Source organism: Bradyrhizobium sp. HKCCYLRH3061 (assembly GCF_051168015.1).
Classification (GTDB): domain Bacteria; phylum Pseudomonadota; class Alphaproteobacteria; order Rhizobiales; family Xanthobacteraceae; genus Bradyrhizobium.
Map to the genome: position 1 here is coordinate 111717 of NZ_JBNPUE010000010.1, position 114148 is coordinate 225864.

A 114148-nucleotide genomic window follows, 5' to 3' on the forward strand; every position below is an offset into this window, starting at 1 on the left:
CAATGGCAGGGCCTGCGCGAGCTGATCGAGAAGCAGCTGATCGCCTACGATTGGGGCGAGGCGTTCGTGTCCCGCAATCTGGTGCTGCGGCCGATCTTCGATCACGTCTTCAATCGCGAGATCGCCGATCTGGCGCGCACGAACGACGACGACCTGCTGGCGCTGCTGCACGACGACTTCCGCAACTACGATGAAGCCTATGCGGTCGAGACCACCAAGGCCCTGGTGCGCTACGCCACCGGCAAGGTCCCGGAGCACGCGGTTCTGCTGCGGGAGTGGGTCGCGAAGTGGATGCCGCTCGGCGAACGCGCCGCGCGCGGGCTCAGCGAGGCACTTTCGACCGCGCCCGGGGCCGACGGTGCACCGGCGATCCTGGAGCGGACCATGACGACCCAGGCGAGGCTGATCGCGGATTGCGGCTTGTAGTCTGGCAGGCGCGCTCGGCGTGCTGCGCCGACCGCCTGGACTGGAAGGATGGCGTGGATGACCCGACAACTCCGCATCGAGCCCGACGGGGTCGTGATCGACGCGGCCGACCATGACACCATCCTGCAGGCAGCACGACGCCGGGGCATCGCGCTGGCCTACGAATGCGGCTGGGGCAGTTGCGGCGCCTGCAAGGTGACGCTCGTCGACGGTCAGGTCGATCCGATCTTTCCCGGCGCTCCGGCGATGAATCCGCGCGACGCGCGACGCAGCCGCATCCTGGCCTGTCAATCACGCGCGATCTCGGACGTCACGATCGCGCGTGGTCCCGGCGACTGGTCCGCGCCGACGCCGCGATGCGTCGAGCAACAGGCGATCCTGCGCGGCGTCGACGATCTCGCGCCGGAGATCCGCCAGTTCAGCTTCGAGACGGCCGAGCCGATCGACTTCCGGCCCGGTCAGTATGCGATCCTGCATCTCGGCGAAGGGCTACGGCGCTGCTACTCGATGTGCAACCTGCCGGGCAGTAAAGCCCTGCAGTTCATTGCCAAGCGCTACGATGGCGGCAAGGGCAGCAACGCGCTCGCCGCTTTGGCCTCGGGCGCACAGATCACCATCGAGGCGCCATTCGGCGCCTGCACGCTGCGTCGACAGCAGGGACGCAAGGTGTTCGTGGCGGGAGGCACCGGCATCGCGCCGATCCTGGCGATGCTGCGCGAGGCCGCGGAGGCGCGCCTCGATTTCGGATCGCCCGTGGATGTCATCTACGGCGCCCGCACACCGGCGGATCTCGCCGCCGATGACATGCTCGAGACGGCGATCGCGCGCATTCCGCAGGGGCGCTACCTGCCCGTGGTCGAACACGCGCCATCCGACTGGCCGCATGCGGCCGGCTTCGTTACCGATGTCATCCAGAGCGCAGTCCTGGATCACGCGGCGGCCGAGTTCTATGTCGCGGGCCCGCCGGTCATGGTGAACGCGGTCAGATCGCTGCTGCGCGCCGTCGATGTTCCGATCACGCGGGTTCATTATGACAGCTTCGGCTAGAGCAGGCTTGCGCAGTGCTGCACCCGTCTGGGCGATGGCACCGGGACTGCGTCGTCTCGCCACACGTTCCGGCAGCGCACCGCGGCTCGCACCGACATGGCCCTGCCACCAGCTCGACGGCACCTCGCCCGCCGGATACGCCGCACAGCTCGTGTCCTGCACATGCGCGCTGGCCGGGGTCGAAGAGGTGCCGGCGCCGCTGAACGCCGCAGGCCGCGCCTTCGCGCTCGATGACATCCATGCCATGGGCCAGCCGGAGGCCTTCGTGTTCGCGCCGGTGTGGCTCATCGTTCGCCCCGACGGGTCGCTGCACCTGACCTTGCGACCGGAATGGGCGCAGAAGGTCGCGGCCAAAGGCTGGGGCACGGTGCATCCGTTCGCACGCTACATGGCGGGCGCCGTGCCACCGCAGAGCCTCGTGGTCTACGCGCCGCGCGATCGAAGCGAGCTGGCGGTTGCGGCGCGGATCATCGCGGCCGCGCACTGCTACGCCAGCGGCCGCATCGGCGACGTCGCATTGCCCGACAGCCGGTGGTGAGCGATGACGGAGCTCTCGGCCATGACCAATGAAGGCGGCACCAGGCGGTTTCGCATACGGCTGGAACGTCCGGAGGGGACGTTCACATTCGACGCCGCATCCGACGAATATTTGCTGTACAGCATGATCGACGCCAGCATCGAGACCCCCTACATCTGCGAGCAGGGCTGGTGTCTCGCATGCGCCGCGCGCTTGGTGTCGGGCACCGTGGACCGCTCCGATGCGCTGACGGTCTACCCTCAGGACGCTGAAGCCGGCTTTCTGCTGCTGTGTTCGACCAAGCCGTGCTCCGATCTGGTCCTGATGCTCGACGAGCGCCAGACCCGACGGGAGATGATGCAACACCGGATCGAGCACAATCAGCTGGCGCGAGCCTATCCGCCCGGCGCACGTCTCCGGTTTCGCCGCGGACGCGCTACCGCGCGGGTCGACGCGTGCACCCGTTCAGCAACAGGAACTCGAACAGACGAGCCGGCGACATCCGCTCAGATGGGGCTGATTGGGCCAAAACCCAAATAGCGTCCTTCTGCATATTATGAGGACTGGTGGTCACCAAAGCCGCAAAAAGGTGAAGCTGGTTCTGTCGCTGACTCATTCGTTTGTTGGGATCCGGGCTGGGTCGGCCGCCAGCGCAGCTTTGAACTTGAACGATCCACCGCATCCGACCGGCCGGTTCAGAACAGCTCGAACGATCGTCTCTGTGTCCCGCAACACGGGTTCTCTCAATCGTTCTTGCCAAGAGTGAAGCGCCATCGCTTTCATTTCGGGGCCCCCGAGGAGGGCACACAACATCGCTTCAAGTTGAGTGACGAATCCCTCGTCATTCGTCCAACAGATCCAAGAACTGCTCGACCCTTCGTAAAGCAGGTTCATCGCTGCGCCCGGGGTAGACGACGCGATCGCCCTCGCGCTGCAGCGACCGTGAGCGTGACTTCTTGATCCTCCCTGCGAGCATCGTTGCGGCAATTGCATCCGGACCGACATCGAGACGCATGATCCCCCGTTGCCTGCAACTTACCCTGAGCTTGGCGACAGCAAAGAAATTGCTGGCCTCGGATGGCAGCTTGCCGAATCGACGGTGCGTTTCATCCTCGAGCTCCTCCAGATCGTCATCACTCCGGCACCGAGCGGCTCGAGCGTAGATCTCCAGCCTGACCGCCTCCGATTGCACATAGCTCGAGGGAAGCAGCTCAGGGATGGGAAGATTCAACTCAGGGATCCAGAGCGCGGACATTCCATCGCGGTCTCCCTCCAGGGCAAGCGTCAGAAGGTGGCCGTAAAGCGTCGGTCCGAACACCTGCGTGTGGCCGGATTGTCGATCGGAGCGAAGGTCGCCACCACCGCGCAGGTCGAGGTCGCGAGCGCTGATCGCGAAGCCAGCGCCCGGACGACTCAATTCCTCAAGAGCGGAAAGCCGTTTTTCCGAGCGTTCGGAGCCGCCTTCCGTCAGGAAATGCGCAAACGCCCGGATGCCGCCCCGTCCTACTCGCCCCCTGAGCTGATGCAATTGTGCCAGGCCGAATTTTTCCGGCCAGCACACAACGATGGTATTTGCACGTGGGATGTCGAGGCCACTTTCCACGATGTTGGTTGCAAGTAGTACATCGGCACGACCTTCGACGAACCCCATCAACCTCTCGTCGATCTCGTCGGTTGGCAACTTGCCGTGAATGGTCATGATACGTAGTTCCGGCGCCAGCGCGTGGATCCTGGCGAGCATGGGATCGAGATCCTGGATCCGCGGACAAATGACGAAACTCTGACCGTTACGTCTGTGCTCACGAACCAGGGCAGCGGCGATCGCGATGTCCGAGAGCGGTGCCACCTTGGTGGCAACCGGAACACGATGGATCGGCGGGGTTGCGATCACGCTGAGGTCCCGCAAGCCCGTCAAGCCCGCTGCAAGTGTGCGGGGGATCGGTGTCGCACTCATCCAGAGCCGATGGCCGTTCTTATTGAGGCCCGACAGCATGGCTTTCTCAGCAGCGCCGAAATGCTGCTCCTCGTCAATAATGATCAGACCAAGGTCGGCAAATCTCACCTCCTTGGATGCGAGCGAGAGGGTCCCGACGACGATCCTGAGTTCTCCGCTCTTGAGGCCCTCCCTGACCTTTCGCGCTTCGGCGGTCGAGGCAACCCGCGACAGGTTTCCAACATCGATGCCAAGAGGCGCAAAGCGCTTGCGAAAGGTTTCGACATGCTGTCGCGCCAGCACTGTCGTCGGCACGACGATAGCGACCTGCTTTCCGGCCAGCACGGCGGCTGCCGCTGCTCGCAGCGCCACCTCGGTTTTGCCAAAACCGACGTCTCCACAGACGATCCGGTCCATCGGGTGCCCCGATGCAAGATCATCCAGAACGTCGCGGATGGCCTTCGCCTGATCGGGGGTGGTGAAATAGGGAAACCGCGCGACGAACTTCTCATAGACAGCAGGACGCGGCACGAGCTTCGGAGCTGGGCGCCGCCGGCGCTGACTCATCTGCTTGGCCAGCTCCTTTGCGACCACGTGAATTTCCGTCTCGGCAGCCGTTCGCCGCGGCCGCCACGAGCTGCCGTCGGCCTTGTCCAGCGAGGTGTCTCCGAGCTCGGCGGCGTAGGGCCAGATCAGGGCCAATTCTGCGAGAGGGACGAGAACGGCGTCGTTTCCGGCGAATACCAACCTGACCATCTCGCGCGCCGAAAGATCGCCCGCGCCCATGGATCGCAAGCCGCCAAGGCGTGCGAGTCCACGTTGCAGATGAACGACCACGGATCCGAGTTCGGGGAGATCTCCCGAATCGAAGCCGGGCGTCCACGCCCAGTTCGTCGGTTGCGGCTGGTGCGCCCTGCTGCCGAGCACGTCGGCAGCAGTGACGACCACGAGCGGCTTCTTTCCAGGAACGACAAAGCCCGCATCGAAGCCTGCCAGCAACGCAGCCTGCTGCCTGCCCCTTGCGGTCGCCTGCGCCCAATCGGGCACGCATTCGGCCTTGATGGCGCTCATCCGGGCCATCACACGCAAATCCGCTTCGACCGCAGCGACGAAGAGCACACGTGCGCTGCCGCGCTGGGCTTCCTCGATAAATGCACGGAGGGCCTTCCGCGGAGAGGCTGCCTTGTAGAACTCTGGCGTCGCACGATACGGAGTGGTTGGCGGCAAGACAGTGATCTTCTTCGCCGTCAGCTCCCATTCGCGCCGGCTGAGATAGGCACGGTCACGCTCACTGCGGGCGGCCGCATCGTCGATCGTGCTCAACCAGGTCTCGGCGTGCCTGGGCACGGTGCTGTCGGCGATCCATTTGGCGCGCGCACAATAGTCCAATAGGCTGGACCTTCTTCGCGCCCGGCCCGTGAACGCCAGCCGCTCGGACATCGGGTCAATCAGGAGCTCCTTCGCTTCGGAAATCACCTCCTGGTCTATCGGATTGATCGCTGCAATACGCCGGATTCTCCCTCCGGAATGCTCGATCCTAAAAGGTCCGAGCGCGCCGGCAGGGAATATCTCGAAGGTGTTGCCGTGAAATAAAACTCCACCGGGATAATCCGGACTGTCGTCCAGGTCGTACCCGAGAGCTGTCAGACGGGCCTCAAGGTCTTCCTCGGAAAAGACGGCCCCGGTCCGAAGTGGAAATCCGATACGAGACCAGTTCGCAGGCAACGGCAGGAGTTCCATTATGGCCTCCACCGTCGTGATCAGCAGGATCGGCTTCTTTGCCCTGGCAAGGCGTCTCAAGACGGAGCTCCGCCGACCCGCGATATCACGTGACGGCTCAAGCTGATCGAACGGAAGCGTGTTCAAACGGGGATAGACGAGCACATCACAAGCCGGCTCGATAACTGGGATGATCGAACCCAACAGCTCGGCTCGGCTCTCATTTTCGGCGAGGAACACAAGTCCGCCTCGGCCCGAGGCACGCCATTGCGCAGTAAGATACAGCGCCAACATGCCCAATGGAGACGAGGAGGAAATGCCGGTCCGAATCGGAGGCTTCGTTGTTGTCGTAACAGATGTCTTCTTCCGCAGGGCGACCTTTGGTGACGCGGAGCGCTTTGCTGATGTGTTCTTGCGCGGCGTTGAGCCACGGGGCGTACGAAGAGCAGTGGTCACTGAATTCTCGTGCTGAATTGACGAATGCGATGCAAGCCTGCGAATCTCTGTCGAGCTTTAGCGGATTCGACGGCTTCAAGGGATCCAAACTTCGGAGTGTCGATCACCGTTCTCCCCTTAAGTGCGACGGTGTCACCGACCAGCACCATCGTCGCGCTCCACGTGGGCAGACTGGGGTGTGATTTCAACTATGACGCAGAGAGATTCGTTCTTGAACGACCATGGCACGAACGCGTTGATAAGCGTGATCGCGGCCTTGGTGACTGCGCTGCACGGAATTTGCGAGCCGGGCTGAGACGGCCTGCGCTGGGGCTAGCCGTCATCAGATTTGAGCAGAGCCGGCGGTTGCTCCATGCCGTAAGCGATGCAGCCTGATCTCTGCCCTTGTGGCTACGGCCTCTGCCGAAGAGGCTCGGGACGCAACGCACGATAACGCACCAGCTTCAGCTTCGGCACAATCAATGCGAACTTATCCGCGCTCAACCTTGAACGGTGCTCCTCGTGCTCGCTCTGCGTTGCTCTTCCCATATCATGAAGGACGCGCTCAGGTAGGGAATGGGTCTCGGCTATTCAAGCTTGCCGGGTCGCGACGCAATATTGGGGCACCGAGCGCCTGCTGTCGCGCGAGAAATTACCGACTTGGGAATGACGCGCGCCGTTCGACCTTCCACCGTAAACGGCAGCACCACGCGATATTCGACCTTCATGCCTTCCGCTTCGGAAGAATCGTGTCGAAGGCGCGCTTGCTCGATCGTCGTCGTTGGACGGTGTAGTGCGGCTTTGTGAGGTGAAGACCTCCAATCGGAATATTGACGTTGCAAAGCTCGCGGACATGGCTCTTCACGTAAGGCCAGCCATCCGACCCTCGCGATTATGGAGCCTCAGTCGGCCAACACAGATCGGCAGCTAGCGGAGGCTACGCCGTTGCTGAAAGGTTTGGGTGTTGACGCAGAAGTAATGACCGGTCAATCCGTGTCCCAATTCCAGCACTGTCACCTCTAAATCCCCCATCAGCCATCCGCTCGTATCGCCGCGGCTGTTTGACAGTTCTCCCCGCTTTCGTCCGTTTCGCGCCGCAGCGTTGCCAACAGGGCGAATTGAGCGCAGGCTCCTCCGCATGCGCAGAAGTCGCATCAGGGGAGAGACGCATGAAGGAACCGGGCCTCGACGGCCGTCATCGGGACAAGGACGGCGAGATCAGCCGGAAGCATGGCAATACGCTGGTCGGCACGCTGCGCAAGATCTATGGCAAATCGTTCGCGGCGGGCTATCCGGATTCGACGAAGCTCAGTGACGTGCTGCTTCAGCTCAACGAGACGTCGCTGAGCCAGTTGCGCCGGGACCACGGCACCGGGCATTTGGATCACAAGATCAAGGAAGCTTCGAAGTGATCGGGTTTTGCTGATCGGGATTCGTCGCCCGATTGGCGAGGCCGATTGGTTCGCAAGGTTTGTTCGCTCCCGCGGCTTCGTGCCGTCCGGCCACGTGGAGCGCGTCGTCTGCGGCGCTGCGCGGAGCGCCATCGCGCGTCGGAAGCCCGGGCACCGGGCACTCCGACGCGGAATCCGAGGGACGATTCCGTCCTACTTCCCCATGCTCCCCGCCTGGTTCGTGCCTGGGCCGACGTTGCCCTGGCTCGACGAGGTGGAATCGCGGCTGGACTTCATCGCGCCGCCGGTCGCCCGCATGTTGCTGCCGGTGGTCTGCGACGAGGTCGTCGAGGTCGCGGCGCTGTGCTTCTTGGCATGCTTGGCTTGCGCGGCGAGCGGGACGGCAGCGAGGGTGGCGGCGACGAGGGTGGCAATGGCGAGCTGGGTCTTCTTCATGGATCCGATCTCCATCCGGTTGAACCCCACGCTCGCCCAACCCGGCTGCGACATCGCAGTTCCTGCCGGTGGATCAAGCGTTGTTGTCCGATTCCGACAGCGCGCGTGAAGGTGCGATGCAGCAGCGTCAGGCCGGCGCCTGCATCGGCACGGCGCCAAGCTGCGACGCCGGCTTGGGAAACGGCCGGAATGTCATCATCATCATGACAGCGCCGAGGCCCATCACCCACGAGCCGACATAGAGCCAGGTGTAGCTGGCAAAGCTGTCGTAGATCAGGCCGCCGGCCAGCGGGCCGGTCGCCATGCCGAGGCTGCCGGCCATCGCCGTGCCGCCGATCACCGTGCCCATGATGCTCTGCGGAAAGTTGTCGCGCGCGATCGCGGCGTAGAGCGGCATGGTGCCGGCATAGAGGAAGCCGAACGTCGCCGCGACGGCATAGAACGCGGCGAGGTCGCGCACGGCCACGTAGGCGAGCGCGCCGAACGCCTGCGCCAGCAGGCCGAGAACGAGCACACGCTTGGCGCCGAAGCGGTCGCCGAGCAGGCCAAAGGCGATGCGGCCGCCGAGGCCCGCGAGCCCCTCGACGCTGTAGATCGTCACCGCCGCCATCAGCGGGATGCCGCAGGTGACGGCGTAGCTGACGGTGTGGATGATCGGGCCGGAATGGGTGGCGCAGCAGAAGAAGTTGGTGGCGAGCAGGATCAGGAACTGCGGCGAGCGCAGCGCCGCCGCGCGCGTCATCTCAGCCGGCCCGGCGGCCGGATCCGACGCGACGGCGTCGCCGGGCGCTGACGATGGCGGACGGCCCACGAGCAGCGACGTCGGGATCATGATGGCGGCGACGATGGCGGCGATGCACTGCATCGCGGTGCGCCAGTCGTAGCTGGACACGAGCCAGGCCGCGAGCGGCGACATCGTCATCGGCGCGACACCCATGCCGGCCGAGACCAGCGAGACCGCGAGGCTGCGGTGGGTGTCGAACCAGCCGGTGACGGTCGCCATGACCGGCGGGAAGATCGCCGCTGTCGCGATGCCAGCGATCAGTCCGAACAGCAGTTGGAACGCCAGCAGCGAGGACGTCAGGCTTGCCAGCAGCAGGCTGACGGCGAGCAGGACCGATCCGATCAGCAGCACGGGACGCGGGCCGATCCGGTCGGACAGCGTGCCCCAGCCCATGCTGGTGACGGCCATCGCCAGGAAGCCGATGGTCATCGCGCTGGAGATCCCCGCGACCGACCAGCCGGTCTCGGCGGCCATCGGCTTGAGGAACACCGGCAGGGAGAACAGGCCGCCGACCGCGACGCAGCCGAGCACGCCCCCGGCCGCCACGATCACCCAGCGATAGTGCGATGTGATCATTCGTCTCCTCCTCTGCCGTTCGATGACAAGACGAACGGCGCGGGGCTCGGACGACATACGCGCGGACCATTTTTCGTCGCCCCTGGACCGTCGAAGGGATCGGCCGACGCGCGCAACCGGCAGCCGCGCCCCAAGCCGGTGCCGATGCGCTGGTCGCTTCCGATCCGTGCCTACTCCGTCTCGATCTCGGGAAAGGGCGAGTAGACGCGCTTTGCGTCGCAGCTGAGCATCGCGATCTCGCGCCGGCCTTTCAGACCTGCGTGATTCAAGCGCTTGTTGGTGAAGGAAATCGATTCGACCAACCGTCCGCGGGCTGAGCTCCTGTCCAAAAGCACGCGGTCTGGTCATGTAGCGCACGCAGATGCCGACCACGGTTCCACCATTGAGGATGTCACCGAACTCCTTGGCGGGATTCGATATCTGGGCCTTGGTGATGGGCATGCCAGCGTAGTCCGGCCAGGTCTTGAAATCGTTGGCGAGGATCTGACGATAGTCGGCCGGCAGATGCGTCGCCATCGCGGCGGCTTCCGCAGCCTTGTCATTTTCCGCGCTCTGCGTGACGCAGCCGGTCAGCAACGGAGGGATGAGAGATACGAGAGGCCAGCGACGCATGAGTCCTTCCATTCGCTTTCAGCACACGTCCTTCCATAGGGCGCGGCGGGGCGAAGTTCCATGCGGAAGTTGCGAGGCACGTGACGTCCAGGACGATCCTTGCCCCTCGCCGCCTCACACCGGCGTCATGCCGTGCTGGCGCTTGGTTTCGGCGGTCTCGTCGGAGACAAGATATTCGATGAACGCGCGTGCGGCGTCGGTGTGTGCGCCGGCCTTGCACAACGCGGCGGCGAACACGGTGCCCGGCTGCAGCGCGTCCGGCAGCAGACCGACGATGTCGATGCCAGGTGCGCCGAGCATCTCGCTGAGCTGCTGGAAGCCGACATCGACCTCGCCATCGGCGAGCAGCTTGGCCACGGGAATGCCGGGCTTGGCCTGGACCAGGCGCGAGGCGCCATCGCCCTCCAGGCCCCAGTCGCGGACGAGCTTCTGCACATATGTGCCGCTCGGGCCGGTGGAGATGCCGATCGCCTTGGCGTTCTCCATCGCCTTGCGCACGGCGGCTTCGTCGAGCGGATCGGGCTTGGCGCTGCCGGCGCGCACCGCCATCGCCATCGGCGATTCCGCGATCTCGATGATGCTGCCGGGCACGAGGTGGCCGTCGGCCTCGAGCTTCTGCAACGCGTCGGAAGCCAGCACCGCGAAATCGAACGCTTCGCCGGCGCGGATGCGCTTGGCGGCATCGACGCCGCCGACGGATTCGATCGTGATCACCTCGCCGGTCGCCTCCTCATAGGCGGCCGCGAGCTCGGCGAGGATCTGCCTCGTCGCCATCGAGGAAATGCCGGCGGCGGTCACGCTCATGGAGGGGCTCCGTTTGAAGAGGCAATTGCAGCGCCGCAAACTACGCTGCGACGCTTCTTCGGATATGGCAAGCGGGGCAGCGGAGCAAGACGGTGGGAGGCAACAGCGGTTACGGCGAGCGCCGGTGCGCTCCCTCTCCCCGTTCTTACGGGGAGAGGGAGCGCACCGCCCGTGATGCAAAACGGTGCGCCATCAACATGCCACGAGAACTGCGTCCCTCACTTCGGCACGCTCTCCAGGTCCTCCAGCCACGCCGTCGCATTGCCGTCCGACGGCGCGCGCCAGTCGCCGCGGGGCGATAATGCGCCGCCGGCCACCACCTTCGGGCCGTTGGGCATCGCCGAGCGCTTGAACTGGCTGAAGGCGAAGAAGCGCTTGAGGAACACTTCGAGCCACTTCCTGATGTCGCCGAGCGCATAGGCGTTGCGCTTGTCGGGCGGAAAGTGCGGCGGCCAGGCGCCCTCGCCCGCATCCTTCCAGGCGTGATGCGCCATGAAGGCGATCTTCGACGGGCGCATACCGTAGCGCAGCGTATAGAACAGGTTGAAGTCCTGCAGCTCATAGGGGCCGATCGTGGCCTGCGTGCTCTGCGGCGTCTCGCCCTCCTTCACCGGCACCAGCTCCGGCGAGATCTCCGCCGACAGCACCGCCTCAAGCGTGCGGTCGACGTCAGCCGAGAACTGATGCGAGGCGATCACCCAGCGGATGAGATGCTGGATCAGCGTCTTCGGCACGCCGGCATTGACATTGTAGTGCGACATCTGATCGCCGACGCCATAGGTGCACCATCCGAGCGCGAGCTCGGAGAGATCGCCGGTGCCGAGCACGAGGCCGCCGCGGTCGTTGGCGAGGCGGAACAGATAGTCGGTGCGCAGACCGGCCTGCACGTTCTCGAAGGTGACATCGTAGACCTCTTCGCCGCGGCCGAACGGATGGCCGATGTCCTTCAGCATCTGCGTGGCGGCGGGGCGGATGTCGAGCTCGGCGGCACTGACTTGAAGCGAAGACATCAGCGCATGCGCGTAGGACTTGCTCTGCGCGCCCGTGGCAAAGCCCGGCATCGTGTAGGCCAGGATGTTGGTGCGAGGCAGGCCGAGCAGGTCCATCGCCTTGGCGGCGACGATCAGCGCATGCGTGGAATCGAGGCCGCCGGAGACGCCGATCACGATGCGCTTGGTGCCGGTGGCGCGCAGCCGCTGCGTCAGGCCGGCGACCTGGATGTTGTAGGCCTCGTAGCAGTCCTGATCGAGCCGCGCGGCATCGCTCGGCACGAACGGAAAGCGCTCGATGCTGCGCCTGAAGCCGATGTCGCCCTCGGCCGGCTGCAGCTCGAAGCCGATGCGGCGCCAGTGCACGCCGGCGCCTTGCGCGCGCGCATTGTCGTCGAACGTGCCCATCAGCGCGCGCTCCTGGCGCAGCAAATCGAGATCGACGTCGGCGACGATGGTCTGGCCGGTCTGGCGGAAGCGCCCGCTCTCGGCGAGCAGCACGCCGTTCTCGAAGATCGAGGTCTGGCCGTCCCAGGCGAGGTCCGTGGTGGATTCGCCGGCGCCGGCCGCCGCGTAGACATAGGCGGCGAGGCAGCGCGCCGAGGTCGAGCGGCACAAGAGTGAGCGAGACTCGGCGCGGCCGACCGTGATCGGGCTGCCGGAGAGATTGGCGAGCACGGTGGCGCCGGCAAGCGCAAGTTCGGACGCCGGCGTGACAGGGACCCACATGTCCTCGCAGATCTCGACGCCGATCACGAGCCCGGCGACATCGGCGGCGGCGAACAGCAGGTCGGTGCCGAACGGCGCCATGGTCTCGGCGACCTCGATCATCTCGCCGCGGATGCCGGCACCGGAGGCGAAGTGGCGGCCTTCGTAGAACTCGCGATAGGTCGGCAGGTAGCTCTTCGGGATGACGCCCAGCACCTCGCCGCGATGGATCACGACGGCGCAATTGTAGACCCGGTGGGCGAAGCGCAGCGGCGCGCCGACGATCAGCACCGGCATCAGGTCGTGCGAGGCTTCGACGAGGGTGAGCAGCCCGCGCTGCACGGCATCGAGCAGCGGGTCCTGCTTGACCAGGTCCTCGATCGCGTAGCCGGACAGACAGAGCTCCGGAAACACCGCGACCGCCGCGCCCTGATCATGGCAGGCGCGCGCCGCCGCCAGGATCGCCGCCGCGTTGGCGGTCGGGTTGGCGACGCTGGAGACCGTGACGCAGGCGGCGACGCGGGCAAAGCCATGGCGGTAGATCGAATGGAAATTCATCGTGGCAGTCCATCTCCTGTCGCCGGAGCATACGACATGGACCATGACGGGAGCCATAACAAGCGCGGCAGGTCAGCACCGCCCCGCCCGCAGGCTGACTCCGCGCGCGTCATTTGAATTGCGCGGGCCACCCGGCGCCGGGTAACTCGGAGGCTCATCTATTCGCGCAGTGCAGGTGAACGGCATCCATGAACCTCTTCGTCATCGGCTTCGGCTACACCGCCCAGCGCTTCGTCGAGCTCCACCGTGGCGCGTTTGCCCGCATCGGCGGCACGGTGCGCAGCGCCGGCAAGCGCGCGGAGCTGGCGCCTGATGACATCGATCTGTTCGACGGCACGGCGCCTGCCGCCGCGACGCTGGCGAAGACGGCGGACGCCGACGTCGTGCTGATCTCGGTGCCGCCCGGAGGCGGCGACGACCCGGTGCTGGCCGCATTCGGCGACGCGATCACGGCGGGGCGCGCGCGGCGCGTGGTCTATCTCTCGACCGTCGGCGTGTACGGCGACCACCAGGGCCGCTGGATCGACGAGGACACGCCGCTGGCACCCGAGCACGACCGGGTGCAGGCCCGTGTCCGCGTCGAGGCGGAATGGCGCGCTGTCATCGGCGACCGGCTCGCGGTGCTCCGGCTCGGCGGCATCTACGGGCCCGGCCGCAACGCGCTGGTCGAGCTGCAGGCCGGGCGGGCGCGCCGCATCGTCAAGCCGGGCCAGGTGTTCAACCGCATCCATGTCGATGATGCCGCCAGCGCGATCATGGGTGCGATCCGGCACGGACAAGGCGGCGCCTGGAACATCGTGGACGACGAGCCGGCGCCGCCGCAGGACGTCATCGCCTATGCCGCCAGCCTGATGGGCATCGCGCCGCCGCCCGAGCTGCCGTTCGACAGCGCCGAGCTGTCGCCGATGGCGCGCAGCTTCTATGCCAGCAACCGGCGCATCCGGAATATTCGCGCCAGGCAGGAGCTCGGCGTCGGCTTCGCCTACCCGACCTATCGCGCCGGGCTCGACGCGCTGTGGGCCGCCGGCGACGGGCGCTGAGGCAAGATTTTCGCCGCCGGGCGGGAAACCTTTCATGCCACCGGCGATTGCAACGAACAGAGATTGTCATGCGGGTTTGACGCGACTGCACGTCGCGCAGCCCTCACGGATCAAAGGATGTTCGACATGCAAGGCGATCAACCCATCAGCTGGCTGATGTTCTTCACGCTCGCGGCTGCGATCATCATCGCCGCCGGCGCGTTCCTGGCCTTCCTGCGCTCGCGGCACAACCGGGAGATCGCGGCGGTGGCGCTCGAGGGCGACGGCCGGAGCCGCGGTGTCGCCCCATCTGGCGCGCTGCCCGAGCTCGGCGGCCTGTTCGTGCTCGGGCTCGTGGTCGCCGGCCTGCTGGTCGCCGGCTATCAGAGCGGCGGCGCGACGCGCTTTGCCGGCGGCGACAAGCCGACCCCGGTGCCGTCGGCGCCGACCAACACCGATCGCGGCACCACGGTCGGCGCCGGCGCCGCGATCACCCCGCCGGAAGCTCCGACCATGACCCAGCCGGCGCGGCCGGGCCCGGACCTGCGCACCGCGCCCGCGTCGTCGCCGACCGGAGCCGGTCCCGAGAGCGGCGGGCATCCAGAGGCCAATCCGCCGGCGCGGTAAAAAATAGACCCAGCCCGAACAAAAGGCCGCGCAATGCGCGGCCTTTTGACGTGTTCACGATGGGGCGGACCGATCAGATCGCGGCGGCGACCTTGTCGAGGCCGATCGTACGCGCGAGCCGCCGCACTTCGTCCTTCTGGTCCTCGCGCAACTGCCAGAGCAGCGGCATCGCGGCCGACTTCAGCTGTTGCACCTCATCCGAATCCGGATCGAGCGCCACCGCGCCCGGCTTCGCCGCGCCCTGCCGTCCGGCGTGGATCTTACGGGCGACGGCGCGCAGCGCGGTCTCGACCGCCGGCCAATAATATTCCTGGCTCGACGAGAGCCGCAGCCGCTCCTTGATGCCGGCGATCTGGCCGTCCGACAGCAGCGAATAGGCCTTCTGCACCTCGGGCTTCAGCGGCGCCGGCGTCGGCTCGCTCCGGGCGAGAATCTTGGACTTCGGCACCACCGGCTCGGCAGCAACGACCGCAGCGGCCGACGCCTTGGCCATTTCGGCCTCGGACGGCGCATAGGCATAGGCCTGGCGGAGAGTCGTCTTCGGGGCGGCACTCGGCTGCTGCACCTCGGGGGCCGCAAGTGTGACCATCGCCAGGCGGTCGCCCTTGGCTTCACGGTTGGAGAGCGGGCTCTTCGCCACCACGGGCGGCATCATCGCACCGGCCGAAGGCACGCTGTCCTGCATCAGGACGCTCGTCACGGCCGCGCCTGCGATCAGCACGCCCAGCAAAGCGACAAAAGCGATCGACTTCGTCACGCAATTCTCCGTATCCCGGCGGAAAGCCGCACTTTGCCGAAAAGTGGGAGTTAATTAAGGCTTTACGATGCCACAGAAACACGCCGGCCACCATTCCGCCCTGTGAACATGACGGATATTTTTTTCACGCCGCCGAAGACAGCTCGGCCGGGATCAGCAGATCGTACGCGGCCTGGATGTCGGCAACGATGTCGGAGGCCTCCCAAAGCGCCGCCGGTTCCACCGAATGCAGGCTGATGGTCCAGTTCCCGCCGCGGGCGGTGCGGGGAACGCTCATGATGTCGAACTGGACGTTGCGGCACAGCGGATGCCGCTGCAGGGCATGCCCGACACGGATCCGGATCTCCTCAAGCGTCGCCCGCTCTTTGTCCTGCCGTAGCCCGATGCCCATCGCACGATTCCGCCAAGTTCAACCTCCGCGGATTGTGGGACCCGATGGTTAATGGTGCCTTAAGGACACACATCACGTTTTCTCACGAGCGTGGCCACCGGCGCCCATGTACTCATCGGCCGTGCGCGCGACCAGTTCGGCAACGGACGGAATGTCGGTGACCCCAGAGGTCGCGTGCCCCGCACTCCAGATGTCGCGCCAGCGTTTCGGCCGCGCCTCGCGCGCAGCAATGTCGATGTCGCTGCCGATCTCGATCGCGCCGCGCGCCGGCAAGGCTTCGGGGTCGAGCCCGGCGGCGACGATCGACGGCCGCAGCATGCTGGTCGGCAGGCCGGTGAAGGCGGACGTCAGCAGCACGTCGTCGGCCGAGCTCGCGACCAGCATCGCCTTGTAGCGATCATCGGCCAGGCTTTCGCGCGTGGCGATGAACTTCGTGCCCATATAGGCGAGGTCGCAGCCGAGCATCTCCGCCGCGCGCAGCGCGACGCCGTCGCTGATGCCGCCGGCAAGCACGATGGGACCATCGAAGAACGCCCTGACTGCGCGCACGAAGGCGAATGGATTGAGCCAGCCGGTCTGGCCGCCGGCCCCGGCCGTGAGCAGCACCAGGCCATCGGCGCCGGCCTCGACCGCGCGCTCGGCATGACGGATCGAGGCAACGTCAGCGAACACCAGCGCGCCCGCATCATGCAGGGGCGCAACGACCTTCGCCGGCGAGCCGACCGAGGTGATCACGATCTCCGGACGATGCCGCAACAGCACCGCGAGATCGTCCTGCAGCCGCGCGTTGGAATGGTGCACGATCAGGTTCGGGCAGACCGGCGCAGCCGCCGCCCCACTGGCATCGCTGCGGCGCGCAAGCCGATCGGCAATCTGGAACAGCCAGGCGTCAAGCTCGTCGGGGGTTCGACAATTGACCGTCGGGAACGCGCCGATCACGCCGTTCCCGCAGGCCGCGCTCACCAGCTCGATCCCCGACACCAGAAACATCGGCGCTGCGATCAGCGGCAATCGCAGCCGCGTCCGCAGCCCGGCCCATCGAGTCTCCTGCACGGCGCGTCCTCCCCGATCACTGTTCGGCTCACGGATAACGACGCCGCCGCGTGCGATCAATCGTCGCCGAAGAAGCTGAAGCGCGGTCCATCCATGCCGACCGGCTGCGCCGCATAGGCGCGCGGCGTCGTGTCATCGCGCACCGCCTGCTCGACGGCGCGCATATCCTGCTCGCGGCGCTGCCGCCGGCGCTCGACATATTGCCGGTGCCGCTCGGCGCGGCGCTGCTCCGCGGCGCGCTTGCGCTCGGCGCCGCGCGACTTGAGATCGGCCTCCTCGGGCTTCGCCGCGGCCTTGTCCTGAACGTCCTCGGCCGTCGCGGTCTGGGTGACGGCGGGCGCCGAAGAGGCCGCCGTCGCCTCCGCTGCGGCAGCTTGCGTCGCCGGCGAGGAATCGGTCGAGACCGGGGTCACGGGCCTCGCCTCCGTTGCGGCAGGCGCCACCTTGATCGGCGTGATCGCAGCCGCCTGCGTTGCCGCAAGATACGAGGTGACCGTCGGACTTGGCGACGGCGCCTCCGGCACGGAGCGCTCGAGCTTGGCCTGCTCGACCGCCGGCGATCTCGGATGCATGCCTTCCGCGATCATGAGCCCGCCGCCGAGACCGGCCGCGACGGCAATGGCGACCGTTCCGGCTCCCGCAAAAAAAGCTGTCGAGGTGCGCATGGCCTTGCTCCGCTGTTGTTCGGCCGGGCAACGCGGCGCGCGCAGCGATGTTCCGAGGACGACAAGCGCGCCTTGAGCGCGATGGACTTTCTGATAGCGTCGGCGACAAGCCCGCGACGCAACAACGATCGCGGCATCTCGGGAGGATCGTCCATGAGCCCACAGCTTCATTCGTTTCCGGTCGTCTGCGAGCAGACCCTGCTCACGCTGTCGCGTCATCCCTCGCGCACCGCCTTCAGCTGGCCGGACGGATCGCTGACCTATCAGGGCGCGATCGACCTGATCGGCCGCATGCAGGGCGTGTTCATGCGGCTCGGCCTGCCGCCGGGAACACGCGTCGCGTTCCTGAGCGCGAACCGCGCCGATGCCTGGTGCGCCGGCACGGCGGCGCAGCTGTCGCGGCTCGCCATCACCTGGCTGCATCCGCTGGGCTCGCTTGACGATCAACTGTTCCAGCTCGCCGATTCCGAATCGCAGGTGCTGGTGATCGATGCCGCCGCGTTCCACGACCGCGGCGGCGAGCTGGCCGCGCGCTCGGGCGGCCTGCGCCACGTGTTCACGCTGGGCGCAGCCGGCTATGGCGTCGACCTCCTCGCCGCGATCGAGCGGTCCGGCCACGCCAGCGCGCGCAACTTCGCCACGCCCGAGGACATCGCGACCTTGAACTACACGGGCGGCACCACCGGAAAGTCGAAGGGCGCGCTGCGCCATCATCGGGAATATGGCGGCTTCGCCACCGCGATCCTCGCCGATTTCGAGATTCCGGACCGCGCACGCTACCTGACGGTCGCCCCGATCAGCCATGTCGCCGGCACCAAGGTGCTGCCGACCCTGATGCGCGGCGGCACCGTGCACATGCTGAAGGGATTCGATCCCGAGGCGGTGCTGGCGACCATCGCGCGCGAGCGCATCAACTTCACGCTGTTCGTGCCGACGATGATCTACGTGCTGCTCGATCATCCCGCGCTGGCCAGGACCGATCTCTCCTCGCTCGAGCTCGTGCTGTACGGCGCCTCGGCGATGTCGCCGACCCGCCTCGTCGAGGGCATCGAACGCATCGGCCCGGTGTTCTCGCAGCTCTACGGCCAGACCGAATGCTATCCGGTGTCGGTGCTGCGCAAGGCCGACCACGATCCGAAGCAGCCGGAGCTGTTTCTGTCCTGCGGCTTTCCGATCGCCGCCTGCGAGGTCAAGATCCTCGACGACAATGATCAGGAGGTGCCGCAGGGCGAGGCCGGCGAGATCTGCGTGCGCGCGCCGCATGTGATGGCGGAATACTGGAAGCGGCCGGACACCACCGCCGAGACCCTGAAGAACGGCTGGCTGCACACCGGCGACATCGCCCGCCGCGACGAGCGCGGCTACATGTACATTCTCGACCGCAAGAAGGACATGATCGTCTCCGGCGGCTTCAACATTTTTCCGCGCGAGATCGAGGATGTCCTGACACAGCACGCCGACGTGGCGATGTGCGCCGTGGTCGGCGTGCCCGACGACAAATGGGGCGAGGCCGTCACCGCCATCGTGGTGCCGCGCGCCGGCGCGCAGATCGACGCCGACGCGCTGATCGAGCTGGTCAAGGCGCGCAAGGGCTCGGCGCACGCGCCGAAGCGCGTCGAGTTCGTGAAGGAGCTGCCGGTGACGGGCGTCGGCAAGATCGACAAGAAGGTGCTGCGCGCGCGGTACTGGGAGGGACGCGGGCGGATGGTGGGGTAGCGGCACGGCAGCGCGGCTTCGATGGTCGTCGTCATTGCGAGCGAAGCGAAGCAATCCCGGGTCATCGCGGGACTCTGGATTGCTTCGTCGCTGCGCTCCTCGCAATGACGGCGAACCATTCATTGAAAGAGACCAGACGAAACGACGGCGCGAATGTTTGGCCAGCCCTGCTCGCAACCGCCGCACTCCGCTGTCGTCCCGGGCAAGCGAAGCGCGACCCGGGATCCAAAACCACAGGATGGCGTGGTGAGCGCGGATGTCGCGGCAGTCGTGCCTCATACAACGTCCTGTGGTTATGGGTCCCCGCGTTCGCGGGGACGACACTATTTGCGTGGCCCGAGGCGCCGGAATCCAATAGGTCACCCTCGACCGATATGCGCCGCTCAAATCGACCTGAACGTCTGTTGCACGATCTGCAAACATGACATCGCCATCTCGCGGCGCATCGGCGTCCGAGTCTTGCTGACGTCTCCCCTCCATCAGACGGAGGGGGCAGGGAAGGCCAGGCCTCGACCGAGGCCTGCGGTCCGCGTGCAGCAAAAAAGCACGCGGCAGAACCACAGGTTCGGCCGGATAGACCCGGCCTTCCCTGCGCGATGGGTTGACGGATTATACGCAGTCTCCCCGGCGACCGGGCTTGTTTGCCACCGTCGTCCCGCAAGATGCCCCTGGGCGATCTCACGAAACTTGACCTCAGCGTCGGGAGGCCAGGACCCTGCGACTTCACCGTCCGCGACGAGACGTACGTCGGCATGCTTGGAGCACGCTGCGCCCGTCGCGGCCACCGCCTCCCACCCCAACGCGTCGTGACGTTCGCGAAGCACCCCTCGTCAGTGAGGCGGGATGAGACGAGGAAAGCAGATATTTCGGATAATGCAAAGTCATTTATTTTTTGTCGAAGATCTGGACAGGCCAAATCAGTTTGAAGGCGTTGCCGAATTTCACATGATTGCGCACGCGGTTTCAGCTGCGCGGCGCCGCCGTGGAGCCGGGTAAATGTGAGAAAGCCTGCTCGTCGGGCAAATCACCTCGCGCGGTCGATGACCCCGCTTCTGCACGATGGCCGACGCACGGGGATTGGCGTCCGCTGCCGCGCCGGGCCGGCTACGGCTTTCGACCGCTCCGCTTCGTCCCGTTGAGCGCCACCGCGGCGCGGATGAGGGCCGTGAACGCCGCCTCGTCGATGACATCGCCTTCATGGATATCGATGGCGCGGCGGTTGTTGCCGTCGAGGCTGGCGTTGAAGAGGCCGGAAGGGTCGGGCAGCGAGGCTCCCTTGAGGAAGGTCAGCTTCACCACGCTCTTGTAGGTTTCGCCGGTGCAGATGATCCCGCCATGCGACCAGACCGGCACGCCGCGCCACTTCCACTCTTCGACGATCTCGGGATCAGCTCGTTTGATGAGATCGCGGATGAAGCTCAGCCTGGTGCCACGCCAGTCACCGAGTTCCGCGATCCTGGCGTCGATCGACTCCGACGCCGATGGGCTCCCCTTGTCGACGTTCGCAGTCCCCGCTGGTTTTGCCATGACGCTTGTTCCCCATCACCCGCTTGTAGTTCCATCTGCGTGTAGTTCGCAGCGTGCCGTATTTATACGGCCGGCCTGCTCTGCTCAAGTTTAGAGCAATATTTATAACTCCGAGGCCAAATCAGCAGCACGCGCGGACCACGATGCCTCAACGTTGAGCGCTCGGCGCGCGATCTGCAGCACGCGCACATCTCAAGCCGGCTGCCCCCAATCCCCGGAACTATCGAAGCTGGAGTCGCAGATGCCGTCGTTTTCCAACCTGTCCATTCGTAACAAGGTCCTGCTGGCCTTCGGCATCGTGCTGATCACCGCGATAGGGCTCGGCGGCTTCTCGATCGATCGTCTCGGTAGCGTGAACGGCTCCGCTGCGGAAGTGCGCGACAACTGGCTGCCGGCGACCGGATGGCTCGGAACCATCTCCAAATCGATCGAGCAATATCGTGCCCGGCAGGGTCAGTTCCTGCTGGCGACCACGGCCGACGAAAAGGCAATCCAGGAACGGCAGATCGCCGAAAGCCTCGAGCTGTTCGACAAGACCTGGCGCCTCTACGAGCCGACGGTGACGACGTCGGAGGAGAAGGCGCTGGTGGCTGCGTTCAAGACGCCGTGGACCACCTATCTCGACGACAGCAAGCAGTTGCTCGAACTGTCACGCAAGAACCAGGTCGACGCCGCAACCGCGCTGTTCATGGGCAAGCTGCGCGACGACTTCGTGCTGGCCCGCAAGGCGCTGGAACAGGACCTCGCCTGGAACGTCGAGCAGGGCAAGAAGGAAGCCGACAAGGGCGCCGCGGTCTATCTGTCCTCGCGCGCCTGGATTCTGGGTGTGATCGCACTGGCGGCGCTGCTGTGCATCGCGATGGGCTACCTGATCGTGGCCGGCGTGTCGCGCCCGATCACGGCGATGACGGAGGCGATGCGCCGGCTCGCCGGCGGCGACATGGCTGCGCCGATTCCCGGCACCGACCGCAAGGACGAGATCGGCAACATGGCGGGCGCCGTGCTGGTGTTCAAGAACAACGCCATCGAGACCGAGAAACTGCGCGCCGAGCAGGCGGAGGCCGAGAAGCTCGCCGTCGAGCGGCGCAAGCGCGACATGCATGACCTGGCCAACAGCTTCGAGAGCGCGGTCGGTGAGATCATCAACACGGTCTCCTCGGCCTCGACCGAGCTCGAAGCGTCGGCCACGACGCTGACCTCGACCGCCGAACGCACACAGCAGCGCACCACCACCGTCGCGGCCGCATCCGAGCAGGCGACCGCCAACGTGCAGTCGGTCGCATCCGCCACGGAGGAGCTGAGCTCGTCGGTCACCGAGATCAGCCGGCAGGTGCAGGAATCCGCGCGGATGGCCAACGAGGCCGTCGACCAGGCGCGCAAGACCAACGACCGCGTCGGCGAGTTGTCCAAGGCCGCAGCGCGCATCGGCGACGTCGTCGAGCTGATCAACACCATTGCCGGGCAGACCAACCTGCTCGCGCTCAATGCCACCATCGAGGCGGCGCGCGCCGGCGAAGCCGGCCGCGGCTTCGCCGTGGTCGCCTCCGAGGTCAAGGCGCTGGCCGAGCAGACCGCCAAGGCGACCGGCGAAATCGGCCAGCAGATCTCCGGCATCCAGGCGGCGACCCAGGAGTCGGTCGGCGCGATCAGGGAGATCAGCGGCACCATCGAACGGCTGTCCGAGATTTCCTCGACCATCGCCGCGGCGGTCGAGGAGCAGGGCGCAGCGACGCAGGAGATCTCGCGCAACATCCAGCAGGCGGCACAGGGCACGCACGAAGTGTCGTCCAACATCACCGAGGTGCAGCATGGCGCCAGCGAAACCGGCTCGGCCTCGTCGCAGGTGCTGTCGGCGGCGCAGTCGCTGTCGCAGGACAGCAACCGGCTGAAGCTGGAGGTCGGGCGCTTCCTCGGCACGGTGCGCGCGGCGTGAGAGCGAGATCATTCGTGGTCGGACTCGTTCAGTCGCGACAACGGCAGTGCGTTCCCTCTCCCGCTTGCGGGGGAGGGCTAGGGAGGGGGCCGCTCCAGCGGCGGTGTGCGTGGCGCCCCCTCTCCAACTCTCCCCCGCGAGCGGGGGAGAGGGCGCAGCGGAGCTTGGCGCAGGGTTGATTGGTTCACCCGTAACGAAGCAAGCAACCGCCGATCACCGGCGCAACCTCATGACACCTCGCCGCGGCGCGCCGTTGGAAGCGAAGCAGCACTGGTGCGATGATCAGTTCGCCAACCCGCTATGAACGAGATACGGACGGCGGACCGCCCCCTCACCGCTTCTCGATCACCAGGCTCTGCACCACGCGGCCGAAATAGCCTCTCGCATCACCCAATCGCGCCATCGCCAGCCCGGCGCCGTCCGGGCCGATCCAGCTTTCGGCGTCCAGCAGGATCCAGTCGCCGACCGGCTCGCGGGCCATGTTCACGGTGAGGTCGGCATTGAGGAACGTGTAGCTGTGGAAGTCGAGCGCGGCCGAGGTGCCGTTGCAGAAGTCGCTCGCGACCACGGCGCGCATCGCCTGCGATACGGCATGGCCGTCGACGAGCGGCCAGTCGACGCGGTACCAGATCGCGCCCGGTCCCTTGACGCCGAAGCGGCCGCGCGCGGCGCGGAGCGTCATGCCGCGCACGAAGGGGCTGGTCGAGAAATCAGCCGGCTCCGGCAGCGCCTCGTCGGGGCCGACCAGATCGACCGGCAGCTCGCCGACATCGTCCGGCAGCGGCACCGCATCCTGCCTGATCTTGAGCACGGTCGCCGTGACGACCACCGTGTCGCCGGCGCGCAAGCGCACGGCGCAGAGCTGGATCTTGCGCCCCTCGCGCAGCACCTCGGTCTCGATGAGGAGCTCTGCGAGCGGCACCGGGCGCATCAGGTCGATGGTGACGCGGGCGATGCGCATCGGCGACTTCGTGGGAATGCGCTCGGCCGCCCACACGGCCAGCGCCGATGGCGCAGACCCATGTTGCATGGTCGGATCCCATGGTCCCGCAGCATCGGAGCTGACGGCGACCCGATTGTCCGCGATGCGGAAGATCGGCCGCATCAACGCGCGCCTCGCCACGTCTCAGCCGGCGCTGGCAAAGGCGCGGTCGGCGCCATTGGGCAGTTCGATGTCGACCTCGAGCGTCGAGACATGCTTTCCCCGGTCCATGCGAACGATGACCTTGTCCGGATCAAGTACCACATGGCGCGAAACCACGGCGAGGATTTCCTCGCGCAGCTGCATCAGGAGATCGGGCTGGCCGCGCAGGCTGCGCTCATGCGCGAGCAGGATCTGCAGCCGCTCCCGCGCGACGGGCGCGGAGGCCGCACGCCCCGTAAAGAGCCGCAGCACACTCATGCAGCCCTCCGTCCCAGGAGCAGGTTCATCAGGCCCTTGCGCTCGGTCGGGATCTGCATCTCGACCTCCTCGCCGAGCAGGCGGCGCATTGCATCGTGATAGGCGCGCGCCGGCGCGCTGGCCGGGCTGTTGAGCGTCACCGGGCAGCCGACATTGGAGGCGCGCAGCACGTCCTGGCTCTCCGGCACGATGCCGAGCAGCGGCGTCGCCAGGATCTCCAGCACGTCGTCGATCGACAGCATCTCGCCGCGCGCGGCACGGCCCGCATCGTAGCGGGTGATGAGGATGTGCTTCTCGACTCGCTCGCCGTTCTCGGCGCGCACGGTCTTGGAATCGAGCATGCCGATGATGCGGTCGGAATCGCGCACCGACGACACTTCCGGATTGGTGACGATGAGCGCCTCGTCGGCATAGCGCATCGCGAGCATCGCGCCGCGCTCGATGCCGGCCGGGCTGTCGCAGATCACCCAGTCGAATGTCTTGCGCAGCTCGGTGATGACGCGGCCGACGCCGTCCTCGGTCAGCGCGTCCTTGTCCTTGGTCTGCGAGGCCGGCAGCAGCCACAGATTCTCCAGCCGCTTGTCGCGGATCAGGGCCTGCGGCAGCTTGGCGACGCCATGCACCACGTTGATGAGATCGAACACGACGCGGCGCTCCGCGCCCATCACCAGGTCGAGGTTGCGCAGGCCGACGTCGAAGTCGACGACGACGACCTTCTCGCCGGCCTGCGCCAGCGCCGCGCCCATCGCCGCCGTCGTGGTGGTCTTGCCGACGCCACCCTTGCCCGACGTCACTACGAGTACTTTCGACATGTCACGAATCCTCCTGCTACTCAGTTCAATGCAACGATCTTCATGGAATGACCTTCGAGCCGCGCCTGCACGGCCCGGCCGCGCAACGCGGCGTCGATCTGCTCGGCGGTCTGGTAGTAGCCGTCGATCGCGACCAGCTCGGCCTCGATCTTCTGGCAGTAGATGCGCGCCGCCGCGTTGCCGTTGATACCGGCCATCGCGCGGCCGCGCAGCGCGCCGTAGACGTGGATCGAGCCGCCGGCGACGATCTCGGCGCCCGACGACACCGCGCCGAGCACGGTGACGTCGCCATCGGGAAACACGATCGACTGGCCCGAGCGTACGGGCTGGTCGAGCAGCAGCGAGGTCGGCTGCTGCAGCTGTGGCTTCTCCGGCTCGATCTCCTGCACGGCGCAGTGACGGCCGCCGGACAACAAGGGCGGCATGCCGAGCGACAGCCGCCCCTGCTCGACGCCTTCGAGGCCGAGCACGCGGATGTTGCGCGACTCGATGCTCTTGATGAGATGGGTGATGGCGAGCGGGCTCAGATCCAGCGCCGAGAGATCGAGCACGATCGGCTTGCCGACGAAGAAGCCGGGCGAGCCCGCGAGCGTTGCATCGAGCTCAGCCAGCCAATCGGCAATCGGCACAACCGGCGAAAACACGAAGGCGACGTAGGAGCGCCCGCGCAGACGAATAACAGGACGCACCGTTTCAGCGCTGGCACTCATGACCATCCGACCCAACCATTCTTAGTGATTGGTTAACTGTCGGCGCCAGATGGTTAACGGATGGTTAAATCGACGCTAAGCCGCTCAAAAATCGACAGCGGCCCGCCCGACATAGTTCGATGATGATCGAATCAAGGCGCAATGTTGGCATCAATGAGACGCAATTCATGAGCATCTGCGTCAAGACCTGTCATGCCTCATTTTAATCACATCATGATGATAACTTTAACGTACATATAATTCGGAACCGACGGCTTTAGGAAGTTCCGATCGATTGACACTCGTCAGGGGGCGGGGCATGGGATCGATAGAGGCGCCCAAGGCACGGCAAACGTGCCACGGCGCCTTGCAGGAAGGGACTGCTGGCGTGCGATCGCTGATCGACGCGAAACGTCTGATTCTGCAAATGATTCCGTGTGATCTGAAGTGGCAGAACCGCTCCCGCTCTTCGTTTGAAACTAGCTCTCATACGACCGTGGCAGAAGCGTATCAGTTTACCGGAATCGAGCGTCAGAGGAGTAGCGTATGAGTTCGTTGAGTGAACAGAATCCGATGAACCCGCAGGACCCGCTGCACTATGCACCGCGGTGGCTGCGCGAACGTCCGGAAGCCGCGCGTCTATCTCTCGTCGGTGACAATGCCAAGGCAGCGGAGGCGGCCGAGCGTCCCGCTTCGGGACAGCAAGGACCGCTCGATGCTCGCCTGGAGACCGCCGTGTTCGAATCCCTTCGCCAATCGCTGAATCCCCAGGTCATGCGCGAGCCGCCGGATCTGGAGCGCGAGCGCGACCGCCGCTCGGTCGTGTTCAAGGTGGCCGGCCGCTTCGCCGCCGCAACCGGCGTCGCCGCCGTCGTCGCGCTGTTCTTCGTCAACATCGTGCCGGTGTGGCGCCAGCCCGACGCGAGCTCGTCCTTCGTCGCCGCCGTGCAGTCGATGAAGACGCTGCCGCCGGTCGCCGCCGACGTGCAGGACGCCAAGGCGGATCAGACCAGCGCGCTGCCGGAGCGGGTCGAGGCTCAGGCCGCCCCGGCGCTGTCGCAGTTCAAGTCGCTGCTCGCGGACGCTCCGGAGCCCGCGGCAGATTCCGACAATCCCGAAAAGCCCATGCTGCAGCAGTTCATGCAGTGGAACCAGAAGACGGGTCAGATGGAGCGGGTTCGCTAACCCTCTACGACTGATCCAGCTTCCAACACTTCACAGGCGACGATGATCGACGTCCTACCGCAGAAAGCGGCAGCACGCCGTCCGCTGGCTCACGCCCGTGTGGCAGCCATCCTGCTCGCGTCCCTCGTGGCCGGCGAGGCCGTTGCCGCGCCCGGCGAGAGTGTGAGCGTGGCGCGCCAGCTCGGCAGCCGCGTCGGCCCGATCATTGGCGCAGCACTCGCGTGCCGCGACATCGCCCGGCCGCGCATCCAGGCCATCATCGAGAAATTCCAGCTCGTCATCCGCGAGGCCGCGTCCAGCGAGGCCGACCGTGACGAGCTGACGCGCCTGCTCGACCGCTATGTGGCCGAAGGCCGCAGCCTCGTCACGTCAGGCCGGATGGATTGCGGCGGCGCCGACCGGCAGCTTGCCGATCTCGAACGATCCATCGCAGCGCCGCCTCCGGCGCGCGCGAACCTGCCTGCCGTGAGCATCGGACCTGCGACGGCGCAGGCCGCGACCGTCCCGGCGCAACTGCTGCCGCCGGCCGGCAACGTGCGCGGGGTGACGCAGAGCGAGATCAAGCTCGGCATGGTCATTCCCTACAGCGGACCGGTGAAGGAGAGCGGGCGACTGCTCAAGATCGGCGTCGAGACGGCGTTCAATCGCGCCAACGAGGCCGGCGGCGTCAACGGCCGCATGCTCAAGCTCGTCACCGCCGATGACGGCTACGATCCCGCGCGCACGCTGGATGCGATGAAGCAGCTCTACGAGAAGGAGCAGGTGTTCGGCTATATCTGCAATTTCGGCTCGGCCACCGCCGCGGTCGCCATCCCCTACGCGCTCGAGCGCCGCACGCTGTTCTTCGCGCCCTATACCGGCGCCAACGTCGTGCGCCACGATCCGCCCGACCGCTACGTCTTCAACTACCGGCCGAGCTATGCCGAGGAGACCGACGCGCTGGTCCATTATCTCGTGAAGATGCGAAGGCTGCATCCGCGCCAGATCGTCGTGTTCGCGCAGAACGACGCCTTCGGCGACGCGGGCTTCGCCGGCGTGGCAAAGGCATTCCGGACGCTCGGGGTGAGCGACAATTCGATCGTCCGGGTCAACTATCCGCGCAACACGGTCGAGGTCGACGACGCCATCAATCAGCTGAAGCTGCTGAAGACCCCGGTCAAGGCGGTGGTGATGCTGGCGACGACGCGTGCCGCCGCCAAGTTCATCGAGAAGGCCCAGGGCGTATTTCCAGGCGTCATCTTCGCCAACATCTCGGCGGTTGCTGGCTCGGCGCTCGCCAGCGAGCTGATGCTGCTCGGACCGCGCTACGCCGAGGGCGTGATCGTCAGCCAGACCGTGCCCGGCGTCTCCGGCTATTCGAGCCTGGTGCTCGAATACAAGACCGCACTTGCGAAATATGCCCCGGGCGAGCCGGCCGACTACACCTCGCTCGAGGGCTACATCGCGGCGAGCATCCTGATCGAGGGACTGAAGCGCGCCGGTCCGAACTTCGATACCGAGCAACTGGTCGAAACGCTCGAGAACATGCGCAACGTCGATCTCGGCCTCGGCACGCAGCTCGGCTTCGGCCGCGCCGAACACCAGGCTTCGCACAAGATCTGGGGCACGGCGCTTGACAACAGCGGCACCTACCAACCCGTCGAACTTGAATAGGATACCGCTGGAGGCGCGACGGCCTCGACTACCACGACAAAAGAGCGACAGAGAAACCCGACATTAATTCGAAATGCCACGAATAGTAGAACGAAGAGGGTTTGAAACAGGCTGAGCAGGTGGAAGGTTCGATGGCCGTGCGTTGGTCCACGTTGATCATCGGGAGTGTTTTCGCAGCTCCCTTCAGCCCCGCTCTGGCGGCGGCTCCCGACGTCGTCAGGGAGCTCGGCAGCCGGGTTGGGCCGATCGTGGGACAGGCATCCGCCTGCCCGGACATCGCGCAGGGCCGCGTCCAGGGCATGGTCGACAAATTCCGCGAAGCCATCCGCCAGGCGACGAGGAATGACGGCGAGCGCGATCAGCTGACCCGCAGCTTCAATGGCTACATCGCCGAGGGCCGTAGTCGTACGGGCGCCTCGCAGGCGACCTGCGCGGCCGCGGAGCGGCAACTGACGGAGCTCGAACGCTCGCTCGGCGAGCCGGCTGCGGCGACGGCCCCGATCACACCGGTCAAGGCCGAAACGACGACCGGCGCCGTCACCGCCGGCCCCGTGCGCGGCATCACCGACCGCGAGATCCGCTTCGGCATGGTCCTGCCGTTCTCCGGCATCCGCAAGGAGACCGGGCGTCAGATGCGCCAGGGCATCGAGGCCGCGTTCGCACGCACCAACGATGCCGGCGGCGTCAACGGGCGCATGCTCCGTCTCGTGGCGGCGGACGACGGCTACGATCCGAACCGCACGCTGGCGGCGATGACGCAGCTCTACGACAAGGAGCAGGTGTTCGGCTTCATCGGCAACGTCGGCACCGCCAACTCGCAGGTGGCGATCCCCTATGCGCTGGAGCGGCGCACGCTGTTCTTCGCGCCGAACACCGGCGCAGCCGTGGTGCGACGCGATCCTCCGGATCGCTACGTCTTCAACTATCGGGCGAGCTACGCCGAGGAGACTGCCGCGCTGGTGCGCTACCTGATCAGGATGAAGCGCGTCTCGCCCAAGCAGATCGCAGTGTTCACCCAGCAGGACCCATTCGGCGACGACGGTTACACCGGTGTCGCGAAGGCCTACCGACAGTTGAACATCGGCGATACCGTGACGCGAATCAACTATCCGCGCGCGACGATGGACGTGGAAGAGGCGGTCAATCAGGTCAAGGCGCACAAGCCGGGACTCAAGGCGATCATCATGGTCGCGACCGATCGCGCCGCCGCGAAGTTCATCGAGAAGACGCGCGACGCGGTGCCGGGCCTGATCTACGCCAACGTGTCCGCCGTCGGCTCGACCTCGCTCGCGACCGAGCTCAAGTTGCTCGGCCCGCGCTTCACCAACGGCGTCATCGTGACGCAGGGCGTGCCGGCGGTTTCGGGCTACTCAAGCCTCGTGCTCGACTACAAGAACGCCCTGGCCAAATACGCGCCCGGCGAGGCACCGGACTACACGTCACTCGAAGGCTATATCTCGGCGACGATTTTGATCCAGGCGCTGAAGCAGACCAATCCGCTCGACACCGAGCGGCTGATCGACACGCTCGAATCGATGCGCAGCCTCGATCTCGGCCTCGGCACGACGCTCGCATTTGGACGCGCGGAGCACCAGGCCTCGCACAAGATCTGGGGCACCGCACTCGACGAAACCGGCACGTATCAGGCAATCGAACTTGAGTAGAATTAGCTTCGAAGGGGAAGAACTGGTGAAGACGTTTCGTTAGCAGGTCCTAAAGTATGATCGGAAAAAGGCGTGTCGGGTTACCGAAATGGTCATGCTCTTAGGAAAGGCTGGTCTGTGCATGGTGACGGTCTTATGTCTTCTCCGTCGCAGACACGGCGTCAATTCACCAGGCGGAAGACCTGGATGGGGTCCAAAGTGGGATAGTGGCAATGAACTTTCGTTGTAGCGTGTTCTTGGTTGCGGCATTGCTCGCAACGCCCGCCAGCGCGGCGGGCACCAATGCGGATGTGGTGCGTAATCTTGCGAGCCGGGTCGGGCCGATCGTGGGAGCAGCATCCGCCTGTCAGGCGATCGACCAGGGCCGCGTTCAGGCCATTGTCGACAAGTTTCGCGAGGTGATCCGGGAGGCCTCCACCGGCGGCTCGGATCGTGACGAGCTCACCCGCGTCTTCAACGGCTACGTCGCCGATGGACGCAACCGCGTCGGGGCGGCTCAGACCGACTGTAACTCCGCGGGCCGCCAGCTCGCCGAGCTCGAGCGCTCGCTCGGGCAAAGCGCGCCGAGCCAGACCGCCACCAGCCTCGCCGGGGTGATCGCCCCGTCCGCGGCTGTCGCTGCGACGGCACCGACCGCGACGCTGCCGCCGGCGTCCACGACCAACGTCCAGGGCGTCACCGCCAACGAGATCCGCTTCGGCATCGCCGCTCCGTTCTCCGGCGCTGCCAAGGAGCTCGGCCGCCAGATGAAGATGGGCATCGAGGCCGCCTTCAACCGCGCCAACGACGCCGGCGGCATCGCCGGGCGCTCGCTGCGGCTCTATTCGGCCGACGACGGCTACGAGCCGTCGCGGACGCTGGACGCGATGAAGCAGCTCTACGAGAAGGACAAGGTGTTCGGCTTCGTCGGCAACGTCGGCACCCCAACTTCTGCCGTGGCGATGCCCTACGCCCTGCAGCGTCGCGTGCTGTTCTACGGCGCGTTCACCGGCGCCAACCTGCTGCGCAACGATCCGCCGGATCGCTATGTATTCAACTATCGCGCCAGCTACGCGGAAGAGACCGACACCGTCGTGCGCTACCTCGTCAAGCTGCGCCGCCTGCCGGCCAAGGACATTGCCGTGTTCGCGCAGCAGGACGCCTATGGTGATGCAGGCTTCTCCGGTGTGGCCAAGGCCTTCCGCACGCTCGGCCTTGCCGACACGTCCATCTTGCGCCTCAACTACAAGCGCAACACGGTCGACGTCGACGACGCGGTCAACCAGCTGAGGGCGTTGAAGAACCCGCCCAAGGCGATCGTCATGGTCGCAACCTATCGCGCTGCCGCGAAGTTCATCGAGAAGACGCGCGATCTGTTCCCGCACATGATCTACACCAACGTCTCCTTCGTGGGTTCGACCGAGCTCTCCGACGAGCTGATGCTGCTCGGCCCGCGCTATGCCAGCGGCGTGATCGTCACCCAGGTGGTGCCGGCCGTCGGCGGCTATTCGAGCGCCGTGCTCGAATACAAGAGCGCACTGGAGAAGTACTTCCCGGGCGAGGCACCGTCCTACGTGTCGTTCGAAGGCTACGTCTCGGCCAACGTGCTGATCCAGGCGCTGCGCCGGGTTGGCCCGCAGCTCGACACCGAGGCGCTGATCGATACGCTGGAGAACATGCGTGACATCGATCTCGGTCTCGGCGCCAAGCTCGGCTTCGGCCGCGCCGAACACCAGGCCTCGCACAAGATCTGGGGCACGGCGCTGGACGAGCGCGGCAAGTTCCAGGCGATCGAACTGGAGTAACTCGTCCAGCTTATTACGGGTTAAAAAAAAGCGCGGCAGCCCAGGCTGCCGCGCTTTTCCTTTTGTCCGTCGCTGAGCCGCCTCACAGCGGCGGGTCGATCGCCTCGTCATATTCCTTCTTGAAGCGCGCGATCAGCTCGGCGGCGGGCAGCACGTCCTTGATGGCGCCGATGCCCTGCCCCGAGCCCCAGATCTCCTTCCAGGCCTTCGGCTTGGCGCGCTCGCCCGAGGCATCGGTGCCGAAGCTCATTTTCGACGGATCGGAGGTCGGGAGATTGTCCGGGTCGAGGCCGGCGGCGACGATCGACGGCTTCAGGTAGTTGCCGTGCACGCCGGTGAACAGGTTCGAATAGACGATGTCGTCGGCGCCGGACTTGGTGATCATGTCCTTGTAGCTTTCGACGGCGTTCGCCTCCTTGGTGGCGATGAAGGCCGAGCCGATATAGGCGAAATCGGCGCCGAGCACGCGCGCGGCGCGGATGGCGCGGCCGTTGGCGATCGCGCCGGACAGCGCGATCGGGCCGTCGAACCAGCTACGGGTCTCCGCCACGAAGGCGAACGGCGAGATCGTGCCGGCATGGCCGCCGGCGCCGGCCGCGACCAGGATCAGGCCGTCGGCGCCCTTCTCGATCGCCTTGTGGGCGAAGAACTGATTGATGACGTCGTGGAAGACGATGCCGCCCCAGCCATGCGCCGCCTGGTTCAGCTCCTCGCGCGCGCCGAGCGAGGTGATCATCATCGGCACCTTGTACTTCTCGCACAGCGCGAGATCCTGCTCGAGCCGGTTGTTGGAACGATGCACGATCTGGTTGACGGCGAACGGCGCCGACGGGCGTTCCGGATGCGCCCGGTCATAGGCGGCGAGCTCTTCCGTGATGCGCGCCAGCCATTCGTCGAGCAGCGCGGCCGGCCGCGCGTTCAGCGCCGGAAACGAACCGACCACGCCGGCCTTGCACTGCGCGATCACCAGGTCGGGCACGGAGATGATGAACAGCGGCGAGCCGATCACCGGGATCGACAGGCGGCCCTTGAACAAGGCGGGCATGGACATGGATGGGAATTCCTCGTTGTGAAATGCGGAGACGCTCGTGATCGCGAGCATGCCCGACATCAAGCCGTGATGGCAATTCGCCCGCAGAGGGACCGGAAAAGCCCGATCACGGTCTTGCGTTGAGGCGCTGGCATGCAGGCGTCATTGGCAGAGCGCCGAGGTGACGAAGGTATCTGTGCGGCAGTCGCCCGGCTTGCGCTGCCGGCCCGGGATCAGCACCCTGGCCGAGCAGGTCTCCGCCGAGTCGGTGTTGAGGCTCTTGCCGTCCTTGTAGCCCTTGCCCTGGCACAGCCGGTCGGCGCCGAGCTTGCAATCCGGTGTGCCGTTGGTGGCAATCGGGCAGACCGAGCGGCCGGTGATCATGCTCGAGGGCTTGGCGAGGCGCGACAAGGTCTCGCCGGTCTCCTTCAGCACGTCTTTGGTGTCGGCGCCGCCCTTCGGCGCGACCGGGCCAGTGGGCTGCACCGGGGTCGCGGCGGGCGGATCCGCGGCAGCGCCGGTGGGATCGCTGCCGGCCGCCGGCGGCTCGGCGCCGGCATCGCCCGAAGGTTTCAGCGGAATGATCGACATCTTCTCGAACAGCTTGCCAAGCTCCTCCACCAGACCCGGATTGGAGGGCGGCGCAGGCTGGACGGCAGGCGCCTGCTGCGGTGGCTGTTGCGGCGCTTCTCGCAGCCCCAAGGAAGGCGTCGTTTGCGCCCATGCCGCGGCGGCAGAGAGCACCGAGACGACGACGAGCAGCGCCGCCCCCGCCCCCCGCCCCGGGCGCAGCGGCCGCATCAGATCAGCTTCACGGCGATGACGAAGCCGGCCACCAGCACGGCCGCGCCGATCGCCACCCACAGGCCGAGATGCCTCTCGATGCGCACCCTGATCCATTCGCCATAGCGGTTGAGCAATATCGCGGCGATGAAGAAGCGGCCGCCGCGCGCGATGATCGAGCAGACGATGAACAGAAACAGATTATAGCCGGCGAAGCCCGACGTGATCGTGACCAGCTTGTAGGGGATCGGCGTCAATCCCTTCAGCAGGATGATGACGGCGCCCCACTCGGCATAGGACGCCCGGAACGCCTCGACCTTGTCGCCGAGGCCGTAGAGCTGGATCAGCCAATGGCCGAGGGAGTCGTAGAGCAGCGCGCCGATGGCATAACCGACCAGGCCGCCCGCCACCGAGGCCGCGGTGCAGACGCCGGCGAACAGCCAGGCCCGCTGCGGCTTCGCCAGCGACATCGGGATCAGCATCACATCCGGCGGCACCGGAAAGAACGAGCTTTCAGCGAAGGCGACCGCGGCCATGATCCACATGGCATGCGGCTTGTGGGCGGCGTCGATACACCAGTCGTAGATCCGTCTGAGCATGGTGGCGATGAAGCAAACCGGGCAGGATTTGTCCATGGCCCATATGCCGGTCCGAATCGGACCGCCACACTAGTGCCGCTTGCGGATCGTCCGGTCGGCCGCGACGATCGGTCGCCCCGCCACCCGTCCGGGCGCGGCCTTGGCGACCTTCGCGGGCGATTTCGGCAGCTTCTCGGCGATGCCGAGCATCAGCTCGCGCCGTTCCATCTCGCGCCAGACGTCCTCGGGCTGGACATCGAGCTCGGCCCACAGCACGGCCAGATTGTAGATCAGGTCGGCGCTTTCGCGCACCACGGCCTGGGCGTCGCCGCCGACGGCATCGATCGCGACCTCGATCGCCTCTTCGGCGAGCTTCTTGGCCATCTTGGCCGTGCCCTGCTGCATCAGCTTGGCCGTGCGCGATCGCGCGGGGTCGAGATCCCTGGCCGCCAGGACAGCGCGATAGAGCCGATCGATCGAATCAGTCATCTCGCCACACTAGTTAAAATCGATGGCCCGCATATTAACGTTCGCAGCACGCAAGAAAAAATCCGCCGGCACGGGGCCGGCGGATCGTCTCATCCGATCTCACATCACCAATGCGGGTGATGATGATAGCCGCCACCGTAATAGGGGCCGCCGCCGTAATACTGATAGCGCGGCCCGTAGCCGTAATAGGCCGGCCGGCCATAGTAATAATTATCCTCGTAGTAGGAACGGCGGTTCTGCGCCGCCGCGATGGCGAGGCCGGTGCCGACGATGCCGGCAAAGGCAGCCGCAGCCGCCGCACCGCCATTGCCGCGATAGTGGCGCCGGCGCGCGCTGACATCGGTCAGGCCGCCATCATTGGCCGTCTTGGCGACGACGCCCTTCTCGGCCGGCGCGGAGCCGGCAAAGGCGAGTGTCGGCTGCACGGCCGTCAAAGTCACCGCGGCCACCGTCGCCAGGACGGTAGCACGGCCAAAGCGGGAAAAACTTCCGCGCTGTGCGATCATATGTTTTCTCCGTACGATCCAATCTCGCGCACCAACTCGCGAACTGCGCCCACAGTTCCCCTCGCGAAACCCGGAGTCGAAGCCGCAAATCGCCGCAGGCCTTGCTCATGGACCATTCACATTCGATCCGACATGATCAGGCACCGCCGGCCCTGAGCGGGCAGCGAGACAGCGACGTTGTCACGAAATTGACATGACGATCCCGCGGCTCGATCCCGCGACGGCCGGCGAACTGATTAGAATACCGGCGTGACAAGACCGGTACGGCCTGCGAATACCGGCGTGACATGATGCGCATGCGACGATCCCTCACCCTGCTTGCTTTGGCGCTCCTCGCCGTCGTCGTCGTGCCCTCATGCCTGTCGCGACAGGAAGCTGCGGCGGAGGAGCCGAAACGTCCGGTCGCCGTCATGTTCGCGCTGGATCGGCCGCTCGATGGCAGCATGGCGCCACTGGTCCTCGCCGCCAGCCGCGGGCTGTTTGCCACCGAAAGCGTGACGGTCACCATCACCACGGCCAAGGGCTCTCCCGATGCGATCGCGCGGGTCGCTTCCGGCGAGGCCGACATGGCGCTCGCCGACATCAACGAGCTGATCCGCTATCGCGACGCGTCGAACAGCCAGCCGGTCAAGGCCGTGTTCGTGCTGTTCAACAGGGCGCCTTACGCGATCATCGCGCGCAGGAGTCGCGGCATCAACGGGCTCGGCGACATCGAAGGCAAAACGCTCGGCGTCGCCGAGGGCGATCTCTCGATCCGGCTGTGGCCGGCGGTCGTGAGGCACAACCATCTCAGGCCCGAGACCATCAAGCTGTCGCGCGTCGGCGCGGCCGTGCGCGAGCCGATCCTGTCGGCCGGCCAGGTCGATGCCGTCAGCGGCTTCTCGTATCTCTCGGCGATCAATCTGCGCGACCGCGGCGTGCCCGCCGCCGATCTCGCGGTGCTGCGCTTCGCTGATTATGGCTGCGAGGCCTATGGCCATGCGGTGATCGTCAATCCCGGCTTTGCGGCCAAGCAGCCGGCTGCGGTGAAGGGCTTCCTGCGCGCGCTGACGTCGGGCCTCCAGCTTGCCATCAAGGACCCTGCCGGCGCGATCGCCGACGTGGTGGGCCGGATGGATGACGGCTCCCGCGAGCTCGAGCTGCAGCGGCTGCAGAGCGTGCTCGTCGACAACGTGCTGACGCCGGACGTCCGACGCGATGGCATCGGCGGCATCGATCCCGCCCGGTTCGAGCGGGCCCTCGACCAACTCGCCGAGGACGGCAAATTCCACCACAAGCGTCCGCAACCCGCCGACATCTTCGACGACAGCTTCCTGCCGCCCGCCGACAGCCGGCTGGTCAACTGAGCGCTCGCCGCGGCGGCCGTTCCCTTGCTAACATGGCGCCGCGCGCCCAGCGCTGATTCCAACTGCCGACACGAAGCGCCCCGCCCATGTCCCTGCTCCGCATCTATGCCCGCGTGCTCCATCTGCTCGGAAAGGAGGCGCGGCTCGGCTGGTTTCTCGCGATCGCCAACCTGGCGCTGGCGGTGGCGCAGTTCGCCGAGCCGGTGCTGTTCGGACGCATTGTCGACTCGCTCTCGGGCAACGCCTCGACCAGCACCGCCTGGCCGCTGCTCGCGGCCTGGGCCGGATTCGGGCTGTTCACGATACTGGCCAGCGCCTGGGTCGCGCTGCAGGCCGACCGGCTGGCGCACCGGCAGCGCCATGCGGTGCTGACGAGCTATTTCGAGCACATCTTGCAGCTGCCGCTGACGTTCCATTCCGGCACCCATTCCGGCCGGCTGATGAAGGTGATGATCAACGGCACCGACGCGCTGTGGAAGCTGTGGCTGTCGTTCTTCCGCGAGCACTTCGCCGCGATCATGTCGGTGCTGGTGCTGCTGCCGCTGTCGCTCTATCTGAACTGGCGGCTCGCGATCCTCTTGTTCGTGCTGTGCGTGGTGTTCACCGTGCTGACGACCCTGGTCGTACGCAAGACCTACGGCATGCAGAGCGAGGTCGAGGAGCATTACAGCGACCTGTCGGCGCGTGCCTCCGACGCGCTCGGCAACGTCGCGCTGGTGCAGAGCTTCGTGCGCATCGATGCCGAGGTGCAGGGCCTGCGCACCGTGGCCGGACAATTGCTGTCGGTGCAGATGCCGGTGCTCGGCTGGTGGGCGCTGGTGACGGTCATCACGCGTGCCTCGACCACCATCACCGTGCTCGCGATCTTCACGCTGGGCATCGCCCTGCATCAGGCCGGACTGACGTCCGTGGGCGAGATCGTGATGTTCGTGTCGTTCGCGACCATGCTGATCCAGAAGCTCGAGCAGGTCGTGTCCTTCATCAACAACGTGTTCATGGAGGCGCCGCGGCTGGCCGAGTTCTTCACCGTGCTCGATGCGGTGCCGGCCGTGCGCGACCGTCCCGACGCGATCGAGGTCGGCCGGCTCTCGGGCCTGGTCGAATTCAACGACGTCTCGTTCTCCTATGACGGCAAGCGTCCGGCGGTGAAGGACCTCACCTTCACCGCGCTGCCCGGCCAGACCATCGCGCTGGTCGGACCGACCGGCGCCGGCAAGTCGACCGCGATTGCGCTCTTGCATCGCGCCTTCGATCCGCAATCCGGCTTCATCAGGATCGACGGCATGGACGTCCGCGGATTGAAGCTCGCGGCACTGCGCAGGAACATCGGCGTCGTGTTCCAGGAGGCGCTGCTGTTCAATCGCTCGATCCGCGAGAACCTTTTGGTCGGCAAGCCGGACGCGACCGACGAGGAGCTGCGCACCGCCGCCGCGCGCGCCCAGGCGCTCGACTTCATCGATCGTGCCGACCAGGGCTTCGATACCAACGCCGGCGAGCGCGGCCGCATGCTGTCCGGTGGCGAGCGCCAGCGGCTCTCGATCGCGCGTGCCCTCCTGAAGGATCCTCCGATCCTGATTCTCGACGAGGCGACCTCCGCGCTCGATGCCGTCACCGAGGCCAAGCTCAACGCGGCGCTCGACGAGGTGATGAAGGGACGCACGACCTTCGTGATCGCACACCGGCTCTCGACGATTCGCAATGCGACGCGAATCCTGGTGTTCGAGAACGGGCGCGTGATCGAAAGCGGAACGTTCGATGAACTCGTCGCCAAGGGCGGCCACTTCGCGGAACTCGCGAAGGCCCAGTTCATGGTGCAGGAGAGCGCACGTGCGTCGCTTGCCGCGCCGGACAGCGAGAGCACCACCGTCAAGGCCTGATCGCGGGACGCTTTCATCGTGGAATTGAATGGCTGGGCTCTGTTCGCCAGCGTCGAGCCGGTATAGGTTCGCGACCTGCCGCAACCGAAGCGGCACCGGACACGCTTGAAACCCGAAAGCCCGTTTGCCCACCTCGCCGCGCGAGGCGGGTCTCAAAGGACCGGATCTGACCAGTGCAGACGCTTCGCCTGTTGTTCCGCTATTCCCCGCTTCAGATCATCGTTCTCGCTGCCGCTCTCGTGCTCGCGCCGCGCTGGGCCCATGCCGAGGCGCTGCTGCTCGTCGAAGCCGACACCGGCAAGGTGCTGGAAGCGCAGAACGCGACCTATCCCTGGTACCCAGCATCAGTCACCAAGCTGATGACGGCCTATGTCACCTTGAAGGCGGTCAAGGAGGGCAGGATCACGCTCGACACGCTGTTCACGGTCTCGCCGACCGCGGCTTCGCAGTCGCCGTCGAAGATGGGCTACCGGCCGGGCACGCAGCTCACCGTCGACAACGCGCTCAAGATGATGCTGGTGAAGTCCGCCAACGACATGGCGGTGGTGCTCGCCGAGGGCGTCGGCGGCTCCATCGACGGCTTCTCGGCGATGATGAACGACACCGCCCGCAAGCTCGGCATGACGCAGACCAGCTACGTCAATCCGAACGGACTGCCTGCCGACGGCCAGATCACCTCGGCGCGTGATCTCGCGATCCTGGCGCGCGCCATCATCCGCGATCTTCCCGAGTACGAATACTTCGTCCACATCCCGTCGATCCGCTACGGCCGCCGCGTGGTGCAGAACTTCAACAAGCTGATCGGGCGCTATCCCGGCGCCGACGGTTTCAAGACCGGTTTCATCTGCGCCTCGGGCTACAATCTGGTGGCGTCGGCGACCCGCAACGGCAAGCGCCTGATCGCGGTGGTGCTCGGCGCCTCCTCGGGACAGATGCGCGCCGTGCGCGCGATCCAGATGCTCGACCGCGGCTTCAACGGCAACCAGCTGAGCTGGCTGAAGTCGCCGCTCGGCACGGTCGATCAGTTGGCCCCGGTCGACGCGACGCCGCCCAACCTGCGCGACGACATGTGCAACGGCCGCCGCCACCGGCCGGCCAGCGATGAGGACGAGGACACCGTTGCCGGTGCGGACGGCGAAGCGACCGGCGGCACCCTGCTCGCCGGCCTGCAGGCGCCGTCCATGAAGCCGTCCGAACTGCTGGCGGCGGCCCCCGCTCCGTCCGAGCCGGTCGTGGTCTACACCGGCCCGACGCGCACCGGCGCGGCGCTGATCGCCGCCGTCGCCGCCGATGCCGACGCGCAGACCCCGGCCAGGCACCGCGGCAAGAAGGCGCACGCCGCCGCCCGCAAGGATGCCAAGCCGGCGACCCGGACCGCCGCCAAGACCGATGTGGATGCGAAGGCCGCGGCCAAGCCGTCGGATGCCAAGCCGTCGAACGCCAAGCCGGGCGCGGCACGCCACGTCGCCGCCAAGCACGAAGCCGGCGGAAAACCGGCGGAAAAAGCCGGCTCCGACGCGCCCAAGCCCACCAAGCCCAAGGCCGCCGCAAAGCCGAAGACGGACGGCAAGCCCTCGCCGAAGGACGGCTGATCCCGCGCGGCGCATACTGACGCAGCCAGCAACTGGCGCGGGCCCTCGGCCCGGACTGCCTGTACCTCCCCTTTCATCGACGCGCCGGCCGCTTGCCTTGAACGGCCGGAAATTCGATATTGGCGCCGCCGGCCCCAGAGAGGCGGCTGCCGATATACGAACAAGAGACGATCAGAGAGGAAGGGTCATGGAGCGCATCTGGCTCAAGCACTATCCGGCCGGCGTTCCCGCCGATATCGATCCGGGCAAATACCCGTCGCTCGTCGACCTGCTGGAAGAGAGCTTCAAGAAATTCGCCGATCGCCGCGCCTTCATCTGCATGGACAAGGCGATCAGCTATCGCGAGCTCGACGAGATGTCGGTCGCGATGGGCGCCTATCTGCAGGGCCTGGGTCTGGCGAAGGGTGCGCGCGTCGCACTGATGATGCCGAACGTGCTGCAATATCCGATCGCGATCTCCGCGGTGCTGCGCGCGGGCTACGCCGTCGTCAACGTCAACCCGCTCTACACGCCGCGCGAGCTCGAGCACCAGCTCAAGGATTCCGGCGCCGAGGCGATCATCGTGCTGGAGAATTTCGCCCACACCGTGCAGCAGGTGGTGGGACACACCCAGGTCAAACACATCGTCGTCGCCAGCATGGGCGACCTGCTCGGCTTCAAGGGCGTGATCGTCAACCTCGTCGTCCGCCGCCTGAAGAAGATGGTGCCGGCGTTCTCGCTGCCGGGCGCCGTGCCGTTCAACGATGCGCTCGCCGCCGGCCGAGGCAAGCGCTTCCAGAAGCCCACCATCGGCCCCGACGACGTCGCCTTCCTGCAATATACCGGCGGCACCACCGGCGTCTCCAAGGGCGCCACCTTGCTCCACCGCAACGTCGTCGCCAACGTGCTGCAGAACGACGCCTGGCTGCAGCCGGTCATGGACCGGGCGCCGCACGTCGATCAGCTGCTGATCGTCTGCGCGCTGCCGCTGTACCACATCTTCGCGCTGACCTGCTGTTTCCTGCTCGCGGTGCGCGCCGGCGGCGCCAATCTCTTGATCCCCAATCCCCGCGACATTCCCGGCTTCATCAAGGAGCTGATGAAGTATCAGGTCAACACCTTCCCGGCCGTCAACACCCTCTACAACGGCCTGCTGCATCATCCCGACTTCAAGAAGATCGACTTCTCCAAGCTGAAGGTCTCCAACGGCGGCGGCATGGCCGTGCAGCGCCCGGTGGCCGAGCAGTGGAAGCAGGTGACGGGCTGCAGCATCGCCGAGGGTTACGGCCTGTCGGAGACCGCGCCGGTCTTGACCTGCAACGTGCCGACCTCGACTGAGTTCACCGGCACGATCGGCCTGCCGCTGCCGTCGACCTGGCTGTCGATCCGCGACGATGACGGCAACGAGGTGCCGCTGGGCCAACCCGGCGAGATCTGCGCCAAGGGCCCGCAGGTGATGGCCGGCTATTGGAACAGGCCCGACGAGACCGCCAAGGTGATGACGGCGGACGGCTTCTTCCGCACCGGAGACGTCGGCGTCATGGCTGCGGACGGCTCGGTCAAGATCGTGGACCGCAAGAAGGACATGATCCTCGTCTCCGGCTTCAACGTCTATCCGAACGAGGTCGAGGAGGTCATCGCGACCCATCCAGGCGTGCTGGAGACCGCCGTGATCGGGCTGCCGGACGAGAAGACCGGCGAGCTCGTCAAGGCGTTCGTGGTGAAGAAGGATCCCAACCTCACCTCCGAGGACATCATCAAGCACTGCCACGAGCAGCTCACGAACTACAAGGTGCCGAAGCAGATCGAGTTCAGGACCGAGCTGCCGAAGACCAATGTCGGCAAGATCCTGCGCCGGGAGCTGCGCGACGAGAAGAAGAAGCCGGCCGCGGCGGCGTGATCCGTCGGCGGCGCGGCAGCGTCGTGCGATGACGGAGTCGTGATCGCGGCGGGCCGTTGCCGTTTCCGGTCCGCCGAATAGTGTAGCGCGCACCGCGCAAGACGCGTTCGCAAAGACACGCTTGCAAGATACATCCAGGGGAAGGAGTTTTGATATGACGATCCAGGTTGGCGATAAGCTGCCGCAGGCCCAGTTCCGCGTGATGACCGGCGAAGGCCCGCAGGTCAAAACCACCGACGATATCTTCAAGGGCAAGAAGGTCGCGCTGTTCGCGGTGCCCGGCGCCTACACCGGCACCTGCCACAAGATGCATCTGCCCAGCATCTTCCTCAACGCCTATGCGCTGAAGGACAAGGGCGTCGATACCATCGCCATCGTCTCGGTCAACGACGCCTTCGTGATGAACGCCTGGAAGCGCGATACCGACCAGCGCGACGAGGCCGTGTTCCTGGCCGACGGCAATGCCGAGTTCACCAAGGCGATCGGCATGGAGCTCGACGCCTCCGGCGCCGGCCTCGGCATCCGCTCCAAGCGCTATTCGATGCTGGTCGAGGACGGCAAGGTCACCAAGCTGAACCTCGAAGCCGCCCCGGGCAAGGTCGAGGTCTCCGGCGGCGACACGCTGCTCGGACAGCTGTGACGGCGATCAGGCGCGCTGGACGGCTCGATCCGGATTCGACCGTCAAGGCGCTAGGAGCGGCCGACTCCAACGGATAAGTCCAGGATATGCGGCGAAGGGCCGGGGGAATCTCTCCCGGCCCTTGCTTTTTGCGCGCTGTCGACGTCCCAGCCCGGCCCTCCACGCTCGGCCGTCGACCGGGGAAAGGCCGCGCAATGGACCGCCTCGGAAGTGACCTCGCGAAGACATTTTGCGCCGAACCGAAGTTGCATGACGGCGTTAGAGAGGCCGGTTCCTCAGTTCGCCGGGAGGTCGACATCTTCAACGATCAGCCGCAACAAATGCAGCAGGACGACGTCCGGAGCGTCAGGCCGCCCTGGCCGGATGTACCGTCGTTTCCGACGGCGGCCGGTGTCGCGAGTTTTCGCTGCGACGTCCTGATCGTCGGCGCCGGAATTACCGGCGCGATGATGGCTGAACGGCTCACCCGCGAAGGGCACGACGTCGTCCTGATTGATCGCGAGCAGCCCTGCCGCGGCAGCACGGCCGCCAGCACCGCCATGCTGCTGTGGGAAATCGATCGACCACTCGGGCAGCTTGGGTCGCTGATCGGCTTCGACCGCGCCGCGCGATGCTATCAGGCCAGCCTGCGCGCGGTGACGGAATTGAAGCGCCAGATCTCGGAGCGGACGCTGCCCGGTGAATTGCGGGCCCGCCAGTCGCTCTATCTTGCGCGCGATGACGACTCGAGGGTTTTGCGTGACGAGCTCGCGCAACGCACCCGAGCCGGGCTGCCCGGCATCTTCCTTGATCACCGCACTCTCCTCGACAATTTCGGCTTCGCCCGAGCGGGCGCGATCCTGTCCCCCGGTGCCGCCGACGCTGACCCGGTGCAGTTGGCAGGCGGCCTGCTGTCCCTGGCGCTGTCGCGAGGCGCACACCTTGTTCAAGGCAATGCCGTCTTCTTCGACTGCGGGAAAGCAAGGGTGACCGTCGGCCTCGACGACGGTCACGAGATCGAGGCTCGTCACGTCGTGCTGGCAACCGGCTACGCGATCCCCCGAATCGTCAAGCCGACGATCCATCGCGTGACGTCGAGCTGGGCCATTGCCACCGTGCCCCAGCCGCAGAATCTCTGGAAGGACGAGGTTCTGATCTGGGAGGCCAGCGACGACTATCACTATGCCCGCACCACACCGGACGGGCGGATCATCTTCGGAGGCGAGGACGACGACGAGCTCATCGAGCCGGACGCTCGTGACCATGCCATCCCGGAGAAGTCGCGGCGCCTGGCTGCAGAACTCTCGGCCCTATGGCCGCGCGCTATTCTCGATACCGACTATCAATGGTCCGGAACATTCGACACGACCGATGACGGGCTGCCTCTGATCGGCGTCGTCCCGGGCTACAAGAACGTATACGGCGCCTACGGATATGGCGGCAATGGAATCACGTTCAGCTACCTCGCCTCGGAGCTCGTCGCGACGCTGATCGGAGGCCGCAGCTCCCCCTTGCTTGACGATTTCGCCATCGAGCGCAGCCCACTCGGAGGGACGTGACGAGAAGGCGACGCCACGATCGATGACGATCGACCGTGGCGATCGGGTCAGCCTCGCACGTTCTTCTGCATCCGCGCCATCGCCACCCCATCGCGCGCGAGCTGGTCGGCGCGCTCGTTCTCGGCGTGCCCCGCATGGCCCTTGACCCAGTGCCAGTTGACCTTGTGCGGCTTCAGCGCGGCGTCGAGCCGCTGCCACAGCTCGGCGTTCTTGACCGGCTTCTTGTCGGCGGTCTTCCAGCCGTTGCGCTTCCAGCCGTGGATCCAGCCGGTGATGCCCTGCCGGACATATTGGCTGTCGGTGTAGAGTTCGACCTGGCACGACTTCTTCAGCGCTTCCAGCGCCGAGATGGCGGCCATCAACTCCATGCGGTTGTTGGTGGTGTGCGGCTCGCCGCCCTTGAGCTCCTTCTCCTTGTCGCCGAAGCGCAGGATCGCACCCCAGCCGCCGGGCCCGGGATTCCCCGAGCAGGCGCCGTCGGTGTAGATGCTGACGACCGGATGCTCGCTCACGCCACTGCTCCACCGATGCCGTAGTCGCGCACGCTGGTCACCGCCTGGTGGAAGCGCAGCTTGCGGACATATTCGAGCGGATCCTTCGGCTTGACCAGCGCGCCCGCGGGCACGTTGAGCCAGTCCACCAGCCGCGTCAGCAGGAAGCGGATGGCGGCGCCGCGCGCCAGCAGCGGCAGCGCCTCCAGCTCGGCCTCGGACAGCGGCCGGACGCGGCCATAGGCGTTGAAGAAGGCGCGCGCCTTGGTGACGTTGAGCGAATGATCGGCCTCGAAGCACCAGGCGTTGAGGCAGATCGCGACGTCATACGCCAGAATGTCGTTGCAGGAGAACGGGAAGTCGATCAGCCCCGAGAGCTTGTCGCCGAGGAAGAACACGTTGTCCGGAAACAGATCGGCATGGATGACGCCCTCCGGCAGATCCGTCGGCCATGCGCGCGAGAGATGATCGAGCTCGGTCGACAGCAGCGCGGAGAGGCCGGGCTGCACCGTGTCGGCGCGGTCGCCCGCCTGGGCGAACAGCGAGCGCCAGCCGGACACCGAGAGCGGATTCTTGCGCACCAGCGGAAAGTCGCGTCCGGCGAGGTGCATCTGCGCCAGCGCCGCACCGACCCCGGCGCAGTGGGTGACGTTCGGCTTGCGCGGCCACATGCCTTCCAGGAAGTTGATGATCGCCGCGGGCCGGCCGGACAGGCTCGAATACACCGCGCCGTCCCGATTGCGCGCGGGCTGCGGACAGCTCACGCCGCGCTCGGCCAGATGCGCCATCAGTCCCAGAAAATACGGCAGGTCGTCCACCGCCACGCGCTTCTCGTACAGCGTGAGGATGTAGGAGCCCTTGGTGGTGTGGAGCAGGAAGTTGGAGTTTTCGACCCCTTCGGCGATGCCCTTGTAGGACAGCAATTCGCCGATGTCGTAGGTCTTGAGGAAGTCCGCAAGCTCGTCGGCGGCGACGTCGGTATAGACCGCCATGCGCTATCCCAGTTGTCGAAGTTCGCCTGCCCCCGCCTCTCCGATGCGAACTTCATCACCGGACAGGCCCGTTGCGCCCTTCATCGCGCATGCGGGCGCCGGGTTCAAGGCCGAGAGGCCGCCGAGGGCGGAAAACAAGCGGCCGGCTTACTCGGCGGCCGCTTCCGGACGCAGCGAGCGCGGCAGCGGGAAGAACTCGTTCTCCTCGGCCGCCGACACCGTCTCGACATGCAGCACGTAGCGCTCGGCAAAGGCACCCATGATCTCCTCGACGATCACCTCCGGCGCCGAGGCACCGGCGGTGATGCCCAGGCTCTTGATGCCCTCGAAGCGCGCCCAGTCGATGTCCGAGGCACGCTGCGCCAGCACCGCAATCGGGCAGCCCTCGCGCTCGGCGACCTCGCGCAGGCGCTGCGAGTTCGACGAGTTCGGCGCACCGACCACGATCAGCGCGTCGACCACCGGGGCCACCTTCTTGACCGCCAGCTGGCGGTTGGTGGTGGCGTAGCAGATGTCCTCCTTGTGCGGGCCCGAGATGTTCGGGAACCGGCCCTTGAGGATCGCGACGATGTCCTTGGTGTCGTCGATCGACAGCGTGGTCTGGGTGACAAAGGCGAGGTTGTCCGGGTCCTTCGGGGTGAAGGTCGCCGCGTCCTCGGCGGTCTCGATCAGCGTCACGGCGCCGGCCGGAAGCTGGCCGACCGTGCCGACCACCTCCGGATGGTGCGAGTGGCCGATCAGCAGGATCTCGCGGCCGCGCTTGAAATGGATCGCGGCCTCACGGTGGACCTTGGTCACCAGCGGGCAGGTCGCGTCCAGGGAGAAGAAGTTCCGCGCCTGGGCCTCGGCGGGAACCGACTTCGGCACGCCATGCGCCGAAAAGACCACCGGTGCGTTGGTACTGTCGGGAATCTCCGCCAGCTCCTCGACGAAGATGGCGCCCTTGGTCTTCAGGCTGTCGACGACGTATTTGTTGTGCACGATCTCGTGGCGGACATAGACCGGGGCGCCATAGATGGCGAGCGCCCGTTCCACGGTGTCGATGGCGCGCACCACGCCGGCGCAGAAGCCGCGCGGCGAGCAAAGCACGATTTTGAGGTCTGGTTTGGCTGCCATGGGGCTGGTCTGAGCTGATCTGTGCGGGCTGGTTTCGGCGACCACGGACCCCCGGGCCGGCAAGCGGGGGCGGTCGATACGCGAAGAGCTTGGGTCTGACACTCGTTTGGGTAGGACTTGGGACTGCTTTCGAGCGCTGTCAAGGCCGTTTTCTCCAGGCCATTGCGCCCCGCCCCCGGGACGGCTTATATAGGGCCAATTCCCGTCATCGCCGATGACCACAGGTTTCGCCTCCCAGGGCCGGGGCGGAGCACAAAGGAGATTTGCCATGAGCAACGCCCCGCTGATGCCGAAGGCAACTGCCGTGTGGCTGGTCGACAATACTGCGTTGACCTTCGACCAGGTCGCCGATTTTACCAAGATGCACCCGCTCGAGGTGCGCGCCATCGCCGACGGGGACGCCGCCCAGGGCATCAAGGGCATGGATCCGATCTCGACCGGGCAGCTCACCCGCGAGGAGATCGAGAAGGCCGAGCGCGACCCGAACTACCGCCTGCGGTTGCAGGAGAGCAAGGTGGTGCTGCCGCCGCAGCCCAAGCGCAAGGGCCCCCGCTACACCCCGGTGTCGCGCCGCCACGAGCGCCCGAGCGCCATCCTCTGGCTGGTGCGGAACCATCCCGAGCTCAAGGACGCCCAGATCATGCGCCTGGTCGGCACCACCAAGACCACGATCGCCAGCGTGCGCGACCGCACCCATTGGAACGCGCAGACGCTGACGCCGATGGATCCGGTGACGCTCGGCCTGTGCTCGCAGATCGAGCTCGACTTCGAGGTCCAGCGCGCCGCCAAGGAAAAGCCGCTCGACGCCAATTACAGCGGCGCCACCCTGCTGCCGGCCTCCGAGACCACCCGCAAGGACGAGTACGAGCCGGCGGGCCGCGACGAGGACGATCTCAACGTCGACGCCGTGTTCGCCAAGCTCAAGACCATCGGCGGCAAGAAGCAGGACGAGGACGAAGAGTAGGACGCGCGGGCGTCCATCTCTATCGGCCATCAACAGCGCCTGCCACAATCATCGGTGTCGTCCCCGCGAACGCGGGGACCCATAACCACAGGCTTGCGGAACGGCCCAAGCCGGTCGTGGCTCAGCGCCTCGTCCTTCATTCCCGCCGCGGCGTATGGGTCCCGGCTCAAGGCCGGGACGACAGCGGTGGGGGAGGCGCGAGCTCCATCCAAACTCAAAACTAGCCAGCAGCAATTCTCCCCCAAAAAAATGGCGCCGGGGATGCCGGCGCCATGCAGTCTTGGGAGGAACGCGACAAATCAGAACTTGTAGGTGACGCCGACGCCGACCAGCCACGGATCGATGTTGGCGCGGCCGGTGACCGGAATTGCGCCGTTGACGGTCGCCGAGTAGTTCGGCTGCAGCCACAGCTTCTTGACGTCGACGTTCAGGCCCCAGTGCCTGTCGAGCATGTAATCGAAGCCGAACTGGACCGCGGCGCCCCACTGGTTGGAGATGTGCAGGTTGGTGACGGCAAGGCCGTTCCAGACCTGGTTCGCGGCGCTCTGGTTGAAGAAGACCGTGTAGTTCACGCCCGCGCCGACATACGGCTTGAACGCGCCGAAATCGGTGAAGTGATATTGCAGGGTCAGCGTCGGCGGCAGCAGCCAGGCCTTGCCCATGTTGAGGCCGTCGAGCGAGCCGGTGCCGCCGATGGAATGCCGGGTGACGCCGAGAATCAGCTCGGCCGCGATGTTCCTGGTGAAGAAGTAGCTGATGTCGAGCTCGGGCACGACCGAGTTGGAGATCGACAGGCCGGAGTTCGGCGACGACAGGGCCGGCACGCCGGTCACGTTCACGGTGGCGCCGCCAGCATCCGGCAGCACACCCAGCGCGCGGACACGGAGCATCCACGGATTCCACGCCTCGACCACCGGCGCCTTGGTATAGACCGGCGCCGCCTGCAGGTCGGCTGCTTGCGCCGAGCCCATGGCTCCGCAGATCGCCGCCAGCACCAGCAGCGATGACGAGAGTTTCAAGATTCTGTTCATCGAGGTCCCCATAACCACCCTTGAGCAACGTTTGCGCGGGCACGGCCGCGCCTTGCGGTCACAGGTGTGGCAGGGACGCCATGGGCTTGGATTTGATCTCAATCAATCGGCATTGTTGCAGCGCCGATGTCACGCAACTGTTGCATCGAAGTCACGGGCCATGAGAGGCGCTTGCACTGGCGCTCAGGGCCGGTCGGGATGGTTCATCATGTATTCGCCGAGATCGCGCTGCCGGCGGTCGGCACGCGCCTCGGCGCGCTGCCGCTGCACGTCGCGATCCTTGCGGCAGGCGACATATTCGGCGGAGCCCGGCGCGACCTTGCCGCCGGCCTGACAGACCGCATCATCATCGTCATTGCCGAGCGCCACCGCAGGACCCTGGTTGCGCGAGGCGCAGGCCGAGAGCGAAAGCACGGCCATCAGCACCAGGGCCAGGCGGGCGGAGGTCTGTCGCATCGAACGTTCCATTCTCGTCAATCGGGCGGTCCGGCCCGTTGCTTGACGACAATGGGCGCCCGGGTCAAGCCCGAGGGCGCGGATGTCGACGCCTCATGATGCTCCAGGGCAGAGCCGTGTTCGAGTGCAACTTGTGCTCCTCACCCTGAGGAGCCCGCCAGAGGCGGGCGTCTCGAAGGCGAGGCCCCCACTGCAGCCTCATGGTTCGAGACGCGCCTGTCGGCGCTCCTCACCATGAGGGGCAAGCGACGGAGCGGCCGCTGCATACGGGACCATGACCACGCTGTTTGCGTGTTCATGGAGAGGCTTGAGAGTGACCCGCGCCGCCCGGTGACCTGAGCAGCGTGACGCTACACCCGGCTCTTCAGTGCCTCGCCGATTTCCTCGAGCACCTTGGGATCCTCGATCGTGGCCGGCATGCTCCATTGCTCGCCGTCGGCGATCTTCTTGATCGTGCCGCGCAGGATCTTGCCGGAGCGCGTCTTCGGCAGCCGGCCGACGGTGATGGCGAGCTTGAACGCGGCGACCGGTCCGAGCTTGTCGCGCACCAGCGCCACGATCTCCTTTTCGATCTGCGACGGGCTGCGCGAGACGCCGGCCTTGAGCACGATGAAGCCGCAGGGCACCTCGCCCTTGATCGCATCCTTGATGCCGAGCACGGCGCATTCCGCGACGTCGGGATGCGACGCCAGTATCTCTTCCATGCCGCCGGTCGACAGCCTGTGGCCGGCGACATTGATGATGTCGTCGGTGCGGCCCATCACGAAGATATAGCCGTCCTCGTCCTTGTAGCCGGCATCGGAGGTCTTGTAGTAGCCGGGGAATTCGCTGAGATAGGATTCCTTGAAGCGCTCCTCCTGCTGCCACAAGGTCGGCAGGCAGCCCGGCGGCATCGGCAGCTTGATCACGATCGAGCCCATCGTGTTGGCGGGCACGGGCTTGGCGGCTTCGTCGACGATGTCGACCTGGTAGCCCGGCATAGGAACCGTCGGCGAGCCGTGCTTGACCGGCAATAGCCCGATGCCCACCGGATTGCCGGCGATGCACCAGCCGGTCTCGGTCTGCCACCAGTGGTCGATCACCGGCACCTTCAATTGCTGCTCGGCCCATTCCACCGTCGGCGGATCGGCGCGCTCGCCGGCCAGGAACAGGGTGCGGAAATGCGATAGATCATATTTGCGCAGGAAAGTGCCTTCCGGATCCTCCTTGCGGATGGCGCGGAATGCCGTGGGCGCGGTGAACAGAGCGACCGCCTTGTGATCGCTGATGACGCGCCAGAACGCGCCGGCATCGGGCGTTCCGACCGGCTTGCCCTCATACATCACCGAGGTCGCGCCATGGATCAGCGGGCCGTAGATGATGTAGCTGTGGCCGACCACCCAGCCGATGTCGGAGGCGCACCACCAGACCTCACCCGGCTTGATGCCGTAGAGATTCTCCATCGACCATTTCAGCGCGACGAGGTGCCCGCCATTGTCCCGCACCACGCCCTTCGGCTTGCCGGTCGTGCCGGACGTGTAGAGGATGTAGAGCGGATCGGTCGCCAGCACCGGCACGCATGGTGCCAGCTTGCCATTGGCGAGCGCGGATTTGCGCAGCGCCGCCCAGTCGTAGTCGCGGCCGGGCTTGAGCTCGCAGACATGCTCGGGACGCTGCAGGACGATGCAGGCCTTGGGCCTGTTGTCGGCGAGCTCGATCGCCTGGTCGAGCAGCGGCTTGTACTGCACGATGCGGCCGGGCTCGATGCCGCAGCTCGCCGACAGCACGAGCTTCGGCGTGGCGTCGTCGATGCGGGTGGCGAGCTCCTTGGCGGCGAAGCCGCCGAACACCACCGAATGCACCGCGCCGATGCGCGCGCAGGCGAGCATCGCCACCATGGCCTCCGGCACCATCGGCATATAGAGGATGACGCGGTCGCCCTTGGCCACGCCGAAATCCTGCATGATCGCGGCGAGCGTCTGCACCTCCTTCAGCATCTCGGCATAAGTGAGCTTCGTGACCGAGCCGGTGAGCGGCGAATCGTGGATCAGCGCCAGCTGATCGCCGCGGCCGGCGGCGACGTGACGGTCGAGCGCATTGTAGCAGGTGTTGACGACGGCCCCGGCAAACCAGCGGCCATAGGCGCCCATCGCGGGATCGAAGATGGTCTTGGCCGGCTCGATCCAGTCGATCGCGCGGGCGGCCTCGGCCCAGAACCCTTCCGGGTCCTGCAGCGACCGTGCATGGACCTCGTGATAGCGGCTCGCAGCGCTCATGACGTTTCCCCAAGATCTGTGTTTATTCCCGAGTATTGTCACGGGACAAAGCGACAGTTCAAGCCGTCATGAATTGATCCAGATCAGGCGCAACCTGGAGTCCGGTCACTTTCCCGGGCGGATCAATGCCCTGCGTCGCGCAGCATGTCCAAACGTCGCTGCAGGGCTAGACGAAGGTCGTAGCCGGGCTTGCCGAACCGGGCATTCCGTTCGGCGATGAAGTCACGCTGTGCGCTGCGCAGTTCGGCCGCAAGGCGACCACGGGACGATTTGAGCCGGCGAGCGTAGCTCTCGGCGATGCCGAGGTCCAGCACCGACAGCTGCGGGTCGGCACAGATGACCTTCTCGACCTCGCGCACGGCGGTGGTGCATTCGAACGACGGCCCGCTGCGCTCCGAAGGCGCATTCAACGGGCGCGGCGGCTCGGCGCCGAACGTCTTGATCTCGGCCAGCATGACGCGCCGGCCGGCGATGGCATTGTCGTTGCCGGGATCCAGCCGCAGCGCCGCCTCGTAATCCGCCAGCGCCTTGGCGCGTTCGCCCATCTTCTTGTACAGCACCGCACGGTTGTTGTAGGCGAGCGCGAAATTCGGATCGATCCGCAGCGCAGCGTCGTAGTCGCCGAGGGCCGCGCCGAGCTCGTTCTTGAACTGATGGGAATCGCCGCGATTGGTGAGGAAATTCGCCCGCTGCTCCATCCGGATCGCCTGGTCATAATCGGCGATCGCCTTGTCGTACTCCTTCATGGCGGCGTAGGTGAGGCCGCGATTGTCGTAATATTCCGACACCTTCGGATCGCGCCGGATCGCCTCGTCGTCATCGGCCAGCGCCTTGTCCATCTGGCCGAGCTTCTTGTAGGCGGCGGCACGGTTGGTGAAAGTGCGGGGACGTTCGGGGTCGAGCCGGATCGCCTCGTCATAGTCGCGCACCGCCTTCTCATTGTCGCCGCGCAGGTAGAAGGCGACGCCGCGGTCGGCATAGGCCTGCGCGAAGTCGCGCTTCAGGCGGATCGCCTGGTCATAGTCGGCCAGAGCGCGATCAAGACGGCGCTGCTCGGTATAGACAACGCCACGCAACTCATAGGCCTCGGCGTCATTCGGATCGAGCGAGATCGCTATGCTCAGATCGGCCGCCGCCTTGCCGGCATCGCCACCGGCCTCGCGCATCAGGTCGCCACGCAGCCGGTAGGCGCGCGCATTCTTGCCGTCGAGCGCGATGGCACGGTCGAGGTCCTTCAGGGCCTGGGTCATGCCGCCCGAGGTGCGGGCACGGGCGTCGGCGCGGGCGACCAGGGCGATGGATTGATCCTTGGGCGAACTCGATGCCTGCTCGATTGCGGTCGAGCAGGCGGCAATGAGTTCGGACGGTGGCGCCTTGCTGCCCAAAGCGCATTCGGGGTCCGCAGCGAATGCAGGCTGGGCCCCGAGGCCAAGGACGAGGCCGGCCGCAAGACGCAGCGCGAGGTAGGATGAGCGGGATGAAATCGAATGGATGAAAGCGTGCATCGGCGTGGGCTCGGAATTTCGACTGTTGCGGGTTGAGACGCTGATCTCCCCCGTTGTCGTCTCCGGCCGGAACCCGGTTCAAGCGGCCACGCCGATGATCAATAGCCGTCGACGCCGTTCAGCCGCCGCAGGCGGTCCTGCATCGCCTTCTTGAGATCGTAGCCGGGTCTGCCAAAGCCGGCGTTGCGCCGCGCGATGAACGCGTCCTGTTCGCGCTGCAGGGCGCGTGCCGCGGCGGGGCCGGCCGCCTCGCGAACGACGCGGGCCTGCGCGCCGTCGATCTCGCGATCGAGATTGGCGAGCTCCGGATCGGCGCAGATCGCCTTTTCCACGGCGCGCCGCGCTGCGGCGCAATTGAAGCTCGGCCGGCCCGCGACGGCCATCTGCGCGCCCATGCGCTCGAGCTCCACTGCGAGCGCGTGATAGTTGCTGCGGGCGCTGGCGTGATCCGGATTGAGCCGCAGCGCCGCGGCGAAATCGGCCAGCGCCTTCGGACGGTCGCCCTTCTTGCGATGCAGTTCGCCGCGTGCATTGAAGATGCTGGCGAGCGTCGGGTTGAGCTGCAAGGTGACGCCGTAATCGGCGATGGCGCGATCGATCTCACCCCTGGTGATGAAGATCGAGGCGCGCGCGATCAGTGCGTTGATGCGATCGGCCCTCGCGGCCTTGGGATTGTCGATCACGGCGCCGCATTCGGTGAGCACCTTGTCGCCATCGCGCGCCTCCGAGGCCGCCATGCAGGCACCGGCATCCACCGCCGGCTCCTTGCCAGGCTCGGCCGCGCCGACCGCATGGGCCTGGGTCGAAGCCAGCCATCCGAGCGTGACCAGCGCGGCAAGGCGCAGCAGCCCATCCCGGCGACCGGCTGCAGCCCATGAGGAGGCGGATGAGGTCAAGGCAGATGGCTCTCTCAGGTGGTGGGCGGTCCGGCACGGCGCGCGGGGCGTAACCGCCTCTGCGGCGACTTCAACTATACAGCGGCAGCAGCGGTGCGACAGTCCTTTCCTGCAGAAGGCAACCCTTGCGAATGGGGCTCGCGAGCCGATCGCGGCCCCCGGCTGAATTGCGCGTGATCGTGCCGCGCATTCCGCTCAAGATGTTGTGGATGCGCGCCCCGGCGACGTCCTCGGTCGTCATTTGAACCTGTTGTGGTTCCCGCAGACACAACCGCATGACTATTCTGACCGACAATTCGCGCGCACGCGGCGTCGTTGCGTCCCCTGCGCGCTATTTCTATTTCAACATGGCTCTGGCCTGCATGGCCATTGCGATCATCGGCTTCGCGCCGACCTACTGGCTGCCACTGGCCCGCGGCTCATTCTCCGGCGCGCCCGTGATTCATTTCCATGGCTTCCTGTTCTTCACCTGGACCTTGTATTTCGCGCTGCAGAGCTGGCTTGCCGCATCCGGACGCACGGCGTGGCACCGCTCGCTCGGCATCTTCGGCGTATCGCTCGCCACGGCGATGACGATCTTTGGCTTCCTCGTTGCTATCGAGGCGATGAAGCGTTCCGCGGCGATGGGGCAGGCCAACGAGGGCATCGCCTTCGCCATCGTGCCGCTCAGCGGCATCGCCTTCTTTGCCGTGGTCTTTACGCTCGCGGTTATCCATCTGCGCCGGCCGGAAACCCACAAGCGGCTGATGCTGCTCGCCGGCATCTCGCTGCTGGACGCCGCCGTGGCGCGCTGGTTCCTGACATTCCTGGCGCCCCCCGGTCCGCTCGGCCCGCCGCCGGTGTTCGTGACGATCCCGCCGGCCTTCGTCGCCTACCTGCTGCTCGTCGTCGCGATCATCCACGACCGCCGCACGTTCGGACGCGTCCACCCGGTCTACATCTATGGCGGACTCGCGCTGATCGCCGTGAAGCTGCTGAACTGGCCGATCAGCGTGACGTCGGCGTGGCACGCGATCGGCGGCAGCATGCTGGCAATGGCGCAATAATCGCGCAGTGTATCGCACCTCGTCATTGCGAGGAGCCGCAGGCGACGAAGCAATCCAGAGTCCTTGCTCGGCCCTGGATTGCTTCGCTTCGCTCGCAATGACGCAGAGAGAGTTAGCTCCTGCAGGTCAGCCCGCCATCGACCACAAGCATGGTGCCGGTGACATAGCGCGACTCGTCGGAGGCGAGGAACAAGGCGGCATTGGCGACGTCGAAGGCGTCGCCCATATGTCCCATCGGCACCTGCGCATCCCGCTTCTTCCACATCTCCTCGACATCGCCCTTGGCGTAGCTCGCGGCCAGCCCCGCGGAGTGCTCGACCATCGGCGTCTTCATCAGCCCGGGCAGGATCGCATTGACGCGGACGTGCTTCGGCGCGAACTCGACCGCGGTCGTGCGTGTCATCTGGTTCATCGCCGCCTTGCTGGCGCCATAGCTGACATAGGAAATGCCGACCTGGCGGATCGAGGCCACTGAGGAGATGTTGATGATGGAGCCGCCGCCCTGCCCGATCATCACTGGAATGACGTGCTTCATGGCGAGATAGGCGCTCTTCAGGTTGACCGCGAACACGCGGTCCCATTCCGCTTCATCGACATCGACCACGCTGCCCATCTCGGCAATGCCGACATTGTTGTCGAGCACGTCGATGCGGCCATAGGCGGCAACGCAAGCCTTCACCATCGCCTCGACCTCGACGGCCTTCGAGACATCGGCGGTGAACGCCTCGGCCTGCCCGCCTTCGCCTGAAATGATCGAGGCCGTCTCCGCGGCGGCGTCCTTGTTGCGGTCGACGCAGAACACCTTGGCGCCCTGCCGCGCAAAGGTCACGGCCGTGGCCTTGCCGTTGCCCCAGCCCGGCCCGATCGAGCCCGCACCGACCACCAGCGCCACCTTGCCCCTGAGACGATCCATCGCGTTCTCCCGTCGTTTGTTCGTTATTCGGTACAGGCGCTCATCGTGATCGTCGCGGCGCCGATGTCATGGCCGAAGATGTCCGACAGCGTCCGGCATTGCCCGTCCGCGCAGATGCGCCACTCGCCGGCCGCGCCGGAATTGGCGAGCACGATCCGCGACAGCGGACCCCGCTGGGCCTGCCATTGGAACCAGCCATCGACCAGCCGTGCCTCCGGCGGCGGCTCCATGCCGGCGCCGGAGCCCTTGACGCGGGCCTGCACCAGTTCGAGACCGTCAGGCGTGACGCGCCAGTCCTCCTGCCACGCGGTCTTCTCGACCGAGTGGGTCCAGGCCAAGGTGAAGCCGGCGAGGGCCAGCGCCTTCACCACACCCGATGACGCGAGGCAGAGGCTCAAGCGGAGGCCGCCACGGCAGCCGGCGGCCGCTGCCGCCACTGCCACGCCACGATCACCACCGCCAGTGCAAATCCCAGCATGTCGCTGTAGGGAAATTCGCCAAGCAGGCAGACCGACGCGACAAACGCCAGCAGGCGCTCGACCAGGGTCATGCGCACGTACAGGAAGCCGATCGCCACCATGCCGAACAAGCCGATCGAGATCAGCGCCTTGACGGAGGCATAGGCGACCGCGCCGATGAAGCCGAGTTGCGCCTCCATCGGGTCGCCTGGCTGCAGCATCAGCGCGGGCGAGTAGACAAACAGAAACGGAATGACATAGCCGGCGAGCGCGATCCGCATCGCCTCCCACCCGATCTTGTCGGGATTCTCCTTGGCGATCGGGGCGGCGGCCAGCGCGGCCAGCGCGACCGGTGGTGAAAGATCGGCCATGATGCCGTAGTAGAACGCGAACATGTGGCTCGCGATCAGCGGCACGCCCAGCTTGGCGAGCGCGGGGGCTGCGAGCGCTGCGGTGATGATGTAGGTCGGGATGGTCGGGATGCCGGTGCCGAGCAGGATCGACAGCAGCATGGTCATGATCAGCGCCGCGAACAGGCTGGTCTTGCCGAGGCCGATCACCCAGCTGCCGAAGATCGAGCCGACGCCGGTCTGGGTCATCATGCCGATGATGACGCCGACGATGGCGCAGGCCATGCCGACGGTCAGCGCCGACTTCGCACTTTCCGCCAGAGAATCGCGGCAGGCGTGCAAGGTGCCCATGCCGCCGCGCACGAAGCCGGTGATGACGATGAGCGCGACGACGACGGAGGCGACGGGTATGATCTGCAGGCCGTTGCGCGACAGCGCGCCGACGACGAGCGCGAGCCCGATCCAGAATACGTAGCGCAGCACCTGGTTGGAGAAGCCCATGGTGATCGAGGTGCCCAGGATCAGCGCCACCGTCAGCGCGAGTCCCATCGAGCCCGCATACAGCGGCGTGAAGCCCTCGAACAGCATGTAGACCAGCGCGGCGAGCGGCAGCACGAGATACCAGCGCGCCACCAGCGCCTTCCAGGCGCTCGGGATCTCCGACGTCTTCATGCCGGTCAGGCCGTGCTTGCCGGCCTCCAGGTGCACCATCCAGAACGCCGAGGCGAAATACAGGATCGCCGGGATCACGGCGGCCTTGACGATCACCGAGTAGTCGACGCCCAGCGTCTCGGCCATGATGAAGGCGACCGCGCCCATCACGGGCGGCATGATCTGGCCGCCCATCGACGCGGTGGCCTCGACGCCGGCCGCAAAGGCGCGGCGGTAGCCGAACCGGATCATCAGCGGAATCGTGAACTGGCCGACGGTGACGACATTGGCGACGCCCGAGCCCGAGATCGTGCCCATCATGCCGGAGGCGAACACCGCGACCTTGGCCGGACCGCCGCGGGTGCGACCGAACAGGCCGAGCGAGACGTCGGTGAACAGCTGGATCATGCCGGCATGCTCGAGGAACGAGCCGAACAGGATGAACAGGAAGATGTAGGTCGCCGAGACGTAGATCGGCACGCCGTAGAAGCCCTCGGTGCCAAACGACAGATGCGTCACGATCTGATCGAAATCATAGCCGCGATGGTTGAGCGGCGCCGGCAGATACTGGCCGAAGAACCAGTACAACAGGCAGGCGCCGCACATCAGCGGCAGCGCGAGTCCCATCAGCCGGCGCGTGCCCTCGAAGATCAGGACCGCCAGCAGGGTTCCGACCACGAGATCGACGCGGGTCGGATCGCCGTCACGCGCGATCAGGTCGGCGTAGAAGATCCACTGATAGAGGCCGCAGAGGAAGCCGATGGCGCCGATGGTCCAGCCGGCGATGCGCCCCGCATCGGTCCTGGCGGTGAAGTTGCCGATCAGGCCGAAGGTGAGCAGCAGCAGGAAGCCGACATGGACGCCGCGCACGACCTGGCTCGGCAGATAGTTGAAGGCGGCGACATAAAGCTGGAACAGCGCGAACGCGAGACCGATGCCGTATGCCAGATAGCCCCAGCGGCCGGGACCGAAGCCCTCCGGAAAGCCGTGCTCGAAATTGTCGAACTCGACCTTGACCGGCGTTTCCATGTTCACGGCTTCGATCGTCATGATCCCCCCAACGCGCCCATCAGGCGCTGCTGACCATGGCCGCAATCACCTGAACGACAAGACTGCGCGGAAGGTTTCCCGCGCAGCCGGTTGCGAATGACCCGGCCTGCAAGGCACGCCGGGCGAGCAGCGTCCTTATTTCAGGATGCCCTTTTCCTTGTAGTAGCGGATCGCGCCCGGGTGCAGCGGCACCGGGCTGTCCTGCGCCGCCGTCTCCAGCTTGATCTCCTTGCCGGCGGCGTGCGCATTGGCGAGCTCCGGCAGCGACTCGAAGATCAGCTTGGTCATCTGATAGGCGAGATCGTCTGATACCGCCGAGCTGGTGACGAGATAGTTGATCACGGCCGCGGTCGGCACGTCCTTGTCCTGGCCGGTATAGGTGTTGGCCGGGATGGTCGCCGCGACGAACGGGGGCCCGATCTTGTCGACGACCTCCTTCGGCACCGACACCACGGTGATCGGCGACGAGGTCGACAGATCCTTCAACGATGCGACGCCGAGGCCAGCCGACTGCAAGGTGGCGCCGAGCTGCCGGTTCTTCATCAGGTCGACGGATTCAGCGAAGGGCAGATACTCCACCTTGCCGAGATCCTTGTAGCTCATGCCGGCAGCGGCGAGGATCGCGCGCGAGTTGAGCTCGGTGCCGGACTTCGGCGCGCCGACCGACAGGCTCTTGCCCTTGAGGTCCGCCAGCGTCTTGATGCCGGATTCGGCCGTCGCGACGATCTGGATGTAGTTCGGATAGATCGCGCCGATGGTGCGCAGCTTGTCCAGCTTGGTCTTGAAACCGGCCTCCTCCTCGCCGTTCCAGGCGGCCTTAAGGGAGTCGCCGAGCGCGAAGGCGAGCTCGCCGCGTCCCTGCTGCAGCAGGATCAGGTTCTCGACCGAGGCCTTGGTCGCCTGCACCTGGGTTTTCACATTGGGGATCTTGTCGCCGTAGATCTTCCCGATGGCGACGCCGAGTGGATAGTAGACGCCCGACGTGCCGCCGGTGAGCACGTTGATGAAGCTCTGTGCCTGCGCCGCCGGCGCCGCGAGCATGCAGGCGGCCGCCAGAATGAAACCGGTTGCAGTGCCAGAGATTTTCGAGAAACGCATGGATCCTCCCATTGATTTTGCCGCAAATTGGACGGCTGCGGGCGCGGGGTCAACCCATCCGAAAGACTGGCGCACCAGCCTCTCCCGCTCTCACGGCACGAGGCCGGGACCGATGCGCCCCCGCGTTCAATCTTACATTGACAGTAGCACCAGCTTGAACCGCAGGTGCAGCCCAGAGCGGCGGGCTGCCTCCCTCGCAAGGCCGCCGCTCATTGGAACGTCATGTCGACGCACTTGGAGATGTCCGAGCCGAGCCCGGACGAGATCGTCATGCAGCCGCGCACTTTCTGCTGGGTCGTATCCGCCACCCAGATCGAATAGCCGCCATTGCCGAAGAAGGAGTTGGTGTTCGCCGGCTCGGTCTCGGTGGCATCGAACTCGTATTTGGAATCGGTGTCGAACACGCGCGGCTTCCTGGTGCAGCCGCCGTCGGTCTGGACGTTGATGACCTCCTTGTTGTCCCGGGTCAGCGACAGTGAGACCTGGCAGCGGAAATATTCCGAGGTCTTCACGTTGAAGAGGTAGGCGTAGGACTTGCAAACGGCCGTATTGAGCTTGCCGGCGGAGAGACCGCGGCTGCAGGCGATGCGCTGGTTGTTGGACAGCTTGAAGTCGTCGGCCCGGGCGGATGCCAACGTCACCAGCGACAACGCCGCAACCCAACCGATCTTCGTGACGAGGCTCATCCGAATCATCCCCAAAGTGTTTTCTTGGCCTATGTTTCTAAACCACGCTGCAGGATAATCGCGAGATCGGCGAATGGAAAATCCGCCAACGATCACCGCGCTGCGACGGGGCCACGATGATGCCAACGCGTTCGCGATTTGTTCGAGACGACATCGATTGGAGGAGGACATGAAGAGCCCGTTTCTGAAAGCCCTGATCGCCCTGGGGGCGCTCGGCGCACTGACCAGCGTGAGCTGCGCCGCACCGCCGGAGCCGTGGGAGCTGAAGCCCGACATGGGTTACGCCTATGGCAAGGACGGCAAGACGCTCGCCTACAAGATGGGCACCAAGAACGCCGACATGCTGCTCAAGGGTGCCAAGAAGGTGCCGAAGGGCACGCTGTTCTTCGTCGGCCAGAACGGTCAGCTCTACATGCGGACCGCCCCCTATCTCGACGGCGACGGCAGCTTCTCGTTCGGCGCGGATGAGTAGAGGCGAGCGCGCGCAGCCTCAGAACGCGGCCGCCAGCTCCTTGGCGCCGGGCAGGCTGCTGAGCGAGTCCATCCTGGAATCCGTCACCGCAAGCAGCTTCGCCACGGTGTTGTGGCGAACGGCGACCGGATTGCGCTCATAGCCGCCGCGCTGGAAGAAGTTGGCGGTCGGAACCTGATCGCGCATCTCGAGCGGCATCGTCACCATGTCGAAGCCCGTGCCGTCGCCGGTGAGATTCATCATTTCGAGCTCGGCGGCCGAAAGCGGCCTCGTGTAGCCCTTGGCGCGTGCGAACAGCACCGACGTCAGGAGCTTGTGCGTCTGCAGCATCGGCCCGACGTCGATGTCGAGCACCATCGCGTGCATGGCCCAGCCCTGCGGCGTGTTGCCGATCTTCTCATGCGCCGACCAGTCGTCCGGTACGGAGCGCGCGATTGCGACCATCTTCTTCAGGACCGCGAGCTTGTGCTCCATCGCGCCGCGTGCCGGCCCGGACGTCCGCGCCACGCGTTCGCCGAGCAGGCGGATGAACAGCGGGCCCTGCTCGGCCAGCAGCTCGACGCTGTTGGTGGTCAAGAGCTGATTGTAGCCGATCGCCGTCGAGATCGCGCGGTTGCCCTTGAAGCCCGATTGCGAATCGTGCTTGCCGTTGCCGCCGGTCTCGAAGGCATAGACGCGCACCGCCTGCTCGCGAGTCAGTCCCGACGCCGCGGCGAAGCGCGCATAGGCGCGCTTGAAATCGATGTCGCTGGCGGGGCGCTGCGGCGACCATTGGAAATGCTCCTGTGCCGCCTTCACGAGGTCGGCGACCACCGGGATGTATTTGCGCTCGCGCGGCTCGCCCTCAGGTTCCGGCTCGGGATTCACCGGCCGCTTCGGCCCGGTGTAGACCGGCGGCTGCTCCAGCACATAGTCGTCGAGCCCGATCGGCTGACGATCGCGGCGCTTGGCATTGCGCGCACGGCGCTTGTCGGCGATCGCCTTCCAATAGGCGCCGGCCTCCTGGTCGAACTCCGCACGCGCCTGCTGATATTCGGCGAGCTTGCGCCGATACTCCGCAATCGCGGCGGGCGATGCCATCTGCGCCAAAGCTTCGCGGGGGGCGACCGATGAGCCGGGTTCCGCGGCCAGCAGAGGCGGCGCGCCGGACACGGCGCAGGCAACAATCAGGACAAGCGTGCGAATCGGCTGATGAAGCATGCCGCCCTTGTAGCCGAAACGGCGGCTACTTCCAGGCAAACACCGGCTGTTCCAGCTCATGCACCCGGGTGTGGCGTCCGGACAGGACCTCGCGGAACTGATAGATCAGCGCCGCGGTGGGTGCATGAATGAGCCCCTCGCGGGCGTGAAACCGGATGACACGCCGCGTGCTCTCGGGGATCGCGGTGAAATCGAACGCGTCATCCGCCGTGATCGCGTCGAGGCCGATCCGGTGCACCGAGGCGACCTCGTCCGGATTCGGCCGCAGCGTGCGGCCATTGGCCGCCCATACGACGACGGGGGTGATCAGATAGCCCGACCGTGTCGGGTAGTCGTCGAGCTGGCCAAGCACCGCATCCGGGGCCAGGATCAGCCCGAGCTCTTCCGCGAGCTCGCGCAGGGCGGCCTCGACCGTCGTTTCGCCGGCGTCGCAGCGTCCGCCCGGCAGCGCCCATTGCCCGCCATGGCTGCGCAGCCCTGCAGCACGCAGCGTCAGCAGCAGCGCCGTGTTGCCGGTCTCGTGGTGGGGCGCCAGCGCGATCACCACCGCCGCGCGCTTCAGCGAGGCCGCGGCCGCAGTCGCCTCCAGCCGCACGAAACCGGCACAGCAGCCTGCGATTTTCCGCCTCGTGGCATCGTCGAACGGCATGGGCATGCAGCTTGACTACACCAGTCCAGCGACGGATGAAACGATCTGCGGGCCGGATTTCAGGCGCGACAGGAAAGGTCTTCAGCGATGACGAAATCAGCCGCGGCCAGGATGACGTCCGACGGCTGGGAGATCGTCGACACCTCCGGCTTCCTGCACCTGATCGGCCCGCTGTGGCAGCGCGTCGTCGACGGCGCCCATGAATACGCCATCGTCACCGAGGACAAGCATCACAACCGCCGCGGCCTGGTCCAGGGCGGCGTGATCATGACGCTCGCCGACCGCAGTTGCGGCATGACCGCCCGCCACGCCGCCGGCAAGGAGCACATGGCGACGATCCAGTTCGACACCCATTTCGTCGAGTCCGGCAAGATCGGCGAAACCCTGGTGTCGCGGCCGCATGTGGTGCGGATCACCCGCAGCCTGGTGTTCATCACCACGGAGGTCATGGCCGGCCATCGCGTGATCGCGATGGCGTCGGGCGTGTTCAAGATCCTGAAAAGCGAGTGAGAGCCCTACTCTCTCCGCCGTCATTGCGAGGAGCGCAGCGACGACGCGTCCGCCGAAGCCGATCGGGCGAAGGCGGAAGCAATCCAGAGTCCCGCCCCGGCTCTGGATTGCTTCGCGGAGCCTGTCATCGGGCCGCGCATCCGCGCGGACCCGGTGGCTCGCAATGACGCGCAGAGAGAGCTATCGTATCCACTCCGTCCGCGGGCGGTGATGGTTTGGAAATGAGGCAAGAATGCAATATCGCCAGCTCGGCCGTTCCGGCCTGAAAGTGTCGCCGATCTGCCTGGGCACGATGATGTTCGGCGGTCCCACCGACGAGCCGGCATCCGCCCGCATCATCGCCAAGGCGCGCGACGCCGGCGTCAACTTCATCGACACCGCCGATGCCTACAACAAGGGCGTCTCGGAAGAGGTGGTCGGCCGCACCATCGCGCGCGAGCGCGACCGCTGGATCGTCGCCACCAAGCTCGCCAACCCGATGGGCGACGATCCGAACCGCGCCGGCCTGTCGCGGCGCTGGGTAATGCAGGCCGCGGACGAAAGCCTGCGGCGGCTCGGCACCGGGCATATCGACATCTACTATTTGCACAAGGAGGACCACGCGACGCCGCTGGAGGAGACCGTGCGCGCCGTTGGCGACCTCATGCGCGCCGGCAAGATCCGGTATTTCGGCGTCTCCAACTACCGCGCCTGGCGGCTCGCCGAGATCTGCAATCTCTGCGACGGCATGGGCATTGACCGTCCTGTCGTCAGCCAGCCCTACTACAACGCGATGAACCGGATGCCCGAGGTCGAGCACTTGCCGGCCTGCGGCTATTACGGCCTCGGCGTCGTGCCTTACAGCCCGCTGGCGCGCGGCGTGCTCACCGGCAAGTACAGCCCCGATGCGCCGCCGGACAAGGAGACCCGCGCCGGCCGCAACGACACCAGGATGATGCTGACCGAGTGGCGGCCCGAATCGCTGAAGCTGGCGCAGGAGATCAAGCGCCACGCCGAGACGAGGGGCTTCACGCCGGGGCAGTTCGCCGTGTCCTGGGTGCTCAACTCCGCCTTCATCAGCTCGGTGATCGCGGGTCCGCGCACCGAGGCGCAATGGGACGACTACATCCGCGCGCTCGACTATCCCTTCGCCGCCGACGACGAGGCGCTGATCGACCGGCTGGTCGTGACCGGTCACGCTTCGACGCCCGGCTACAACGATCCGGCCTATCCGATCGAGGGCCGCAGGCCGCGGGTGGGCTGAGATGGAGGAGGATCGCTACGGCCTGCCCCTGTCGACCGCCTCCACTGATGCGGCCGCGGCCTATCGCGAGGGCGTCGACCTGCTGCTCGCCTTCTGGCCCAGCGCGGCAGATGCGTTCGAGCGGGCGATCATGCTCGATCCGGATTTCGCGCTGGCGCACGCCGCCCGCGCGCGCATTCATGCCATCTATATGCAGCGCGAGGCGGCGCTGCAGACCATCAAGCGCGCCCGCGACCTCGTCGCCAGGCGCGGCACGCCGCGCGAGCAGAGCCATGTCGCGACCCTGGTGCTCGCCATCGAGGGCCGCGGCACCGACGCGCTCGACGCGACCTTGGCCCATCTGGAAAGCTGGCCGCGTGACGCCATGATCATGGCGCTGCCGCTCGGCGCCTTCGGCCTGCTGGCCTTTTCCGGTCGCAGAGATCACGACGCCGCCCGACGCGAGCTGTGCGACCGGTTTGCCGCCGCCTATGGCGAGGACTGGTGGTTCCTGTCGAACCACGGCTGGGCGCTCACCGAGGCCGGTGATATCGCGCAGGGACGCGCCGTCACCGAGCGCAGCTTCGCGTTGCGCCGGCACAACGCTTATGCCGTGCATGCGCTGCTTCATGCGATGTTCGAGGCTGGTGCGCTGGACGAGGCCGATGCGCTCGTCGAGGGGTGGATCGGCGACTACGATCGCACCGGGATGCTGCACGGTCATATCTGCTGGCACCAGGCGCTCGGCGCCCTGGACCGCGGCGATGCCGCCGGGGCGCTCAAAGTCTACACCGACGTGCTGGTACCGACGATGGACACCGCGCCGCCGCTCAACACGCTGTCGGACTGCGCCTCGCTGCTGTGGCGACTGCTGGCGGAGAACTACACCGTGCCGGGTGGCGCTTGGGCCGAGGTGGCGGCCTATGCCAGCCCCCGTTTCACCGGCTCGACGCTCGCCTTCATCGAGATGCACCTGGTGATGATCGCTGCGGCCACCGATGATACCGCGGCGCTCAAGGGCCGTCTCGCCGCGATCGAGCGGCGGCAGACCGAAGGCACGCTGCCGGCGGGCCGCATCGTGCCGCACATGCTGCGGGCGCTGCGCGCCTTCGCCGAAGAGAATTGGCGCGCCTGCGCGCGTGAGCTCACCCCTGTCATCGGCGACCTCGCCCGCATCGGCGGCAGCCACGCCCAGCGCGAGGTGATCGAGGACACCTACATCCTGTCCCTGATCCGCAGCGGCGCGCTGACCCAGGCCCGCGAGGTGCTCGACACCCGCCTGCACCGCCGGCCGTCGGCGCGCGACACGCGCTGGCGGGCCCTCACGACCCCTGCGCCTGCTTAGCCCTCGGTTTCCAGCCCGGTCGGCATCGGCACGTTTTCCGGCTGCAGCTTGAGACCGGCGGCGAGCGCCACCGTCTCCAGCAGCGCCGCAAAATCCTTCTCCAGATAAGCGGCCGGGTCCGATTGCAGCGAGGCGGCGCCGACATGGGCCTGCAGCGCCTCGCGCGTCGCCGCCGTCACCGGCATGGCGACGTCGAGCTGGCGCGCCGCCGACAGGCCGAGATCGAGATCCTTGCGCAAGAGCGGCGGCGTGAAGGTCGTGGTCCAATCGAGATTGACCAGCGCGTTGCTCTTGTACTTCGTGAAGGTCGAGCCCATCACGCTGGCATTCATGAAGTTGAGAAAGGCATGGCGCGGCACGCCGGCCTTCTGCGCCAGGATGGTGATCTCGGCGAGGTTCTGGATCACGACGCCGAGGAACACGTTGTGCGCGATCTTGCAGATGCGCGCGAGCTCGCCCTCGCCGACATAGGACACGCCGGAGACGGCGATCTTGGCGAGATACGGCTCGATCGTATCGAACGCGGCCTTGGGGCCGGAGACGACCGACGACAGCTTGCCGGCCTTGACGCATTTGCCATTGCCGGACACCGGCGCGCGAACGAACTCGCAACCGAGCTGATTCAGCTTGGCGGCGATCGCCTCCGACTGCTCGATACCGATCGAGGAGCAGTCCACCAGGATCTGGGGACGCGATCCAGAACTTGCGGCCACCAGGCCGTGGTCGCCGAAATACACCTGCTCGAGATCCTTGCCGGTCGACACCATCGTGAACACGATGTCGCACGCGGCGAGATCGCGGGGATGATCGACGATGACGCCGCCTTTCGCCGCCAGCGGCTCGGCCTTGGCGCGGGTGCGATTGTAGATCGACACCTTGTGGCCGGCCTTGAGCAGGCGCTCAGCCATCGGATAGCCCATGCGCCCCATGCCGATCCAGCCGAGCGAATGCGTCGCTGCCATTTGCGTCACTCCCTTTGACGTGTTTCGCTCAATAGCGGTTGGCGATCGGCAATTCCTCGGCGGGAAACAGCGTGATCACCTGACAGCCCTTGTCGGTGACCACCACCTCCTCCTCGATCCGCGCGGCCGAGAAGCCGTCGGTCGCCGGGCAGTAGGTCTCGAGCGCGAACACCATGCCGGTCTTGATCTCCATCGGATTGTCCAGCGAGACCAGCCGGGAGATGATCGGACGCTCATGCAGCGCAAGTCCAAGTCCATGGCCGAACTGCAAGCCGAAGGCCGCCATCTCCGAGGGAAAGCCGAACTCCTCGGCCTTAGGCCAGACCTTGGCGACGGTGTCCGTCGAGACGCCCGGCTTGATCAGCGCGATCGCATGATCGAGCCATTCGCGGCACTGCTTGTAGGCGTCGTGCTGCGCCGGCGTGGCGCGGCCGACGTTGAAAGTGCGGTAGTAGCAGGTTCGATAGCCCTGATAGGACTGCAGGATGTCGAAGAACGCCTGGTCGCCCGGACGCAGGATGCGGTCGGTGAAATTGTGCGGATGCGGATTGCAGCGCTCACCGGAGATGGCATTGATCGCCTCGACGTCGTCGGAGCCCATCTCGTAGAGCATCTTGTTGGCGAGCGCGACGATGTCGTTCTCACGCACGCCCGGCTTCAGGTGCTCGTAGATCGAATGATAGACACCGTCGACCATGGCCGCGGCCTGATTTAACAGCATGATCTCGTCGATGTTCTTGATCTCGCGCGCGTCCAGCATGACCTGCTGGCCGTCGACCACCTTCATGCCGGCCTTCTGCAGCTCGAAGAACATCGCGGTCTCGGCGAGGTCGACGCCGACCGGCATGTCGGCAACGCCGGCCGACCGCAACAGGCTCATCACCTCCTCGGCATGCGCCTTCATCAGTCCGACCGCCGGCGGAACGGTGCCGCGCATGCCGAGCATGCCGGCGCGGCAGTTCTCCGGCGCCAGCCAGTCGCAGAACAGACGATGGTGGACGGCTGCCGAACCGAAATCCCACACGATCGGCTCGCCGTCGCCGGCCAGCAGCGCGAAACGGCACAGCTTGTCGCGCTCCCATTCGCCGATCTTGGTGCCGGACACGTAGCGAATGTTGTTGACGTCGAACAGCAGCAGCGCACCATAGCCCGACGCCTTCAGCGCCGCGCGCGCCCGCGCCAGCCGGTAGCGCCGCAACCTGTCGAAATCGACGCGGCGCTCGAAATCCACCGAGACATGGCCATGCGACGGAATCGCCCGCCCCCAGCGCCAATGCGGATCGAGATGCTCCGGGCTGACCAGATGCGGCTTCAGCGCGCTGGCTGTCATGTGGGCGTTTCCCATTGTGCTATTGCAATCGATTGCAGAGCCGGATTTATTGCACGCACGCAAAATGTGTCAAGGTACCGCGCGATCAAAACATCGCTGCGCTGCGGCATCGGGGAGCGGAGATGAAACGGACGTCGCCATCGACAAGGAGCCCGCGCGCAACGGCGTCCTCACGCCCGACGATCAAGGATGTCGCCGCGCGCTGTGACGTGCATCCCTCCACGGTGTCGCGCGCGCTCAGCCCGGCCATGAAGCATCTGGTGGCGGGCGATGTCGTGGAGCGGATCCAGGCCGCCGCCAACGCGCTCGGCTATCGGCTGAACATGGCCGCCAAGGGCCTGCGCACCGGGCGCAGCGGCCTGATCGGTGTGCTCGCGCCCGATATTGCCGATCCCGGCTTCCCGCCCGTGCTGTCCGGCATCGCCGATCATCTCAACGCCGAGGGCTATGCGACGATCGTCGTCGACGTCGGCAGCAAGGGCTCGGAGCAGGATCTGGTCGACCGGCTGATTGCCCGCGGCGTCGACGGTCTGGTGCTGGCGACGGTGAGCTTGCGCGACGATGTCGTGAAGCACTGCCTGGACGCGGCGCTGCCGGTGGTGCTGGTCAATCGCGTCGATGCCGCTGGACTCCTGCCCTCGGCAGCCAGCGACGATGCCGCCGGCATGCGTCTCGCCGTCCAGCATCTCGTCGCGCTCGGCCACCGCCGCATCGGTCACGTCGCGGGCCCGCAGCACATCTCGACCGGCGCGCGCCGCCGCGCCGGCTTCGAGGCCAGCATCGCGGCTGCGGGACTGTCCGCCCGCCATGCGCCGGTCGAAGCCGTCGAAGCCTATACGCGGGCGGCGGGTCGCGAGGCTGCGCTGCGCCTGCTCGCGCGGCGGACGCGCCCAACCGCCATCGTCGCCGCCAATGACCTGCTGGCGCTCGGCGTCTATGATGCGCTCGCCGCGCGCGGCCTCGCCTGCCCCGGCGATGTCTCCGTGGTCGGCCACAACGACATGCCATTTGTCGACATGGTCGCGCCGCCGCTGACCACGGTGCGGATCGCCCAGCGCGACATGGGCGAAGCCGCCGCGCGGCTTCTGCTCGACCGTCTTGCCGGGCGCGAGGCAGCGACCGACCACATCGTACTGGCGCCGGAGCTCATCATCCGTGGCTCGACGATCGCATACGAGCACTGACAGGTCCGCAGGGCATCGCTACACTGCGCGGCAAAGCAACAACGGGAGGATACGCCGATGACGGAGATGGTCGGCCGGGAGGCGCTCGTCGCATCCATCGCACCGGGGCAATCGATCGCGATCCCGGTCGACCGTGCCGGCGTCTCGATGGCGGCGACGGCGGCCATGATCGAGGCCGGCCTCACCGGACTGCATCTCGTCTGCGTGCCGATATCAGGCCTCCAGGCCGATCTGCTGATCGGCGCCGGCGTGGCCGCGGTGGTGGAAACCAGCGCCGTTTCGCTCGGCGAGGCCGGCGGCGCACCGCGCTTCGTCGCGGCCGTGCGCGACGGCAGCATCACCTTGCGCGATGCCACCTGCCCTGCGATCCATGCCGGCCTGCTGGCCGGGCAGAAGGGCGTGCCGTTCATGCCGATCGCCGGCATCATCGGCAGTGACCTGCTGCGGATCCGCCCCGACTGGAAGGTGATCGACAGTCCAATCGGCGAGCCCGGCAAGGTCGTCGTGGTGCCGGCGATCACGCCCGACGTGGCACTGTTCCACGCGCCCGAGGCGGACCGCTTCGGCAACGTCCGCATCGGCCGCTACCGTGAGCTGGCGACCATGGCCTATGCGGCGAAGCGCACGCTGGTCACCGTCGAGCGCATCGTCGATCGCGATCTGATGGCGACCGAAGACTCGGCCGCCGGCGTACTGCCGGCGCTCTATGTCGATGCCATCGCGGTCGCCGAGAACGGCGCCTGGCCGCTGCCGCTGTGGGACGAATACGAGACCGATGGCGCGGAGCTTTCGCGCTACGCCGCGATGGCGCGTACGGACGAAGGCTTTCGCACCTATCTTTCCGCCTTCCTGAGCCGCAGCAAGGAGGTGGCATGACCATGCACGACGAGCGCGCGCGCAAGGAACTGCTGATCACCGTCATCGCCGACCTGCTCGACGGCGTCCGCCACGTCGCCGTCGGCGCCTCGTCGCCGGTCCCGGCGGCCGGCGCGATGCTGCTGCGCGCACGCAACGCGCAAAGGGGCAAGCCGCCGGTCCGCATCTCGATCCTCGGCTCCAGCCGGCACAATTTCTTCACCAATGGCGGCGTCGAGCTGTTCGACTGCGCCGCGCAGGGCCGCGTCGACGCGTTCTTTCTCGGCGGCGGCCAGATCGACGGTGCCGGGAATATCAACCTGGTCGGCACCGGCGACTATCCGCGGATGGACGTGCGCTGGCCGGGCTCGTTCGGCTCGGCCTATCTCTATCATCTGATCCCGCGGGTGATCCTGTTTCGCGAGGAGCATTCGCCGCGCGTGCTGGTGCCGAAGGTGGACTTCGTCAGCGCCGCCGCGACCACGCCGGAGGTGAAGCGGCGCGGCGGCCCGCATGCGCTGCTGACCAACCTGGCGCTGTTCGATTTCGACCGCGAGCGCGGCGGCTTCCGGCTGCGCTCGGTGCATCCCGGCTACACGGCCGAGGACGTCCGCGACCGAACCGGGTTCGAATACGCGGCGCCGGAACTCGTGCCGGCGACGGCCGGCCCTGATCGCGCCACGGTCGAGCTGATCCGCGGCCGGATCCGCGACGAGCTCGCGGAATGCTACCCGGAATTCGCGCGCGCGATGGCCACGTAGCTCACTGCAGCGTACCGCGGGTGATCACCTGCCCCGCATGCGCCTTCTGATGCGCGCCCTGCCACCAGGTCAGCGCGCCATTGACGATGACGGCCTCGATGCCGGCGGCCGGCACGCAGGGGGCATCATAGGTCGCGCCGTCGCGCACGCTGGCCGCATCGAACAGCGTGATGTCGGCATGGTTGCCGACCGCGAGCGTGCCGCGTCCCTTGATGCCGAAATTCTGCGCCGTCAGCCCGCTCATCTTCCACACCGCAGTTTCCAGCGGGAACAGCTCGAGCTCGCGGCAGTAGTAGCCGAGCACACGCGGGAATGTGCCCCAGAGCCGCGGATGCGGACGCTCGCCGAACGGCAGGCCGTCGGAGCCGATCATGGTCGGCTCGAAGGCGAGGATGGTCTGCACGTCGGCCTCGTCCATCGCGAAGTAGATCGCCGACGCCGGCTGCAGCCGCTTCGCGGCTTCGAGCCGGTCGACGCCCCAATCGGCGGCGATGTCGGCGAGATCGCGCCCCGCCACTTCCGGATGGGGTCCGGAGGCCGCGACGACGACCTTGACCTGCAGCTTGGCCGGGTCGGTGTGCAGCATGGTCGAGGAGGCGTTGTAGGGATAGCAGTCGAGCGCGACGCACTGGCAGCTCATCGCCTTGGTGATCAGCGGCAGCGTCTCCCTGGTGCGGCCGAAATTGGCAGGGCCCACCACCTTGTGATGCGAGATCACGACCTGGACGTCGAGTGCCTTGCCGATGGCGAAGCTTTCCTCCAGCGATTGGATGACCTCGTTCGCCTCGTTGCGCATATGCGTCGCATACACGCCGCCGCTGCCGGTGAGCGGACGGCAGACCTCGATGATCTCCTCGGTCGGCGCCGCCTCCGCCGGCGGATAGAACGTCCCTGTCGAAACCCCGATGGCGCCGGCATCGAGCGCCTCCTGCACATGCGCGCGCATCTCGGCGATCTCCACGTCCGTCGCGGCCCGGCCGAGATCGCTCACGACCGAGGCGCGCAGCGCGGTGTGGCCGACCATCGGCGCGACGTTGACCGCAGCCGGCGCCGCGCGCAACGCGGCGACGTAGTCGGCGAACGCGGCATACTCGACCACCTGTCCCTCGCTTGGCGATAGCAAGCCGAGCGGCATCGGCCGCGGCGAGCCTGGCTTCAGCGGCGCGATGCTGACGCCGCAATTGCCGGTCACGACGGAGGTCACGCCCTGCGAGACCTTGCAGGTCATGTCGGGATCGACCAGCACGGCGCTGTCGTCATGGGTGTGGGAGTCGATGAAGCCCGGCGCAACGATGAGGCCGGTGGCGTCGATCACGCGCGTGGCCTTCCGGCCGTCAAACCCGCCGATGGCGACGATGCGGCCATCCTTGATGCCGATATCAGCCTCGAAGCGTGGCGCACGCGTGCCGTCGATGACGGTGCCGCCGCGGATGATCAGGTCGAAGGACACGGACGAAGGCTGGCTGTCGGTCATGAAATCTCACGCGGAATGGTAGGAAGCCGGGAGACTATCCGCGAGCCGCGCCGATGCGTCCAGAGCGATGCGCATGTGATCTGAGCCGGGCTGGACTGCATTGGAGGCGCGACGCGCGTCCGCCGTCCGCATCTCGCCCTGGCCACCCGGGACACACGATAGTGATAGGGACTCTGGTCAGGATTGATACGCCTCAACGGCGCGCGACCTCTCTTGCGCCATCCATCCTCCGGGCAGAAACCTGCGGAGGTAAGTCATGAAAGCCCTGGTCTATCATGGTCCCGGCAAGAAATCCCTGGACGAGCGCCCGAAGCCGACCGTCATCGAGCCGGGCGACGCGGTGGTCAAAATCCTGAAGACGACGATCTGCGGGACCGACCTTCATATTCTCAAGGGTGACGTGCCGACATGTACGCCGGGCCGCATTCTCGGTCACGAGGGTGTCGGTGTGGTCGATGCGGTCGGCAGCGCCGTGCGCGCGTTCAAGCCGGGCGACCACGTCATCGTTTCCTGCATTTCGGCCTGTGGAACGTGCGACTATTGCCGGCGCGGCATGTATTCGCACTGCCGCCACGGCGGCTGGATCCTCGGCAACAAGATCGACGGCACCCAGGCGGAGTATGTGCGGACGCCTCACGCCGACACCAGCCTCTACCACGTGCCCGCGGGCACCGAGGAGGACGCGCTGGTGATGTTGAGCGACATCCTCCCGACCGGTTTCGAATGCGGCGTGCTCAACGGCAAGGTCGAGCCGGGTTCGACGGTGGCGATCGTCGGCACCGGTCCGATTGGATTGGCGGCGCTGCTGACGGCACAATTCTATTCGCCGGCCGAGATCATCATGATCGACCTCGACGACAACCGGCTCGAGGTCGCCACCCGCTTCGGCGCCACCAGCGTCATCAACAACACCGACGGCAAGGCGGTCGACAAGGTCATGGCCCTGACGAACGGCCGCGGCGTCGACACGGCGATCGAGGCGGTCGGCGTGCCCGCGACGTTCGTCACCTGCGAAGACATCATCGCCCCCGGCGGTGTGATTGCCAATGTCGGCGTGCACGGGGTCAAGGCCGATCTGCATCTGGAGAAGCTGTGGGACCGCAACATCGCGATCACGACACGGCTGGTCGATACGGTGACGACGCCGATGCTGCTGAAGACCGTGCAGTCGCGCAAGCTCGAGCCGAAGCGGCTGATCACCCACCGCTTCAGGCTTGATCAGATCCTCGATGCCTACGAGACGTTCGGCGCCGCGGCCAAGACCCATGCGTTGAAGGTTCTCATCGAGACATAGGCGTCCTGACCCGCACGCCGCGGCGCTCAGCCTGCCGGACGCCGCTGCGCGACGATCTGCCGGTAGAGTTCGGCATAACGACCGGCGCGGTGGCGCCAGGAGACGTCGGTCAGCATCGCGTTGAGCTGCATGCGGGTCCAATTCGAGGCGTTGCTGCGCGCGGCGTAGAAGGCCGCAGCGGCGCGGCGCAGGGTCTGGTCGAGCGCCTCCGCTGTCACGGACGCGCACTTGAACCCGGTCGCGGCGACGCCGGCCTCCGTCTCGTCAATGACGGTGTCGGCGAGACCGCCCACCGCAGTGACGATCGGCAGCGCGCCATAACGCAACGCGCAGAGCTGTGTCAGCCCGCACGGCTCGAACCGCGACGGCACGACCAGCGCGTCGCAGCCGGCCTGGATGAGATGCGCCAAGCCCTCGTCGTAGCCGATGACGACGCCGATCTTTCCGGGATCGTTCGCGGCCGCGGCGCGGAACGCGTCGCGCAGCTCGGCCTCGCCGTCGCCGAGCAGGGCCAGCTGGATGCCGCTACTGGTCAAGGTCGGCAGGCAGGACAGCAGCAGGTCGAGCCCCTTCTGCGAGGTCAACCGGCTGACGACGCCGAGCAGGAACGTCTCCGGCGCCACCTGCAGGCCCATGCGCGTCTGCAGCGCAGCCTTGTTGGGCGCCCGCGCCTCGATCCGGTCGATGCCGAAATGAGAGGCGATCGCCGGATCGCTGCCGGGATCCCACACCGCCGTGTCGATCCCGTTGAGGATGCCAACGAGGTCGGACGATCGCTGCCGCAGCAGGCCGCCGAGGCCCATGCCGTGCTCGTCGCTCTGGATCTCCCGCGCATAGGTCGGCGACACCGTCGTGATCTTGTCGGCGAACTGCAACCCCGCCTTGAGGAAGCTGATGTCGCCGTAATATTCGAGGCCGTAGATCGAGAACGATTCCGGCGGCAGTCCGAGCGGCGGCAGGAAATGACGGGGGAAGCGGCCCTGGAACGCCAGATTGTGCACCGTCATGACCGTGCCCGGATGCGGCCGGTGGCTGTAGAGCAGATAGGCCGGCACCAGCCCGGCCTGCCAGTCGTGACCGTGGACGATGTCGGGGACGAAGGCCGGCACCGCGCCGAGCCCGATATAGGACGCCGCGCGGGCCAGCGCGGCAAAGCGGAACGCATTGTCTGGCCAATCCTTGCCGTCGGGCCCCAGATAGGGGTTGCCCTCGCGGTCGTAGAGATGCGGCGCATCGAGCACGAACAGATCGAGCGCACCATGGCTGCCGCCGAGCAGCCGGGCGTTGCCGCCGAAGAAGTTCGGCAATGAGCTGATCTCGCTGGCCTGCTCCAGCGCCTTCATCACGGCGGGATAGCCGGGAATCAGCGTGCGGACCTCGACGTCCTCGGCCAGCAGCGCCCAGGGCAGCGCGCCGACGACGTCGGCGAGACCGCCTGTCTTGACGATGGGATAGACCTCGGAGGCAACCGACAGAACGCGCAGCGGCGTCATGAATTGAGCCCATCGATCATCGGCTGGGTAATCAAGGTCACGCCGTTCTCCGTGGTCCTGAACCGCTTGGCGTCGAACTCCGGATCCTCGCCGACAACCAGCCCTTCCGGAATCTGCACGCCGCGGTCGACCACGACGTTGGTCAGGCGGGCGTGGCGGGCGACGTTGACGTAGGGCAGCAGCACCGCGTTCTGCACTCTGGCGTAGGAATGCAGGTGCGCCCCGGTGAACAGCAGCGAGCGCTGCACCTGTGCGCCGGAGACGATGCAGCCGCCGGAGACCAGCGAGCAGGTCGCCTCGCCACGGCGGCCATCCGTGTCGTGAACGAATTTAGCCGGCGGCGTGATCTCCGAATAGGTCCAGATCGGCCAGGAGCGGTCGTAGAGATCGAGCTCCGGCACGACGTCCGTCAGGTCGAGATTGGCGGCCCAATAGGCGTCGACGGTTCCGACGTCACGCCAGTAGCTGCGCGGATCGTGATCGGCACGAACGCAGGAGCGCGAGAACTGATGGGCGACGGCGCGGCCGTTCCTGACGATGTGGGGAATGACGTCACGTCCGAAATCATGGTTCGAGTTCGGGTCGGCAGCATCGCGCTTCAGCTCCTCGAACAGGAACTTGGCGTCGAACACATAGATGCCCATGCTGGCGAGCGACTTGTCGGGCTTGCCCGGCATCGGCGGCGGATCGGCCGGCTTCTCGATGAAGTCGCGGATCGTGTCGTCATCGTTGATGTGCATGATGCCGAAGCCTGAGGATTCCTCACGCGGCATCTCCAGGCAGCCCACGGTGACGTCGGCGCGCTGGTCGACATGCTGCTGCAGCATCAGCTCGTAGTCCATCTTGTAGATGTGGTCGCCGGCCAGCACGACGATGTATTTCGTGTTGTAGGTCTCGAGGATGTCGATGTTCTGGTACACGGCGTCGGCCGTGCCGACGTACCACATGGTCTCGGAGACGCGCTGGCTCGCCGGAAGGATGTCGAAGCTCTCGTTGCGCTCGGGACGGAAGAAGTTCCAGCCCATCTGCAGATGCCGGATCAGACTGTGCGCCTTGTACTGTGTCGCCACGGCGATGCGCCGGATGCCGGAATTGACGGCGTTCGACAGCGCGAAATCGATGATGCGCGACTTGCCGCCGAAATAGACCGCCGGCTTGGCACGCCGGTCGGTGAGTTCGAGCAGGCGGCTGCCGCGGCCGCCCGCCAGCACGAAGGCCAGCGCGTGACGGGACAGCGGCTCGGTCCTGGCGGCGACTGCCATAGTTCTCCTCCCTGCAACTCGTTGTCGCGTCATGATTTCGGCGGCCCCGACAAGGACGCTTCGCGATCGCGCTCCGCTGTCCGGACCTCACATATGACGGGGGAACAGCCAACCAGTTCCGAATGACGAGTGCAATGGGGTGCTTCAGCCCAGGCGATCCCAGGTTGCAGCCATGTCGTCCCAGCGCGGCGGGTCGGCGCCCTCGCGGGTGCAGGTGACGGCCGCACACGCCCCGGCAAAGGCGAGCGCCTTGCGCATTTCAGTCTGGCTCAACGCCTTCAGGGCCTCCCGGCCGATGCGGCCGAGCTTGCGCAACGCGAACAGGAGCCCCGCCTGGAACGTATCGCCGGCGCCGATCGTATCGACCACCTCGACCTGGGGGACCGAGACCTCGACCGCGCCGGCCTGCGCATGCCAGCCGAGCGCCCCGTTGGGGCCGCGGGTGACGACGACCAGGCTGGTGCCGCGCGAAAGCAGCGCGTCGGCCCGTGCGGCGTAATCGTCGTGGCCATGCAGATAGTCGAAATCCACATCCGACATCTTGATCAGGTCGGCGCTCGCGGCAAATCCATCCATGCCGGCGCAATAGGCGGCCTTGTCGGTCACGAGATTCGGCCGGCAGTTCGGGTCGAACGAGATCGTCACCCCGCCTTGCGTCGCGGCGATCAGCGCACGGGTCTCTCGGGCGCCCTGCTCGTGGATCAGCGTGGTCGAGCCGACATGGATGGCGTTGATCTCTGCAAAGGGGATCGCGCCGGGCCGGAAGGTCCATTTCCGGGCCGCGGTCTCGGCGTCGTAGAAGGCGTATTGCGCCTCGTTGCCGACATGGCGCACGAAGGCCAACGTGGTCTGGTCGGCGCTGCGCGTGGCATAGCCGAGATCGACGTCCGAGCCTTCCGCATGCGCCGCGATCATGCTGCCGAACAGGTCGGTCGAGATGCCACCGACGAAGCCCGTGGGCGCACCGAGCCGGGCCACACCGACGGCGACGTTCAGGCACGAGCCGCCGACCACGGGCCGCAAGGCATCGCGCCCGTCGGGCAATCTGGCCGGGACGAAATCGATCAGCGCATCACCGCAGCTCAGGATCATGGTCATGCCTCCCCGTGGCCCCCATGCATCACGGAACGGCTCTCGCGATCAAGCGTCCGTAGCATGCCGTGGATGCGCCGCTTGCGGCGATGGAAGGCCGCGATGTTCGGATCGGTCGGGTCGCTGAGACGCCCCAGCGTGGACATCGAGGCCATCGTGTCGACGATCGAGCGGAAGGCGCCGCTGGCGACCGCGCCCAGCATGGCCGCCCCGAGCAGCACCGGCTCCTGGGTCCCCGGCAGCGCCACCGTCAACCCGGTCGTATCGGCCATGATCTGGCGCACCAGTGGGCTGCGCGAGGCGCCGCCGGCCATCACCAGCGTGCGGCTGGTGACGCCATTGGCGGCGAAGGCATCGATCACGTCGGCCAGGCCATAGGCGAGCCCGCACAACCCCGCCACGAACAGCCGCTCCAGCGCCGCGATATCGGCATCTAGATCGAGGCCAGCAATGACGGCGCGCGAATCCGGATCGGCATAGGGCGAGCGGTTGCCGAGAAATTCCGGAAGAATGTGGAGATCACGGGCCAGCAGCGCCGCACTGCCGGCATTGGGCACCCGCGCCATGATCCGTTTTTCGAGCAGGCTGATCAGGTCGAGCCCTTCCGCGCGCGCCGCAGCGGTCGCCTCGACAGAGGCCGGGTGCGAGCGCAGCAGATGGTCGATCGCCGCGCCCGCGGCGGACTGGCCACCCTCGTTGAGCCAGGACCCAGGCACCATGCCTTGATAATAAGGTCCCCATACGCCGGGCACGAAGGACGGCGCCTGCGTCGTCGCCATGATGCAGGCCGAGGTCCCCATGATGTAGGCGAGGCGGTCGCAGACATTCACCTCACCGCCGTCAGCCGCTCGGCCACCGATGGCGCCGATGCCGCCGGCATGGGCATCAATCAGCGCGGCGCCGACCGGCGTGCCCGGGGCCAGCCCGAGCTCTTCGGCTGCGACGCGGGACAGCCCGTGGCCGAGCGGCGTGCCCGGTGCGACGATCTCGGTGCCGATCCGCGCGTAATCGTCTGCGACGAAATCGTCCAGCCCGATGCGCCGGAAATAGGCTGCGCTCCAGCGCGTCTCGTGGGCGAGATAATTCCATTTGCAGGTGACCGTGCACATCGAGCGCGCCAGCGAGCCTGACGCGCGCCAGGTCAGGAAGTCGGCCAGATCGAAGAAGTGGCCGGCGGCGTCGAAGCTCTTGCGGAGATGCCGCTTCAGCCACAAGAGCTTGGGCATCTCCATTTCCGGCGAGATCGAGCCGCCGACATAGCGCAGCACGTCGTCCCCGGTCGCATTGATGTCGCGTGCCTCCGTCAGCGCGCGATGATCCATCCAGACGATGACGTTGCGGCGGGCGTCGCCGGAGCTGCTGACCGTGACCGGCGCGCCCGTGGGATCGAGCGCCACCAGCGAGCAGGTCGCATCGAAGCCGATGCCCCTGATCAGATCCGGCGCGATCCCCGCTTCCGCCAGCGCGGCTTTGACCGACGCGCAGCACGCGCGCCAGATGTCGTCGGACGATTGCTCGACGACATCGCCGGCCTCATGCCAGGTCTGGATCGGATGCCGCGCCGCGGCAAGCAGCCGACCGTGACTGTCGAAAATTCCGGCGCGCGTGCTGGTCGTGCCGACATCGACACCGACAAAGGCCTGCATGTTCCGCTCCCGTCAATTTGACGAGAGCTTACCAGCAAGTGTAGCCGCCATCGACAACGACGACGCTGCCGGTCATCAAACTTGCCGCCTCGGAGGCCAGGAACAGCACCACCGAGGCGATCTCCTCGACCTGACCCATGCGGCCCATTGGGGTTCCGCCGATCCAGGCGTCGTACATGCGCGGATTGCTCTTCACGAAGGCGTTGAGCGGCGTCTCGATATAGGTCGGCGCCACCGCGTTGACGCGGATGCCGCGCGCCCCCCACTCGGCCGCCAGCGACTTGGTCAGATGGTGCACCGCGGCCTTGGACGCATTGTAGAAGCACTGCTCCTGCGGCTTGTTGACGATGAAGCCGGACATCGAGCCGATATTGACGATGCTGCCGCTCTTGGCCGCCAGCATGTGCTGGCCGAAGGCGCGGCAGCACCAGAAGGTGCCGTTGAGGTTGACATCGAGCACGTTGAGCCAGTGCTCGTCGGTGACGGTCTCGGCCGGTGTCTCGCTGCGCGCGATGCCGGCATTGTTGACGAGGATGTCCACCTTGCCGTAGCGCGCCACCAGATCGTCGGCGACCGCCGTAACCTGCGCCGAATTGGTCACGTCCATCAGCGCGGTCTCGGTGGTGAAGCCCTTGGCCTTCATCGCCGCCTGTGCGTCCGCGGCCGCCTTCGCATCCCGATCGGCGATCACCACATGCGCGCCCGCCTCCGCCAGCGCCTCGACGCAGGCCAGGCCGATGCCCTGCCCGCCGCCGGTGACCAACGCGGTCTTGCCGTTCAGTTTGAATTTTTCGAGATACATCGTCGTGGTCCGTTGTTGTCGTTGACGCCCGGAGGGGACGTCACCTCTCATGCGAAGATCGAATTGCCGCTCTGGTCGAAGCGGTAGATGCGGCTGGGCTCGGGCCGCAGCGTTACAGCGTCGCCGGCACTGAGCCGTTTCTCGCCGACGACGCGCACTGTCAGCGTGCCCAGCGCGCCGGCGTCGACGTAGAGAAAGGTGTCGCTGCCGAGATGCTCGGCGATCACGACCTTGCCGAGCCAGCCCCCGCCGCCCTCATCGACGACCGCGACATGCTCGGGCCGCACGCCGATCGTGGTCGCATGGTGCTTGTCCGCTTCCGCGCCGGTGATGAAGTTCATCTTCGGCGAGCCGATGAAGCCGGCGACGAAGAGATTGGCGGGGCGCTGATAGAGCTCGATCGGCGAGCCATATTGCTCGATGCGGCCGGCGTTCAGCACCACGATCTTGTCGGCCATGGTCATGGCCTCGACCTGGTCGTGCGTGACGTAGATCGCCGTGGTCCCGAGCTGCTTCTGCAGCCGCGTCACCTCGAGCCGCATCTGCACCCGCAGCGCGGCATCGAGATTGGATAGCGGCTCGTCGAACAGGAACGCTTTCGGCTCGCGCACGATGGCGCGGCCGATCGCGACGCGCTGGCGCTGGCCGCCGGAGAGCTCGCGCGGCTTGCGGTCGAGATAGGGCGTGAGGTTCAAGGTCGCCGCGGCGGCCTCGACCTTGCTGTTGATCTCGGCCTTTGGCAGCCCGGCCATCTTCAGGCCGAAGGCGATGTTGCCGCGCACGCTCATGTGCGGATACAGCGCATAGGACTGGAACACCATCGACAGGCCGCGCTTGGCCGGCGGCACGTCGACGACATTGTTGCCGTCGATCAGGATGCGGCCGCCGGAGACATCTTCCAGCCCTGCGATCAGGCGCAGCAGCGTGGTCTTGCCGCAGCCGGAGGGGCCGACGAACACCACGAAGGCACCGTCGGGAATGTCGAGGTCGGCGCCCTTGATGATGTGGACCGGCCCGAACGATTTCTGCACACCCTCAAGCGTGATCCGTCCCATGATTCAGCCCCTTTATTACTTCACTGCGCCGAAGGTCAGCCCGCGCACGAGCTGCTTCTGGCTGAACCAGCCGATGATCAGGATCGGCGCGATCGCGAGCGTCGAAGCCGCCGACAGCCGCGCCCAGAACAGGCCTTCGGGGCTCGAATAGGAGGCGATGAAGGTCGTCAGCGGCGCCGCCTCCAGGGTCGACAGGTTCAAGGTCCAGAACGCCTCGTTCCAGGCCAGTATCAGGTTGAGCAGCAGGGTCGAGGCGAGGCCCGGGATCGCCATCGGCGTCAGCACGTAGATCAGCTCGCGCCCGATCGTGGCGCCGTCCATTCGCGCTGCCTCGAGAATGTCCTTGGGGATCTCCTTGAAGTAGGTGAACAGCATCCAGATCACGATCGGCAGATTGCCGAGGCACAGGATGAAGACCAGCCCAGTCCGCGTATCGAGCAGCCCCATGTTCTTGTAGATCAGATAGATCGGAACGAGCACGCCGACCGGCGGCATCATCTTGGTCGAGAGCATCCAGAGCAGGATGTCCTTGGTGCGCCTGGTCGGCGCAAACGCCATCGACCACGCCGCCGGAATGGCGATCAGCATCGCGATCAGGGTCGAGCCGCCGGCGACGATCAGCGAGTTCAGCGCGTGGTGCAGATAGTCGCTGCGCTCCTGCACGGTGACGTAGTTCTCGGTGGTCCAGTGGAAGAACAGGAACGAGGGCGGCGTCGCGAACGCCTCCAGCTCGGTCTTGAAGCTCGCCAGCACCATCCACAGGATCGGGAAGAAGATCACGAACCCCGCCAGCCACGCGGCCACGGTCGAGATCGCGACATGACGTCCGGTGACCTTGCGCGCCATGGTGTTACGCCTCGAGGTTACGGCCGACGATGCGGACCAGGAAGAAGGCGACGATGTTGGCGATGACCACCGCGACGAGGCCGCCGGCCGAGGCGGTGCCGACGTCGAACTGGATCAGCGCCTGCGAATAGACCAGGAAGGCGATGTTGGTGGTCTGCAGCCCCGGCCCGCCGCCGGTTGTGACGAAGATCTCGGCAAACACCGTGAGCAGGAAGATGGTCTCGATCAGGATCACCACCGTGATCGGGCGCGCCAGATGCGGCACAGTCAGGTAGATGAAGCGCGACAGCGCGCTGGCGCCGTCCATCTCGGCGGCCTCCTTCTGCTCCTCGTCGAGCGACTGCAGCGCGGTCAGCAGGATGAGCGTGGCGAACGGCAGCCACTGCCAGGCCACGATGAAGATGACCGCGAGCAGCGGCGCGTCGGTGAACCAGTCGACCGGTGTCATTCCGAGCGAGGTCGCGATCCACGCGAACAGGCCGGACACCGGGTGCATCAGCAGGTTCTTCCACACCAGCGCGCTGACCGTCGGCATCACGAAGAACGGCGCGATCACCATCAGGCGGATGATGTTGCGGCCGATCACGGGCTGGTCGAGCAGGATCGCAAGGGGAATGCCGAGGCCGATGGTCAGCAGCAGCACCGAGCCGACCAGCACCAGCGTATTCTGCAGCGAGGCGAGGAAGGCCGGATCGGTGAGGAAGTAGGTGAAGTTCTCGAAGCCGACGAAGCTTTCCGAGCCGGGATCGAGCAGGCTGTAATGCAAGGTCGAGAAGTAGATCGTCAGCGCCAGCGGCACGATCATCCAGATGAACAGCAGGATCACCGCCGGCGACATCAGCGCCCGGGCGAGCAGTTGGGTTTGTCGGGTGGCCATGTCGCGATCCATTCTGCTCGATGAACACTGCCGTCATTGCAAGCGAAACGACGAAATCTAGGGGCGTCGATGGGACTCTGAATTGCTTCGTCGCTTCGCTCCTCGCAATGACGAGGTGACAGCTTGCTGTCGCACTAAACAACTCTCACCGTAGCGCTCGAGCGCGGTGCCCGTTACTGCGCCCTCTCCCCTTGCGGGAGAGGGCATTTAGGAAAGTGCGGCAAGCTCGGTCGGGTGAGGGGTTTCTCTCGCCGAACTCCGCTTGCGGAGACATACCCCTCACCCAACCGAGCGCGCGGATGGGCTGCTGATGCCCTCTCCCGCAAGGGGAGAGGGCGCATTCGTCGGCAGCGGCTCGTGGCGCGGCGGTAGCTGCGCTTTGCCCACCCTACGGATCTCGCGTTAGACCAGAGAGAAAATGCGGCCATCCCCATGGGGAGGGATGGCCGCCAGTGATCAGCTCGGGAGGAGTTTCTTGTCGAGCTGATAGACTTGGCACGCCTATTTGATGTAGCCGGCGCGTTTCATCTCACGTTCGGTGGCGGACTGTGCCGCCGCGAGCGCCGCATCCACTGTCATCGATCCGGCGAGCGCGGCAGAAAACTGCTGCCCGACCGCGGTGCCGATGCCCTGGAATTCAGGAATGGCGGCGTATTGCACGCCGACATAAGGCACCGGCTTCACCGTCGGATGGTTCGGATCGGCGGCGTCGATCGAAGCCAAGGTCAGCTTGGCGAACGGCGCGACCTTCAGGTACTCCTCGTTCTTGTAGAGCGAGGTGCGCGTCCCCGGCGGCACGTTGGCCCAGCCATCCTTCGAGGCGACGAGCTTGAGATAGTCCTTGCTGGTCGCCCAGGCGATGAACTTCTCCGCCGCCTCGACCTTCTTGGAGCCGGCGGGCACCGCGAGGCTCCAGGCCCACAGCCAGTTGGCGTTCTTGCCGAGGCCGGTGTTCGGCGCCAGCGCGAAGCCGACCTTGTCGGCGACCTTGGACTCCTTCGGATTGGTCACGAACGAGGCCGCCACGGTGGCGTCGATCCACATCGCGCATTTGCCGGAGTTGAACAGAGCGAGGTTCTCGTTGAAGCCGTTCGAGCTGGCGCCGGGAGGGCCCGCTTCCTTCATCAGCTCGACATAGGTCGACAGCGTCTTCTTCCATTCCGGCGTGTTGAACTGCGGCTGCCATTTCTCGTCGAACCAGCGCGCGCCGAACGAGTTCGACATCGCGGTCAGGAACGCCATGTTCTCGCCCCAGCCGGCCTTGCCGCGCAGGCAGATGCCGAACACGCCGGCCTGCTTGTCGGTGAGCTTCTTGGCGGCGTCGATGACGAAGTCCCAGGTCGGGCTCTCCGGCATCTTCAGCCCGGCCTTGTCGAACAGGTCGGTGCGGTACATCACCATCGAGCTCTCGCCATAGAACGGCGCGGCGTAGAGCTTGCCGTCGACGGACACCGCGTCCTTGATCTTCGGCAGGATGTCGCCCGCGTCATAATCGGCGCCGAGCTTGTCGAGCGGCACCAGCCAGTTCTTCTTGGCCCAGATCGGGACTTCGTAGGTGCCGATGGTGAGGATGTCGAACTGGCCGCCCTTGGTGGCGATGTCGGTGGTGACGCGCTGGCGCAGCACGTTCTCTTCCAGAGTCACCCACTTCACCTGGATGTCGGGATTGGCCTTGGTGAATTCGCCGGTCAGGCCCTGCATCCGGATCATGTCGCCATTGTTGACGGTGGCGATGGTCAGGGTCGTCTCGGCCGATGCGGGCAATGCAGTCAGCAGCGTGGCGGCGCCCATCAGGGCGGCAAGCGTGCGCGTGCGAGTGAAGATGGTCTTCACGGTCTCCTCCCATTCCCGCGTCTTTTGAACATATGCTCACGGGATGAGCTGATGTTCACAACACTGGTCGGGCTTTGTCAAGCATGCGCCCGCGTCTACAGGTTGTGCGGTGCGACAGGCTATTGCCATGCGTTTGAAGCGCCGCTGAACATGGCGCCCCTCTCCCCACGCGTCGTTCCGGGGCTCGCGCAAGCACGAGCCCGGAACCCATACCCACAGGGAGGAGTGCGGGGCACACTTGTCGTGGGCATCTCGTCTCGAAACGTCGGCCTGGGGTTATGGATTCCGGGCTCATTCGCTGGCGCGAATGCCCCGGAATGACGAGAGGAGAGAGTTGAGCGACGTCAAGCCAGAACGGCGCGCGCGGTGGCCTCGTCGGTGATCAGGCCGTTGATGAGACGACCGGTCAGCGCGGCGCGGATCGCCGGGATCTTCGCCGGCCCCAGCGCCGCCGCGATCGTCATGGCGCGCGCCGGCACCTCGGGCGGAATGCTGGTGAGGCGGCGGTTGGTGCCGCCTGCGATCACCTTGCCGCTGGCGTCATAGGCCCAGCCGGTGATTTCGCCGATGGCCCCGAGCCGCATCATCTCGGTGAGCTCGTCGCGGGTGACGAAGCCGTCGACATGCATCTGCGCCTTCTGGTCCATCTGGCCGATGCCGACCAGCTTGAGATCGGCCTTGTCGGCGACCGCCTTGACCTTGGCGATGGCATCCAGCCGGACCATGCGGTCGCGCTCGTCCTCGCTGCCCATCAGGAACGGCAGCGGCATCGGATAATGCCGCGCGCCGGTGCGGTCGGCGAGCCGGCCGACGGTGTCGAAGAAGCTCGCCGAGCCGTCCGCCAGGATGTTGCCGACCAGCGAGACGATCTGATGTTCGGGCCGATCGATCGGCGTGACGCGCTCGACCGCGGCGCGCACCGCCCGCCCGGTGCCGAGCGCGATGATGACCGGCGTCTCGGCCCGCAAGGTCGTCTCCAGCAGGTTGGCGCAGCGCTCGGCGATCCCGGACGCTGTGGTCGGCGCGGCCGGATCGGTCGGCACCACCTCGCAATGCACCAGCGCGAATCGCTCCCTGAGCTGCGCCGCGAGCGCCATGCAGGAGGCGATCGGGTGCTCGAGCCGGAAGGTGATCAGCCGCTCGGCGAGGCACAGCGACACCAGCCGCTGCGCCGAGGCGCGCGAGACCTGCAGCATCCGGGCGATCTCGTCCTGGGTGTGGCCGGCGATGAAATACAGCCAGCCGGCGCGGGCGGCGTCGTCAAGCCGAGATTTGTCGCTGTCGCTGGCCGCCATGACGCCGCGTGGTCTCCTCTTCCGACACGTCTCTCCCGCCGAGCGGCACGCGCCGATGATCCGCCTGCACTATGCCATGGCGCTCGCGGCGCCGGGAACCGACGCAAGCCAGCATCCCCAGGAGGACGCGGCGGGGCCGCCCGGACCAGATCATATGCTCTGATCATGGGCAATAGCCCCGTCCCGCCAGGTGGCGCCCAAGCGTCGGGGAACCTCGCTCGGCGCACGACGGCTGCGCATCCACGAGGGATGCGGCGGCTCGGCCGGCCGCTTAGCTCGGAGGCATGGCCATCCCTGCTCTCGTCCGCCCCCGCCGCGCCGCTCCGATGTTCGTCTGCCGCAAATGCCTGAAGCGGAGCGATGACCCCAAGGCCTTGAGGAAGGCCATCAAGCACGCGCTGAAATCCCACGACGGCTCTGGTCACGGCGCAGGCGAGAAGCCGGCGCGCGTCGTCATGACGAGCTGCTTCGGCCTCTGCCCGAAGCGGGCGGTCGTGGTCACCGGCGGCGTCCGCGCGGCGCGGGGCGAATATGTGCTCGTCTCCGCAGCCGAGGACGTGCCCAGCGCCTTGGCGCTGCTGCGCGACGATCCGAACGGGCCGCGTTGATCGTCATGGTGAACAAAACCTTGCGCCGGACGCTCGAGTCTCATCGGCGGTCTTGACGCTTGCTTGGTGCGCCGCGGGCTTAGCTGGCGCGTCACGTCACCAGCAAGCGCCGCCATGAGCCCCACCGCCACCATCGCAGTCTCCGGCATGCAGGCCGCATCGCGCCGGCTCGAGGTCTCCGCCTCGAACATCGCCAATGCCCGGAGCACGGGCGCGCTGCCCAATGCCGACGGCACGCTGCCGGCCGGCGCGCCGAAGGCCTACGACCCGCTCGCGCTGGTCCAGAGCGACGTCGCCGGCGGCGGCACGCAGACGACCATCACGCGGTCGAGCTCGGGTACGTCCGCGAGCTACGATCCCACCGCGCCGTTCGCCAACAAGGACGGCCTCGTCGCCGCGCCCAATGTCGATCTCGCGCAGGAGATGATCAGCCAGCTCGTCGCCAAATACAGCTTTGCCGCGAACGCGAAAGTGCTGAAAGCGAGCGACGAGATGAGCCGCACCGTGATCGACATGAAGGTGTGAGCGCGACCGCGTGGGAAAATCTCGCTAGGCGCTCTTCGCGACCACGCCCTGCCCGGCACGTTCGCCGGTCACCTCACCGACCGGCTCCGGGCTCAGCCAGCGATAGATGAAGCCGCCGGCCGCGCCGCCGGCGAGCGGCGCCACCCAGAACAGCCACAGTTGCGCCAGCGCCCAGCCGCCGGCGAACAGGGCCGGCCCGGTGCTGCGCGCCGGGTTCACCGAGGTGTTGGTGACGTGGATGCTGATGAGATGAATGAGCGTCAGCGCGAGCCCGATCGCCAGCGGCGCAAATCCAGCCGGCGCCTTGCCATGGGTCGCGCCCATGATCACGAACAGGAACATCATCGTCAGCACGAATTCGCTGAGCAGGCAGGCGCCGAGCCCATATTTGCCCGGCGAATGCTCCGCATAGCCATTGGCGGCAAAGCCGCCCGCCGTGCTGAAGTCCGGCGCGCCGCTGGCGATCGCATACAGCACGGCCGCGCCGACGATGGCGCCCACCACCTGCGCGAGGATGTAGGGCACGATCAGCCCGGTCGGGAACCGCCCGCCGCATGCCAGCCCGACCGTCACGGCCGGATTGAGATGACAGCCCGAGATGTGCCCGATCGCGTAGGCCATCGTCACTACCGTGAGCCCGAACGCCAGCGCCACGCCGAGCATCCCGATCCCGACCTCGGGCACCCCGGCCGCGATCACCGCACTGCCGCAACCGCCGAAGGTGAGCCAGAACGTCCCGATCGCCTCCGCCACGAGCTTGTTGTTGTTGCCGTTCATCATCGCCTCCCTGGGTGCGTGTGATTGGCTGGAGCCCTGCCTCTCCCGTCAGCGGAGAAGATGATCACTTCGACAACCTGGAGTCAAAGCCGGATTCGCGGCTGCCGTGGGATGCCTGAAACTTCGAGTCGGCAATCGTCAGCGTAATTCGTAGTTCGTAGGGCGGATGAACGCAGCGTAATGCGCCGTCTTACTCCCAACAGTCGCCGGCCCGAATTCCGGAGGACGCGCACTCCCCCCGTGAGCAAGCTTGATTGGCAAGTGGCTGCTCATCGAGCTCGCGGCCGACAGCCCAAAGCCGACATCGATGATCCCCGCATGGCGGATGGCGCTCCCCTCATCCGCCCGACACGCTATCGATCTTGCCGACACGCCGGCGAGAGCATCGGCACGTTCGCCCACGGCCAATTGTGCCAACGCCCGTCTTCGCCGACGCAAGCGAAGGCTGTCGGGGACGGGCTCGCCGGCGCGTCCGTGGATACTTCGAGCGCGGCAAATCGGTGGTCGACATAGGTGGTGGACAGAACTCCGGCGACGGTCACCGCCACGACGACCGCAAATCCCTTGGCTGAGTCACTCCAGCGCATGTCATCACCTCCCTTGTCGACGTGCCAGGACCAGATGGGACGACATTGACGCGTTATCGCGTGGCGGGCTGTGAGAGAGGTCACATCGACATCTCGCCGGATGCACTCATCCCTGACGCCGCAAGCGCCGGGAGAGGAATGCAGTGCAGGCCCAAAATTACGGTAACAGTGCTGGACTGTCACCGTATCCCAGCTTCTGCAGTGCTCCGGAGGCTTTCGAACATTGGCCGCCGCACGACCGACGCGGCTCCTCAACCGGCCGGCATCCCAAACCTCCAAAGCTCGGGATCTCCCCTCAAACAATCTCAAGGTGTATTAACCGGCTGATGTTGATCTAGCGCAATGGTTGTACCGAGCGGTTAGTCTATTGTTCGTCTGAAACTGCAGAGAGCGTCCGTATGGACCATACTCAAGCGGCATTCTGCAATCCGTCAGAAATTTTTGGCTTTCCTATTCGAGGCCTTGGTCATCAGCGGCCTTGTTGCCTTGCGCCATCCATCTCGACCTCGACGCTGGCGCCAATCTACCGGAAGCCGCTATGAGCGATGTTTTCGTCAGCTATGCGAACGAAGACCGGGCGTGGGCTGAAATGCTTGCGCACGCACTTGAAGGCCGCGGCTGGTCGATCTTTTGGGATCGGACTATTCCGATCGGCAAGACATTTCGCGATACTATCGGACGAGAACTCAACGAGGCGCGCTGTGTCGTTGTCATCTGGTCCAAGGCCTCGATCGCCTCCAGCTGGGTGCAGGAAGAGGCGGACGATGCAAAGCGGCGAGGGATACTGGTCCCGGTGTTTATCGAAGGTGTTGTCGAGGCTCCTCTCGGATTTCGGAGTCTTCAAGCTGCGGATCTGTCGGATTGGAAGGCCACGGAGCCGACCCAAGCGTTCCAGAGGCTGATCAATGATATTTCGCAGCTTATCGCCTCCCCGTCGAAAACCCCTGAAGAGGCACACCCCGGAAAACCGCCGCCGATTCTGCCCTCTGTCCCGAAACTTCGTGCGCCGCGGGGCCGGTGGGCGCTGGCAATTGCTGGCGCAGCGATCGTGGTAGCGGGCGCAGCTGCCTATCAATTCCTGGGCCCGCAAGACAGCTCGAATCGCGATAATTCGTATGATGCACGTCACCAGAATACGGCCGCCAATGAGCCCTTCGGAGTGACAACAGCCAAGGAGCCCCCCGGAATGACAACCCCCAAAGAGCCTCCCGGAGTGACAACACCCAAGGAGCCTCTCGGAGCGACGACGGCCAAACAGGCTCCGGAAGTCCCGCCAGCGAACGAGACGCCGCCGAGTCGCCTCGACAACTACACACTGCAATACAACCAAGACATTGATAAACAAGACATCGTGCAACCTGATGGCCAAGCAGGCATTCGCGATTCGGAAATCAATGCCTGCGCCTTGCAGTGCGACGCGAACCCGGCATGCGTCGCATTCAGCTTCGATCGCTGGAATAAAATGTGCTTTCTAAAGCGGAAAATCTCAACGTCCGTACTTGAGCCGCGCTCCGCAATCGGCATCAAGAAACCTTTCGCGCTGCCGACCCGTTCAACGCTGCCAGTACAATTGGCTACTGTTCATAATCATCGGTTTGATGCACGACCGATTTCAACCGCCAACGTCTCCGACCTGACGGCGTGCCAAGTGGCTTGCGCCGGCGACCGGCGGTGTGTGGCGTTCAGCTTTTTAAGAGGGAGCGGGCAGGCGAAGAACTGTCAGATCTTCGACAATGTACAAGATGCATATATCGACGATCCTTTGGCAGACAGCGGCTGGAAGGAACAGGCCCGCTAGCTCTCTGTAGGAGGCTGCCACGAGGACGATGCGACTCAAAAGGTGCCAAGTTGCTGAGCTCGACATTCCGCAAGAAATCCTCGGTACTCGCGCTCGCCGGACGACGGATCGATGGAGCTGATACCGCTCCCTCACGCTTTCCGCCCGAAAGCATCCCGGTTGTACGCCAGCGGCTTGCCGACCTGCTCACCAGTGAACGCGTCGTCACCATCGTCAGCTCCGCCGCTTGCGGCGCTGACCTCCTTGCACTCGAGGCGGCGGAGCGTCTCAGTCTACGACGTCGAATTGTCGTGCCGGCTCCGCTGGAGCGATTTCGACAAACCTCAGTGATCGACCGACCGGGCGATTGGGGCCGGCTATTTGACCGTCTCGTCTCGGCTGCCGACGCCGCAGGAGACCTGATCGTGCTCTCCGGCAATCACACCAGCGACGCTGCCGCCTATGCCGCCGTGAACGAAGCCGTGATCCGCGAGGCCAGGACGCTTGCAGGAGAGGGTGCTCTGCATCGGCTCGTCGCCGCAGTTGTCTGGGAGGGGTCAGCCAGATCCGAAAGCGATATAACCGGTCAATTCCGGAAATTGGCGGCGGAGGCAGGGTTTGAGGGGCGGGTCATTCTCACGCGCTCTGCAGCCAACGAAGCACAGGAGTACCTGCGAGGCCATCAGCTCCCGCCCGAGCGGGTGAAGGATTTGGTGGTCCGCCTGAAGAACGAGGACAGGTTCGGCGTGGCGCGGAAAGTCCTTGCGAGAATTCGTGAAGAGTCGACCTCTGAAGTCGCTCTTCGGGTTTGGTTTGCCCAGCAGCACGCGCTGTGCACCTACAAAGATCCTGATTTGCCCGTATTGAAGGCTCTTGATCAAGCGCTTGCGATCCTCAAAGGAACCTTCGATATCGCGAACACCTCCGACCAGGAGACTCTCGGCATCATGGGCGCCATCTGTAAGCGCCGCTGGCAGGCCACCGGGCAAAAGGACCAACTGGAACGTTCATATCACTACTACCGTCGTGGCTTCGATGTTGGTCCGGAGAAGGATTATGGCTACAGCGCGATCAACGCTGCGTTCGTTCTCGACCAACTTGCCGACATCGAATCATCTGAAGGGACGCCATCGGTCGAGGGACGCCTAATGGAGGCCAGGGCGATACGAGAGGCCGTCGTGGCGAAGCTGTTACCGTTGCGCACCACAGATCCCACGCTCAACAACAACTGGTGGTATCTTGTCACGCTTTCTGATGCGCTGTTTGGACTAGGAAGGTACGACGAGGCCGAGCGCTGGCTCTCGGCGGCCAAGGCTCTCCCAAGCGTCCCTGATTGGGAATTCCGGAGCACCGCCACACAGCTTGCGACGCTCTGTCAGCTCCAGAACCGAGGCATCCCATCACCGAACGAGCCCGTGGTAGCGAAGGCTGCGAAGGCGCTCGACGCTTTTGTTGGCTCCGCCGCCGCACGCGAAAGCGCCTTTATTGGAAAGGTCGGCCTGGCCCTGTCCGGTGGCGGCTTTCGTGCTTCGCTCTTTCATATCGGGGTGCTTGCAAAACTGGCCGAGCTCGATGTCCTGCGCCGCGTGGAGGTCCTTTCGTGTGTTTCCGGTGGCTCAATCATCGGCGCCCACTACTACCTTCAGCTACGGGAGACGATGGAGACCGAGGGGCTTGAGAATTTGAACGACATCGAGCTACGCGATGCGTACATTAGGCTAGTTCGGCGCGTAGCGGCGGATTTTTTGGCCGGCGTGCAGACAAATATACGGATGCGCGTATTTGCCAACCCTCTACCGCTCCTGCGTTCAATCGTTAGCCGCGCCTACACGCGAACGGTTCGACTAGGCGAACTCCTCGAGGCCCAGCTCTTCGCAAGGGTGTGGACGAACGCAGTGAGTGAGCGCAAGCCGAAGGGCCCGTTGCTTCTCAAAGATCTGAAAATCCAGCCTTACGGAGGAGAAGAGGATTTCGAGCCGAACAAATACAACTGGCGTCGTCAAACGAAAGTTCCAGTATTGATACTCAATGCCACGACGCTGAATACGGGACATGCTTGGCAATATACGACGAGCTTCATGGGTGAGTCTCCTTGGGGAATCGATCCCAATGCAGACGGCACGAACCGGCTCCGAAGAATGTACCATAGTGAGGCGCCACCAGAGCACCGAGCGACCAGCCTCTCTCAGGCTGTTGTTGCTTCTGCGTGCGTGCCCGGCCTCTTCGAGCCAATCAGAATCGATGGTCTATATCGTCTCGAAGAACGAGGTAAAAAGTCCGAGCCACTTATACTGAGACAGGTCGACGGCGGAGTGCACGATAACCAGGGGATCGCGAGCCTCTTCGAACAAGGCTGCAGCGTTGTTCTCGTGAGCGACGCCTCGGGACAAACCGCATTTGCGCCAGATCCTGGTGGGGGCACGCTAGCGTCGCTAACGCGGAGCAATTCCATTCTTATGGAACGCGTTCGACAGGAGCAATATGCCCGCTTAGAGACCATGGAAAGAGGCGGCCTGCTCAAGGGAATGATGTTCATTCACCTTAAAAAGGATCTCGATGTCGTACCGATCGACTGGTTGGGATGCGAAGAGCCGCGCGATGATTCAAACCAAACAGACGAACCGGTGACCGAATACGGTATTCGGAGGCGAGTTCAGGAACTTCTTGCAGGGATTCGCACTGACCTTGACAGCTTCTCCGAGGTCGAGGCGTACGCCCTGATGGCCAGCGGCTATCGCATGACCGAGTACTACTTACCTCAAGTTCAGGTCATCCCCATCCACACTCAAGAAAGTGTCGAATGGGACTTTCTGGCCATTGAGTCAGTGCTACGAGATTCCATGACCTCGGACAAAAACTACAGATACCTATTGCGACTGCTCGGAAGTGCAGGCAGCCGGATGTCTAGAATCTGCTCGCTGTGCCGTGTTCTACCTCTGATCATCTCTCTTACTGCCGCTGCAGGAATTGTGCTGGCAGCCGCTTGGCTAATCCATAACGGCGGACCCGCCACAATAAACATCTCGGTGAACGGATGGGTGATTCCCGCGCTTGTTGTTCTCGTGATTCCGCTCGCATCACCTTCAGTTCGCGAGCACGCGGGTCGAATATCGATGGGCATTCTCAGCCTCGTCCTCTGGATCCCCGCGCAATTCCATCTCAGGGTGACTGATCAAATTTTCCTAAGGATGGGTCGGCTAAATAGGTTGCAATAGAATCCGAGTTTCTGCGCGCTCCGTCGATGGAGAAGTTGTTGCAATCAAGGGGACCTTTCATCTTCGAGCTCGAATCGCCGTAACAGTGCACATTTCTTCCAGACTCGGATTCCATCGGCCAACGCATTCCCGGTCTGCACAAACTGCCCGTCGTGCCACTCTGCCGCAGTGATTCCGCTTGCGCCGTCGGGCAAATCACCTCCACATTTCTGGCCATCCCGCCCGCACTGAGAGGGGCGTATCGCGATCGTCACGGGACGTTGCGGCGGGGAGCGGTGGCCGCGGGGCGACGCAGCATCTCGATGGGGTGCGGACGAACGTCGTGCCGCGGACGGTCAAGCCGTGTGGTCCCGACACCCCGACGCTGGTGTCTTGGTCGGCGACATCCCGATGACGGGGGCAAGCAAGCCCGGTCCCCAGGGAGAGCACGGAGCAGCCGTTCAAACCATTGCGCAGGGAAGGCCGGGTTGATTCCGGCTGAGCCTGTGGTTCCTGCCCCGTGCACTTCTTTCGCACGGGGGCCATGGGTGCCAGTCGGCACTCGGCCTTCCCTGCGCCCTCTCACCTGAAGAGGACGCCAACTGCAGCAGAGCTCGGGCCTGACAGGCCGCGGGATCGCGGCGGCATGGGCGTCAGCAAGGCTGCGACGTGCGGCAGGCTGTTTGACAGGATTGATCAGGAGATCAGAGAACGTGGCTCAAGCGCGAGTGGGGCTCAAACGCCCGGCTTCGCCGGACACGCTTCGCCCTTCGGGCACTAGCGCGGCTGCGCCACGCGTAGCCCGAAGGGCGAAGCGTGGTGCCCAGGGGCGGAATCGAACCACCGACACTGCGATTTTCAGTCGCATGCTCTACCAACTGAGCTACCTGGGCAGGTCTCGTGAAGGGCAGAAAAGCCCGGCGAGCCGGCGGGTTATAGTCAGAGCGGGCGGCGCTGTCTACCGCCCTGAGGCGAAGTTTTCACATTCCTTTTGCGGTTGCGCAGCCACGCGGAGTGCGCGCCGATGCCGCCCGGCACCGCCGCCGCAACAGCATGAGAATATTGATCTATTCGACGTCGTCCTCGTCGCCCTCAGTGGCCGGAATGACATAGGAGCCGCTCAGCCAGCGATGCAGGTCGACGTCGCGGCAGCGGGGCGAGCAGAACGGGCGCGAGCCTTCGGCGGCCGGCCGGTTGCAGATCGGGCAGCGGCGGACGGGCTTGGCCGGGGTGGCGGTCTTCGGGCTGGTCGATTCGTCGGGCATGGCCGCTATCTAGGCGCGCGCGGCGACCGATGCATCCCCTCGTTCGCGTCAGACGCCGACCGTGTTCAGCCAGCCGAAGCGGATCGGGAAGCCCTCGCCGGCGAGCAGCGTCGTGGTCTCGTACAGCGGCAGGCCGACGACATTGGTGTAGGAGCCGACCATCTTCACCACGAACGAGCCGGCGATGCCCTGGACGGCGTAGCCGCCGGCCTTCCCGCGCCATTCGCCGGAGCCGATATAGGCCTGGATGTCGTCCTCGCTCAGCCGCTTGAAGCGGACGCGGGTCTCGACCAGGCGCTGGCGGAATGCCTCCTTCGGCGTGACGAGCGTGATCGCGGTGTAGACGCGGTGGTTGCGGCCCGACAGCAGCCGGAGGCACTGCGAGGCCTCGTCGACCAGGTTGGCCTTGGGCAGGATGCGGCGGCCGACGGCGACCACGGTATCGGCGGAGATGATGAACGCGCCGCGCAGCTCGTCGTCGAGCTGGACCGATTTCAGCGCGGCATCGGCCTTGGCGCGGGCGAGGCGGTTGGCGCAGGCGCGCGGCAGCTCGCCGCGCTTCGGCGTCTCGTCGACATCGGCGGGGCGGAGCGCGTCGGGCTCGATGCCGGCCTGGTTGAGCAGCGCCAGACGCCTGGGCGAACCGGATGCAAGAACGATTTTGGGACGGCCGAGCATGCTGATTTCGCTGAGGGATTCGGAAGCGGCGGGGCGGGCGCGCGGAACCTATCGGAAGGGCTGTCATTCCACAACCCGAAGGCTGCGACAAGGCTGCGACAGGCCTGCTCTACGGCGCGAATTTGAGCGGGGGACGACGTTGGTATTTCGGTTCGATGACACCTGTGCTGGAACCGAAAATCTACAGACCGGCGGGCCCGGGCTTGCCGAAGCGCTTGCGGATCCGCGTGAACAGCCCGTCGCAGACCTCGCGATAGGCTGACAGCTTCTGCTCGCGGTTGCCGTCGGCGCCGGTCGGGTCCGGCGTCGGCCAATATTCGACGTCGGCGGCGATGGTGCGGGTCAGCTCCAGCGCCTTGTGATGCGCCTCGGGCGAGAGGGTGATGATGAGGTCGAAGTTCAGACCCTCCCAGTCCTCGAGCTCCTCGAAGGTGGTGGGCTTGTGCTGCGAGATGTCCTGGCCGAGCTCGGCCATCACCGACACCGCGAATGGGTCGAGCTCGCCCTTCTTGACCCCGGCGGAGCGGACGTACAGCGCCTGCGGAAACATCTGGCGCAGCAGGCTCTCGGCCATCGGCGAGCGCACGCTGTTCTGGCCGCAGGCGAACAGCACCGCCTGCGGCTGGCGCGCGCGCGGCGGCCCCTCGGCCATGCGCCTACGCGCCCTTGGCCGAAAGCTGGGAGGCGCGCATCGCGGCCGGCGGCATCACTGGCCCTCGCCCTTCCAGTGCAGCACCGTGATCAAAGTGAACAGCCGGCGCGAGGTCTCGAAGTCGACCCGCACCTTGCCCTTGAGCCGCTCCTGCAGGGTGCGCGAGCCCTCGTCATGGATGCCGCGGCGGCCCATGTCGATCGCCTCGATCTTGTCGGGCGTCGCAGTGCGGATCGCCTGGTAGTAGCTGTCGCAGATCATGAAGTAGTCCTTCACGATCCGCCGGAACGGCGACAGCGACAACAGGTGCGTCACCACCGGCGTGCCGTCCTCCCTGCGGATGTCGAACATCAGCCGGTTGGCGGTGATGCCGAGATGCAAAGTGAAGGGGCCGGTGCCGTCGGCGCCCTCGGGCGCGAACAAATTCTCCTCGACGAGGTCGTAGATCGCGATCGCCCGCTCATGCTCGATGTCCGGACCGGAGCGGCCGATCGACTCCTCGTCGAGCGTCACCGCCACGATGCGATTGGTCCGGTCGTCGCCTGGCGGGTGCTGGGTCATGGCAGATTGAGGCGTATTCCCACGGAGCGTGAATGGGCGTCGAGACCCTCGGCCTTGCCCAGAGTCATCGCCGCTGGTCCCAGCGCGCGCAACTGCTCGGGGCCGCATTTCAACAGCGACGTGCGCTTCATGAAGTCGAGCACGCCGAGACCGGAGGAGAACCGCGCCGAGCGCGCGGTGGGCAGCACGTGATTGGAGCCGCCGACATAGTCGCCGATCGCCTCCGGCGTGTGCGCGCCGAGGAAGATGGCGCCGGCATTGCGAACCCTCGCGGCGAACGCGTCCGCGTCGGCGGTCATGATCTCCAGATGCTCGGCGGCGATGGCGTCGGCGAGCGGTACGGCCTGGTCGAGATGGTCGACCTCGATGATGGCGCCGAAATCGGCCCAGGACGCGCCTGCGATCTCCGCGCGAGGAAGCGTCTTGAGCTGGCCCTCGACGGCGCGGGCGACGTCATCGGCCAGGCGGCGGCTGTCGGTGATCAGGATCGACTGCGCGCTGGCGTCGTGCTCGGCCTGCGCGAGCAGGTCGGCGGCGATCCAGTCGGCATTGCCGCTGTCGTCGGCGATCACCAGCACCTCGGAGGGGCCGGCGATCATGTCGATGCCGACCTTGCCGAACACCAGCCGCTTGGCGGCGGCGACATAGGCATTGCCCGGACCGACGATCTTCGCCACCGGCGCGATCGTCGCGGTGCCATGCGCCAGCGCGGCCACGGCCTGCGCGCCGCCGACCCGGTAGATCTCGGACACGCCGCCGAGATGGGCAGCCGCCAGCACCAGCGGATTGAGCTTGCCGTCCGGCGCCGGCACCACCATCACGAGGCGCCCGACGCCGGCGACCTTGGCGGGAATGGCGTTCATCAGCACCGAGGACGGATAGGCCGCAGTGCCGCCGGGGACGTAAAGACCGGCGGATTCGATCGCGCTCCAGCGCCAGCCGAGCTCGACGCCGGCGGCGTCGGTGAAGCGCTGGTCGGCCGGCAGTTGCTTGAGGTGAAAGGCCTCGATGCGGTCACGGGCGAATTTCAGCGCGTCGACGGTAGCCGCGTCGCAGGCCTTCACCGCGGCCTCGATCTCGGCGGGCTTCACGCGCAGCGACGCGGCGGTCAGCTCGAGCCGGTCGAACTTGCGCGTCGCCTCGAGCAGCGCCGCATCGCCGCGCCTGGCGACGTCGTCCACGATGGCGCGGGCGGCGGCTTCGACGTCGGCGGAGGTCTCGCGCTTGGCGGCGAGAAACTGCCGAAACTGGGCGTCGAAATCGGTGCTGGCGCGGGACAGGCGAATGGGCATCTCTGGCACTTTCCGAAGGGGTGGCTGCCCCCGACCTCCTGCTCAATGGCGCGGCAGCGCGAGGCCGTCAACCCTTTGAACAGGCGCCTACCCGGTCAGCGGCGGGACGCCATCGATATCGCTGGTGCCGAGGTCGTCCTCGCCGAGATCGGTCAGCTCGCATTCCAGGCATTCGACATCCAGCCGCAATGCGCCGCCGTGGGAGAACAGCAGCAGCGCGCTGCCGGCCGGCGGCTCGGCGCCGGCGTGGAATTCGATGCCGATCAGCTCCAGCGCTGCCTCGGGCGCGGCAAGGTCGATGCGGCGCGACTTGCAGGCCAGCACGCGGTCGAAGCGCAGCGCTGCCAGCAGCCGGCGCGGCTCGCTCTCGCCATGCAGCGCCTGATCCCAGTCGAGCCGGTTCATGCCGATCACCAGCCGCTTCTCGGCCTGGCGCCAGATGATGTCCGCCGCCTGCACCCGCGCGTCCTGCACATGGGCCGAGATGACGGCGAGATCGTCGGCGTCGAGCGCGATCAGTTTGAGCCGGTCGGTCACGGCATCATCCCTTCAACCTCACTCGCGAATGCGCTCGATCGTGGCTCCGCAGGCCTTCAGCTTGTCCTCCAGCCGCTCGAAGCCGCGATCGAGATGGTAGACGCGATTGATCATGGTTTCGCCTTCCGCAGCAAGCCCGGCAATGACCAGCGACACCGAGGCGCGCAGATCGGTCGCCATGACAGGCGCGCCACGCAGATTCGAGGTGCCCTCGATCCGCGCGGTCTCGCCGTCGAGACTGATACGCGCGCCGAACCGCGCCAGTTCCTGCACGTGCATGAAACGGTTCTCGAAGATGGTCTCGGTGATCGCCGAGGCGCCCTGCGCGCAGACCATCAGCGCCATCAGCTGGGCCTGCAGGTCGGTCGGGAAGCCGGGGAACGGCGCGGTCGTCACCTGCACCGGGCGGATGCCGTGGCCGTTTCTGACGACGCGGATGCCCTCGGCATCGCTCGAGATCTCGGCGCCCGCCTCGGTCAGCACGTCGAGCGCCGATTGCAGCAGCTCCGGCCGCGCGCCGGCAAGGCGGACGTCGCCGCCGGTCATGGCGGTCGCGATCGCATAGGTGCCGGCCTCGATGCGGTCGGGCAGCACGGTATGGCGCGCGCCATGCAGCGACGCCACGCCCTCGATCTCGATGCGGGGCGTGCCGGCGCCGGAGATGCGTGCGCCCATCTTGTTGAGACACTCGGCGAGATCGGTGATCTCCGGCTCGCAGGCGGCGTTGGTGATGACGGTCGTGCCCTTGGCGAGCGCGGCCGCCATGACCGCGACATGGGTGCCGCCGACCGTGACCTTGGGGAAGTCGATCGTCCCGCCGCGCAGGCCGCCCGGCGCCTTGGCGACGACGTAGCCGGCGTCGATGTCGATGCTGGCGCCGAGCCGCTCCAGCGCCATGATCAGGAGATCGACCGGCCGCGTGCCGATGGCGCAGCCGCCGGGCAGCGAGACCCGCGCCTCGTGCATGCGCGCGAGCAGCGGCGCGATCACCCAGAAGCTGGCGCGCATCCGCGACACCAGCTCGTAAGGCGCGGTGGTGTCGATGATGTCAGCCGCCGAGATCTGCAAGGTCTGCCCCTGGTACTGGCCGTCGCCCGGGCGCTTGCCGACCGACATGATGTCCACGCCGTGATTGCCGAGAATGCGCTGCAGTTGCGCGACGTCGGCCAGCCGCGGGACGTTGTCCAGGATCAGCGTCTCCGGCGTCAGAAGACCCGCGATCATCAGCGGCAGGGCGGCATTCTTCGCGCCCGAAATCGGGATGGTGCCGTGAAGCGGGTTGCCGCCGACGATGCGAATGCGATCCATGCTGGTCCTGCTGGCTGGCCGGGAAATTGGGTGAGATGGGCGCAACAGGACCGACATTACGGCGATTTGATGAGTTCGCAACGGCAGGTCGCATCGTCGGGAAAGTCATCCCCCGGCGGTGCGGGCTGCCGGCGCGAATCAGACCGGCGGGACCAGCGCATCGGCCAGAAACCCGTGCAGCGCGGCGACGACCTGGGCGCCCTCGCCGATCGCGCCGCCGACGCGCTTGACCGAGCCGGAGCGGACGTCGCCGACCGCATAGACCCCCGGCACCGAGGTCTCGAGCGGCGACACCATCCGCCCGGCATTCTGCTCCGACTGCGCGCCGGTGACGACGAAGCCGGCGCGATCGAGCGTGATACCGCAGCCGTCGAGCCAGCCGGTGGCGGGATCGGCGCCGACGAACAGAAAGAGATTGCTGATGTCGGCCGGCGTCTCTTCGCCGGACAGCCGGCTCTTCAAGGTGATGCGTTCGAGCCCCGTGTCTGCCCCGCCATCGAGCGCGACCACCTCGGTGTTGAACAACAGCTCGATGTTCGGCGTCGCCTCGATGCGCTCGATGAGATAGCGCGACATCGACGCGGCGAGCCCGCCGCCGCGGATGATCATCCGCACCTTCTTGACGTGACCCGACAGAAACACCGCGGCCTGCCCCGCGGAATTGCCGCCGCCGACCAGCGCAACCTCCTGCCCGGCGCACAGCCGCGCCTCGATCGGCGAGGCCCAGTACCACACGCCCCTGCCCTCGAACTCCTTGAGCCGGGCAAGATCAGGCCGGCGATAGCGCGCGCCGCTCGCGACCACGACCGAGCGCGCCCGCACCTCGTCGCCGCCCTCGAGCGCCAGCACGAAGGCGCCGGCCTTGCGCTCGCAGTCGAGCGCATTGACCGACACCGGGATCATGATCTCGGCGCCGAACTTCTGTGCCTGGTTGAAGGCGCGCGCGGTCAGCGCGAGGCCGGTGATGCCGGTCGGGAAGCCGAAATAGTTCTCGATGCGCGCGCTGGCGCCGGCCTGGCCGCCGAACGCGCGCGAATCCAGCACCGCGACCGTCAGCCCCTCCGACGCGCCATACACGGCGGTGGCAAGGCCCGCCGGCCCGCAGCCGACGACCGCGACGTCGTAGACCTTCTCGCCGCGCGGCCCGCCGATCATCCCGACGGCACGCGCCAGCTCGGTCTCGCTGGGATTGCGCAGCACGCTGCCGTCGGACACCACCACCAGCGGCAGCTCGGCCGGCGTCGGCGAATAGCGCGCGATCAGATCGGCCGCGTCGTGATCTGTGGCGGGATCGAGCAGATGGTGCGGAAATCCGTTGCGGGTGAGGAAGCTCTGCAGCCGCGCGATCGCGGCCGATTGCGGCGGCCCGATCATGACCGGGCCGCCGGCGCCGCCCTGAATGAGATTCACCCGGCGCAGGATCAGCGCCCGCATGATGCGCTCACCGAGCTCGGCCTCGGCGATCAACAGCGCGCGCAGCCGTTCGGGACGAATCAGGATGACCTCGACGTCGCCCTCGGCATGGCCGTCGACCAGCGCGACGCGGCCGGAGAGCTGGGCGATCTCGGCCAGAAACTGCCCTGGCCCCTGGTCGATCACCGGCGTGACGTGACCGAGACCGTCACGCTGGGTGATCGCGACATGGCCTTTGAGAATCACGAACATGCCGGGGCCGGGCTTGCCGGTCTCGAACAGCAGCTCGCCGTCACGATAGCTCTGGATCTCGCCGAAGCCGCGCAGACGCGCGATCTCCGGCGGCGTCAGCTCCGGAAACGTCTGGTCGAAGCGCGGCAGCGTCTTCGCGAGCTCCGCCCGTTGTGCCGCCGCATCCGCCGTCATCCCGTCATCCGCTGCCATCACGCCCACCCCGCCTGCCATCTGCTCAACGCTTCGAATCGTCCGGACCGCCGGCAGCGGCCTCGTCCAGGCCGCGCTCCTCGGCCGTCACCGGCTGGCTGCGCGCGCGGCTCTGTGCCTTGCGGCGCTTCAGGTTCTCGCGCAGCGCCTGCTTCAGCCGCTCCTCGCGCGCGCCCTTCGGCGCCGCCTTCCCGGTCTTATCCGTCATCCCCTTCCCCCGGTCACCCCATACCAGAGGCACAATTGGGGCCGCAGATGGGAAAGCCAAGAGGCGTTGGCGACGCAGACGGTAGGTTCCGCCCGGCCGGCCGTCGCCTGCCCGGATGGGGAGTTGCCGCCGCGGCGACGGCCAGTTGGGCACCTTGAGCGGCCAACCGCGAGAATCCGCCGCGAGCGGGCGATTTCGCGCCGATTCGGAGGTCTTTCGCTCCATTTCCATGCATCACGCTGACGTCTTTCACGGAAAACCGGGCGAGCCGCGCTTGCGCAGGCGGGGACCTTGTGGCAAGAACCGCCCGCGTTCGGTCGCGGCCTTCGGGCCGGTCCCCGCCAGTCCCTTTGCTGCCGTAGCTCAGTGGTAGAGCACTCCCTTGGTAAGGGAGAGGTCGACAGTTCAATCCTGTCCGGCAGCACCAGGGCATCATTCCCCCAACATGATCTTCGGCGACGCCTCGGGACCACAGGCGACGCGCAGATGCGCGTCATCGGCCTCGCGGCGCAATTTGCGTCCGAGCTCTGCTGCAGCACCGCCCTCTCCGGAAATCGAGGGCGCAGGGAAGGCCGGGCGCTGGCCGCGCCCGTGGCCCGCCTGCGAAAGAAAATGCAGGCGGCAGGTACCACAGGTCTGGCCGAACACACCCGGCCCTCCCTGCGCAATGGGCTTACGGCTTATACGCGCTCTCCCTGGGGACCGGGCTTTGTTGCCCCATCACCCGCGATGCGCGCGACGCACATCAGCGAGCTTGACCTCAGCGTCGGGAGGCCAGGACCACGCGATTTCACCGTCCGTATCGGAGTTGTTCGTCCGCTCGCGAATGCGCGCTGCAACTCCGACCCGGCCACCGCATCCCACACCCAACGCTCGTGACGACTCGCGAACGCCCCTCTTCGATGAGCACGGGACGGCCAGAAATGTGCAAGTGATTTGCCCGACGACACAAGGGGAATGAGTGCGGCAGAGTGGCACGACGGGCAGTTTTAGCAGAGCTGGGATGCAGGCGGCGGAGGGGGCTTTGTTTGGTGCAGCGTCACCGTAATCCCAGGGTCCTTGGAGACATCGGTGCCGTGAATGCACGCACGCACTTCACCAAAGCCGACGGAAGCCGGAGGACTGGCTGCTACACGGACGTCTAATGGAAGCGTGGCGACCGCTGTCGTTGCATTTCGCTTCGCGCAACTGATGTGGAAGCACGGCGGTCGTACCTTGCGGTCGGGCGCCCGCGAGACAGATCGAGATTGGTTTGATCTTGCCTGTCATGAGATTGCCTCAACAGAGTTGCCGAGGCGATCAATCATGAATGAGGATAAACCCGCTGCCCGCTATTCAACGCCTGTGAGACCTGCACCTCACGTCCACATTTCATGCGTATGGAAGCTTCAAGGCTCAGAGTCCACTGGCTCATGCGAGCGTCGGGAAAGACGGCGAATGGCGGCGCAATGTTCTCCGTCGACGCGATGAGCTTCATCGGCGCCCTGCCGATCGACAATTACAACGGTGCGGCGCGTAGCTTTAATGTACATAAAGTTATGCGGTTTAAATCGATCTTTGAAGTTGACTCGATCATACTGCTGATACATCCTAAGGGTGTATCTTAGTCACGACAAAACCTGGCTGGTCTTCGATGCAACGGGAGCAGATCGAAGCCATAACTCGCGATATTGGGCAACAAGAAATTCTTGAACGTGAAATTCTTGCGATTGCCTCTCGCGAGAGGCAGCGCATTGGGCGTGAACTCCACGACGGGCTCTGCCAATCGCTCGCCGGCTTAGCGGCGCTAGCTGCGGCGCTGTGGCGAAGTTTGGCGGCGAGCGGCCAACCGGGTCCCGCCGCGGCCGCGGCCGAACTCGTACGATTGCTGAACGAGACCATCGGCGAGGCGCGTGACCTCGCTCGTGGGCTCAGCTCGATCGGTCTGAACAGCGCGGATCTTGTCGGCTCCCTTGAGAGCCTCGCCCGCAACGTCAGCGCCGCTCATGGCGCCTTTTGTGCGTTTGTGGAAGATAACCCTTGTCCCGATCTTGGCCGCGAAACCACGAGCCACCTCGTGCGCATCGCCCAAGAAGCCGTCCGCAATGCGGTCAGCCACGGCCGAGCCGACGAAATCGAGATCCGTCTGGCGTGCACTGCAGGCTCGGGACTATTGAGCATCCGGGATAACGGTGTCGGGCTTCCCGAAAAATGGCGCGATCATGACGGCATCGGGCTTTATACCATGGACTACCGCGCGCGGGCGATCGGCGGTTCTCTCACTGTGGAGCCGCAGGCCCGTCGCGGCGTCATGGTTGCGTGCGCGTTTCCGCTGTTATCGAATTACGAACGGCAGGAAAGTATCGGCGATGCCCACTTGCCTGGCTGAAGCCGCGGACGCGGTGCGGAAGAGGCTGCTTGTCGTCGACGATCATCCCGTGCTGTGCCGCGGGTTGATCGCCCTCATCGAGGCGGAAAATGGCCTCGCCGTTCACGGCGCGGTCGGTACGCGCGTGGCCGCGCTCAAGACCATCGCGATCAGTCGCCCTGATCTGGTGATCGTAGACCTTGCTCTCGGCGACGAGGACGGCCTAGACCTCGTCAAGGAAATCAAGGCGCGTCATCCCGGCGTTCGCTCGCTGGTGCTTTCGATGTACGACGAAGAGGTGTTCGCCGAGCGCGCGCTTTGCGCCGGCGCCCTCGGCTATGTCACCAAACAACAGCTCGAATCGACCGTGATCGCTGCCATTCGTCGGGTGCTTGCAGGCGAGACCTACATGAGCGAGGCTCTGCAGCGGCGGCTGGCTGAACGATGCGTCGGCGCGCGACCGCTCGAGGCCGCCTCGCCGGTGCGCACGCTGAGCGATCGCGAATTGCAGGTATTTCGGCTCGTTGGTCAGGGCCGAACCACGCGGCAGATCGCTGGTCTACTGAACCGCAGCGTCAAAACGGTAGAATCCCATCTTGAGCACATCAAGAATAAGCTGGCGATCGAATCGGCTGCTGAACTCGCCCAACGCGCGGCTCAATGGGTTACAATCGCCCGATTGGGTTGAGTCATAAAGTTCGCCCAAGTGCGCGGTTAGTGTCATACACGTCTGCCATGCCGCCGATGACTTCTCGACCAAGCCGCTTTCCGGCAAGCGCGACGGCCGAACACGCGGTCTGGTCCATGGCGCTAAAGCGGACTGCGCGATCGGCACGGCGCAAGCGGCGTCTGCTCATTGTGGACAGTCACCCCTGATGCGGCGCAGGCTGACCGCGCTAATCAATGCTGAGCCCGATCTTGTCGTATGTGCCTTGGCGGCCACCCAACGGGATGCGCTCGTGGCCATCGCGGCCACGAAACCCGATCTAGAGATCGTCAATTTGTTCCTTGGCGATAGCAATGGTTTGGATCTGGTGAGAGACGTTCGCGCGCGCTTTGTTCGTCTGCCGCTACCTGGATTGAACAGGCATGATTCGCCGCAATACGTCCGCCGCGCTTTCGAATCCGGCACCGACGGCTACGTCGCCAAGCAGGAGATGACAGAAAACCTTCTGGTGGCGATCCGCAGCGTGCTGCTCGGCGACCCTTACGGCGCACCGGCGCCTTGATCCATGCCCGCCTGCGTCCGGCAAGTTCACGCGTGCGAAGCTGGGCGGCCCATGGGGGATTCTCCCAATGCGAAAACGGGGTGCGACCCCGATGTCGGTTTAAGTCTCCAGCGTTAGCATTGGTAGCTACCAATGCCGTGCCCGCTTTGGCGACCGAAATGCTGGTCGAGCCCTTCGCTTATCGGCTCGATAGAGACCATCACCGCTTCAAATGGGAAAAAACGATGAGAAATATCTGCACCGCCGCCGCAATAGTCGCGATTGTTTTCATTCCTTGGACCGTCCATGCGGGCACTTGCTACAAAAACCTAGGTTGCAAGGGCACGACGTCGACCACTTCTTGCAAGACATGTCTTGGAAACCCCTCAAAGGGAGAGGGTTGGAAGGAAAACTCAAAGAGCAGCTGTATCGGAAACTTCAACCATTGTCCGGCGGTCCGTTAACGGTACTGGCGCTGGTCCCGCGCCCCGGCACCAGCAAGACCGTCTCCGGCCACAAGATCCATCCCTATCTGCTGCGCGGCGTCAGCATCACCGAGCCCAATCAGGTCTGGGCGGCCGACATCACCTACATTCCGATGGCGCAGGGGTTCCTGTATCTGGTGGCGATCATCGACTGAGCCACCCGGGCGGTGCTGGCGTGGCGCTTGTCGAACACGATGGATACGGGCTTTTGCATCGCTGCGCCCGACGAGGCGATGGCGCGGCACGGCCGGCCTAAGATCTTCAACACCGATCAGGGCGCGCAGTTCACCAGCTCAGCCTTCACCGGCAGGCTGGAGGCTGCAGGCATTGCGATTTCGATCGACGGACGCGGCCGTTTCATGGACAACATCTTCATCGAACGATTGTGGCGCTCGATCAAGTATGAGGAAGTGCATCTGAAAGCCTATGCTGACGGGCGCGAAGCGCGAGACGGCATCGGCTCATGGATGACCTTTTATAATCATCGCCGCCCGCACCAGGCGATGAACAATCAGTTTCCCATGGCGGCATGGCGCGCCGGCATGGATGTGATCGAGGCGGCCCAGACTGTGGATATGCCGCTTCGCTTTGACAACGCAAACGCGTTGCCCACATCCCCACAGCAGGCCCAGACGCAGCAGCAGGAAGCTGCTTGATTTGAACGACAAGGCAGGCGTGATCACACCTTAATTTCGGCGATCCATGGTCCCGTGCGTGGGGTCCACTTCAGTTGAACCTGTCTCGCAAGCTAACATCCGCCTGGGGTTGTGGATTCCCGCGTTCGCGGGAGAACGGGGCAGCCGAGAAGAACAAAGGGCGCGATCGGTCCGATCGCGGAGCATCGGCAGCAGCGCAGATCTGAGTAGCTGTAGCCCGCATGAGCGGCACCGATATCTGAGGGGGCCGGCCCCGCATGTCGCTTGCGCTCATGCGGGCTACAGCTGCTGCGATCGGGTGGCGATGCGCGGCCCTCGTCGAGGCCACGCAAAATGCACCCTCACGCCGCCCGCACCGAGTCGAGGAACCTGCTGACCTCGTCGCGGAGGCGGCTGCTCTGGCCGGACAGCGACTTCGCGGCGGACAGCACCTGCGACGAGGCCGAGCCGGTCTCGTCGGCGCCATGCCGGACGCTGGCGATGTTGGCCGACACCTGCTGGGTGCCGTGCGCCGCCTGCTGGACGTTGCGGGAGATCTCGCGCGTCGCCGAGCTCTGCTCCTCGACGGCGGAGGCGATGGCGGACGCGATCTCCGACATCCGGGCGATGGTCTCGCCGATCTCCTTGATCGAGCCGACCGACTCCTGGGTCGCCGCCTGGATGCCGCCGATCTGCTGGCCGATCTCGCCGGTGGCCTTGGCGGTCTGCTCGGCCAGCGCCTTCACCTCCGAGGCGACCACCGCGAAGCCGCGTCCGGCCTCGCCGGCGCGGGCGGCCTCGATGGTGGCGTTGAGCGCGAGCAGGTTGGTCTGGCCGGCGATCGCATTGATCAGCTCGACGACGTCGCCGATCCGCGCGGCGGCCTTGGCGAGCTCGGCGACGTTGTCGTTGGTCTTGCGCGCCTGCGCCAACGCCTCGTTGGCGATGCGTGCGGAGTCCTGCACCTGGCGGCTGATCTCGGTGACCGACGAGCTCATCTCCTCGGCGGCCGCGGCGACCGAATGCACGTTGGTCGAGGCCTCCTCGGACGCCTGGGTGACGACGGTGGCGAGCTCCAGCGAGCGGCCGGCGGTCGTCGTCAGCGACGAGGCCGAGCGCTCCAGATCGGCCGACGCTGACGACACGATGCCGACGACCTCGCCGATCGCCATCTCGAACTCGCGGGTGAAACGCTCGACACGCTGGCCGCGCTCGATCTTGGCCTGCGCGTCGGCCGCGGCCGCCTGCTCGGCGCGCTTCTTCTCCAGCAGCGCCTCCTTGAAGGTCTGCAGCGAGCCGGTCATCGCGGCGATCTCGTCGTCGCGATCGATCGTCGGGATCGCCACGTCGTCATGGCCGGCCGCCATCTCGCCGATCAGGCCGGTCAGGGCCACGATCGGGTTGATCACGCGGCGGCGCAGCAGCAGGGTGACGAACACGAGAATGCCGGCGAGGGCCGCGACCACCGCCGTCGCCAGCGCGAGCATCAGATAGGCTGCATCGCGCGCCGCGACGGCGCGGTCGCGGGCCTCGCCGATCGCGGCGTCGCGCACGACGAAGAACTTCTGCACGGCCGGGACGACCGCCTCGGCCAGGCTGTCGGCGGTGAGGGCGTAGTTGAGATCGCCGAGCCCGGCTGCGATGTCCTTGTCGACGATCGGAACGGCGCGCCCGAAATAGGCGTCACGCGCCTCCTTGAACGCCGCGAGCAGCCGCTCCGGATTGCCGAGCTGGTCGATGCCGGCATCCAGGCGCTCGCGGTCGGCCTCGGTGCGGCCCTGGGCGCGGTCCATCGCCGCCTTCTCGGCCGGAGTGACGGCGCGGCGGGCGCTGAGCGCCGGCGACAGCGCGGCAGCCCGGCCGCCGGCGGTCACGCGCAGGTCCTGCGCGGTGCGGGCGACGTCGAGCAGCGTCGTCAGCGACGCGTCGGCATTGGCGATGCGGTTCTGCAGCTGGTTCAGGATCGGCTCGATCGCCAGGGCGACCTGGGTGACCCCGGGGAGAAAGCTCTTGATGACGGCCGGATCACGCGCGTTCAGCGGCGCGGTCAGCGTGGGGTCCACCTTGGCGAGGATCTCGTTCAGCTTGGACGAGGCCTGGTCCAGGCTGCGTGTGATCGCCTCGCTGTTGGAGACGTTCGCCAGCTGCGCGCGCGCCCTGGCGAAGGATGCCTCGGCCGATTGCCTGATCTTGCGCACGCCTTCGAGCTGCGCGGGCGTCGCGGGCGAATCCTGGAATATGGGCGTGATGTAGGGGGCGCGATGGCCGACCACGTCCTGCGCGTAGAGCAGCACGGCGCCGAACGCCTCGACCGTCTTGATCGCCTCGGCCTTGTTGCTGACAGCCCTGACCTGCTCGATCACGACTTGAGCAGAAGGGAGGACGGCCAAAGCCGTCACCGACAGCATGGAAATTGCGAAAAGTCGGCCGATCTTCATTATTGCCCCCGGATTGCGCGGGCTCACGCTAGGTTCCGTATGATTAAGGTTGCGCTTAATTCGACCCCCGTAGTTCCACGGAGACGTCGCGCGTCCTTGATCGGAGACACGGGCGCCGGACAGGTCATCCCGCCCCGCTCGAAGAATGTCCTGACGCGCGGCGACGACTTGGGGTTGAGTCCAGCTCGGGAAATTTTGGACGGCCCTACAGATCGAAATTCGTCGGCAGCATCACGACGTCGCGGATGGTCATGCCGCGCGGACGGGTCAGCATGAACATGATCACCTCGGCGACCTCCGAGGGCTCCAGCAGGCTGCCGGACTCGCGCGCCTCCTTCAGCTTCTCGGCCGGCCAGTCGGCGATCAGCGCGGTGACCACCGGGCCGGGCGAGATCGCGCCGACGCGGATGCCGTGCTTGAACACCTGGCGCCGCACCGTCTGCACGAAGCAGTCGATCGCCCATTTCGACGACGCATAGACCGGCTCCCACGGCGTCGGGTAATGCGCCGCGAGCGAGCTGGTGACGATGATGTCGCCCGACCCGCGCGCGATCATGTGCGGGAGAACGTCGCGCACATTCTTCATGACGACATTGACGTTGAGGTTCAGCATGCGGTCGATCGCGTCGGTCCTGGCGTCGACGAGATCGCCGCCGAGATAGCTGCCGGCATTGGCGTGGAGGATGTCGAGCCGTCCGGCCGCATCGAGGACGCGCGGCAGAAGGGTGGCGCAATCAGCGGGATCGAGCAGGTCGATCACGACGGGGATCACGGCGTCGCCATGGGTCTCGCGCAGCTTCGCCAGCGCCGCGGCATCGCGATCGATCATGACGACGCGCGCGCCGGCCGCCAGTAGCGCCGCGCTGCTGGCCAGGCCGATGCCCGACGCCGCGCCGGTGACCGCCGCCACCTTGCCTTCGAGTTCCCTGCCCATCGTCTCCTCCTTGTCCGGCCAGACTACAGCAAACCGCGCCGCGTTGCCGCACTCCGTTGGACCCATCGCGATCCCCACGCGTTGCATCCCGGCCGCCAGCATCACCCATGAAGAGCCCGATGGAGACGATCGAAGCCTATCTCGCCCGCAAGCATCAGGAGCTGCAGCTCCTGAATTGCTGCCTGCGGAGACCGCATGCGCTGCCGGCGCCGCGCTCGGTGATGGAGGTCATCCGGCGCAAGTTTCAGCTCACGGCCGCGCTGAAGGCCGAGCACGCGCTCAGCGACTGGACCGCGACAGAGACGGCCTGGGCGGATGCGGACGATCATCGCGCCGGCCCGTTCGCCTTCAGCTACGACTATCAGCGCGCCGATCTCGACGTGCGCGGGCCGTCGTTCTACGCGGCGGGCGAGAGCCGCCATGACACCATCTACACCATCTCCGGCATGGCGGCGATCGCGGCACTGCTGCTGGCGACGCGGCCCGTTCTCGGCACGGCGGACCTCTTGATGCTGCCGGGCTCCTATGGCGAGACGCAGGAGCTGGTCGCGGCGCATGCGCGGCATCTGCGCCCGGTGACGCTGACCCGCGACCTGGCCGCCGCGCTGGCGCAGCGCTCGCCCGCGCCGCGGCTGCTGCTGATCGATTCCAGCGCGACCGCGCCGCGCTTCGAAGCCGTGCTGGGTTGCGACCGCCCGGCGATCGATCTCCTGATCTTCGACACCACCTGCTTTGCCAACGGCTCCGGCCGCATTCGCCGCGTGCTGGCCTGGACGCGGCGCTGGGACGTGCCGGTCGTGATGGTGCGCAGCCACACCAAGCTCGACTCGCTCGGCGCTGAATATGGCCGGCTCGGCTCGGTCGCTTTCGCCGATTGGAGCAAGGCCGGCGCCGCGGGCCGCATTGTGCTTCGGGCGCTGCCGGACGAGACGCGCAACGCCGTCAGGCTGCTCGGCGGCGCGGCGCTGCCGGCGCATTTCCCGCCTTACGTCGGCCTGCCGGCCTATCGCGAGCTGACCGCGCGACGCGTGGCCGCCATCCTGCGCAACAGCCGGCGGGCGCGGCGCCACTTCGCGACCACGCTGCGCGGCCTGACCGCGGAGCTCGACTTCGCGCACGGCCTCTACGTCACGCTCGCCGGTCGCGCGCCGCTCGACGAGGCCACCGCCCGGCAAGCCGCAACCGCCATGAGTGATGATCTCCGGCGCGCCGGGCTTCCGATCCGCCACGCCGGCAGCTTCGGCTTCGATTTCGCTGCGACGGAATGGTTTCACGACGCCACCACGGATCGCTACAGCGTGCGCGTCGCCGTGCCTGATCTGCCGACCGCGATCTGGGACGAGCTGACGGAGGCCATCGCCGCGTGGTGGTCCGCACATCCCGGGCGATCCGCCGCGGCGTGAGCGCTGCGCCATGGCAGGCGCGTTGCGCCCTCAACGGCAAACGATTTCGAGGTCACGCGCACCGCTTCGCGAGGAGGACCGACAGCCCGTCCCCTCACAGCCATCCGCGCCGCCGGAACTGCCAATACAGCACGCTGCACACGGTGGCGATGAAGCCCAGTACGGCATAGTAGCCGTATTGCCATTTCAGCTCCGGCATGTGCTCGAAGTTCATGCCGTAGATGCCGGCCACCGCCGTCGGCACGGCGAGGATGGCGGCCCACGCCGCCAGCCGCCGCGCGATGTCGGTCTGTTGCGCCTGGCCGGCCATCATGCTGGCCTCGAACACGAAGGCGAGGATCTCGCGCAGGGAATCCGCATCCTCCTCGGCGCGCTTGGCGTGGTCGAGCACGTCGCGAAACAACGGCGCCATCTCGGCGTCGATCGCGACGTTGTCGACATGCTCGAGCCGCTTGCAGACGTCGACGACGGGGCCGACGGCGCGGCGCAGCCGCAGCAGGTCGCGCCGCAGGCGATACAGCCGGTCGACCTCGTGGCGCGCGAGCGGCCGCTGCAGCACGACCTCCTCCAGCGCCTCGACCTCGGCCATGATGCTCTCGGTCACCGGCCGGTAATTGTCGACGATGAAGTCGAGGATCGCATAGAGGATGTAGTCCTCGCCCTTGGCGAGCGAACCCGGACAGCTCTCGCAGCGCTCCCGCACCGCGCCATAGGAGGTCGAGGCGCCGTGGCGTACCGAGACCACGAAGCCGGGGCCGACAAAGATGTGGGTCTCGCCGAACACGATGTGCTCCTTGACGAGCTGCGCGGTGCGGGCGACGACGAACAGCGCATCGCCGTAGCGCTCGACCTTGGGCTGCTGATGCGCCTTCGACGCATCCTCGATCGCGAGCTCGTGCAGGCCGAACTGGTCCGCCACGCGCTGCAGGAGCGCCGCATCCGGCTCGTGCAGCCCGATCCACACCACATGACCCGGTCGCTTGGCCCAGTCGCCGGCGTCCTCGATCGGAATGTCGGCGACGCGGCGGCCGTTGGCATAGACACCGGCCGCGACCACGCCCAGTTCCCGTGGCTCACCGCGGGGCTGAAGGACTGGCGCATCGGCCGGTGTCTGCACCGTGACGTGACGCATGGTTGGATCTCCGCTCTCCAGCCCGACTTTCGATGCGAGGAGTCGCCTGGTCAAGCGTCGCATCAGGTCACGCCGGTCGGGCCGTCGAGCAATTGCCTGACGCGGCGGACCAGATCGGTGCGGCGGTACGGCTTGTTGATGATCTCGAACTCGCCGATGTTGGCGTCGGCGCGCTCGACCGCGGCATCGGAATAGCCGGTCGTCAGCAGCACCTTCAATTTCGGCTGGCGCTTGCGCGCCTCGCGCGCCAGCACGGTGCCGTTCATGCCGCCGGGCATCACGAGATCGGTGAACAGCAGATCGAAGCGGACCTCCGAATCCAACAGCTCGAGCGCGGCATGCGCATTGGCCGCGACCTCGGTACGATAGCCGAAATCCTCCAGGATCGAGCGCGCCAGCTCGGCGACCTCATGGCGGTCCTCGACGATAAGGATGCGTTCGCTGCCGGTGCGGTCCATCGCCATCTGCGGCCGGATCGACGGCGCAGCGATCGCCTGCTCGGTCGCCGGAAACAGCAGCTGCACAGTCGTGCCCTGCCCGACCTCGCTGTAGATATAGGTGCTGCCGCCGGACTGGCGGGTGAAGCCGTAGACCATGGCGAGGCCGAGCCCGGTGCCCTTGCCCTCCTCCTTGGTGGTGAAGAACGGCTCGGCGACCCGCGCGAGAATATGGTGCGGAATGCCGACGCCGTCGTCCGACACCTTGAGCGCGACATAACGCCCGCCCTTGGGCACGCCGAACTGCACGATGTCCTCTTCCGCGATCTCCTTGTTCTCGGTGCGGATGGTCAACGTGCCGCCATGCGGCATCGCATCGCGTGCGTTGACGAACAGATTGAGCAGCGCGACCTCCGCCTGGGTCTGGTCGACGCGGCTGTTCCACAGGCCGGGCTGCGCCTTGACGACGATCCGCACGCTGTCACCGAGCGTGTGGCGCGCCATCTGCACCATGGTCTCGATCATGTTGTTGAGGTTGATCGGCCGGCTGTCGAGCCGCTGCTTGCGCGCGAACGACAGCAGCTGCTGGGTGAGGGTCGCGGCCCGGTTGGCGGCCGACCGGATGTTCTCGACGGCGCGGCGGTGCCGCGGGGCAAGCTCGCTGACGGCGCCCTGCAGCGTCTCGGTGTAGCCGATGATCACCTGCAGGATGTTGTTGAAGTCGTGCGCGATGCCGCCGGTGAGCTGGCCGATCGCCTCCATCTTCTGCGACTGCACCAGCGCGCTCTCGGCGTCGCGCCGGCGCGACACGTCGAGCTGCGAGCCGAAATAATAGACCAGCTCGCCGTCGCGGTTGTAGACCGGGCTGACGAACAGCGCATTCCAGAACGCAGCGCCGTTCTTGCGATAATTGAGGATCTCCACCGCAATGTCCTGGCGGTTGGCGATCGCGGTGCGGATCGCCGCGATGGTGTCGCGGTCGGTGTCCGGCCCCTGCAGGAAACGGCAATTGGCTCCGACGATCTCGGACAGCGCGTAGCCGGTCATCTCCAGGAACGCCCGGTTGGCGAACAGGATCGGATTGTCAGGCTGGCGCGGATCGGTGACGATCATCGGCATCCGCGTGGTCTCGACGGCCGCGAAGAAGATGTCGTGGCGCTCAGACGACAGATCGGATGCATCGCCGCTGTCGACAATCGCGCGATCGCGCTGCGGCCCGTGTTCCAACATGCTTCCTTGCTCCGCCTTCCATCGCCATGACATGCAGGGTCGCGCCGAGACCGGCGTGAGTTGTGCAACGCCTCCTTCGATATGCCGCTGGATGGGATCGGGTTCCCGCAGGCCTGCTTGCGCGCGGAATAACGGACACAGGACTCACGAAAATGCGACGCGGCGGCGCGGGAACGAATCCGGCGGATACGGAAATACCCGCGCCGAGGGGCCGCGGCCTACGTCACCGGGCAAAACAACCACGTCGACGGCGGGCTGGTGCGCAGCCGGTGAGGCGGTGCATCGCCGTCAGAACATCTCGAAATATTCGCGCTGCTCCCAGTCGGATACCTCCGCCTGGAAGCGCTCGAGCTCGGCGTTCTTGATGAAGGTGTAGTAGTCGACGAAGGTCGAACCGAACGCCTGGCGGAAGAACGCGTCGTCCCTCAGCGCATCGACGGCCTCGCGCAGCGATTTCGGCAGCAGGCTCGCCTTGGTCTCATAGGGCACATCGGCCGACGGTCCCGGCTCGAGCTTGCGGTCGATGCCATCGAGGCCGGCTGCGATCTGCGACGCCATGTAGAGAT

Annotated in this window: 100 protein-coding genes, 2 tRNA genes and 1 pseudogene (2 of these 103 only partly in view); 39 read left to right on the forward strand and 64 right to left on the reverse strand. The window is 66.0% G+C overall.

Annotated elements, in window-relative coordinates; translation table 11 throughout:
- The 4 genes in view from ACQR2C_RS17855 to ACQR2C_RS17870 are tightly spaced (at most 57 nt apart) and all read left to right on the forward strand, a layout consistent with a single transcriptional unit that may run on beyond the window.
- Nucleotides 1-426, forward strand: the final stretch of a protein-coding gene (locus ACQR2C_RS17855; protein ID WP_316181162.1) for an aromatic/alkene monooxygenase hydroxylase subunit beta. Its footprint begins 600 nt before the window's first position; 426 of the gene's 1026 nt are visible here — the last part of the coding sequence; the start codon falls outside the window, past its left edge; the stop codon is at nt 424-426.
- Nucleotides 427-483: 57 nt separating this feature from the next.
- Nucleotides 484-1473 carry a 2Fe-2S iron-sulfur cluster binding domain-containing protein gene (locus ACQR2C_RS17860; RefSeq protein WP_316181160.1) on the forward strand — a complete coding sequence of 330 codons (990 nt, stop codon included), beginning with the start codon at nt 484-486 and terminating at the stop codon, nt 1471-1473.
- Nucleotides 1474-1480: 7 nt separating this feature from the next.
- Entirely contained in the window at nt 1481-2011 is a 531-nt protein-coding gene (locus ACQR2C_RS17865; RefSeq protein ID WP_315804579.1) for a luciferase family protein, read from the forward strand.
- Between the two features lie 21 nt (nt 2012-2032).
- Nucleotides 2033-2530, forward strand: coding sequence for a 2Fe-2S iron-sulfur cluster binding domain-containing protein (locus tag ACQR2C_RS17870; protein WP_316181157.1), 498 nt, complete (start codon nt 2033-2035; stop codon nt 2528-2530).
- A gap of 301 nt (nt 2531-2831) precedes the next feature.
- Here ACQR2C_RS17870 and ACQR2C_RS17875 read toward each other — a convergent pair whose 3' ends face one another.
- Nucleotides 2832-5936: a DEAD/DEAH box helicase gene (locus tag ACQR2C_RS17875; RefSeq protein WP_434881745.1), complete on the reverse strand. Its 3105-nt coding sequence runs from the start codon at nt 5934-5936 to the stop codon at nt 2832-2834.
- Between the two features lie 1310 nt (nt 5937-7246).
- Here ACQR2C_RS17875 and ACQR2C_RS17880 point away from each other — a divergent pair.
- Nucleotides 7247-7489, forward strand: a complete 243-nt coding sequence (locus ACQR2C_RS17880) for a hypothetical protein (RefSeq protein WP_315804587.1) — start codon at nt 7247-7249, stop codon at nt 7487-7489.
- A gap of 192 nt (nt 7490-7681) precedes the next feature.
- On the opposite strand, the gene ACQR2C_RS17885 is transcribed toward ACQR2C_RS17880, so the two are convergent.
- From ACQR2C_RS17885 to ACQR2C_RS17900, 4 genes are all read right to left on the reverse strand, one after another.
- Nucleotides 7682-7924, reverse strand: coding sequence for a hypothetical protein (locus ACQR2C_RS17885; protein ID WP_315804588.1), 243 nt, complete (start codon nt 7922-7924; stop codon nt 7682-7684).
- A gap of 127 nt (nt 7925-8051) precedes the next feature.
- Nucleotides 8052-9284 (reverse strand): MFS transporter, encoded by a 1233-nt coding sequence (locus tag ACQR2C_RS17890; protein ID WP_434881746.1) that lies wholly within the window; start codon nt 9282-9284, stop codon nt 8052-8054.
- A 726-nt stretch (nt 9285-10010) separates the two neighbouring features.
- A complete protein-coding gene (locus ACQR2C_RS17895; RefSeq protein ID WP_434838035.1) occupies nt 10011-10700 on the reverse strand; it encodes a substrate-binding domain-containing protein in 690 nt (229 codons plus the stop codon).
- A gap of 218 nt (nt 10701-10918) precedes the next feature.
- Complete coding sequence (locus ACQR2C_RS17900; RefSeq protein WP_434847128.1) at nt 10919-12955, reverse strand: NAD(+) synthase; 2037 nt, start codon at nt 12953-12955, stop codon at nt 10919-10921.
- Between the two features lie 188 nt (nt 12956-13143).
- Here ACQR2C_RS17900 and ACQR2C_RS17905 point away from each other — a divergent pair, with 188 nt between their 5' ends.
- A complete protein-coding gene (locus ACQR2C_RS17905; RefSeq protein ID WP_434847127.1) occupies nt 13144-13995 on the forward strand; it encodes an NAD-dependent epimerase/dehydratase family protein in 852 nt (283 codons plus the stop codon).
- Between the two features lie 126 nt (nt 13996-14121).
- A complete protein-coding gene (locus ACQR2C_RS17910; protein ID WP_434847166.1) occupies nt 14122-14601 on the forward strand; it encodes a hypothetical protein in 480 nt (159 codons plus the stop codon).
- A gap of 73 nt (nt 14602-14674) precedes the next feature.
- On the opposite strand, the gene ACQR2C_RS17915 is transcribed toward ACQR2C_RS17910, so the two are convergent.
- From ACQR2C_RS17915 to ACQR2C_RS17930, 4 genes are all read right to left on the reverse strand, one after another.
- The gene (locus tag ACQR2C_RS17915; RefSeq protein WP_315804683.1) at nt 14675-15301 is read right to left on the reverse strand and encodes a hypothetical protein; all 627 of its coding nucleotides are present in this window, start codon (nt 15299-15301) and stop codon (nt 14675-14677) included.
- 181 nt (nt 15302-15482) lie between these two features.
- A complete protein-coding gene (locus ACQR2C_RS17920) occupies nt 15483-15749 on the reverse strand; it encodes a hypothetical protein (RefSeq protein ID WP_315804595.1) in 267 nt (88 codons plus the stop codon).
- Nucleotides 15750-15821: 72 nt separating this feature from the next.
- Nucleotides 15822-16802: an NAD(P)H-dependent flavin oxidoreductase gene (locus ACQR2C_RS17925; RefSeq protein ID WP_434881747.1), complete on the reverse strand. Its 981-nt coding sequence runs from the start codon at nt 16800-16802 to the stop codon at nt 15822-15824.
- A gap of 56 nt (nt 16803-16858) precedes the next feature.
- The gene (locus ACQR2C_RS17930; RefSeq protein ID WP_434881748.1) at nt 16859-17467 is read right to left on the reverse strand and encodes a hypothetical protein; all 609 of its coding nucleotides are present in this window, start codon (nt 17465-17467) and stop codon (nt 16859-16861) included.
- A 153-nt stretch (nt 17468-17620) separates the two neighbouring features.
- Between ACQR2C_RS17930 and ACQR2C_RS17935 the strand changes: the two genes are divergently transcribed.
- Nucleotides 17621-19183, forward strand: a complete 1563-nt coding sequence (locus ACQR2C_RS17935; protein ID WP_434881749.1) for an AMP-binding protein — start codon at nt 17621-17623, stop codon at nt 19181-19183.
- Nucleotides 19184-20287: 1104 nt separating this feature from the next.
- On the opposite strand, the gene ACQR2C_RS17940 is transcribed toward ACQR2C_RS17935, so the two are convergent.
- The gene (locus tag ACQR2C_RS17940) at nt 20288-20710 is read right to left on the reverse strand and encodes a DUF1801 domain-containing protein (protein WP_434881750.1); all 423 of its coding nucleotides are present in this window, start codon (nt 20708-20710) and stop codon (nt 20288-20290) included.
- Nucleotides 20711-20951: 241 nt separating this feature from the next.
- Between ACQR2C_RS17940 and ACQR2C_RS17945 the strand changes: the two genes are divergently transcribed.
- The gene (locus tag ACQR2C_RS17945; RefSeq protein ID WP_434881751.1) at nt 20952-22643 is read left to right on the forward strand and encodes a methyl-accepting chemotaxis protein; all 1692 of its coding nucleotides are present in this window, start codon (nt 20952-20954) and stop codon (nt 22641-22643) included.
- A 331-nt stretch (nt 22644-22974) separates the two neighbouring features.
- Here ACQR2C_RS17945 and ACQR2C_RS17950 read toward each other — a convergent pair whose 3' ends face one another.
- Genes ACQR2C_RS17950 through minC form a run of 4 tightly spaced genes read right to left on the reverse strand, consistent with a single transcriptional unit; the run spans nt 22975 to nt 25573 of the window.
- On the reverse strand, nt 22975-23748 hold the full coding sequence (locus ACQR2C_RS17950; RefSeq protein WP_434847123.1) for a thioesterase family protein: 774 nt from the start codon (nt 23746-23748) through the stop codon (nt 22975-22977).
- 21 nt (nt 23749-23769) lie between these two features.
- Nucleotides 23770-24045, reverse strand: a complete 276-nt coding sequence (gene minE / locus ACQR2C_RS17955) for a cell division topological specificity factor MinE (protein WP_315716282.1) — start codon at nt 24043-24045, stop codon at nt 23770-23772.
- Nucleotides 24042-24857, reverse strand: coding sequence for a septum site-determining protein MinD (gene minD / locus ACQR2C_RS17960; protein WP_315804603.1), 816 nt, complete (start codon nt 24855-24857; stop codon nt 24042-24044). Before minD ends, minE begins: the two co-directional genes overlap by 4 nt.
- Nucleotides 24858-24877: 20 nt before the next feature.
- On the reverse strand, nt 24878-25573 hold the full coding sequence (gene minC, locus ACQR2C_RS17965; protein ID WP_316181120.1) for a septum site-determining protein MinC: 696 nt from the start codon (nt 25571-25573) through the stop codon (nt 24878-24880).
- Nucleotides 25574-26092: 519 nt separating this feature from the next.
- On the opposite strand from minC, the gene ACQR2C_RS17970 reads away from it, so the two are divergent.
- The 4 genes from ACQR2C_RS17970 to ACQR2C_RS17985 all read left to right on the forward strand — a co-directional run bounded on the left by ACQR2C_RS17970 (nt 26093) and on the right by ACQR2C_RS17985 (nt 31832).
- Entirely contained in the window at nt 26093-26731 is a 639-nt protein-coding gene (locus ACQR2C_RS17970; RefSeq protein WP_315804605.1) for a hypothetical protein, read from the forward strand.
- A gap of 42 nt (nt 26732-26773) precedes the next feature.
- Nucleotides 26774-28384 (forward strand): ABC transporter substrate-binding protein, encoded by a 1611-nt coding sequence (locus tag ACQR2C_RS17975; RefSeq protein WP_434838044.1) that lies wholly within the window; start codon nt 26774-26776, stop codon nt 28382-28384.
- A 131-nt stretch (nt 28385-28515) separates the two neighbouring features.
- Nucleotides 28516-30048 (forward strand): ABC transporter substrate-binding protein, encoded by a 1533-nt coding sequence (locus tag ACQR2C_RS17980; RefSeq protein ID WP_434881752.1) that lies wholly within the window; start codon nt 28516-28518, stop codon nt 30046-30048.
- 212 nt (nt 30049-30260) lie between these two features.
- Complete coding sequence (locus ACQR2C_RS17985; RefSeq protein ID WP_316181115.1) at nt 30261-31832, forward strand: ABC transporter substrate-binding protein; 1572 nt, start codon at nt 30261-30263, stop codon at nt 31830-31832.
- Nucleotides 31833-31914: 82 nt separating this feature from the next.
- Here ACQR2C_RS17985 and ACQR2C_RS17990 read toward each other — a convergent pair whose 3' ends face one another.
- The 5 genes from ACQR2C_RS17990 to ACQR2C_RS18010 form a co-directional block, all read right to left on the reverse strand.
- Nucleotides 31915-32883, reverse strand: coding sequence for an NAD(P)H-dependent flavin oxidoreductase (locus ACQR2C_RS17990; RefSeq protein WP_434881753.1), 969 nt, complete (start codon nt 32881-32883; stop codon nt 31915-31917).
- A gap of 141 nt (nt 32884-33024) precedes the next feature.
- Entirely contained in the window at nt 33025-33663 is a 639-nt protein-coding gene (locus ACQR2C_RS17995) for a hypothetical protein (RefSeq protein WP_434881754.1), read from the reverse strand.
- The gene (locus ACQR2C_RS18000; RefSeq protein ID WP_316181277.1) at nt 33663-34244 is read right to left on the reverse strand and encodes a YqaA family protein; all 582 of its coding nucleotides are present in this window, start codon (nt 34242-34244) and stop codon (nt 33663-33665) included. Before ACQR2C_RS18000 ends, ACQR2C_RS17995 begins: the two co-directional genes overlap by 1 nt.
- A gap of 69 nt (nt 34245-34313) precedes the next feature.
- Nucleotides 34314-34712 (reverse strand): phosphoribosyl-ATP diphosphatase, encoded by a 399-nt coding sequence (gene hisE / locus ACQR2C_RS18005; RefSeq protein WP_316181109.1) that lies wholly within the window; start codon nt 34710-34712, stop codon nt 34314-34316.
- A 104-nt stretch (nt 34713-34816) separates the two neighbouring features.
- A complete protein-coding gene (locus ACQR2C_RS18010; protein ID WP_316181108.1) occupies nt 34817-35218 on the reverse strand; it encodes a hypothetical protein in 402 nt (133 codons plus the stop codon).
- 290 nt (nt 35219-35508) lie between these two features.
- Between ACQR2C_RS18010 and ACQR2C_RS18015 the strand changes: the two genes are divergently transcribed.
- The 6 genes from ACQR2C_RS18015 to ACQR2C_RS18040 all read left to right on the forward strand — a co-directional run bounded on the left by ACQR2C_RS18015 (nt 35509) and on the right by ACQR2C_RS18040 (nt 44090).
- Nucleotides 35509-36564 carry an ABC transporter substrate-binding protein gene (locus ACQR2C_RS18015; RefSeq protein ID WP_434881755.1) on the forward strand — a complete coding sequence of 352 codons (1056 nt, stop codon included), beginning with the start codon at nt 35509-35511 and terminating at the stop codon, nt 36562-36564.
- An 86-nt stretch (nt 36565-36650) separates the two neighbouring features.
- Entirely contained in the window at nt 36651-38441 is a 1791-nt protein-coding gene (locus ACQR2C_RS18020) for a glucan ABC transporter ATP-binding protein/ permease (RefSeq protein WP_434881756.1), read from the forward strand.
- 173 nt (nt 38442-38614) lie between these two features.
- Nucleotides 38615-40033, forward strand: coding sequence for a serine hydrolase (locus ACQR2C_RS18025; RefSeq protein WP_434881757.1), 1419 nt, complete (start codon nt 38615-38617; stop codon nt 40031-40033).
- Between the two features lie 187 nt (nt 40034-40220).
- Nucleotides 40221-41912, forward strand: coding sequence for a long-chain fatty acid--CoA ligase (locus tag ACQR2C_RS18030; protein ID WP_434881758.1), 1692 nt, complete (start codon nt 40221-40223; stop codon nt 41910-41912).
- A 154-nt stretch (nt 41913-42066) separates the two neighbouring features.
- Nucleotides 42067-42552, forward strand: a complete 486-nt coding sequence (locus ACQR2C_RS18035; RefSeq protein WP_315758853.1) for a peroxiredoxin — start codon at nt 42067-42069, stop codon at nt 42550-42552.
- A 194-nt stretch (nt 42553-42746) separates the two neighbouring features.
- Nucleotides 42747-44090 (forward strand): NAD(P)/FAD-dependent oxidoreductase, encoded by a 1344-nt coding sequence (locus tag ACQR2C_RS18040; RefSeq protein WP_434881759.1) that lies wholly within the window; start codon nt 42747-42749, stop codon nt 44088-44090.
- Nucleotides 44091-44137: 47 nt separating this feature from the next.
- Here the strand turns inward: ACQR2C_RS18040 and rnhA are convergent, their stop codons facing one another.
- From rnhA to ispH, 3 genes are all read right to left on the reverse strand, one after another.
- Nucleotides 44138-44602, reverse strand: a complete 465-nt coding sequence (rnhA, locus tag ACQR2C_RS18045) for a ribonuclease HI (RefSeq protein WP_315736125.1) — start codon at nt 44600-44602, stop codon at nt 44138-44140.
- On the reverse strand, nt 44599-45573 hold the full coding sequence (locus ACQR2C_RS18050; RefSeq protein WP_434881760.1) for a homoserine kinase: 975 nt from the start codon (nt 45571-45573) through the stop codon (nt 44599-44601). The genes rnhA and ACQR2C_RS18050 overlap by 4 nt, the downstream gene beginning before the upstream one ends.
- A 147-nt stretch (nt 45574-45720) precedes the next feature.
- Nucleotides 45721-46689: a 4-hydroxy-3-methylbut-2-enyl diphosphate reductase gene (ispH, locus tag ACQR2C_RS18055; protein WP_315804620.1), complete on the reverse strand. Its 969-nt coding sequence runs from the start codon at nt 46687-46689 to the stop codon at nt 45721-45723.
- A 268-nt stretch (nt 46690-46957) separates the two neighbouring features.
- Here ispH and ACQR2C_RS18060 point away from each other — a divergent pair, with 268 nt between their 5' ends.
- Complete coding sequence (locus ACQR2C_RS18060) at nt 46958-47653, forward strand: DUF1013 domain-containing protein (RefSeq protein WP_315804621.1); 696 nt, start codon at nt 46958-46960, stop codon at nt 47651-47653.
- 299 nt (nt 47654-47952) lie between these two features.
- On the opposite strand, the gene ACQR2C_RS18065 is transcribed toward ACQR2C_RS18060, so the two are convergent.
- The 5 genes from ACQR2C_RS18065 to ACQR2C_RS18085 all read right to left on the reverse strand — a co-directional run bounded on the left by ACQR2C_RS18065 (nt 47953) and on the right by ACQR2C_RS18085 (nt 53748).
- Complete coding sequence (locus ACQR2C_RS18065; protein ID WP_434881761.1) at nt 47953-48684, reverse strand: OmpW/AlkL family protein; 732 nt, start codon at nt 48682-48684, stop codon at nt 47953-47955.
- 183 nt (nt 48685-48867) lie between these two features.
- Nucleotides 48868-49140 carry a hypothetical protein gene (locus tag ACQR2C_RS18070; RefSeq protein WP_315804623.1) on the reverse strand — a complete coding sequence of 91 codons (273 nt, stop codon included), beginning with the start codon at nt 49138-49140 and terminating at the stop codon, nt 48868-48870.
- Nucleotides 49141-49490: 350 nt separating this feature from the next.
- Entirely contained in the window at nt 49491-51395 is a 1905-nt protein-coding gene (locus ACQR2C_RS18075) for a propionyl-CoA synthetase (RefSeq protein ID WP_316218049.1), read from the reverse strand.
- A gap of 122 nt (nt 51396-51517) precedes the next feature.
- Nucleotides 51518-52900 carry a tetratricopeptide repeat protein gene (locus tag ACQR2C_RS18080; RefSeq protein WP_434881762.1) on the reverse strand — a complete coding sequence of 461 codons (1383 nt, stop codon included), beginning with the start codon at nt 52898-52900 and terminating at the stop codon, nt 51518-51520.
- A 98-nt stretch (nt 52901-52998) separates the two neighbouring features.
- Entirely contained in the window at nt 52999-53748 is a 750-nt protein-coding gene (locus ACQR2C_RS18085; RefSeq protein WP_315804685.1) for a tetratricopeptide repeat protein, read from the reverse strand.
- Between the two features lie 323 nt (nt 53749-54071).
- Between ACQR2C_RS18085 and ACQR2C_RS18090 the strand changes: the two genes are divergently transcribed.
- Nucleotides 54072-54842 (forward strand): hypothetical protein, encoded by a 771-nt coding sequence (locus tag ACQR2C_RS18090; protein WP_434881763.1) that lies wholly within the window; start codon nt 54072-54074, stop codon nt 54840-54842.
- 112 nt (nt 54843-54954) lie between these two features.
- Here the strand turns inward: ACQR2C_RS18090 and ACQR2C_RS18095 are convergent, their stop codons facing one another.
- The 5 genes from ACQR2C_RS18095 to ACQR2C_RS18115 form a co-directional block, all read right to left on the reverse strand.
- Nucleotides 54955-55755, reverse strand: coding sequence for an SDR family NAD(P)-dependent oxidoreductase (locus ACQR2C_RS18095; protein WP_315804628.1), 801 nt, complete (start codon nt 55753-55755; stop codon nt 54955-54957).
- 23 nt (nt 55756-55778) lie between these two features.
- Nucleotides 55779-56153, reverse strand: coding sequence for a DUF1850 domain-containing protein (locus ACQR2C_RS18100; protein WP_315804629.1), 375 nt, complete (start codon nt 56151-56153; stop codon nt 55779-55781).
- Entirely contained in the window at nt 56150-58243 is a 2094-nt protein-coding gene (locus ACQR2C_RS18105; protein WP_434838204.1) for a TRAP transporter permease, read from the reverse strand. The genes ACQR2C_RS18100 and ACQR2C_RS18105 overlap by 4 nt, the downstream gene beginning before the upstream one ends.
- Before the next feature lie 156 nt (nt 58244-58399).
- Nucleotides 58400-59362 (reverse strand): TAXI family TRAP transporter solute-binding subunit, encoded by a 963-nt coding sequence (locus ACQR2C_RS18110; protein WP_315804630.1) that lies wholly within the window; start codon nt 59360-59362, stop codon nt 58400-58402.
- Nucleotides 59363-59571: 209 nt separating this feature from the next.
- Nucleotides 59572-60048, reverse strand: coding sequence for a hypothetical protein (locus ACQR2C_RS18115; RefSeq protein ID WP_315804631.1), 477 nt, complete (start codon nt 60046-60048; stop codon nt 59572-59574).
- Between the two features lie 169 nt (nt 60049-60217).
- Here ACQR2C_RS18115 and ACQR2C_RS18120 point away from each other — a divergent pair, with 169 nt between their 5' ends.
- On the forward strand, nt 60218-60520 hold the full coding sequence (locus tag ACQR2C_RS18120) for a hypothetical protein (protein ID WP_315804632.1): 303 nt from the start codon (nt 60218-60220) through the stop codon (nt 60518-60520).
- Between the two features lie 18 nt (nt 60521-60538).
- Here ACQR2C_RS18120 and ACQR2C_RS18125 read toward each other — a convergent pair whose 3' ends face one another.
- Both ACQR2C_RS18125 and ACQR2C_RS18130 read right to left on the reverse strand, forming a co-directional pair.
- Nucleotides 60539-61720, reverse strand: coding sequence for a hypothetical protein (locus ACQR2C_RS18125; RefSeq protein WP_434881764.1), 1182 nt, complete (start codon nt 61718-61720; stop codon nt 60539-60541).
- 25 nt (nt 61721-61745) lie between these two features.
- Nucleotides 61746-62375: an NUDIX hydrolase gene (locus ACQR2C_RS18130; RefSeq protein WP_434881765.1), complete on the reverse strand. Its 630-nt coding sequence runs from the start codon at nt 62373-62375 to the stop codon at nt 61746-61748.
- A gap of 81 nt (nt 62376-62456) precedes the next feature.
- Here ACQR2C_RS18130 and ACQR2C_RS18135 point away from each other — a divergent pair, with 81 nt between their 5' ends.
- The 3 genes from ACQR2C_RS18135 to ACQR2C_RS18145 all read left to right on the forward strand — a co-directional run bounded on the left by ACQR2C_RS18135 (nt 62457) and on the right by ACQR2C_RS18145 (nt 65446).
- On the forward strand, nt 62457-62879 hold the full coding sequence (locus tag ACQR2C_RS18135; protein ID WP_434881766.1) for a PaaI family thioesterase: 423 nt from the start codon (nt 62457-62459) through the stop codon (nt 62877-62879).
- 232 nt (nt 62880-63111) lie between these two features.
- Nucleotides 63112-64122 (forward strand): aldo/keto reductase, encoded by a 1011-nt coding sequence (locus ACQR2C_RS18140; RefSeq protein WP_434881767.1) that lies wholly within the window; start codon nt 63112-63114, stop codon nt 64120-64122.
- Nucleotide 64123: 1 nt separating this feature from the next.
- Nucleotides 64124-65446 (forward strand): tetratricopeptide repeat protein, encoded by a 1323-nt coding sequence (locus tag ACQR2C_RS18145; protein WP_316237191.1) that lies wholly within the window; start codon nt 64124-64126, stop codon nt 65444-65446.
- Here ACQR2C_RS18145 and ACQR2C_RS18150 read toward each other — a convergent pair.
- On the reverse strand, nt 65443-66408 hold the full coding sequence (locus ACQR2C_RS18150) for an NAD(P)-dependent oxidoreductase (RefSeq protein WP_434881768.1): 966 nt from the start codon (nt 66406-66408) through the stop codon (nt 65443-65445). The two genes, ACQR2C_RS18145 and ACQR2C_RS18150, sit on opposite strands and share 4 nt — an antisense overlap.
- A 28-nt stretch (nt 66409-66436) precedes the next feature.
- Nucleotides 66437-67738 carry a M24 family metallopeptidase gene (locus ACQR2C_RS18155; RefSeq protein WP_315826546.1) on the reverse strand — a complete coding sequence of 434 codons (1302 nt, stop codon included), beginning with the start codon at nt 67736-67738 and terminating at the stop codon, nt 66437-66439.
- A gap of 122 nt (nt 67739-67860) precedes the next feature.
- On the opposite strand from ACQR2C_RS18155, the gene ACQR2C_RS18160 reads away from it, so the two are divergent.
- The 3 genes from ACQR2C_RS18160 to ACQR2C_RS18170 are packed head-to-tail and all read left to right on the forward strand — an operon-like array spanning nt 67861 to nt 70538.
- A complete protein-coding gene (locus ACQR2C_RS18160) occupies nt 67861-68922 on the forward strand; it encodes a LacI family DNA-binding transcriptional regulator (RefSeq protein ID WP_434881769.1) in 1062 nt (353 codons plus the stop codon).
- A 57-nt stretch (nt 68923-68979) separates the two neighbouring features.
- Nucleotides 68980-69798, forward strand: a complete 819-nt coding sequence (locus ACQR2C_RS18165; RefSeq protein WP_434881770.1) for a CoA transferase subunit A — start codon at nt 68980-68982, stop codon at nt 69796-69798.
- Nucleotides 69795-70538 (forward strand): CoA-transferase, encoded by a 744-nt coding sequence (locus ACQR2C_RS18170; RefSeq protein WP_434881771.1) that lies wholly within the window; start codon nt 69795-69797, stop codon nt 70536-70538. Before ACQR2C_RS18165 ends, ACQR2C_RS18170 begins: the two co-directional genes overlap by 4 nt.
- Nucleotide 70539: 1 nt before the next feature.
- On the opposite strand, the gene ACQR2C_RS18175 is transcribed toward ACQR2C_RS18170, so the two are convergent.
- Nucleotides 70540-72012 carry an N-acyl-D-amino-acid deacylase family protein gene (locus ACQR2C_RS18175; RefSeq protein ID WP_434881772.1) on the reverse strand — a complete coding sequence of 491 codons (1473 nt, stop codon included), beginning with the start codon at nt 72010-72012 and terminating at the stop codon, nt 70540-70542.
- A 256-nt stretch (nt 72013-72268) separates the two neighbouring features.
- On the opposite strand from ACQR2C_RS18175, the gene ACQR2C_RS18180 reads away from it, so the two are divergent.
- Complete coding sequence (locus ACQR2C_RS18180) at nt 72269-73306, forward strand: zinc-dependent alcohol dehydrogenase family protein (RefSeq protein ID WP_316181071.1); 1038 nt, start codon at nt 72269-72271, stop codon at nt 73304-73306.
- A gap of 26 nt (nt 73307-73332) precedes the next feature.
- Here ACQR2C_RS18180 and glgA read toward each other — a convergent pair whose 3' ends face one another.
- The 10 genes from glgA to ACQR2C_RS18230 all read right to left on the reverse strand — a co-directional run bounded on the left by glgA (nt 73333) and on the right by ACQR2C_RS18230 (nt 85507).
- The gene (gene glgA, locus ACQR2C_RS18185; protein WP_315804645.1) at nt 73333-74799 is read right to left on the reverse strand and encodes a glycogen synthase GlgA; all 1467 of its coding nucleotides are present in this window, start codon (nt 74797-74799) and stop codon (nt 73333-73335) included.
- Nucleotides 74796-76061 carry a glucose-1-phosphate adenylyltransferase gene (gene glgC / locus ACQR2C_RS18190; protein WP_315804646.1) on the reverse strand — a complete coding sequence of 422 codons (1266 nt, stop codon included), beginning with the start codon at nt 76059-76061 and terminating at the stop codon, nt 74796-74798. Before glgC ends, glgA begins: the two co-directional genes overlap by 4 nt.
- A gap of 144 nt (nt 76062-76205) precedes the next feature.
- Nucleotides 76206-77153 carry a carbohydrate kinase family protein gene (locus ACQR2C_RS18195; protein ID WP_316237194.1) on the reverse strand — a complete coding sequence of 316 codons (948 nt, stop codon included), beginning with the start codon at nt 77151-77153 and terminating at the stop codon, nt 76206-76208.
- Between the two features lie 2 nt (nt 77154-77155).
- Entirely contained in the window at nt 77156-78799 is a 1644-nt protein-coding gene (locus ACQR2C_RS18200) for an FGGY-family carbohydrate kinase (RefSeq protein ID WP_316237195.1), read from the reverse strand.
- 28 nt (nt 78800-78827) lie between these two features.
- Nucleotides 78828-79601 carry an SDR family NAD(P)-dependent oxidoreductase gene (locus ACQR2C_RS18205; RefSeq protein WP_316181062.1) on the reverse strand — a complete coding sequence of 258 codons (774 nt, stop codon included), beginning with the start codon at nt 79599-79601 and terminating at the stop codon, nt 78828-78830.
- Between the two features lie 47 nt (nt 79602-79648).
- Complete coding sequence (locus ACQR2C_RS18210) at nt 79649-80656, reverse strand: ABC transporter ATP-binding protein (protein WP_316237196.1); 1008 nt, start codon at nt 80654-80656, stop codon at nt 79649-79651.
- A gap of 15 nt (nt 80657-80671) precedes the next feature.
- Nucleotides 80672-81502, reverse strand: coding sequence for a carbohydrate ABC transporter permease (locus ACQR2C_RS18215; RefSeq protein ID WP_316218065.1), 831 nt, complete (start codon nt 81500-81502; stop codon nt 80672-80674).
- 4 nt (nt 81503-81506) lie between these two features.
- The gene (locus ACQR2C_RS18220) at nt 81507-82379 is read right to left on the reverse strand and encodes a carbohydrate ABC transporter permease (RefSeq protein ID WP_315804652.1); all 873 of its coding nucleotides are present in this window, start codon (nt 82377-82379) and stop codon (nt 81507-81509) included.
- 501 nt (nt 82380-82880) lie between these two features.
- Nucleotides 82881-84170, reverse strand: a complete 1290-nt coding sequence (locus tag ACQR2C_RS18225; protein WP_434881799.1) for an ABC transporter substrate-binding protein — start codon at nt 84168-84170, stop codon at nt 82881-82883.
- A 386-nt stretch (nt 84171-84556) separates the two neighbouring features.
- The gene (locus tag ACQR2C_RS18230; protein WP_434881773.1) at nt 84557-85507 is read right to left on the reverse strand and encodes a sugar-binding transcriptional regulator; all 951 of its coding nucleotides are present in this window, start codon (nt 85505-85507) and stop codon (nt 84557-84559) included.
- A 284-nt stretch (nt 85508-85791) separates the two neighbouring features.
- Between ACQR2C_RS18230 and ACQR2C_RS18235 the strand changes: the two genes are divergently transcribed.
- Nucleotides 85792-86115, forward strand: a complete 324-nt coding sequence (locus tag ACQR2C_RS18235) for a hypothetical protein (protein WP_434881774.1) — start codon at nt 85792-85794, stop codon at nt 86113-86115.
- Between the two features lie 114 nt (nt 86116-86229).
- Nucleotides 86230-86640 (forward strand): flagellar basal body rod protein FlgC, encoded by a 411-nt coding sequence (locus ACQR2C_RS18240; RefSeq protein ID WP_315804655.1) that lies wholly within the window; start codon nt 86230-86232, stop codon nt 86638-86640.
- Nucleotides 86641-86664: 24 nt separating this feature from the next.
- On the opposite strand, the gene aqpZ is transcribed toward ACQR2C_RS18240, so the two are convergent.
- Nucleotides 86665-87417: an aquaporin Z gene (gene aqpZ / locus ACQR2C_RS18245; RefSeq protein WP_434881775.1), complete on the reverse strand. Its 753-nt coding sequence runs from the start codon at nt 87415-87417 to the stop codon at nt 86665-86667.
- Between the two features lie 1125 nt (nt 87418-88542).
- On the opposite strand from aqpZ, the gene ACQR2C_RS18250 reads away from it, so the two are divergent.
- Together ACQR2C_RS18250 and ACQR2C_RS18255 are read left to right on the forward strand one after the other, a co-directional pair.
- Entirely contained in the window at nt 88543-89802 is a 1260-nt protein-coding gene (locus ACQR2C_RS18250) for a TIR domain-containing protein (RefSeq protein ID WP_434881776.1), read from the forward strand.
- A gap of 50 nt (nt 89803-89852) precedes the next feature.
- Complete coding sequence (locus ACQR2C_RS18255; RefSeq protein ID WP_434881777.1) at nt 89853-92996, forward strand: tetratricopeptide repeat-containing protein; 3144 nt, start codon at nt 89853-89855, stop codon at nt 92994-92996.
- 796 nt (nt 92997-93792) lie between these two features.
- Here the strand turns inward: ACQR2C_RS18255 and ACQR2C_RS18260 are convergent.
- The 10 genes from ACQR2C_RS18260 to ACQR2C_RS18305 all read right to left on the reverse strand — a co-directional run bounded on the left by ACQR2C_RS18260 (nt 93793) and on the right by ACQR2C_RS18305 (nt 101333).
- Nucleotides 93793-93868, reverse strand: a tRNA-Phe gene (locus ACQR2C_RS18260).
- A 174-nt stretch (nt 93869-94042) separates the two neighbouring features.
- Nucleotides 94043-94240, reverse strand: a complete 198-nt coding sequence (gene yacG / locus ACQR2C_RS18265) for a DNA gyrase inhibitor YacG (protein WP_315801484.1) — start codon at nt 94238-94240, stop codon at nt 94043-94045.
- A gap of 48 nt (nt 94241-94288) precedes the next feature.
- Nucleotides 94289-94918, reverse strand: coding sequence for a Maf-like protein (locus ACQR2C_RS18270; protein WP_006613056.1), 630 nt, complete (start codon nt 94916-94918; stop codon nt 94289-94291).
- Between the two features lie 181 nt (nt 94919-95099).
- Nucleotides 95100-95570, reverse strand: a complete 471-nt coding sequence (locus ACQR2C_RS18275) for a low molecular weight phosphatase family protein (protein WP_316182256.1) — start codon at nt 95568-95570, stop codon at nt 95100-95102.
- Between the two features lie 54 nt (nt 95571-95624).
- Nucleotides 95625-96131: a UPF0262 family protein gene (locus tag ACQR2C_RS18280; protein WP_006613054.1), complete on the reverse strand. Its 507-nt coding sequence runs from the start codon at nt 96129-96131 to the stop codon at nt 95625-95627.
- Nucleotides 96128-97423: a histidinol dehydrogenase gene (gene hisD / locus ACQR2C_RS18285; protein WP_315801486.1), complete on the reverse strand. Its 1296-nt coding sequence runs from the start codon at nt 97421-97423 to the stop codon at nt 96128-96130. The genes ACQR2C_RS18280 and hisD overlap by 4 nt, the downstream gene beginning before the upstream one ends.
- Nucleotides 97424-97510: 87 nt before the next feature.
- A complete protein-coding gene (locus ACQR2C_RS18290) occupies nt 97511-97960 on the reverse strand; it encodes a DUF2948 family protein (protein ID WP_316182252.1) in 450 nt (149 codons plus the stop codon).
- An 18-nt stretch (nt 97961-97978) separates the two neighbouring features.
- The gene (gene murA / locus ACQR2C_RS18295; RefSeq protein WP_434881778.1) at nt 97979-99268 is read right to left on the reverse strand and encodes a UDP-N-acetylglucosamine 1-carboxyvinyltransferase; all 1290 of its coding nucleotides are present in this window, start codon (nt 99266-99268) and stop codon (nt 97979-97981) included.
- Between the two features lie 138 nt (nt 99269-99406).
- A complete protein-coding gene (locus tag ACQR2C_RS18300; protein ID WP_316218919.1) occupies nt 99407-101125 on the reverse strand; it encodes an FAD-dependent oxidoreductase in 1719 nt (572 codons plus the stop codon).
- A 25-nt stretch (nt 101126-101150) separates the two neighbouring features.
- On the reverse strand, nt 101151-101333 hold the full coding sequence (locus tag ACQR2C_RS18305) for a hypothetical protein (protein ID WP_316218918.1): 183 nt from the start codon (nt 101331-101333) through the stop codon (nt 101151-101153).
- A gap of 352 nt (nt 101334-101685) precedes the next feature.
- Here ACQR2C_RS18305 and ACQR2C_RS18310 point away from each other — a divergent pair.
- Nucleotides 101686-101760: transfer RNA gene (locus ACQR2C_RS18310), tRNA-Thr, on the forward strand.
- 5 nt (nt 101761-101765) lie between these two features.
- Here the strand turns inward: ACQR2C_RS18310 and ACQR2C_RS18315 are convergent.
- Nucleotides 101766-101981, reverse strand: a complete 216-nt coding sequence (locus tag ACQR2C_RS18315) for a hypothetical protein (protein ID WP_434881779.1) — start codon at nt 101979-101981, stop codon at nt 101766-101768.
- Between the two features lie 985 nt (nt 101982-102966).
- On the opposite strand from ACQR2C_RS18315, the gene ACQR2C_RS18320 reads away from it, so the two are divergent.
- From ACQR2C_RS18320 to ACQR2C_RS18335, 4 genes and pseudogenes are all read left to right on the forward strand, one after another.
- Nucleotides 102967-103701, forward strand: coding sequence for a sensor histidine kinase (locus ACQR2C_RS18320; RefSeq protein WP_315717875.1), 735 nt, complete (start codon nt 102967-102969; stop codon nt 103699-103701).
- Nucleotides 103682-104368 carry a response regulator transcription factor gene (locus tag ACQR2C_RS18325; RefSeq protein WP_315801493.1) on the forward strand — a complete coding sequence of 229 codons (687 nt, stop codon included), beginning with the start codon at nt 103682-103684 and terminating at the stop codon, nt 104366-104368. Before ACQR2C_RS18320 ends, ACQR2C_RS18325 begins: the two co-directional genes overlap by 20 nt.
- A gap of 187 nt (nt 104369-104555) precedes the next feature.
- The gene (locus ACQR2C_RS18330; RefSeq protein WP_434881780.1) at nt 104556-104909 is read left to right on the forward strand and encodes a response regulator; all 354 of its coding nucleotides are present in this window, start codon (nt 104556-104558) and stop codon (nt 104907-104909) included.
- 451 nt (nt 104910-105360) lie between these two features.
- A pseudogene (locus ACQR2C_RS18335) lies at nt 105361-105906 on the forward strand (IS3 family transposase); the annotation flags it as partial.
- A 464-nt stretch (nt 105907-106370) separates the two neighbouring features.
- Here the strand turns inward: ACQR2C_RS18335 and ACQR2C_RS18340 are convergent.
- Complete coding sequence (locus ACQR2C_RS18340) at nt 106371-108446, reverse strand: methyl-accepting chemotaxis protein (RefSeq protein ID WP_434881781.1); 2076 nt, start codon at nt 108444-108446, stop codon at nt 106371-106373.
- A 205-nt stretch (nt 108447-108651) separates the two neighbouring features.
- On the reverse strand, nt 108652-109380 hold the full coding sequence (locus ACQR2C_RS18345) for an SDR family oxidoreductase (RefSeq protein ID WP_316182235.1): 729 nt from the start codon (nt 109378-109380) through the stop codon (nt 108652-108654).
- Between the two features lie 119 nt (nt 109381-109499).
- Here ACQR2C_RS18345 and ACQR2C_RS18350 point away from each other — a divergent pair, with 119 nt between their 5' ends.
- Nucleotides 109500-110783, forward strand: coding sequence for a hypothetical protein (locus tag ACQR2C_RS18350; RefSeq protein ID WP_434874807.1), 1284 nt, complete (start codon nt 109500-109502; stop codon nt 110781-110783).
- 94 nt (nt 110784-110877) lie between these two features.
- Here the strand turns inward: ACQR2C_RS18350 and ACQR2C_RS18355 are convergent, their stop codons facing one another.
- The 3 genes from ACQR2C_RS18355 to ACQR2C_RS18365 all read right to left on the reverse strand — a co-directional run.
- A complete protein-coding gene (locus ACQR2C_RS18355; protein WP_434881782.1) occupies nt 110878-111915 on the reverse strand; it encodes a magnesium and cobalt transport protein CorA in 1038 nt (345 codons plus the stop codon).
- Between the two features lie 62 nt (nt 111916-111977).
- Nucleotides 111978-113582, reverse strand: coding sequence for a hybrid sensor histidine kinase/response regulator (locus ACQR2C_RS18360; RefSeq protein ID WP_315801498.1), 1605 nt, complete (start codon nt 113580-113582; stop codon nt 111978-111980).
- 288 nt (nt 113583-113870) lie between these two features.
- Nucleotides 113871-114148 carry the 3' portion of a glutamine synthetase family protein gene (locus tag ACQR2C_RS18365; protein WP_316218221.1) on the reverse strand. The gene runs 1162 nt beyond the window's last position, so only the last 278 of its 1440 coding nucleotides appear in the window; the start codon falls outside the window, past its right edge; its stop codon occupies nt 113871-113873.

Excerpts from the sequence above, each read along its gene's own strand:
- ACQR2C_RS18070 (WP_315804623.1), bottom strand. The coding sequence starts at position 49,140 with ATGCGACAGACCTCCGCCCGCCTGGCCCTGGTGCTGATGGCCGTGCTT.
- ACQR2C_RS18095 (WP_315804628.1), bottom strand. The coding sequence starts at position 55,755 with ATGGATCGTCTCAGGGGCAAGGTGGCGCTGGTGGTCGGTGCGGGCTCG.
- ACQR2C_RS18330 (WP_434881780.1), top strand. The coding sequence starts at position 104,556 with ATGCGGCGCAGGCTGACCGCGCTAATCAATGCTGAGCCCGATCTTGTC.
- minD (WP_315804603.1), bottom strand. The coding sequence starts at position 24,857 with ATGTCGAAAGTACTCGTAGTGACGTCGGGCAAGGGTGGCGTCGGCAAG.
- ACQR2C_RS17905 (WP_434847127.1), top strand. The coding sequence starts at position 13,144 with ATGAACCTCTTCGTCATCGGCTTCGGCTACACCGCCCAGCGCTTCGTC.
- ACQR2C_RS18320 (WP_315717875.1), top strand. The coding sequence starts at position 102,967 with ATGCAACGGGAGCAGATCGAAGCCATAACTCGCGATATTGGGCAACAA.
- ACQR2C_RS18000 (WP_316181277.1), bottom strand. The coding sequence starts at position 34,244 with ATGCTCAGACGGATCTACGACTGGTGTATCGACGCCGCCCACAAGCCG.
- ACQR2C_RS18110 (WP_315804630.1), bottom strand. The coding sequence starts at position 59,362 with ATGCGTTTCTCGAAAATCTCTGGCACTGCAACCGGTTTCATTCTGGCG.
- ACQR2C_RS17945 (WP_434881751.1), top strand. The coding sequence starts at position 20,952 with ATGCCGTCGTTTTCCAACCTGTCCATTCGTAACAAGGTCCTGCTGGCC.
- ACQR2C_RS18125 (WP_434881764.1), bottom strand. The coding sequence starts at position 61,720 with ATGCTTCATCAGCCGATTCGCACGCTTGTCCTGATTGTTGCCTGCGCC.
- yacG (WP_315801484.1), bottom strand. The coding sequence starts at position 94,240 with ATGCCCGACGAATCGACCAGCCCGAAGACCGCCACCCCGGCCAAGCCC.
- ACQR2C_RS18115 (WP_315804631.1), bottom strand. The coding sequence starts at position 60,048 with ATGAGCCTCGTCACGAAGATCGGTTGGGTTGCGGCGTTGTCGCTGGTG.
- ACQR2C_RS18220 (WP_315804652.1), bottom strand. The coding sequence starts at position 82,379 with ATGGCCACCCGACAAACCCAACTGCTCGCCCGGGCGCTGATGTCGCCG.
- ACQR2C_RS17895 (WP_434838035.1), bottom strand. The coding sequence starts at position 10,700 with ATGAGCGTGACCGCCGCCGGCATTTCCTCGATGGCGACGAGGCAGATC.
- ACQR2C_RS18200 (WP_316237195.1), bottom strand. The coding sequence starts at position 78,799 with ATGCAGGCCTTTGTCGGTGTCGATGTCGGCACGACCAGCACGCGCGCC.
- ACQR2C_RS17910 (WP_434847166.1), top strand. The coding sequence starts at position 14,122 with ATGCAAGGCGATCAACCCATCAGCTGGCTGATGTTCTTCACGCTCGCG.
- minC (WP_316181120.1), bottom strand. The coding sequence starts at position 25,573 with ATGGTCATGAGTGCCAGCGCTGAAACGGTGCGTCCTGTTATTCGTCTG.
- ACQR2C_RS18160 (WP_434881769.1), top strand. The coding sequence starts at position 67,861 with ATGAAACGGACGTCGCCATCGACAAGGAGCCCGCGCGCAACGGCGTCC.
- ACQR2C_RS18305 (WP_316218918.1), bottom strand. The coding sequence starts at position 101,333 with ATGACGGATAAGACCGGGAAGGCGGCGCCGAAGGGCGCGCGCGAGGAG.
- ACQR2C_RS17860 (WP_316181160.1), top strand. The coding sequence starts at position 484 with ATGACCCGACAACTCCGCATCGAGCCCGACGGGGTCGTGATCGACGCG.
- ACQR2C_RS18150 (WP_434881768.1), bottom strand. The coding sequence starts at position 66,408 with ATGGCAGCGACGCATTCGCTCGGCTGGATCGGCATGGGGCGCATGGGC.
- ACQR2C_RS18105 (WP_434838204.1), bottom strand. The coding sequence starts at position 58,243 with ATGGAAACGCCGGTCAAGGTCGAGTTCGACAATTTCGAGCACGGCTTT.
- ACQR2C_RS18325 (WP_315801493.1), top strand. The coding sequence starts at position 103,682 with ATGCCCACTTGCCTGGCTGAAGCCGCGGACGCGGTGCGGAAGAGGCTG.
- minE (WP_315716282.1), bottom strand. The coding sequence starts at position 24,045 with ATGAGTGTGCTGCGGCTCTTTACGGGGCGTGCGGCCTCCGCGCCCGTC.
- ACQR2C_RS18140 (WP_434881767.1), top strand. The coding sequence starts at position 63,112 with ATGCAATATCGCCAGCTCGGCCGTTCCGGCCTGAAAGTGTCGCCGATC.
- ACQR2C_RS17990 (WP_434881753.1), bottom strand. The coding sequence starts at position 32,883 with ATGTCCATGCCCGCCTTGTTCAAGGGCCGCCTGTCGATCCCGGTGATC.
- ACQR2C_RS18020 (WP_434881756.1), top strand. The coding sequence starts at position 36,651 with ATGTCCCTGCTCCGCATCTATGCCCGCGTGCTCCATCTGCTCGGAAAG.
- murA (WP_434881778.1), bottom strand. The coding sequence starts at position 99,268 with ATGGATCGCATTCGCATCGTCGGCGGCAACCCGCTTCACGGCACCATC.
- ACQR2C_RS18040 (WP_434881759.1), top strand. The coding sequence starts at position 42,747 with ATGGACCGCCTCGGAAGTGACCTCGCGAAGACATTTTGCGCCGAACCG.
- ACQR2C_RS17890 (WP_434881746.1), bottom strand. The coding sequence starts at position 9,284 with ATGATCACATCGCACTATCGCTGGGTGATCGTGGCGGCCGGGGGCGTG.
- ACQR2C_RS18210 (WP_316237196.1), bottom strand. The coding sequence starts at position 80,656 with ATGGGACGGATCACGCTTGAGGGTGTGCAGAAATCGTTCGGGCCGGTC.
- ACQR2C_RS18250 (WP_434881776.1), top strand. The coding sequence starts at position 88,543 with ATGAGCGATGTTTTCGTCAGCTATGCGAACGAAGACCGGGCGTGGGCT.
- ACQR2C_RS18080 (WP_434881762.1), bottom strand. The coding sequence starts at position 52,900 with ATGCACGCTTTCATCCATTCGATTTCATCCCGCTCATCCTACCTCGCG.
- ACQR2C_RS17940 (WP_434881750.1), bottom strand. The coding sequence starts at position 20,710 with ATGGCAAAACCAGCGGGGACTGCGAACGTCGACAAGGGGAGCCCATCG.
- ACQR2C_RS18215 (WP_316218065.1), bottom strand. The coding sequence starts at position 81,502 with ATGGCGCGCAAGGTCACCGGACGTCATGTCGCGATCTCGACCGTGGCC.
- ACQR2C_RS17900 (WP_434847128.1), bottom strand. The coding sequence starts at position 12,955 with ATGAATTTCCATTCGATCTACCGCCATGGCTTTGCCCGCGTCGCCGCC.
- ACQR2C_RS18225 (WP_434881799.1), bottom strand. The coding sequence starts at position 84,170 with ATGGGCGCCGCCACGCTGCTGACTGCATTGCCCGCATCGGCCGAGACG.
- ACQR2C_RS18155 (WP_315826546.1), bottom strand. The coding sequence starts at position 67,738 with ATGACAGCCAGCGCGCTGAAGCCGCATCTGGTCAGCCCGGAGCATCTC.
- ACQR2C_RS17980 (WP_434881752.1), top strand. The coding sequence starts at position 28,516 with ATGGCCGTGCGTTGGTCCACGTTGATCATCGGGAGTGTTTTCGCAGCT.
- ispH (WP_315804620.1), bottom strand. The coding sequence starts at position 46,689 with ATGGCAGCCAAACCAGACCTCAAAATCGTGCTTTGCTCGCCGCGCGGC.
- ACQR2C_RS18175 (WP_434881772.1), bottom strand. The coding sequence starts at position 72,012 with ATGACCGACAGCCAGCCTTCGTCCGTGTCCTTCGACCTGATCATCCGC.
- glgC (WP_315804646.1), bottom strand. The coding sequence starts at position 76,061 with ATGGCAGTCGCCGCCAGGACCGAGCCGCTGTCCCGTCACGCGCTGGCC.
- ACQR2C_RS18300 (WP_316218919.1), bottom strand. The coding sequence starts at position 101,125 with ATGGCAGCGGATGACGGGATGACGGCGGATGCGGCGGCACAACGGGCG.
- ACQR2C_RS18345 (WP_316182235.1), bottom strand. The coding sequence starts at position 109,380 with ATGGGCAGGGAACTCGAAGGCAAGGTGGCGGCGGTCACCGGCGCGGCG.
- ACQR2C_RS18165 (WP_434881770.1), top strand. The coding sequence starts at position 68,980 with ATGACGGAGATGGTCGGCCGGGAGGCGCTCGTCGCATCCATCGCACCG.
- ACQR2C_RS18075 (WP_316218049.1), bottom strand. The coding sequence starts at position 51,395 with ATGAGCGCTGCGAGCCGCTATCACGAGGTCCATGCACGGTCGCTGCAG.
- ACQR2C_RS18170 (WP_434881771.1), top strand. The coding sequence starts at position 69,795 with ATGACCATGCACGACGAGCGCGCGCGCAAGGAACTGCTGATCACCGTC.
- ACQR2C_RS18120 (WP_315804632.1), top strand. The coding sequence starts at position 60,218 with ATGAAGAGCCCGTTTCTGAAAGCCCTGATCGCCCTGGGGGCGCTCGGC.
- aqpZ (WP_434881775.1), bottom strand. The coding sequence starts at position 87,417 with ATGAACGGCAACAACAACAAGCTCGTGGCGGAGGCGATCGGGACGTTC.
- ACQR2C_RS18180 (WP_316181071.1), top strand. The coding sequence starts at position 72,269 with ATGAAAGCCCTGGTCTATCATGGTCCCGGCAAGAAATCCCTGGACGAG.
- ACQR2C_RS17875 (WP_434881745.1), bottom strand. The coding sequence starts at position 5,936 with ATGTTGGCGCTGTATCTTACTGCGCAATGGCGTGCCTCGGGCCGAGGC.
- ACQR2C_RS18235 (WP_434881774.1), top strand. The coding sequence starts at position 85,792 with ATGGCCATCCCTGCTCTCGTCCGCCCCCGCCGCGCCGCTCCGATGTTC.
- ACQR2C_RS17920 (WP_315804595.1), bottom strand. The coding sequence starts at position 15,749 with ATGGGCATCGGGCTACGGCAGGACAAAGAGCGGGCGACGCTTGAGGAG.
- ACQR2C_RS18145 (WP_316237191.1), top strand. The coding sequence starts at position 64,124 with ATGGAGGAGGATCGCTACGGCCTGCCCCTGTCGACCGCCTCCACTGAT.
- ACQR2C_RS18130 (WP_434881765.1), bottom strand. The coding sequence starts at position 62,375 with ATGCCCATGCCGTTCGACGATGCCACGAGGCGGAAAATCGCAGGCTGC.
- ACQR2C_RS17985 (WP_316181115.1), top strand. The coding sequence starts at position 30,261 with ATGAACTTTCGTTGTAGCGTGTTCTTGGTTGCGGCATTGCTCGCAACG.
- ACQR2C_RS18195 (WP_316237194.1), bottom strand. The coding sequence starts at position 77,153 with ATGATCCTGAGCTGCGGTGATGCGCTGATCGATTTCGTCCCGGCCAGA.
- ACQR2C_RS17885 (WP_315804588.1), bottom strand. The coding sequence starts at position 7,924 with ATGAAGAAGACCCAGCTCGCCATTGCCACCCTCGTCGCCGCCACCCTC.
- ACQR2C_RS18010 (WP_316181108.1), bottom strand. The coding sequence starts at position 35,218 with ATGATCGCACAGCGCGGAAGTTTTTCCCGCTTTGGCCGTGCTACCGTC.
- ACQR2C_RS17935 (WP_434881749.1), top strand. The coding sequence starts at position 17,621 with ATGAGCCCACAGCTTCATTCGTTTCCGGTCGTCTGCGAGCAGACCCTG.
- ACQR2C_RS18090 (WP_434881763.1), top strand. The coding sequence starts at position 54,072 with ATGACTATTCTGACCGACAATTCGCGCGCACGCGGCGTCGTTGCGTCC.
- ACQR2C_RS18355 (WP_434881782.1), bottom strand. The coding sequence starts at position 111,915 with ATGCGTCACGTCACGGTGCAGACACCGGCCGATGCGCCAGTCCTTCAG.
- ACQR2C_RS18050 (WP_434881760.1), bottom strand. The coding sequence starts at position 45,573 with ATGGCGGTCTATACCGACGTCGCCGCCGACGAGCTTGCGGACTTCCTC.
- ACQR2C_RS18350 (WP_434874807.1), top strand. The coding sequence starts at position 109,500 with ATGGAGACGATCGAAGCCTATCTCGCCCGCAAGCATCAGGAGCTGCAG.
- hisE (WP_316181109.1), bottom strand. The coding sequence starts at position 34,712 with ATGACTGATTCGATCGATCGGCTCTATCGCGCTGTCCTGGCGGCCAGG.
- ACQR2C_RS18240 (WP_315804655.1), top strand. The coding sequence starts at position 86,230 with ATGAGCCCCACCGCCACCATCGCAGTCTCCGGCATGCAGGCCGCATCG.
- ACQR2C_RS18030 (WP_434881758.1), top strand. The coding sequence starts at position 40,221 with ATGGAGCGCATCTGGCTCAAGCACTATCCGGCCGGCGTTCCCGCCGAT.
- ACQR2C_RS18270 (WP_006613056.1), bottom strand. The coding sequence starts at position 94,918 with ATGCTCGGCCGTCCCAAAATCGTTCTTGCATCCGGTTCGCCCAGGCGT.
- ACQR2C_RS18275 (WP_316182256.1), bottom strand. The coding sequence starts at position 95,570 with ATGGCCGAGGGGCCGCCGCGCGCGCGCCAGCCGCAGGCGGTGCTGTTC.
- ACQR2C_RS18065 (WP_434881761.1), bottom strand. The coding sequence starts at position 48,684 with ATGAACAGAATCTTGAAACTCTCGTCATCGCTGCTGGTGCTGGCGGCG.
- ACQR2C_RS17880 (WP_315804587.1), top strand. The coding sequence starts at position 7,247 with ATGAAGGAACCGGGCCTCGACGGCCGTCATCGGGACAAGGACGGCGAG.
- hisD (WP_315801486.1), bottom strand. The coding sequence starts at position 97,423 with ATGCCCATTCGCCTGTCCCGCGCCAGCACCGATTTCGACGCCCAGTTT.
- ACQR2C_RS17995 (WP_434881754.1), bottom strand. The coding sequence starts at position 33,663 with ATGCGGCCGCTGCGCCCGGGGCGGGGGGCGGGGGCGGCGCTGCTCGTC.
- ACQR2C_RS18340 (WP_434881781.1), bottom strand. The coding sequence starts at position 108,446 with ATGAAGATCGGCCGACTTTTCGCAATTTCCATGCTGTCGGTGACGGCT.
- ACQR2C_RS17870 (WP_316181157.1), top strand. The coding sequence starts at position 2,033 with ATGACCAATGAAGGCGGCACCAGGCGGTTTCGCATACGGCTGGAACGT.
- ACQR2C_RS17975 (WP_434838044.1), top strand. The coding sequence starts at position 26,774 with ATGATCGACGTCCTACCGCAGAAAGCGGCAGCACGCCGTCCGCTGGCT.
- ACQR2C_RS17930 (WP_434881748.1), bottom strand. The coding sequence starts at position 17,467 with ATGCGCACCTCGACAGCTTTTTTTGCGGGAGCCGGAACGGTCGCCATT.
- ACQR2C_RS18280 (WP_006613054.1), bottom strand. The coding sequence starts at position 96,131 with ATGACCCAGCACCCGCCAGGCGACGACCGGACCAATCGCATCGTGGCG.
- ACQR2C_RS18360 (WP_315801498.1), bottom strand. The coding sequence starts at position 113,582 with ATGTTGGAACACGGGCCGCAGCGCGATCGCGCGATTGTCGACAGCGGC.
- ACQR2C_RS17970 (WP_315804605.1), top strand. The coding sequence starts at position 26,093 with ATGAGTTCGTTGAGTGAACAGAATCCGATGAACCCGCAGGACCCGCTG.
- ACQR2C_RS17950 (WP_434847123.1), bottom strand. The coding sequence starts at position 23,748 with ATGCGGCCGATCTTCCGCATCGCGGACAATCGGGTCGCCGTCAGCTCC.
- ACQR2C_RS18135 (WP_434881766.1), top strand. The coding sequence starts at position 62,457 with ATGACGAAATCAGCCGCGGCCAGGATGACGTCCGACGGCTGGGAGATC.
- glgA (WP_315804645.1), bottom strand. The coding sequence starts at position 74,799 with ATGACGCCGCTGCGCGTTCTGTCGGTTGCCTCCGAGGTCTATCCCATC.
- ACQR2C_RS18035 (WP_315758853.1), top strand. The coding sequence starts at position 42,067 with ATGACGATCCAGGTTGGCGATAAGCTGCCGCAGGCCCAGTTCCGCGTG.
- ACQR2C_RS18015 (WP_434881755.1), top strand. The coding sequence starts at position 35,509 with ATGCGCATGCGACGATCCCTCACCCTGCTTGCTTTGGCGCTCCTCGCC.
- ACQR2C_RS18205 (WP_316181062.1), bottom strand. The coding sequence starts at position 79,601 with ATGTATCTCGAAAAATTCAAACTGAACGGCAAGACCGCGTTGGTCACC.
- ACQR2C_RS18230 (WP_434881773.1), bottom strand. The coding sequence starts at position 85,507 with ATGGCGGCCAGCGACAGCGACAAATCTCGGCTTGACGACGCCGCCCGC.
- ACQR2C_RS18060 (WP_315804621.1), top strand. The coding sequence starts at position 46,958 with ATGAGCAACGCCCCGCTGATGCCGAAGGCAACTGCCGTGTGGCTGGTC.